Origin of the sequence: Amycolatopsis dendrobii (genome assembly GCF_014145675.1) — a bacterium.
Classification (GTDB): Bacteria; Actinomycetota; Actinomycetes; order Mycobacteriales; family Pseudonocardiaceae; genus Amycolatopsis; species Amycolatopsis dendrobii.
In genome coordinates this window covers 115,121-227,661 of sequence record NZ_JACGZW010000006.1, presented here as the reverse complement: position 1 = coordinate 227,661, position 112,541 = coordinate 115,121, and the positions used below count along the sequence as shown (strand labels likewise).

Below are 112,541 nucleotides of genomic sequence, written 5' to 3'. Positions count from 1 at the left end.
CACCGGCTCACCGCGTACCCGACGCTGAAGGTCCTGCAGTGCGGCGACCCGTCCGGCACCGGCGAGGGCGGCCCGGGCTACAAGTTCCGCGACGAACTCCCGACGACGCTCCCGCCCGCCCCGTCCGACCCGACCGGCAAGCGCCGCACGTACGCGCGCGGCCTGCTGGCCATGGCGAACGCCGGCCCGGACACGAACGGATCGCAGTTCTTCGTGGTGTACGGGGATTCCAGCCTGCTGCCGAACTACACGGTCTTCGGCACGGTCGGCTCGGCTGGTTTGCGCACCCTGGACCGCGTCGCGGCGGGCGGCATCCAGCCGTCCGCGGACACCCCGCCGGGGAAGACGCCGGTGGACGGGAAGCCGGTGCGGAAGACGGATCTGGAGCTGGTTCTGCCGCTGTGCCTGTTCTGCGGCCGCTGACCGGGACGGGGTCGCGCGCGGCCGGTCGATCAGGCGCGCGACCCGAACTGGTCTTGTCCCGCAGCGTTCTCCCTTGACCGAAGCGCGCTGACTGGCCCACGGGACCCACCTCGAACTGGACCACCCGCCTAGGCCAATCCCGATTAGCGTAATCGGCATGACGAAGCGAATCGCGCTCGCCACCGGCGGGTTGTATCAAGCGATGTCCCACCTGCAAGGCGAGGTGAAGAAGGCCAGCGCGAACGCGGGGCTCGACGTGAAGCTCATCGAGCTGGTCAAAATGCGCGCGTCGCAGATCAACGGATGCGCTTACTGCCTCGACATGCACGCGGCGATGGCCGTCGAAGCCGGGGAATCGCCGCGACGGCTTTTCGTGCTTGAGGGATGGCGCGAGACCGAACTGTTCACCGAGCAGGAACGCGCCGCGCTCGCGTACACCGAGGCGATGACCCTCATCTCGGACCACAAGGACGTTCCCGAAGACGTCTACGCCGAGGCGGTCCGCGTGTTCACCGAGGACCAGTACCGCGCGCTCGCGTGGTGCGTCGTCGCCATCAACACCTGGAACCGGCTCATGGTCGCGAGCCACGCCGAGTTGCCGGAGCGTGCGGAGTGAGCGCTGAGCTGCTGCGGGCGCTGCATGTGCCCGGGAAACCGTTGATCCTGCCGAACGCTTGGGACGCGGATACCGCGAAGGCAGTGGAAACCGCCGGATTCCCGGTGGTGGCAACGAGTTCCGCGGCGGTCGCGGCGGCGCTCGGGAAAGCGGACCACGAAGGCGCGTCGGCGGACGAGATGCTCGCCGCGGCCAAGCGGATCGCGGACGCGGTGGCGGTGCCGGTGACCGTGGACGCCGAGGCCGGTTACGGCTTGGCTCCGGCGGACCTCGCTGCCCGGCTGAAGGAAATCGGTGCGGTCGGCTGCAACGTCGAGGACACCGACCATGGCAAGGGCGCGCTGCGACCGGCGGCGGAGCAAGCGGAGTGGCTCGCCGAGCTGCGCCGGGCGGCTGGTGACGGGCTGGTGGTCAACGCGCGCGTGGATTCGTTCCTCGGGGCAACGGACGAACAAGCCGTGCTCGCCGACGCCGTGGCTCGCGGGCGCGCGTATCTCGAAGCCGGGGCCGACTGCGTCTACCCGATTCTCGTGCGTTCGCCTGAAGTGCTGGCCGAATTCGTCCGTCAGGTGGGCGGTCCGGTCAATGCTTCGGCGCTTCCCGGCGGTCCGGGGCTGGCCGGGCTTGCCGAACTGGGGGTAGCCCGGATTTCGCTGGGGGCCGGGTTGTGGCGGTATCTCCGCCGGGTGCTGGAAGGCGCGCTCGAAGGGATCGCGCAGGGGAAGCTGCCGTCGTGAAAACCGCTGGGCGCCGCGGCGAAAGCGGCGCCCAGCGGTTTTCGGCGGGGCAAAACTCAGTGCTGCACGGCCTTTTCCGCGCCAGCGCCGGTCAGCGCCCGTACTTCCATTTCGGCGAACTTCGCCTTGTCGTGTTCCTTCGACAGGATCGTGCCCAGCCAGCCGAGGATGAACGCGATCGGGATCGAGACCAGACCCGGGTTGTCGAGCGGGAACCAGTGGAAGTCCACGCCCTGCAGCATCGACGCGCTCTTGCCCGTCTTCGGGTCGACCGGCTTCCCGGAAACGGCGGGCGAGAACACGATGAGCACGATCGTCACGATCAGCCCGCCGTAAATGCTCCACAGCGCGCCCTGGGTGTTGAACCGCTTCCAGAACAGCGAGTACAGAATCGTCGGCAGGTTCGCCGAAGCCGCCACCGCGAAGGCCAGCGCCACCAGGAACGCGACGTTCTGCCCGTTCGCCAGAATGCCGCCGAGAATCGCGACGATGCCGATCACCACGGCGGTGATCCGCGCGACGCGGACCTCCGAACCGGTGTTGGCCTTGCCCTTCTTCAGCACGTTCGCGTAGACGTCGTGCGCGAACGAGGCGGACGCGGTGATCGTCAATCCCGCGACCACGGCGAGGATCGTGGCGAACGCGATCGCCGAGATCAGCCCGAGCAGGACCGGGCCGCCGAGGTTCAGCGCCAGCAACGGAGCCGCGGAGTTCACGCCGCCGGGCGCCTTCTTGATCGCGTCCGGCCCGACCAGCGCGCCCGCGCCGTAGCCGAGCACCAGAGTGAACAGGTAGAACACGCCGATCAGGACGATCGCCCACACCACCGAACGACGCGCCTCGCGCGCGGTCGGCACCGTGTAGAAGCGCATCAGCACGTGCGGCAGGCCCGCGGTGCCCAGCACCAACGCGATGCCGAGGGAGAAGAAGTCCAGCTTCGTCGTGCCGTCCTTGCCGTACTGCTTGCCCGGTCCGAGCAGCGCTTCGCCGGCCTGGCCTGCTTTGTCGACCGCGCCTTGCAGCAGCGAGGAGAAGTTGAAGCCGTACTTGCCGAGCACCCACAGCGTCATGGCGAGCGCGCCGACGATCAGCAGCGCCGCTTTGATGATCTGGACCCAGGTGGTGCCCTTCATGCCGCCGATCAGGACGTAGGCGATCATGATCACGCCGACCACCGCGATCACCAGCGACTGTGCGGCCTTGCCGTCGATGCCCAGCAGCAGCGCGACCAGCCCGCCCGCGCCCGCCATCTGCGCCAGCAGGTAGAAGAACGACACCACGAGCGTCGAAATCGCTGCCGCCGCGCGCACCGGACGCTGTTTCATCCGGAACGCCAGCACGTCGCCCATGGTGAACTTGCCGGTGTTGCGCAGCAGTTCCGCCACCAGCAGCAGCGCGACCAGCCACGCCACCAGGAAGCCGATCGAGTACAGGAACCCGTCGTAGCCGTACACCGCGATGGCGCCGGCGATGCCGAGGAACGACGCCGCCGACAGGTAGTCGCCGGAGATCGCGATGCCGTTCTGCGGCCCGGTGAACGCGCGGCCCGCCGCGTAGTAGTCCGACGCGGTCTTCGTGTTGCGGCTCGCGCGGAACACGATCACCAGGGTGATGACCACGAACAGCGCGAAGATCGTGATGTTGAGAGTCGGGTTGCTGCCCTCGACGCTCGCGGCGAGCGTGCTCATGCGCCCTCCTTCGCCGGGTTCTCGATGTCGTCCTTGATCCGCTCGGCGAGCGGGTCGAGGTTCTTGTTGGCGTAGCGCACGTACAGCCACGTGATGAGGAACGTGGACACGAACTGCAGCAGCCCGAAGAGGAGGCCGACGGTGAAGTTGCCCGCGATCTTCGTGCTCATGAAGCCGTGCGCGTAGTCGGCGAGCAGGACGTAGAGCAGGTACCAGGCGAGGAACAGTCCGGCCATCGGGAACACGAACCGGCGGAGCCTGCCGCGGAGTTGGCGGAACTCGGCGCTGTCGTGCACCTGCTCCCAGGTCGAGTCCGGCGGGGCGCCGGACGGGTCGCCTGCGCTCATGGGATCTCCCTTGTGCGACGCTGCGGATGTGGTCCGCGACACAGTAGGGAGGACTCCGAGCCAGGGAAACCGTCAGCGGCTCAAACGCCTCGCCGCGCGACGAACGGTTGACGAACGGTCACCGGAAGCGGACGAAGGGCGTTCGTCGAGGTGCAGCCGCAGCATCGCGGCCCCGGCCCAGGACGGTGGGCGCCCGCGCAGTGACACCGTGATCATCACGCCGAAGGCGAGCGGTACCGACCAGGGTGCCGGTTGCGAGACCAAGATCGCCACCCAACCTTGCATCGAGGGGCCGGCCAGCGCGAACAGGATTGACCCGGACGAGGCGGCCAGCCCCGTCAGCACTCCGGCGATCGCGCCCGCCGCGGTGAGCCGCTGCCACCAGATGCCGAGCACGAGCAGCGGGCAGAACGTAGACGCGGCGACGGTGAACCCCCAGGTCACCAGCACTCCGGCGTCGAGCCGCGCGGACGGCAGCGCGAGCAGCACCATCGCGATCGCGGCGAACACGACCGTCACCCGCAGCCGGCGCAGGCCACCGGGCATCAGGTCGTAGGCGAGCGCGCCGGACATCACCAGCAGCAACCCGAGCGACGTCGCCAGAAACGCCGCGAACGCGCCCGCGGTGAGCAAAGCGGTGAACAACTGCCCTGCCCAGCTGTGGTCGACTTGCGAGGGGAGCGCGACGACCACGGTGTCGGTGTTGCCGGACAAATACAACTGCGGCACGAGCACCCGGCCGAGGACACCGTAGATGCCGGGGAAAAGGTAGAAGACCCCGAGCAGCGCCACGGTGATCGCGGCGGTGCGGCGCGCGGCGCGACCGTCCGGACTGGTGTGGAAGCGCATCAGGACGTGGGGGAGACCCATCGTGCCGAGGACGGTCGCGATGAGGACCGCCCAGGTGCCGAGCAGCGGGTATCCCTTGTCGATTTCCAGCAGCGGACGCTGCCAGTCCGGCCCGCCGAGCGCGACCTCTCCGCTGACGCCGGGGACTTGTGCACCGGCGGCGAAGGTGAGCTGTTCTCCCTTGTGCACCACCAGTTGTCCGGGCGGAACTGTGCCGCGGTCCTCGATCGCGGTGGGTTCGCGGAAGGTCAGGGTGACGTCGTGGTCGAACTGCACCGGGGTGGCGTGCGAGAAGCGGGTGAACTCGACCGGGTGGAGGCTCGCGTCGCGGGTTTCGGCGCCGATCTGGAGCACCAGCCACAGCGCGGGAACGAGGAAAAGCACGAGTTTCAGGAAGAACTGGAACGCCTGGACGTAGGTCGCCGCGCGCATCCCGCCGAGCGCGAGCGTGACGCTGACCGCGGTGCCCGCGATGACCACGCCGACCCAGTACGGCGTCCCGCCGACCGCGGTGAGCACCAGCCCGGCGGTACGGAATTGCGGGACTACGTAGATGGTTCCGATCACCAGCACGACAACCGCGGCGAGACGGCGTAGCGCGGGGGAGGCGAGGCGCGCTTCGGCGAAGTCGGGGACGGTCAGCGCGCCGGATCTGCGCATGGGCGCGGCGACGAGGACCAGCATCGCGACGTATCCCGCGGTGAAGCCGACGGGGTACCAGAGCGCGCCGACGCCGTCCTTCACCATGAGCCCGGCGACGCCGAGGAATGATGCGGCGGAGAGGTATTCCCCGGAGACGGCGGCGGAGTTGACGAAGGGCGAGATTCGCCGGGACGCCACCAGGAAGTCGGACGTGGTGCGCATGGCGGCGACCCCGCGCACGCCGATGAGCAGCGTGACGAGGACGACCGGCGCTACCGCGAGCGCGATGTCCATCTATCCGGCCCCGCCCCTCCGGCCCGCTCCGGTTGCGCACCCAATGTGGCATTGGGGCGCAAGCGCTGGGCCGCTCACCGATCGTCCTCGATCTTCTCCGCTCGCCGCAGCTGCCACCACGAGAGCCCGGCCAGCACCGGGTACGGCAAGACCGCGATCAGCAGCCAGGACAGCGGAATTCCCCACAACCGCACGCTGTCCAGCGACGGGGCGAGCGAGAACAGCACCGGCAAACCCAGCACCAGCACGAACATCGCGACCAGCGCGGGGATTCCGCGACGGCGCTGGATCCGGTACAGCACCGCCGCGCGTTCGGCTTCCGGCGCGCGCAGGCGGGGCATCCGCCACCGGCCGCGTTCGAGGCGCCGCGACCGGGCGAGCCTCGTCTGCGGACTGGTAACGGCGACGCGTTTGGTGCGGCTCACCGGACCTCCCGCGCAACGCTCGTGAGTGCTGGCGCCGGTTCTAACCGGCATTGCCACTCACGAGCCGCGCAGCACAGGCGGCTCACCGGGTGCTCCCGAGTTGCCCGCGCTGCGCCGCTTCCAGCAAACGGTCCCGGAGATCGCGTGCGTGCCGTCGGCTCACCGGCACGTCACCAGCCTCGGTGTGCGCCAGCAATCCGCCCGTCGTATCGCTTCGCAGTTCCAGCACCGCACTCACCGCAAGCAGGAATCCGCGGTGCACGCGGGTAAATCCAGTGCCTTCCCAATATTCTTCGAGCCGCGAGATCGGCATTCGTACCGGATGCACGCCACCGCGAGTGTGCAGCCGGACGTAGTCGCCGTTGGCTTCGGCGAACAGCACGTCGTCGCGGCGGACATACCGGGTGCGGCCGCCGGAATCGACCGGCAGCGCGGCCATCGCGTCCGGAGAGGACTGTCGACGGCCGCTCGGCACCAAGCGAGTCACCTTCGCCAGCGCGGCGGAAAGCCGTTCCGTGCGCACCGGCTTGAGCAGATAGTCGACCGCTCCGATGCCGTACGCGGTCACCGCGTGCCCGTCGTGTGCGGTGACGAACACGATCACCGGCGGTTCGGACAGTTTCGCCAGCAGCGACGCGAGTTCCAGCCCGTCCAAGCCGGGCATGGAAATGTCGAGGAAGACCGCGTCGAAATGGTCTGCCTGCAACAGTTTCAATGCCTTCAGTGCGTCGCTCGCGCCGACGACCTCGCCGACCTCCGGCGCCTCACGCAGCATCCGGCACAGTTCGTCCAATGCCGGCGCGAGATCGTCGACCGCCAGCACCCGCAGCCCGCTCACGGCAGCACCCCCGGCTGGAACCGCGGCACGCGCAATACGACGCGGGTGCCTTCGCCGACCGCCGTCTCCACGGTCAGCCCGTACCAGGCCCCGTAGACCGTGCGCAATCGTCTGTCCACATTGGCCAGTCCGAGCCCGGTGCCGTCGCCGCTGCCCGCGAGGATGGCCGCGGCGCGCTCGGGCTCCATGCCGACCCCGTCGTCCTCGACGCTGATCACGCAGTCGTTCCCTTCCGCCTGTCCGTGCACCTGGACGAGCCCGGTGCCCGACCGCGGCTCGATGCCGTGCCGGATCGCGTTTTCCACGAGGGGTTCGAGTACCAGGTACGGCACCGCCACCGCAAGCACCTCCGGTGCGACCCGCACCTGCACCTTGAGCCGTTCGCCCAGCACCGCGCGCTGCAGCGCGAGATACGTTTCCACCGCGCGGAACTCCTCGGCGACGACGGTGTACTCGCCGTGCCTCGACAGGCTGTAGCGGGTGTAGTCGGCGAAATCGAGCATCAGATCGCGGGCCCGGTCCGGTTCCGAGCGGACGAACGACGCGATGACGGTGAGTGCGTTGTAGACGAAGTGCGGGGACATCTCCGCACGGAGCGCCCGGAGTTCGGCTTGCGCGGCTTGGTCCGCCGAAGCTTCGAGCCGGCCCCGTTCCAAAGACTGGACGACCAGGTCCGCCGCCTGCCGTGTCACCGCGCCGGGGACCTCGCCGACCAGCAGCAACGCGCCCGCCAGTTCGTCGTGGACGTGCAACGGAACCGCTGTCACGCCACGCACGGTGATCGGCTCTTCCTGGTGCAGCACGTCGTCCAGGATTTGGGACACGGCGTCGTCGGCGCCGGGGCGGCCAGACCACATCAGGGTGCCGGACAGATCGGACAGCCCCAGCCCGGCGACGTCGAACAGCCGTCGCAGACCGTGTGCGGCGCGTCGGGCGCGGACGCCGGAAAGGCCGTCTTTCAGGTCGTCGGCGACTTTCCGCGCCGCGCCGAGCACGCCGACGGCGTCCGGGCGGGAGCGCCACGGCAGCCGGGCACTCTCGGTCATCGACGAGCCTCCCCTCGGGTACCTGGGGGAGTAGATACTAGCGCCGAACACGGCGAAGGGGACTTTCCGTGCGGAAAGTCCCCTTCGCGTCGAGCCTGAGATTAGCAGCTCTGCTTGTAGAAGTACTTCGAATTGGCGTCCAGGTCGTCCTTGGTGATCGAGTGCAGTTGCGCGGTCAGGTCCCGTTCGGTCGGCTTGCCCTCGAGCGCGGCCACCGCCTGATCGACGCCCTTGGTGCCGATCTGCGCCGGGTCCTGCGCGATCAGCGCCTGGTACTCGCCCTTCTTCAGACCGTCCACTTCGGACGGGCTGGCGTCGAAGCCGACGAGGTTGACCTTGCCGATCTTGCCCGCGTTGCGCAGGCCGGTCGCCGCGCCCTCGCCGGTGTTGAGGTTGGTGGCGAAGATGCCGACGAGGTCCGGTGTCGAGGCCAGCGCCGCGGTCACCTTCGACGCGGCCTGATCCGGTTCGTTCTGGGTGAACTGGATGCCCACCGACTTGAGGTTCGGATGGTTCTTCAGCTCGTCCTCGAACCCCTTCGCACGGGCCGCGGTGGTGGAGGTGCCCGCGATGGTGTCGAGGACCAGCACCGAACCCGGCTTGTCGCCGACGAGCTTCGCCATCGTCTGCGCGGCGAGCTTGCCGCCCTCGGCGTTGTCCGAGGAAACCGACGACACCGCGACGCTCTTGTCCTTGAGCGAAGTGTCGACCTCGACGATCTTCGTGCCGCGATTGTGCACCTGCTGGATCGGCGCGAGCATCGCCTGGTCGTCAGTCGGCGCGATGAGCAGCGCGGCGGGCGGGTTGGAGCCCATCGCGTTGACGATCGACGTCTGCATGGCCGCGTCGAACTTCTGCGGCGCCTGCGTGGTCAGCTCGTAGCCGAGCTTCTTCGCTTCTTCCTGCGCACCGCACTGCATCGAGATGTAGAACGGCTCCGCCTGCACGCCCGGCACCAGCGCGAGTTTCTTGCTGTTCGCGGAGTCGCCGCCGGGCTTGTCCCCGGACCCGCTCTGTCCCACCTGCCCGGACCCGCACGCGGCCACCAGCATCGCCGCGGACGCGAGCGTCCCCGCGGCGAGGACGGTCTTGCTGAATTTCATCGTAAGCACCTCTTTGTACTCGGGGACCGATTCAGCGGGAGTTGCGCTTGCGGCGGCGGCGCTGGTCGAACCAGACCGCCGCGATCAGGACCGCGCCGACCGCGATCATCTGCCAGAAGTCCTGCACGTGCGTGATGTTGAAGCCCTTCTTCAGCACGGCCGGGATGAACACCCCGATCACCGTGCCCAGCATCGAGCCGACGCCGCCGAACAGGCTCGTGCCGCCCATCACCGTCGCGGAGATGGCGTTGAGATTGTCGTTGGTGTGCGCCGAGATCGTGGTCGACGCGTAGTACGCCAGCGACATGAAACCCGCGATCCCGGCCAGGAAACCGGTGAGCAGGTACACCTTCAGCAGGTGCGCGGTCACGCCGATGCCCGACCGCCGCGCCGCCTCGGCGTTCGAGCCGACGGCGAACGTGTACCGGCCGAACCGTGTGGTGTGCAGCAGCCACGCGCCGATCAGCGTGATCACCACGGCCACCAGCACGAGGTTCGGGACCCCGCCGAACGACGTGCCGTAACCGAGGGTCTTGTTCAATTCAGTGGGCACGCTGCGCACGTCCGACCCGCCGTTGAGCAGGTACGACACGCCGAGCGCGGCGCCCATGGTGCCGAGCGTGACGATCAGCGGCGGGATGCCCGCCACCGCGATGAGGAACCCGTTGATCAGGCCCCAGATCGTCCCCGCGAGCACCGCCGCGACGAGCCCGACCGTGATGACGCCCCAGCCGGCGTGCGAGGCGTCGCCGCCGCTGAGGGATTCCATGGTCTTGCCCGCGACCATCCCGGCGAAGATCAGCACCGACCCGACCGAGAGGTCGATGCCGGAGGTGATGATCACGAACGTCATGCCGACCGAAAGCACCAGCAGCACGGACGTTTCGATCAGCAGCGTCTGGAAGGTGAACAGCGTCGCGAACTCGGCGGGCGCGATGGCGGTGAAGACCGCGATCAGCGCGATCAGCACCAGTGCGATCCAGAAGGTGTTGGCCCCGACGAGCCGTTTTCCCAGCGGAGGCTTGACGAACTCGCCGTCCACCGCGGTCTGGATGTCCTTGACCGGTGCGCTCATGCCGCCTCCTGTGTCTTGCGGGATACCCGCACCCAGTCGGCGGCAAGAGCAGGCTGGCGCGATTGTGTGCTCATACCGCCTCCTCCTGGACCAGCGCGCCGGTCATCGCCGCGACCAGATCCTCGAGTTTCGTGTCCGCACCGGCGAACCGGGCGACGCGCTTGCCCCGCATCAGCACCTCGACCCGGTCCGCCACCGAAAGCACCTCGGGCATGTTGTGGCTGATCAGCACCACCGCGATGCCCTTGTCGCGGACCTTCTTGATCACGTCCAGCACGCGTTCGCGCTGCCGCACGCCGAGCGCCGCGGTCGGTTCGTCCATGAACACGACCTTCGACGCCCACGCCACCGACCGCGCCACCGCGACGCTTTGCCGCTGCCCGCCGGACAACGAGCCGATCGACACCTCGGTGCTCTGCAGTTCGACGCCGAGCTTTTCGAACTCGGCGACCGCTTGGCGGCGCATCTCCGCCTTGTCGAGCATGCCGAGCTTGCCGAGGATGCCCTTGCGCGGGATTTCCCGGCCGAGGAAGAGATTCGCCGCCGGGTCGAGGTCCGGGGCAACGGCGAGATCCTGATACACCGTCTCGATGCCTGCCCGGCGCGCGGCCACCGGCGAATCGAAATGGACTTCCTCGCCCTCGAGCAAGATCCGGCCCGACGTCGGTTGTTCAGCCCCGGACAGGCACTTCACGAGCGTGGACTTGCCCGCGCCGTTGTCGCCGATCAGTGCGGTCACCTCGCCCGCGCGCGCCTGGAAAGACGCGCCGCCCAAGGCTTCCACCGATCCGTAGTGCTTGGTCAGGTCCACCGCTTCGAGCAGGATCTCGCTCATCGGCGCTAACTCCTTTCCGGGGCGGGCGGACGGCAGCGGACGACGGTGAGCGAGCCGGACAACTCGGTCTGGCCCGCGGAGAACGGCACCGCGTAGGTGTCGCCCTTCGCCACCGGGAACTCGCCGCCGCGCTCGGTGCGCAAGGCGCCCTCGCCGTCGAGCGCGACGAGCACGCTGAACGACGGGTCGAGCGAGAAAGCGTTGCCGGACAACTGAATGCGGTCGGCGCGGAAGAACTCCGCCGAGGCCGGCGCGAGCAAGTCCACTGTGGTCGCTTCGTCGCCGGAGGTGTGCTTCACGATCGTCTTGAGCCGGTCTTCGTCCCAGCCCGAGGTGTCGAGCGTTTCGATCGCGGTGTCGAAGCCGATGCCGAGGTGGCCCTTTTCCGGCGAGGCGAGGAAATCACGCCACTCCAGGGTCAGCGAGAAGTCTGTCGGCTGCTGGAGTTCGACCACGAACACGCCCTCGCCGATCGCGTGCGGCAGCCCGGCCGGGATGTAGACCGTGTCGCCCGCCTGCACCGGGATGCTGTTGAGCGCGCCCAGCATGCTCGGCGCGTCCTGTTCGCGGGTCCATTCGGCGACGGTTTCCTTGCTCAGCGTCTCCCGGAAACCGGGGTACACGCGCGGGTCGTCGCCGTAGGTGCCGACCACGATCCACGCCTCGGTCTTGCCGAAGTGCGAGTCGAAGTGCTTGCGGGCGAACGAATCCGTCGGGTGGAAGTGCACCGGAAGCCGCTGTCCGGCGTCGAGCAGCTTGACCAGCAGGCCGGTCGAGTCGCCGAGTTTGGCGACGTGCGCCGCGCCCAGCCACGCGTCCGGGTCGCCGCCGACCGCGTCGCGCAGCCAGATCCCGCTGGGCAGCTTGGTGAGACCGTTGGTCTCCTGGCCGAACATGGTGGTGACGGAACCGACCCAGTCCTCCGGCCCGAACTTCGAGTCGGTGCCGCTGGCGCCGCGCAGGGCGGCGATCGCGTCGCCGCCCCGGTAGAACTGCGGCGGCTGGTTGGCCGGGAGCGCGACCGGCTCGAGGTGCTTGGTCACAGGGCGGCCTCACCGGAACCGCGGGCGACTAGGTGCACGGGCAGAACTACCTTTCTCGGGGCGGACTGATCTCCCTGGATCCGGGCGAACAGCAGCTCGGCCGCTGCGTGCCCGAGGGCGCTGACGTCGTGGGCGATCACGGTGACCGGCGGGTCGAGCAGATCCGCCAGTTCGAAATCGTCGAAGCTCACCAGCGCGGGCCGGTGCTCGGCGTGCGCGAGCGTGCGCAGCAGGTGCACCGCGACCCGGTTGTTGCCCGCGATCACGGCGGTGGCCGGATTCGGCCCGCCGACCAGCTTGCGCACCGCGTGGCCGACGGTTTCCGGCGTCGGCGTCTGCATCGCCACGAGGCTCTCGTCGTAGGAGATCCCGTTGCGCACACAGCCTTCCCGGAACCCGCGCAGGCGTTCGGCGGCGGTGAAGATGTCCGGGCTGTCGCCGAGGAACGCGATCCGCCGGTGGCCGTGCCGCACGAGGTGGCCGACCGCTTCGATGGTGCCGCCGAGGTTGTCGACGAGCACGGTGTCCGCCACGATGTCGCCGGCCGGGCGGTCGAGGAACACCACCGGCGTGCCCGCGCGCATCTCCGGCACGAGATACCCGTGCTGCAGCCCGGCGGGCACGATCAGCAGCCCGTCCACGCGCCGCGCGCAGAACTCCAGCGACAGTTCGCGCTCGCGGTCGGAGTTCTCGCCGGACGATCCGGTCAGCACATGTCTGCCGAACGACGTCGCGATCCGTTCCACCGCGCGGTTCAGCTCGGAGTAGAAGGGGTTGCCGACGTCCTCGACGACCAGGCCGATGGTGCCGGTGGTCGAACCGCGGCGCAGGTTGCGGGCGCCGAGGTTCCGGCGGAACCCCAGCTGTTCGATCGCGGCCACCACGCGCTCGGCGGTGTCCGGATGCACCGCGGGCTCGTCGTTGACGACCCGCGACACCGTTTTGATGCTGACGCCGGCCAGCCGGGCCACATCGCTCATCGTGGCCCGCCTGCTGGCGGGGCGGGGAAGCCCGTCCGCGTCCCGGCCCGAGTGAGACAACGTTGTCATAATGCGGGGGATTGGACACCATCCGCGCCCGCGCTGTCAATGGCCGCGGGCGCACGCTGCCCGCTTCGCCGAATGCGCTGGTGCGGATGGTGGACATCGTTGTCTCGAATCGGACAGGCTCTCACCTCGGTCTTGACGATCCGGTGAGCCATTGCCGAAGGTAGCCCGCATCGACGGTGCGCGACAAGGTTGTCATCGATGCCTCGACGGCTGGTGACGGCGGATTCGCGCCGGAACAACTGGAGAGGCGATGGCGATGGCGCGAGCGCGCTGGAGAGCCGGACTGATCTTCCTGACATCCGCGGTCGTGGCGGCGGTGGCCCCGGCCGCCCCGGCACTGGCCGATCCCGCGGCGAGCGCCGCGAAGACCGCCGACCCGGCGAAGTGGGTGAACCCGTTCGTCGGCACCCGGCCCGGCGGCGCGGACCACGGAACCGGCGGCGGCGCGGGCAACACCTTCCCCGGCGCGGTCGCGCCGTTCGGGATGGTGCAGTGGAGCCCGGACACGAAGAAATCCCAGCCGGGCGGCTATTTCTACGACGACAACACGATCACCGGATTCAGCCTCACGCACCTTTCCGGCGCGGGCTGCACCACTTATCAGGACCTGCCGTTCATGCCATACGTCGGCGAGATCAGCACGTCGCCCGCGACCGACCCGGGCCACTACACCTCGACCTTCTCGCATCAGAACGAGCACGCGACCGCTGGCGCGTACGACGTCGCCCTGGACAACGGCGCGAAGGTCGAGCTGAGCGCGACGCAGCGCACCGGTTCCGGCCGCTTCACCTACCCGGCGGGCGCGGCGTCGACGTTGCTGGTCAACACCTCCGGTTCGGTCAACGGCACCGACGACGCGTCGATCAGCATCGGCAAGGACACCATCAGCGGCTGGGCGACCAGCGGCCGGTTCTGCGGCGCGAAGAACACATACCGGGTCTATTTCTCGGCGAAGTTCGACACCCCGTTCGAGTCCGTCGGGACGTGGAAGAACGGCGCGGTGACGCCGGGCAAGACCGCGGAGACCGGCGGGGCCAAGGCGAAGGTCGCGCAGCCCAACGGGATCGGCTCGTCGATGGCGCGCCCGGCGGCGGCGAAACCGCAGGACACCACGGTCAGCGGACCGGGCAGCGGCGGGTACGTGACGTTCCCGAATCTCAACGGCGCGCAGGTCAACGTCCAGGTCGGACTGTCCTTTGTGTCCGTCGACGGGGCGAAGGCGAACCTGAAGGAGGAGAACAACGGCAAGCAGTCGTTCGACGCGGTGGCGGCGTCCGCGCGGAAGGCGTGGAACGACCAGCTCGGCAAGATCCAGGTCAGCGGCGGCAGCGACGCCGACACCACGACGTTCTACACCTCGCTGTACCACTCGCTGATCCAGCCGAATGTGTTCTCCGATGTGGACGGTCGCTACCCCGGTTTCGACGGCCGGATCCACCAGGCCGAGCGCGGGCACGCGATGTACACCAACATCTCCGGCTGGGACATCTACCGCTCAGAAGTCCCCTTGCTGGCCACGATCGCGCCGAAACAGACCTCGGACCTCGTGCGCTCGATGATGGCCTTCGCCGAACAAGGCGGTTCGTGGGACCGCTGGACGGTGGCGAACGACTACACCGGCGTGATGAACGGGGATCCGTACCACATCATCGTTTCCAGCGCTTACGCGTTCGGTGCGCGCGATTTCGACGCGCAGAAAGCGTTGCTGCTCATGATCAAGGGTGCGACGCAGCCGACGCAGGGCTACACCGAACGCCCGGGTCTGCAGGACTACCAGCGGCTCGGCTACGTGCCCGGCGCGGCGGCGGACACCCTGGAGTACACGAGCGCGGACTTCGCCATCGCCCAGTTCGCGAAGCGGCTCGGCGACAGCGCCACGTACACCACGTTCATGAAGCGCGCGCAGTACTGGCAGAACCTCTACAACCCGGGCAGCGGACATCTTCAGCCGCGCAACGCGGACGGTTCCTTCTCCGGGAACTACGACCCGGCGAGCTCGCAGGGCTGGGTCGAGGGCAACGGCGCGCAGTACGACTGGATGGTTCCGTACGACCTCGCCGGTCTCGTGACCGCCTTCGGCGGCAACACTGCCACGCAGTCGCGTTTGGACACGTTCTTCACCAAGCTGAACGCCGGAACCCATGAGCCGTACGCGTTCCTGGGCAACGAGCCGAACTCGAACGCGCCGTACGTGTACTCGTTCGCCGGCGCTCCGGCGAAGACGCAGAACATCGTGCGCCGGGCGATGGACGAGCTGTACAACCCGCGTCCGGAAGGCTTGATCGGCAACGACGACCTCGGGCAGATGTCGTCCTGGTACGTCTGGTCCGCGCTCGGCGTCTACCCGGAGATCCCGGGCCGCGCCGAAACCGTGCTGACCACGCCGCGCTTCGCGCACGCCGAGGTGACCACCGGGGCGGGCAAGAAGATCACTGTCAACGCTCCCGGCACCGGTGAGTACACCAGCGCCCTGCAGGTGAACGGCAGTGCGGCCGGCAAGGCATGGCTGTCGGAAGGGTTGATATCTCAGGGCGGCAAGCTGGACTTCACTCGCTCGACGACCGCGACCGCGTGGGGCTCCGCTCCGGCTGACGCGCCGCCGTCGTTCCGCGAGCAGGAGAAGCCGAGCCTGTCCTTTGTGGACCCGGCGCGCGCGGTGGTGCCCGCCGGCACGACCTCGACCGCCTCGGTGGGCGTGCAGGATCTGTCCGGCGCCGCGAGGACCTGGACTTATTCCGCGGGCAGCGCGGACGGCATCACGCTGACCCCCGCGACCGGCTCCGTCCAGGTCCCGGCGGCGGGCAAGGGTCACGCTGACGTGACGGTGAGCGTTCCGGCGGGCACCTCCGACGGTCCGCGCCGGATCCCGGTCACGTTCTCCTCGCCGGGTCTCGCGGACGTCCAGGCGGTGCTGACCGTCCTGGTGGCGAAGCCGAACAGTTGGCCGGCCACGGTGAACAACACCGGTCTGTCGCCGGACGCGAACTCGGCGGCCGGGAACTTCGACGGCGGCGGCTGGAGCTACTCCGCGGACGCGCTGGCCAAGGCCGGCGCCAAGCCGGGCAGCACGGTGTCGAGCGACGGGCTGAACTTCACCTGGCCGTCGTACCCGGCCGGCGACCCGGACAACGTCGTGGCCTCGGGCCAGACGATCACTCTGTCCGGTTCGGGACGGCTCGCGCTGCTCGGCTCCGCCAGCAACGGCAACGCCCAGGGCACGCTCACCGTCACCTACACCGACGGCAGCAAGTCCACCGCCACCGTCGGATTCTCCGACTGGACCCTCGGCGGCGGCGGAGCGCAGCCGGCGTTCGGCAACCGGATCGTCCTGTCCACGCCGTACCGCAACTCCGCGGGCGGCGACCCGCAGCAGATCCGCACGATGGTGTTCGCCACCGCGCCGATCACGCTGGACGCGGGCAAAACCGTCGCGAGCGTGACATTGCCGAGCGGCGTCAGCGGCGGCTCGATGCACGTGTTCGCCATCGCCGCGGGCTGACCTTCCGTGAGGGGAACCCTGAAGGACTCAAGTCCTTCAGGGTTCCCCTCACGTACTTTTCCCAGAGGAGTCACATGAGGAGCAGGGTTCTGGCGGGCGCGATGGCGCTCGCTGTCACCGCGGCGGCGCTCACGCCGGTCGCGGCACAAGCGCGTCCGGCCGATCCGCTGGACGCGGTGAACACGTTCATCGGCACACAGGACGAGGGCAACACTTTCCCCGGTGCGTCCGCGCCGTTCGGCATGGTCCAATCCAGCCCCATCACCACGCATTACGCCGGATATCTCTACACCGACACGGCGATTCGCGGCTTCGGCCACTTCTTCCTGTCCGGAGCGGGCTGCTGGGAACAGGGCGGTCTGGTGTCCATGCTGCCCACCACTGGAGACATCGGCCCGGGCGCGGCGTTCGACACCAGCAAGCCCGCGACGTTCGACCAAGCCAAGTACGCCGCGCCGTATACGCACGAGGGTGAAGTCGGCAAACCCGGCTACTACAAGGTGCACCTGACCGGATACGGCGGCATCGACGTCGAAACCACCGCCAGCACGCGCAGCGGCGTCGAACGGTATTCCTTCGACAAATCCGGCCCAGCCAACGTTTTCGTGAACGTCGGACAGGCCAACGCGAAGGAGCCGGTCAGCGGCAGCAGTGTCCGGATCATCGACGACCACACCATCGCGGGCACCGTCGAATCGCAGGCCTTCTGCGGTGGCAAGCCCTACACCACTTACTTCACCACGAAATTCGACCAGCCGTTCTCTTCCTACGGCACGTGGTCGCCGGACGGCGGCACACCTGGAAGCCGTTCGGCACAAGGGGGCGCGGGCCTGCGCGGCGCGTGGCTGACCTTCCCGAAGGGCGGCCAGGTCACTGCCACCACGTCGATTTCCCAAGTGGACGCGCGCGGCGCGGACACGAACCTCGCCGCCTCGCGCGTCCGTCCGTTCGAGGCGGTGAAGAACGACGTCCAGCGTGACTGGCGCCGTGAGCTGTCCAGTGTGGACATCACCGGCGGCGCCCCGGACGACCGCACGGTCTTCTACACCTCGCTCTACCACGCCTTCCTGCAACCGCTGACCGCCAACGACGCCGACGGCCGGTACTACGGCTTCGACAAGAAGATCCACCGAGCGATCGGCTGGACGTACTACGACTTCTTCTCCCTCTGGGACACTTATCGCTCGCAGAACCAGTTGCTGGCCCTGCTGAAACCGGACCGGGCCCGCGACGTCGCGAAGAGCATCCTCGCCATCCACGACCAAGGCGGCTGGCTCCCGCGCTGGGCGTACGCGAGCCAGGAAACCAACACCATGACCGGAGACCCAGTCACGCCGTTCCTGGTCGACCTGTGGCGGTTCGGCGCGCTGAGCGGCGACGAAATGCACGCCTACCAAGCGCTGCTGCAGAACTCCCGCGAAATCCCGCCCGCGTCGTCGCCGTTCCAAGGCCGCTCCGGCAACGCGAGCTACCAGGCCGGCGGATTCGTCCAATACGACCCGAACTTCCCGAAAAAGGGCCAGGACACCGACCCGGCACACGGCGCGTCCGCGACCCTCGAATACGCCCTCGCCGACTGCTCCCTCTCGGTGATGGCCTCCGCGCTCGGCCGTAAGCAAGACGCGAAGCAGCTGGCCGCCAAGGGCCGGACGTACGCGACGCTCTGGGATCCGTCGGTGACCGACCGCGGCTTCACCGGCTACTTCCGCCCGAAGGTGACCGGCGGCAGCTGGTACACCCCGGCCGACGGCCCGTACAGCCCGCAAGGCCAGGACGGCTTCCACGAAGGCACCGCGTGGCAGTACCAGTGGCTGGTGCAGCAGGACGTGCCCGGCCTGGTCGCGAAGATGGGCGGTGCGGCCAACGCGGGCAAACGGCTCGACGACTTCTTCGCCTACGACGACCTGGTCAAGGATCCGGCGAAGACCGCGCACGAGAAGTGGGTCGTCGGCCCGTACGACTACTACAAGCAGTTCCGCTACAACCCCAACAACGAGCCCGATCTGCACTCGCCGTGGATGTACACGCTCACCGGACAGCCGTGGAAGACCTCCGCGGTGGTGCGGGCCGCGCACACGCTGTTCACGAACGCCCCCAACGGCGTCACCGGGAACGACGACCTCGGCACCATGTCCGCCTGGTACGTCTTCAGCGCCCTCGGCCTCTACCCGGCTGTCCCGGGCACCGGCAACTTCGTGCTCAACGCGCCGCGGTTCGCCAAGTCCGTGCTGCACCTGCCGAACGGCCGCGACTTCACCATCAACGCGCGCGGCGCGAGCGGGGCGCAATTGCAGTACGTCTCCGGGCTGCGCGTCAACGGCACGGCGTCGGACAAAACGTTCGTCAGCCTCGAACAACTGCGCCGCGGGTCCACTCTGGACTTCTCGCTGACCGGCGACGCATCGAAGGCCACGTGGGGAACGTCACGCTTCTCCGCACCGGCTTCTCCTTGTGCCGGTTAGTGATCGCGGCAGGACAGTCGGTGAAGACCGCCTCCCGGATCCTGGGATCGGGAGGCGGTCTTTCCCGTTAACCGGGCATTTCCCGCCCGTTTCCGCCCCCTGTCCGGAATTGGTGCAGACCTTTGCCCTGATCGCTCGTGACCAGAGTCACGGGCCCCGGTGTTCCGGTGAGGCCGGTCACGCCTCACACTGGTCTCATACTCGTTCGACAGCGCTGTTGACGCCAGGCGGTTTCCGTCCGCCTTGGACAGTCGCGTCGGACGTGTTTTTTGTGTGTGCAGTCAGCACGCACCGGGTGACGCACAGGAGGATGTCGTGTCCAGCAAGGCCGCTCTCGTGTTCCGCGTGGCCGCAGTCGCCGAGGCTCTGTCCTGGCTCGGCTTGCTGATCGGGATGTTTCTCAAGTACGTCGTCGACGCGTCTAACGAGGGCGGCGTGCCCGTCCTCGGCATGGTGCACGGCGTCGTCTTCGCCCTGTACGTGATCGTCTCCCTGTCCGTGGCCAAGCCGCTGGGCTGGCGGGGCAAGACCCTGGTGCTGGCGCTGCTCGCGAGCATCCCGCCGCTGTTCACCTGGCTGTTCGAGAAGTGGGCCCTGCGCAACGGCAAGCTCGACGGCCCGCAGCGGCTGACCCACGGCGGCGTCGGACTCTTCGTCCGCGCGCAGGAGCCGGTCGGCGTCTGATCTTCCGCTTTTCCCGAAGGGCCCGTGCGAACCGCGCGGGCCCTTCGCGCGTCACGAGGTGAAATCGCCCGCCGACTTGCGCACCTTGGTGAGCAGTTCGGTCAGCTGCTCCACCTGCCGCTCGGTGAGCCCGGTGAGCCCGAAGTCGATGCCGGTGACCGCGGCGGTGGCGGTCTCCCGCAGCGCGCGCCCCTCGTCGGTGATCTCGACGAGCGTCGTGCGCCGGTCGGTCGGATGCGGCACGCGCTTCACGAGCCCGTCGCGCTCGAGCCGGTCCACTATGTTGGTGACGCTGGTGGGATGCAGCTGCAGCCGTTCGCCCATCACCCGCATCGGCAGCCGCGCGTTGCGGGAGAAGGTGAGCAGCACTAGCGCCTCGTAGCGGGCGAAGGTGAGGCCGTGCGGCTTGAGAGCGCCGTCGACCGCCGACTGGATGATCTGCTGCACCCGCATCACACCGGTGACCGCGGCCATGGTTCCGGCCGGGCCGATCCGGTCTTCCCACAGCTGCGCGGCACGGGCGATCGGATCGAACGGCAGCGGACGGTTCATGGCAACCGAAGCTACCAGCGGGTACCCCGGTCGTGGGGGTCGCCCTGCGGGAACAGGGAAAGGAAAGCCGCATGATCGTCGCGTTCAGCGTGAGCCCCTCGGCGGGAGAACCGGACGGCGGAGTGAGCGAGGCCGTCTCGCGCGCGGTGAAGGTGGTGCGCGAATCGGGGCTGCCGAACTCGACCAGCTCCATGTTCACGGAGATCGAAGGCGACTGGGACTCCGTGATGGCAGTGGTGAAGAAGGCGGTGGAAGCCGCGGGCGAGGGCTCGGCGCGCGTCGGGCTGGTGCTGAAGGCCGACATCCGCCCCGGCTACGACTCGGGCCAGCTCACCGCGAAGGTCGAGCGGGTGGAAGCGCATCTGCGCGAGGGCTGAGCTAGGGAATCGGCGGGGTGAAGGCGACGGTCCAGCGTCCTTTGGCGCTGGTCACGGCGAGCCGATAGCTGAACTGCTCGCCCGCGCCGGTCTTCCCGCGCACAATAACCGTGGTCGGCGCGCGCTCGTCCGGCGCGAGCTGCACCGAGATGTCGCGCGCGTTCCCGTCCTTGAGGACGCCGACGTAGTCCTTGGCAAGGTCGTCCCCGCCGGATCCGGGGACGTCGAAGAGCCCGGCGAGCGCGTCCGCGTCCCGTCCGCTCAGCGCGGCGGTCAGCTCCGTGCGCAGTTCCGGCGGGGACGCCGCGCCGGGCGGGTCCTGGTGCGCGACGGATGCCGTGATGCTGGCGATCCACGCCACCGCGACCACGACGGCGACGGCCACCGTGACGTTGCGCCGGCTGAGCATCCTGCGGCCTCCTCGTTGTCCTCGCGCAGAGCATGCCTCAGCGGACTGCTCATGCCAAAAGCGAACCTCGGGGCTGCCGCTGAACTCTCGCGGCGAGGCGTGCCAGGATGGAGGGCGTGACACACCCACGCGGATCTGCAGCGAACTCAGCGGCCATGTCCGCCGCGTTGTCCGGCGCGGTCGACCTGTCCGCGCTCAAAGCCAGGGCGGAGGCGTCCCGGAACCAGCCGCCGTCGACGGCGGGGGCAGGACAGCCGGGCGGCACTCCGGCCCCGTCGTCGGACACGGTGCTCGAGGTCACCGAGGCGACCTTCCAGTCCGTCGTCGAACTTTCCCTCAACCAGCTCGTGGTCGTCGACCTGTGGGCCGGGTTCTCCGAACAGTGCCAGCAGCTGACCGCCGTGCTGGAGCGGCTCGCGGGCGAGAGCGGCGGCGCCTGGGTGCTCGCGAAGGTCGACGTCGAGGCGAACCCGCGCATCGCGCAGGCGTTCGGCGCGCAATCGGTCCCGACCGTGGTCGCGATCGCCGGCGGCCAGCCCGTGGACGCCTTCTCCGGCGCGCTGCCGGAGCCGGAGATCCGCAAGTGGCTGGGCTCGCTGCTCGACGCCCTGCGCGACCGCCTGCCCGGCATCCGCGCCGCCGAGGAAGCCCGCGGTCCGGTCGAAGAGCCGGAGGACCCGCGCTTCACCGAGGCCGAGGACGCCTTCGAGCGAGGCGACTACGCCGCCGCGCAGGCCGCGTACGAGCGCATCCTGGACGCCGAACCGGCCAACGAGCTGGCGAAGAACGCGCTGGCCCAGGTCAAGTTCACCGCCCGCGCCGAAGCCGCCGACCCCAGCGCCCGCGAGAAGGCCGAAGCCGACCCGAAGGACATCGACGCCCAGCTCGCGGCCGCTGACCTGGACATCGCCGAGCAGGACGTCGAAGGCGCGTTCCGCCGCCTGGTCGACGTCGTCCGCCGCACTGCCGGGGACGATCGCAACCGCGTCCGCGAACACCTGGTCGCGCTGTTCGAGCTCTTCGACCCGTCGGACGAGCGCGTCGGGAAGGCCCGCCGCGACCTGGCGAGCGCGTTGTTCTGAGCCGACGAAAAAGGGCCGCACCGGAACGGTGCGGCCCTTTCCGCTGTCAGGGGTACTGCTTCGAGCAGGAAGACGACCCCTCGAGGTAGCCGCGGCGCAGCGCCTCGACCCGGTCGAACCCGCTGTCCGGCCGCTCCCCGTTCACGTTCGCCGACACCAGCCCGTCCGGCCGGAGCAGATCCGCGATCGCCTCGTCCAGGTCTCCGGACGACAACTTCAGCTTCACCCCGCCCGTCGGATGATTCGAGAACGCCGCCCAAGCCCCCACCAGGCACGCGGTCCGCAAGCCGGCGTTAGGCGTATCGATCGACGCCCCCACGCCCTTCTGGACCCCGATCGCGTACCGCGACGCCAACTCGGCGAAGGCGGCGAAGTCGCCCAGCCCGCCGCCGGCCCGGCCGGCCATCTCGGCTTCCTGGTCCACCGGCTCGGCCAGCTTCTCCAGCGCCCGCTGATCGAAGGTCACCGTGTTGTCGTTGGGGCAATAAGACGCGGGCGGCGTGCTCGGCCCGCCAGGGCAGCTCCCCGGCCCGGCCCGGAACTGCGGCCCCTGCACGCCCGCGCCCTTGAACGCCTCGTCAAGGCTGGCCTTCAGATCCGTCACCGTCTGCTCGCCGAACCGGGTGTCGCCCTTGCCCTTGTCGCCCGAGTCGAACGGCCGCTCAGTCAACCGCTTCTGCACGTTCTGCGCGTTCATCCCCGCGCATTCCTTCGGCCCCTTCTCGAACCCGGCCTGGAACGCGTACGTCCGGTCGAACGCCGTGCCGTGCGCCTGCCGGTCCGTCGCGCTGGTCCCGGCCTGGTCGCGGATGAAGAACATCGCGGCCAGGATCTGGTCCAGCCCCTCCGCGGTCGACACCCGGTAGAACTTGCTCTTGTCCTCGGCGACCCACCGGAAGTACCCGCCGGCGAAGCAGTCCGCCTGCTGTTCCTTCACGACGGTGGGCGTCGACTTCGAAATCCCCGCCGTCGCCCCGAGCCGGTACTGGATCGCGTGGCCGAACTCGTGCGCCAGCACGGTCACCACCGACATCGGCCCGAACCGCTTGCGCAGCATCGGCAGCAGCACGCCGCGGTCCCACGCCACCGAATCGTCGCCCGCGCAGTAGAAGGCGTTCACCAGCTGCTTGACGCTGCCGCACGCGGTGTCCTCGGTGTCGCGCTTCGAGTCGTAGGACAGCAGCGATTTGACCGGCTCGAACCGCTTGCCGCCGAACTCCGCGGGCAGCGCCTCGGTCCAGTACGCCTGCACGTCCGCGATCGCGGCGGTGGCGAGCTGGTCGTCCTCGCCGCCGCTGGCGTTCTTGACCCGCAGATCCGGCCGCGGCGCGTCGGTCCGCAGCCCGCTCTCGAAGTGCGTGACCGGCAGCCCGGCGACGTTCCCGGCGCCCGGTGTCGCCGGAGGAGCCTTGTCCCCGCACGCGGCCGTCCCCAGCACGGTCGCGGCGACCAGCGCGACCAGCGCGTACCGGCGTCCCCCTCGGCTCATGTTCCCTCGTTCCCATCCGCGTCCCGACAACGAACCCGGACATTACTGACCCGGATGGCGCAACGCGCGGACAATCCCCGAAGTGGGGTGCGAGCGCGCGCGAAGCGAGCCGGATATCGTCGCTGACCATGCGTGCAGTCCGCCGGTTCACCGTCCGCGCCAGCCTGCCCGAGCCGCTCGCCGGGCTCGGCGCACTCGCGACCAACCTTCGCTGGACCTGGCATCCGCCGACGCGCGACCTGTTCGCCTCGATGGACGCCGAACTCTTCAACAAGATCCGCGACCCGCTGCGCATGCTCACCGCGCTGCCGCCGGAACGGCTCGAAGAACTGGCGAAGGACGAGGACTTCCTGAACCGCACCCGCGAGGCCGCGGCCGGGCTGGAGCGCTACCTCACCGAACCGCGCTGGTACCAGCGGCGCACCGATGACGGCCTGCCGCGGGCGGTCGCGTACTTCTCGATGGAATTCGGGGTCACCGAGGCGCTGCCGAACTACTCCGGCGGCCTCGGCGTGCTCGCCGGCGACCACCTCAAGGCGGCCTCGGACCTCGGCGTCCCGATGGTCGGTGTGGGCCTGCTGTACCGGTCCGGCTACTTCCGCCAGGGCCTGTCGCTCGACGGCTGGCAGGTCGAGCACTACCCGGTGATCGACCCGAACGCGTTCCCGCTGGAACTGGTCACCGAGGACGGCCGCCCGGTGCTGGTCGAGGTCGCCATGCCAGGCGGGCGCGACCTGCGCGCGCAGATGTGGCGGGCCCGCGTCGGCCGGATCCCGCTGCTGCTGCTCGACACCGACATCGAGGCCAACGACGAGGACCTCCGCTCGGTCACCGACCGGCTGTACGGCGGCGACGCCGACCACCGGATCCGGCAGGAGATCCTGGCCGGCATCGGCGGGTTCCGCGCGGTGCGGAAGTTCTGCGAGCTGACCGGGCATCCGCAGCCGAAGGTGTTCCACACCAACGAGGGGCACGCCGGATTCCTCGGGCTGGAGCGCGCCCGCGAGATCATCCAGTCCGACGGGCTCGCCTTCGACGAGGCGCTGCCCGCGGTCCGCGCCGGCACCGTGTTCACCACGCACACACCGGTCAGCGCGGGCATCGACCGCTTCCCGGTCGACCTCGTGCAGCGCTACTTCTCCGACGGCAGGCTCGTCCCGGACGTCGACGTCCGCCGCGTGCTGCAACTCGGCGCGGAGGACAACCCCGGCCTGTTCAACATGGCGCACATGGGGCTGCGTCTGGCACAGCGTGCAAACGGTGTCTCCGAGCTGCACGGCCGCGTCACGCGCCGGATGTTTTCCCGCCTGTGGCCCGGTTTCGACGACGCCGAGGTGCCGATCGCGTCGATCACCAACGGCGTGCACGGGCCGACGTGGGTGGCGCGCGAGCTGAGCGCGCTGCTCGGCGGCAACCACGAGGAGTTCGGCCACGAGGGCCGCACGCCGGACAGTTCGCTGCGCGACGGCGTCAGCGACCAGCAGCTGTGGGAACTGCGCCGGGAACTGCGCGAGAAGCTGGTCGGCGAGGTCCGGCGGCGGGTGCGGGCGGCGTGGATGCAGCGTGGCGCCTCAGCACTGGAACTGGGCTGGACCGACCGCGTTTTCGACCCGGACGTGCTGACCGTCGGCTTCGCCCGCCGCGTGCCGACGTACAAGCGGCTCACGCTGATGCTGCGCGACCCGGACCGGCTGCGCGCGCTGCTGCTGGACGAAAAACGGCCGATCCAGATCGTGATCGGCGGCAAATCGCATCCCGCCGACGAGAACGGCAAGCAGCTGATCCAGCAGATCGTGCGGTTCGTCGACGACCCCGCGGTGCGCCACCGCATCGTCTTCCTGCCGGACTACGACATGTCGATGGCCCGCTACCTCTACCGCGGCTGCGACGTGTGGCTGAACAACCCCGTGCGGACACTGGAGGCGTGCGGCACGTCGGGCATGAAGTCTGCGCTCAACGGCGGCCTGAACCTGTCCATCAAGGACGGTTGGTGGGACGAGTGCTACGACGGCTCGAACGGCTGGGCGATTCCTACGGCGGACGGCGTCACCGACCCGCTCCGCCGCGACGACCTCGAAGCCGCGGCGCTGTACGACCTGCTCGGCCAGCAGATCGCGCCGCTCTACTACGACACCGGCGCGGACGGCGTGCCGACCGGCTGGCTCGCGATGGTCTGGCACACGCTCGAAACGCTGGGCCCGCGAGTGCAGGCGTCGCGCATGGTCCGCGAGTACGTGGATTCCGGCTACCTGCCCGCGTCGAGGATGGTCACCGCCGCCACCGACAACGGCCACCAGGGCGCGCTTTCGCTGGCCGACTACCGCACCAAACTGGAAGTCGCGTGGCCGCGCGTGCGGATCTTCGACGCCGAACTCCAGTACGACCACACCGAACGGCTCGTGGTGGGCACCGAGGTCACCATCCGCGCCCGGATCGACCTCGCCGGTCTCGAACCGTCCGAAGTGGACATCCAAGCCGTGGTGGGCCAGGTCGGCGACGGGGACGAACTCGCGGACGCGGTGCAGGTCCCGATGACGCCGGACGGAATCGGCGCGTTCGCCGCGACCCTGCGCCTGCCGCGCGCGGGCTCGGTCGGCTACACGGTGCGGGTGCTGCCGAAACACCCGCTGCTGGCGAGCCCGGCGGAACTGGCCCGCGTCGTCCTCGCCTGAGCAAGTTCGCGCCCCAATGCCACATTGGGTGCATCTGACGCACCCAATGTGGCGTTCGGTGCGCGGGACGCACCCAATGCCACATTGGGGCGCTCGCGCCCCAGCTCAATCGACCGCCGGGGTTCCGCCTTCCCGTACCGGCAGCCCAGCCGCCGCCCAAGCCCGGAACCCGCCCACGAGATCCGTCGCCTTGGCCAGTCCCAGCCGCTGCAAATCCGCCGCCGCCAGGCTCGACGCGTACCCCTCGTTGCACACCACCACCGCGACGGTCTCCGCCGAAACCCCAGGCAGCCGCCACTCGCTTTCCGGGGCCAGCCGCCACTCCAGGTGGATCCGCTCGACCACCACCGACCCGGGAATCTCGCCCTCGGCGAGCCGGTTGGCGTACGGCCGGATGTCGACGATCAGCGCGCCCTCGGCCTGCAAGGCGGCGGCGCGCGCCGGGTCCGCCCGGTCCAAGGCGGACCGGGCGTCGGCGAGGAAACCATCAAGTGCGGTCATGACCGCACGATGGCAGGAAGCGGCGGGATCTCGTTCGGCACGTCGGCGAGGCTCGGGTACTCGCGGGTCGGCACCAGCGGCGGCGAGTAGGCGTGCACGCTGGCCGCCGGTTCGCTGCCGACGCCGAGCACCTGGTGCGCGCGCCCGGCGCCGAAGCCGATGCCCTGCCCTGCGGTGTGCGTGCGGCGGCGCACCGGGCCGCCGGGGTAGCGGTACTCCTCGCCGAGTTCGCCTTGCAGCACGGTGAACGAACCCGACGCGCCGCCGTGGTCGTGCGGTTTCGTGTGCTGGCCGGGCAACCACGACAGCAGCCACAGTTCGACGCCGTCGGTCAGCGCCAGGCGCGCCCACCAGCGCTGGTCTTCGTCGAAGCGCAGGACGTCGCGCAGGCTGGTGGTCAGCTCGGTGGTGACCGTGCGGGTCAGGTCGGCCAGCTCGCGCGGCGTCCACAGCAGCCGCGCCGGGTGCAGCAGCTCGGGCAGCAGCGGGTCGGTCAGCTGGGGGTGGATTTCGACTTCCGGACGGACGATGGACGTGGTCAACGCGGGTGCTCCTGGTATGAGTCGGAAGATGCCGGGCACGAGGCGACGCGGCACGCCGACGAGGATCAGCGTGCGTGCCGCGCCCGGCTACATCCGCTGGAAGCGACCAGGAGCAGGTCGATCGCGCGACGGCGCCACAACACGGGGCGCGCGGACCTGGACATGCCGTGGATGCTGCCACAGCGCCGCGAGCACGGCCGCTCGTCCCAGCGGCTGGACACCCGGCACGCATCCGGGCCTCGTGAGTGTTTGTGCCGGTTCCAACCGGCACAAACACTCACGAGCGAGTTGCTAGCCCCGGGCGGGTGCGCGCCCGTGCCCGGGCGACCGCCACAATGGGCTCGTGAGCGAGCCGATCCTGCCCAGCGATCCTGACGACCTCGTCGTGCGGATGTCCGGTGTCGGCGTCCGCCGTACCGGAAACGACCTCCTCGCGGCCCTCGACTGGGCGGTCGAGCTGGACGAGCGATGGGTGGTGCTCGGCCCGAACGGCGCGGGCAAGACCACCCTGCTGCGCCTGGCCGCCGCCGAACTGCACCCCACCTCCGGCGAAGTCGACTTGCTCGGCGACCGCATCGGCAAGGTGAACATCTTCGACCTGCGCCCGCGCATCGGCTTCACCTCCGCCGCGATCGCCCAGCGCGTGCCCGGCGACGAGCGCGTCGCCGACGTCGTGGTCAGCGCCGGGTACGCGGTGGTGGGCCGCTGGCGCGAGCAGTACGACCGGATGGACCTCGACCGGGCGACCGAACTGCTCGGCACGCTCGGCATCGCGCACCTGGCCGAGCGCACCTTCGGCACGCTGAGCGAGGGCGAGCGCAAACGCGTGCTGATCGCCCGGTCGCTGATGACCGACCCGGAGCTGCTGCTGCTCGACGAGCCCGCCGCCGGGCTCGACCTCGGCGGCCGCGAGGACCTCGTGGCCCGGCTGTCGGCGCTCGCGATGGACCCGGACGCGCCGGCGATGGTGCTGGTCACCCACCACGTCGAGGAGATCCCGCCCGGCTTCACCCACGCGCTGCTGCTGCGCGAGGGCCGCGCGGTCGTCTCCGGGCTGGTGGACGACGTGATCACCGGCGAGAACCTGTCCAAGACCTTCGACCAGGACCTGGTGCTGGAGCGCTCGGGCGAGCGGTTCTTCGCCCGCCGCAGGTAGGTCGGCTAGGTTGGCCTTACCGGCCGGTAGCCTGCTGGCGCTGCGTCAACGCCGTTAACGAGGAGGAGTTCGCGTGGGAGAGTTCGTAACCCTGGAGGTCGAGGGCGGGGTCGGCACGATCCGGCTGGACCGGCCGCCGGTCAACGCGCTGAACAACCAGGTGCAGGCCGAGCTCGCCGAGGCCGCGCGCGAGGCGTCCGACCGCGACGACGTGCGCGCGGTGATCCTCTACGGCGGCGAGAAGACCTTCGCCGGCGGCGCGGACATCAAGGAGATGGCCTCCCGCACCTACCCGGAGATCGCGAAGTTCGGCGCCGAGCTGACCGCGTCGCTCGCCCGGGTCGCGAACATCCCGAAGCCGGTCGTCTGCGCGATCACCGGCTACGCCCTCGGCGGCGGCCTCGAACTGGCGCTGACCGCGGACTGGCGGATCGCCGGCGACAACGTCAAGGTCGGCCAGCCGGAGATCCAGCTCGGCATCATCCCCGGCGCGGGCGGCACGCAGCGGCTGACCCGGCTGATCGGCCCGAGCAAGGCCAAGGACCTGATCTTCACCGGCCGGTTCGTCAAGGCCGAGGAGGCGCTGAAGCTCGGCATCGTCGACGAGGTCGTCGCCCCGGACGACGTGTACGCGGCCGCGCACAAGTGGGCGTCGCAGTTCGCGAACGGCCCGGCGGTGGCGCTGCGCGCGGCCAAGACGGCGATCGACTCCGGCCTCGACGTCGACCTGGCCACCGGCCTGAAGATCGAAACGCAGCTGTTCACCGCGCTGTGGGCGACTGAGGACCAGCGCAACGGCATGCAGTCGTTCATCGACAACGGCCCCGGCAAAGCCAGTTTCGAGGGGAAGTGACTTCCGTGTCCGACTCAGGAGTGTCCGACCCGGCGCCGAACCCGCACGCGACCGAAGACGAGGTCAAGGCGGCCTACGCCGACCCGAAGCTCGCGAACGTCCTCTACCACGACTGGGAAGCCGGGACGTACGACGAGAAGTGGTCCATTTCCTACGACGAGCGCTGCATCTCCTACGCCACTGACGTGTTCAACGCGGTGGCGGGCGACGACGGCCAGCCTTACCAGCACGCGATGGAACTGGGCAGCGGCACCGGTTTCTTCCTGCTGAACCTGATGCAGGGCGGCGTCGCGAAGAAGGGTTCGGTCACCGACCTGTCGCCGGGCATGGTGCAGGTCGCGTTGCGCAACGCCGAGGGCCTCGGTCTCGACGTCGACGGCCGGGTCGCCGACGCGGAGCGGATCCCCTACGACGACAACACGTTCGACCTCGTGGTCGGGCACGCGGTGCTGCACCACATCCCGGACGTGCGCCAGGCGTTCGGCGAGGTGCTGCGCGTGCTCAAGCCGGGCGGGCGGTTCGTGTTCGCGGGCGAGCCGACGAAGATCGGCGACCGCTACGCGCGCAGGCTCGGCCAGCTCACCTGGTACCTCACCACGAACATCACCAAGCTGCCCGCGCTGAGCGGCTGGCGGCGTCCGCAGTCCGAATTGGACGAGTCCTCGCGCGCGGCGGCGCTGGAGGCGGTGGTCGACATCCACACCTTCGACCCGTCGGAGCTGGAAGCGATGGCGCGCGGCGCCGGTGCCCAGGACGTCCGCGCGGTCACCGAGGAGTTCTCCGCGGCGCTGGCCGGATGGCCGATCCGCACCTTCGAGGCCGCGGTGCCGCAGGAGAAGCTCACCGTGCGCTGGCGGCTGTTCGCCTACCACCTGTGGCTGCGGCTGTCCGCTTTGGACAAGAAGCTGCTGTCGAAGGTGCTGCCGCGCGAGCTGTTCTACAACGTGATGATCACCGGGACCAAGCGGCCGTCCTGAATTGCCCTACAGTTTCACGCTCGACGACGTCGCCTTCCTGCGCTCCGCCGCGGGACGGGCGGCGCTCGCCGAGTGCTCCACTTTGGACGGATCGCGGATCGCGGACGTCACGGCAGCTCGTCGCGTAGCCGGAGAACACGCTTCCCCGGTGCTGGAAACCGTTGCGCTGCGGCGTAAATCGGTTCTGAAGCTGACTTCGTCCGGCGAGTGGCTCTTCACCGGTGACGCCTTGCAACAGGCGAGCGCTACGCCGGTGGCACGGCATCGGGCTTCGCGACTGGCTGGTCACGCCGTGCACGACGTTACCTGCTCAGTCGGCGCGGACCTGATTGAACTGTCCCGGGTCGCTTCAGCCGCGATCGGGTCCGATGTGGATCCGGTGCGGCTGAAAATGGCTCAGCACAACGCTTCCGTCGCCGGAGTCTCGCCGCTCATCGCCCGCTCCGACGCCTTGCGCCCGGTTTCCCGCGACACCGCGGTAGTCGCCGATCCTGCTCGCCGCGACTCCGCTGGCCGCCGGGTGTGGCGTCCGGCCGACTTCCTGCCGCCGCTCGACGAACTCGTGGCCGCCTATCCCGGCCGGGTCCTGTCGGTGAAATGCGCGCCCGGCATGGATTTCTCCATCGCCCCGTGGGCGGACGAGGTCGAACTCGTGTCGCTCGACGGCCAAGTCCGCGAAGCCTGCCTGTGGCGAGGGCTCTCGTCCGGTGTTGCCCGCCGAGCGACAGTGTTGCGTTCGGACGGTTCACAGTGGACTCTCACCGACGCGGAGCCAGACGACATTCCCGTGCAAGCAGCGGGGGAGTGGCTGGTCGACCCGGACGGCGCGGTCGTGCGCGCTGGACTCGTGCGCCATTACGCAGCTCGGCACGGCTTGTGGCAGCTGGACGAACGCATCGCCTACCTCACCGGTGACACGCCACCGCCCGGCGTGCGGGCCTTCCGGGTGCTGGAACAATTGCCGTATCGGGAAAAGACGCTCGGGCAGGCGTTGAAGAAGCTCGACGTCGGGCGGCTGGAAATCCTCGTCCGCGGCCTCGACGTGGACCCGGACGCTTTGCGTCGCAAGCTGAAACCGCGCGGCAGCGAAGAGTCCACTGTGGTGCTGACGCGGATCGGCCGGTCGCCGGTGGCGTTCGTGTGCCGGGCCGAACGCATCCCAACGGAGGGTTTTCAAGCCGAGGAACGCGGCGTAAGTTCTGCGGGTTGACGAATCATCACTGGAGGGTCGCTGTGTCTCGTTTTCCCGCTCTCGTCAAATTGGCCGCCGCCGCGGCCGTCGGCGCCACCGTCGCAGGCGGCGCGACCGCACTCGCCGGTTCGGACGCCGTCACCGCCGCGCACGGCCGCGAACCGGCCAACATCGGCCAGGTGAAGAACGACGTCAAGGCGTACTACGGCGACTGGCTCGACGCGTCCGGCAAGCACCACTACTCCGAGACCAGCCGGTTCGTCACCGACACCAAGCGCGTGCTCGCCGACGCGAAGCGGTACCTGCAGCAGAAGCTGGGGAAGGTGAAGAACCCGGCGATCGTGCTCGACGTGGACGACACGTCCGAGATCACCTATGGCTGGGAAGCCGACAACGACTTCGGCTTCGACCCGGCGAAGCAGCAGAAAGCCATCGACGACGGCACCTTCGAGGCCAACAAACCGGTGCTGGAGCTGACGAAGTGGGCCGCCGAACGAGGCGTGCAGATCTACTTCCTGACCGGCCGCAACGACAAACAGGGCCCGCAGTCGCTCAAGAACCTCGCCAACGAGGGCTACCCGACCCCGGCCGGTGCGTACTTCAAGCCGAAGACCACCCCGCCGGACTACCTGCCGTGCGGCCTGAACTGCAACACCGTGCAATACAAGTCGGGCACCCGCGCGCACATCCAGTCGACCGGCGCGCACATCGTGCTCAACCTGGGCGACCAGTTCAGCGACCTCGAAGGCGGCTACGCGGATCACCCGGTGAAGCTGCCGAACCCGATGTACTACCTGCCCTGATCCCGGTTTTCGAAAGCTGTTCCGGAGTCAGCCCGGGTCCCGCGCCGGGCCCGGGCTGCTCCGTCTTTCCCTCAGCCGGAGTACCCGGCGAAGATCTTCGAGAACTCGTACGGCTGCTGCGAAATGTTGGTGCACCGGTACAGCGGTCCGCTGCACGCGTTCGCGTCTCGGCCGAGTTCCCAGAACGACAGCATTCCCATGTGGACACTTTGCGCGTAGCTCACGACCGCGCTGGCGTCCTTCTGGTAGAAGATCTCGTTCTGCGAATCGTTGGCGCCCAGCATCGGCGTGAGTCCCACCTTCTGCCAAGCGTCCGCATCGGACAGTCCGAGCGCCGATTTCAGTTGCGCCTGCGTGGATTGCGCCGCCTGGATCGCTTTGGCGCCTTGGTCGCCGGGGCCCTGGTAGTAGTCCATCGCCATGACGTTCACCAGGTCGAGATTGACGCCCGCGTCCCGGGCCGAGGTCACGACGTTCAGCCCGTCCGAGGTGAGCCCGGTCGGAAGGACCGGCAGCGTCAGGGAAATCTTGAGCCCGGGATTGTCGTCCTGCACTTTTTTCAGCGCCTGCGACCGAAGCTTGATCGACCCGGGGTCGGCGACCGCCGCGCCCTCGATGTCGATGTCGATGTACTTGAGGTCGTAGGCTTTGATCACCGCCTCGTACTCGGCGACCAGCGAATTGACGTCACCGCACGCCTGCGCGAGCTCGACGCCGGACGCGCCGCCGAAGGAGACTTTGACGTCTCCGCCTGCCGCGCGGATCTTCGCGATTTCGTCGGACTGCCAACCTTGCCGGGGATCGTAGGCAGCGAACCAGCTGGCCTTGCACGCAGCTCCGGTGACGAAGCCGAGAGTAAAACTCTTGATGCCGCTTTGCTCGGCCATCGAAGACAACACAGGCGACGGCCACGCGCCCATGTCCACATAGGGCGCGAGCGCGATCGACGAGTCGCTCGCCGCAGCCGCGGCGCCCTGCGGCGCCGCGAGTCCGGCTACGGCCAGCAACCCGCCGAGCGCAGCCGCCAGTTTCCGGGGGGAGGGGAGACGCATAGGTGGAACCTCCACGGTGAGGACCGAGGGGCGGTAAACCCCTGTCCAAATGGTATAGACCAATAACCGCGTCGGTGCCATACGCCATTAGTAGGCCGCTTCGTCCCGCTGACCGGGATTCAGCGTCCGGAGGCGAGCCGATACCGCAGGTCGACCGCGAGCGCCGGATCCCCGTCGTGCACCCGATCCCACCGAACCGGTTTCCCGCCCGGATTGTCGAACAGCCGCACCCCGGACCCCAGCATCACCGGCATGAGATGCACCAGGAACTCATCGAGAATCCCCAGCTCAACGCACTGCCGCGCGATGTCCTGGCTGTGCAGTTCCAGATCCTTCCCGCCGGCCGCCGCGAGCCCGATCTCGACCGCCTCCCGGACGTCGCAGTCGAGAAACGCGACCCCGTCCTCGGCCGGCGCGTCCTCCGGATGATGGGTAAGCACGAAAACCGGCCCGCGCCACGCTCCGCCATACGGCTGCCTGGCGACCTCCCCCGGCGCCCGGGCGGCTAGCGCGTCAAACCCGCGCCGCCCGCCCAGAATCGCCCCGACCCGCGCGACGGATTCCTCGTGCACCCCCGGCGTGACGCGCACGCCCGACATCCAATCCATCGCATGCCCGTCCGCGGCGACGAACCCGTCCAGCGACATCGCGACGTGCCACAATACCTTGCCCATGGGTCCTCCTCGTGTGCTTGATACGAGGTAGACCGGCGGAACGACGAAAACTCATCGGTCACCGAGGGTTGCCGGGGCGGCCGGGTCAAATGCATCCGCTCCTCGGCCACCCGCTGCGTCGTCTGTTGACTCGAGACAAGAACCTGCCGTAAGGAAGCGTCATGACAACCATCAGCACCGACGCCGACCTCGCCACCCTGGTGAACGTCTTCACCGTCGCCCCGGAGAAGCAGCGGGCCCTAGTCGATGTCCTGACGACGGCGACGGAGGAAGTCATCCGCCACCAGCCCGGCTTCGTGTCCGCGAACATCCACGCGAGCATCGACGGCACGCGCGTGGTGAACTACGCCCAGTGGGCGAGCGCCGAGGACTTCCAGGCCATGCTCGTCGCCCCGGAATGCCGCGAACACCTGTCCGCCGCCCTGTCCTTGGCCGAGAGCGACCCGCACCTGTGCACCGTGGAATCCGTGCACCACGCCTGATTCCTCCGGTTCAGGCGACCATCGGGACGGTCACTCCGGGAGACGTCCGTCTCCGCTTCGCCGAGCATCACCGCCGCGCTGTATCTGTCCGCGCTCCGGAGCTTCCGGGGTATCGGCGGTACCCGGCCAGTGCGAGCGTCCGTCTCCTGACGAGCCCGCGTCCCGGCGTCGGAGGCATACCACCCGGTCACCGTTCTGCCAGCGCGGTGAGCCGCAACGTCACCGACCGCCCGCGTGCGGCCGACCTGGACCGGCGGCGTTCTTCCCACGCGGCAACGCCGGTTCCGCGACGACCGCGGACTGCTCACGAAGACCCGCGGCCGTCGGGCGACGTCGTTCGCCCCAGGTCGACGGCGGTTGTTTCGCGCCGTTCCTCGGCAACTTGATGCGACCGACCCCGGTCTGACCGCGTTCCAGCCAGACCGGGGGAGCCGTCACCTCTTCCGAGCCACCAGCACCGTGTCCCGGACCACCATCTCCGCCCCAACCGCGGGCCTTTCGCGAACGTCCGCAGCCACCGAAGCCCACGACTGATCCAACGTCTCCGCCACTTCCTCAGCCGTGAACATCATGTCCGCCATGTGCGGCCGGCCGGCGTGGTGATCCGCGGGGTCGTGCCCCACCACCAGCAGCGTCCCGCCCGGAGCCACCGCCTCCGCGAGCCGCGCGAACGCCACCGTCCGGGCCGCCGACGGAATGTGCAGGAAATGCGACGTCACCAGGTCGAACTTCGACTCCGGCGCCCACTCGCCCACGTCCGCGGCGACCCACGTGATCCGGTCCGCCACCCCGAGTTTCGCCGCCTGCGCGCGTCCGCGTTCGATGGCCGTCGTGGAGAAGTCGACCGCCGTCACGCGCCAGCCCTGCTGCGCGAGCCACAGCGCGTCGCCGCCCTCGCCGCAGCCGGCGTCCAGCGCGTGGCCCGGTTCGAGGCCGCGAGCCTCGGTCACGAGCTGATCGTTCGGCCGCCCGCTCCACATCTCGTCCCGCGAGCGATACCGCTCCTCCCAGGAAGCCCGGTCGAACGGCGGCGGCTCCGCGTGGTGCTCGTTGGCCCGCGCGACCTCCCGCTCCATCTCGTGCGAGAACGGCCTTTCCCGCAGCCGCACAGCTTCCGCGGCTTCCTCCTCGACCAGTTCGCCGTTGATCGCCGCCCCGGCCATCAACCCCGCCGCGGCCGAAACGACGACCTGCGCCCGCATGTCCGTGACGTTCCCCGCCACCCACAAACCGGGCACGGACGTCCGCCCGGCGGTGTCCGCGGGAACCCGCGTGCCGATCACGAACCCGTTGAACTCCACCGGCTCCGGCTCGATCCCGAGCGGCGCGAGAAAGTCCGCCCGGGTCCTGGCCGGCGCCGCGACCGCCAATGCCTCGCGCGCCACGACCTCACCTGACTCGAGCCGCACCCCGGTCAGCTGGTCGCTTTCGGCCTCGACCGCCGCGACCACCCCGTCCACGATCCGGATCCCGCGAGCCAGCAGCGGAGCCTCGTCGAAATCCCTCTGCGTGTGCCGGAAAACGACCACGTCGTCGGTAAGCTGCCGCCACATCAACGCCTGGTGCACGGTCATCGGACCGGTCGAGAGCACGCCGACCGCCCGGTCGCGCACCTCCCAGCCGTGGCAGTACGGGCAATGCAGCACGTCGCGCCCCCACCGCGCCGCCAGCCCGGCGACCTCGGGAAGCTCGTCGACGAGACCGGTCGCGACCAGCACCCGCCGTGCGTGCGTGCGCCGCCCGTCGGCCAGGGAGATCTCGAACCCGTTGTCCCCCTTGGCAATCGACGTCACCGTCTGCGCGACCACCTCGCCGCCGTACCCGGCCAGTTCCGCGCGCCCGAGCGAGAGCAACTCGGCGGGCGGCGTGCTTTCGCGGCCAAGGTAGTTGTGCACGTGCCCGGCAGGCGCGTTGCGCGGTTCGCCGGAATCCACGACCAGCACCGACCGCCGCGACCGAGCGAGCGCCACCGCCCCGCTGAGCCCGGCCGCCCCGCCGCCGACCACCACCACGTCGTACTTCTCGTCCACTGCGTCCTCCTGTCGGTCCCCGTGCCACCGGACTATCCGGAGAACGCGCCGACTTGACAAAGTTCTTTGCCGAAGTGGCAAATTGACCGGCATGAGCGAAGACGACCAGGGCCTCGGCGAGGTCCTGCACGCGGTCGGCCCGAGGCTGCGCGCCCTGCGCAAACAACGCAACGCGACGCTGACCGGCCTCTCGGAAACGACCGGCATCTCGGTGAGCACCCTGTCCCGGCTCGAGGCCGGCCAGCGCAAACCGACCCTGGAACTGCTGCTCGCTCTGGCCCGCGCCTACCAGGTCCCGCTGGACGAACTGGTCGGCGCACCCCCGACCGGCGACCCGCGCCTGCACCCGAAACCATTCGTCCGGCACGGCCGCACCTACCTGCCGCTCACCCGCCGCCCAGGCGGTCTGCGCGCGTACAAGATGATCCTCCCGCCGGAGCGCTCCGCAGAACCCCCGGACCAGCGGGTCCACGAGGGGTACGAGTGGATGTACGTCCTATCCGGACAACTGCGCCTGATGCTCGGCGAACACGACGTGGTCCTCCGTCCAGGCGAGGTCGCCGAGTTCGACACCCACGTCCCGCACTGGTTCGGCAACGCGGGGGACGAGGTCTGTGAGGTCCTGGCCCTGTTCGGTCCGCAAGGAGAACGCTTCCACGTCCGCGCCCGCCCAGCCTCTTGACGCATACCCATATCGGCATATGATTGCCGCATGGCACGGGCAGCAACCACCGCGGACGTCTTCAACGCCGTCGCCGAACCACGGCGCCGGGAAATCCTGGACGTCCTCGCCGAGGGCGAACGCCCAGTGAACGACCTGGTCCGCGCGCTGGGCTTAGGCCAGCCGCAAGTGTCGAAACACCTGCGAGTCCTGCGCGAGGTAGGCGCGGTCGAGGTGCGGGACGAGGGCAGGCAACGCCTCTACCGCCTGAACGGCCGCGCCCTCAAGCCCATTCACGACTGGGTCCGCCGCTACGAACGCTCCTGGGAGGAACGGTTCGCATCGCTGGACGCCGTGCTGGAAGAAATGGACCCGACCGAGGAGGAAGCCCATGACTGACACGACGACCGGCACGGCGAAGGTGACGCTGCCCGCTGACGACCAGATCCTGATCACCCGCGACTTCGCCGCCCCGCGACAGCACGTCTACCGCGCCTGGACCACGCCCGACCTGGTGAAACGCTGGTGGGCAGGCAAACGGGGCACCGTGACGTCCGTGGACATCGATCTGCGCGTCGGTGGCCAATGGCGCTACGTGATGCTCGCGAACGGCAATTTCGAGGTCGCCTTTCACGGCGAATATCGAGAGATAGTCCCCAACGAACGCCTGGTCCATACCGAGGTCTACGAAACCCCAGGAGCCTTGGACGTCGACGCCCCCGTGGTCACCGTGACCTTCGCCGAATCGGGCGACCGCACCACCGTGACCATCCTGACCGAAACGCACACCAAGGAACTCCGCGACGCCATCCTGGAGTCCGGTATGGAGGGTGGCATGCAGGAGTCGATGGACGCGCTGGAAGAAGTCGCGGTTTCGCTGGATTGAGCTCTCTCGTAGTTGCCTCTGCGCTCTCCTCTCTGGAGCTTGGCGGTGGTCTGCCTGTGCCTGATGGGGTTTGGTCCTGTTCCGGTCGTGTCTGGCGGAGTTTGCTCGTGTTCCGGCCGTGCCTGATGGAGTTCGGTCGTGTCCCGGCCATGCTTGATGGGTTTTGGTCGTGCTGTGGCCGTGCTGATGGAGCGTGGCCCTGTCATTCCCATGACTGGCTGCGCGTGGAGCTATTCCGATCCCCGCGGGCCCGGTGCCGCCCCGGCGACCCGGGTCAGCTCGGCAGCGACGCCCGCTCAGTCAGGCGTGGCTGGCCCCGTCGTGCGGGTGCGCCCGCACCCGCGCCCACACGACGGTCGTGCCACGCCCGGCTCAGCCAAGCACCCGCGTTGTTCCTCGCGGCAGCTGTACCTCTCCACTTGGGCGGATCGCGGCGCAGCAACAGCGACACAGCCGCGACTCTTGAGCGCCACGCTCAAACCGGCATGCAGTTTCGCGCGAATGGCAAGAAATCCATTGATGGGTAAAGAAGAACCTTCGAAGGTTGATGCCACCACTCTACCAGCGCCAACGTCACCCAGGAGTGCGAACTTCCCGCGCATGGTCAGCATGCCCACGACGACCGACGCCACCGCCAGCACCGCGAATCCCCATGGCGGCAGCAGGCTTTTCCCGTCAGGATGAGTGCTGACCACCAGCCACGTGGACGCAGCAGCCGCAACGGCGACCCGGGAAACAGGCCACGCAGCAGCGCTTCCCAGAACCAACGGCCACGTGAAATACCAGGGAAGAGCCACCGGGGCCAGCACAACGGTCACGAATAAAGCCGCAGCAGCTCCGCGCACCGCGTCCGCGCCGCCGGCTCGCGAACGCCACCACAGCCAGGCGACCACAGCCACGAGTACGACGCAGCCCGCAATCCGGCTCACCGCAACGGCTGCCGCGGGATCGCCTGTCAGAAGGCCCACGATTTTCCCGGCCGAAGTCGAGGCCGAGAGCCATGGTTCGAGCACTGAATTTCCGCTCAACGCACCTATCCACCCGAGGCTGACCCCTGCGGCGACGCTGCACAGGCCCATCGTACTGACCACAATGGACACTGTGGCGACGAGCGTGAATCCATAGCCTCGAACAGAAGTCCGCCCGCCAGAGCGACGGCGGGCCCACTCCCACAAGAGAAACGGCAACGCCACTGCCGCCGGAGCCTTCACTGCTGCGGCAAGTGCTACCAAGACGAACCCCAATCCTGGTACAGTGGTGATCACCAGCGCAGCGCCCGCACTCAAGAGCCCGATCATCAGTAAATCGTTGTGCCCTCCTGAAACCACGCACAGCACCGTCAACGGGTTCGCGACTGCCATCCACAGCGCACATTCCGGCCGCGAGCCCAGCTGCCGGCACAAGATCGGCACAGCGACGCACATCAGCGCCAGACCCGCCGTCATGGCAAGGCGGGTCAGCAGCGCCCCGAGAATCACGTTGTCACCAGTCACCGAGAGGACGCTTTTCACGATCAAGATATGCAACGGACCATAGGGCGACGGAACACGAAGCCAGCCGCCCGCCGCGTTGTCGGTGATCGGTCCCGGAAAATCAGCCGCAACGCGGGTGTAGGGATCGAATCCGGCGTGCGCCACCACGCCCTGTGCGAGATACGTGTACAGGTCCGTGCTGAACAACGGCGGCGCACAGAGCAGCGGTACGCACCACATCCAGGTGGTCCGCACGATCTTCCGCGCGTTCGCCTGGCCCGCGCGCGCGGAATGTCCTAATCGGACCCAAGCTGACACCAGGAGGAAAATGCCGAGATAGACAACAACGGTCGCCAGCAGGCGGCCATGGCCGAAGCGCACGATGCTGAACACGGTTCCCGACAGCACGGGATCATGCCGCAACGTCGCGCCCGCGCCGAACGCGCCGAGCGAAACCAGTATCGACCCGGCGAGCCCAACGGCAGACGCTTCCCATCGGGGAAACCGGGCCGTCAAGGCGCGTTTCCTGGAGCGCGCCGAGGCGGACGCGTCTCCTCCGGCGAGCGCTGGTGCGGACCCGCGCATCCCGGCGGGCACGGTGACAGACGCGTTCGCTCCGAAAGATCTCGCTGCGAAGCCACGCATTCCCGCACGCGCTGAGGTCGGCGTGTGTCTTCCAGCGAGCTTCGGGACGGACGCGCGTTTCCCGGCGACTCGTGTGACGGGCCAGACCCGTGCGATCAGCCCGAGCCATGCGACGAATCCGGGCAGCGCAAGGGACCCAGGTCGCGCCGAGGGGCCGGACTGAGCAGCCGATGTGAGCCGTCCAGCGCTCCCGGCCACTGCGGGCGGCCTGGACGATGGACCGGACGTGGCGACCGCGACCCGGCTGACTGGCGTGATCTGCGAGGCGGATCCGTCCGGCTTGAGCAGTGCACGAGGCTGAACTCGCGCACTCGACCCGGGCCGTGCGCCGCGCTGGAACCGCGCGGCAGGCCAAATTCTCGTGACAGAGCCGCCCGCCGCAGCGAACCGTGCATGAGACGCGCGTTTCCCGGCGAAGATCATTCCGCAGGTCTAGTCAGCGGATGATCCCGGGCAGTTAAGATCGGCGTTTATCCGGTCTTTATCCGCCCGGCGTTGTACTGGCGCTCGTGAGGAGAAGCTGAATGCGAGTGCTCGTGGCCGAAGACGAGCGGATGCTGGCCGACTCCGTCACGGAAGGCTTGCGGCATCTGGGCATGGCAGTCGACGTCTGCTACGACGGCGATGCCGCGCTCGAACGCGTCGCCGTCCATCGGTATGACGTGGTGCTGCTCGACCGTGACCTGCCGCGGGTGCACGGCGACGAGATCTGCCGCAGAATCGCCGGCGACGGTGGCGAGACCCGGGTGCTGATGCTGACCGCCGCGGCGGGTATTCGCGACCGGGTCGAGGGGCTCGGTCTCGGCGCGGACGATTATCTGACGAAGCCGTTCGCGTTCGCCGAACTCGTCGCCAGGGTGCACGCGCTGGCGAGGCGGGCCCGGCCCTCGTTGCCGCCGGTGCTGCACGGGGCGGGTGTCGAGCTGGACCCGGCGAAGCGGTTCGCGTCGCGGGACGGTCGGCCATTGTCCTTGTCTCCCAAGGAGTTCGCCGTGCTGGAGGTGCTGCTGCGAGCCGAGGAGCGGGTTGTCAGCCCGGAAGAGCTGCTGGAGAAGGCATGGGACGAACACGCCGATCCGTTCACGAACACAGTGCGGATGACGGTCATGACGCTGCGGAAGAAGCTCGGCCCGCCGCCGATAGTCCACACCGTTCCCGGAGCTGGCTACCGTTTGGCTACCTGAAACGGGCCCGAGGCTCGCTCCGCGGTCGCATCGAGCTGGTGTTCCTCGGCGGGCTGCTGGTCGCGCTGGTGCTGGCGTACCCCGTCGGGAAGGGCCTGGCCATGGTGCTCGGGACCTATGCGGACCAATCGTTCTGCCCGCGCGGCACCGGCTGCCGTGACCCGCTGGGCACGATCTGGTGGTTCCTGCCGCTGGTCGCTGTCGTCGTGCTGGCGATTCGCGCGTGGCGTCCGCTGGTGTCCTGGGTCGTGCGGCCGCTGCTGGATCTTTCGTCCACGATCGACGAACTCGGCCCGCGGAACCTGGGGCAGCGCATGCCGTCGCACCAGACCGAGCACGAATTGCGCGTCCTCTCCACGGCGGTCAACGGAATGCTCGACCGGGTCGCTGTCGGCTTCGAAGGCCAGCGCCGATTCGCCGCGAACGCGTCACATGAGCTGCGCACGCCGCTAGCGGTGCAGCGGACGCTCGCTGAGGTCGCGATCGTCACCGGCGGGGGAGAGGACGTGCAGCGGCTCGCGGCGCAGCTGCTGGTCGTCAACGAACGCAATGAGCAGCTGATCGAAGGCCTGCTGGTGCTGGCCGAAGCTGACCGCGGCCTGCCCGGCGCCATCCCGGTCCGGCTTGACGAGCTGGTGGACGCCGTCGTCGCGCGGTACGGCGATCAGCTGACCGAGCACGAACTGACCCTGCGCCGTCAGTCGGCCGAGCGCACGGTATCCGGCGATCCCCTCCTGCTGGAAAGGATGATCGCCAACCTCGTGCACAACGCGATCAAGTACAACCGTCCCGGCGGATGGGTCGAGGTGAACGTCGGCGGCGAGCCGGCGCTGAGCGTCCGCAACTCCGGCGACCGAGTGCCTGCCGAGGCGGTCGATTCGCTGTTCCAGCCGTTCCGCAGGCTGACTGCCGAACGCCTGAACCATCGCGACGGAGCCGGCCTCGGATTGTCGATCGTGAACTCGGTAGCCACCGCACACCGCGGCCGGGTGTCCGCGGTCGCGGTGGCGGACGGCGGGCTGCAGGTCGACGTCGTGCTGCCGTGATTCAGCCGTACGAGTAGAACCCCTCGCCGGTCTTGATCCCGAGCTTCCCCGCCTCGACGTAGCTGCGCAGCAGCTCCCTCGGCCCGGCGGGAAGGTGCGGATTCTCGTCCGCGTAATGGTTTTCGATGTCCAGCACGACGTCAAGGCCGACCTGGTCCATCATCTGGAACGGCCCGTACGACAGGTGCCAGTTGATCTTGAACATCCCGTCCACGTCCTCCGGCCGGGCGACGCCCTCCGCGACGACGGCCAGCGATTCCCGTTTGATCGCCGCCCACACGCGGTTGAAAATGAAGCCGACGCTTTCCTTGCGCGCCTCGAACGGATGAATGCCGAACTCCGGCAGCACTCCGAGCAGCGTGTCGAGCACGGTCCGGCCGGTTTCGCCGTCGGACATGAGGTCGACCGCGTTCGCCGTCGGCGGCATGTAGAAGTGGATGTTGCACATCCGCGATTTGTCGCGCACCTTCTCGGCCATCATCCGCGACGGATACGACGACGAGTTCGTGGCGAAGATGGTGTCGGCGGGCGAGGCTTCGTCGATTTGGCCCCACAGCGGGATTTTGATGTCCAGCCGCTCTGGCACCGCCTCCACAACGAGCCACGCGTCGCGCAGCGCGTCCTCAATCGACGCTGCGTCCTCGACCTGGCCGACCTCGCCGCTGCCGCGTTTTTCAATCAGGACAGGCAACGCCTCCGCCACGTATTCCGCCGCCGCGGCGACCTGGTCGGCGCTCGGGTCGCTGATCCGCACGGTCCCGCCGCGCGAGGCGAACATCAGCGCGATGCGCCTGCCCAGCGTCCCGGCACCGAACACGGTGACCGGCCGGTCGCGGATCTGGTCGAATGTGTACGCGTACGGCATGGCGGCTCACCTTTCGATCTTCAGCCAAGAAGACCACCCGTCCTCGTCCGCCGCAATTCCGCGCCCACCGCCGGGGGAACGGCCGCGTAGAATGCGACGGTGGTCGAGGTCCGCGAAGTTCGCCGTCTCTGTTACGGCTTCGCCCGTCGTACCGGCGGGACCTTGACCGACTTCCGTGTCCCGGCCGTCACCCCGAACTTCTGGCAAGCCGTCATCGAGTACCCCGGCCGCACAGTCTCGGTCGTCGCGGCCAACGACGTGCCGGTGATCGCGCTCGCCCGCCCTCGCTCGCTCGACTTCGCACCAGCGCGGGAATCCGGGCCGTTGGAGTTCGTCGACGAACCGGAACTGGCCGCTGTCCTGGCGGAGACGGAGCGGTTCCAGGTGCTCACGCCGGCTGACCTCGAACGTTCCTTCAACGCCGAAGACTGGCCGCACCTCACCCGTTCCGACATCGCGTATTGGAAACCGGCGACAGTCGGCGAAGCTTTGTTCAATTACTGGGACTGACCTCCCGCACTCCAGACAGCGGGAAGGTGCCGCCGCCGGAAATCGTGACGGAGCCGGTGAACACGTCCCCGTCGACGGTGCCGGTGACGCTCACCTCGAAGCGCGCCGGATCAGTCACCAGCGCGCTGAAGGCGACCTCCTGGCCGTCGACCGTCCCCGACACGATGGGGACCGTGACCTTCAGCTGAGTGTCAAAAATGGAACCGGACACCCTGGTGCCGTCGGTCGCGAGTTCGAGCAGCAGGTCTTTGCTTCCTGCCGGATGCGTGAACGTGACCTTCCAGTTGCCGTCCGGGCCGGTTTCGCCGCTGGCCGGCCGAACCTGCTGAGAAGCGGCAGCCACTGGCGCCGGAGGTTCGCCGAGCGCGGGTTGCCCAGGCTTCACCGGGACGCCCGCGGAATTCAGGAACCCCGCCATCATCCGGTAGTAGCCGACAAGGAACAGGACCTCGATGATCTCTGCATGGTCGCGGGTCGCGGCGAGAGCTGCCCAGGTTTCTTCGGACACGAAGACATCCGCGCACAGCTCGTCGGCGGCACGCAGCACCGCGTCGTCCTCGGGCGGCCAGTTGGCGTCTGGATCGGAGAGAGCCGCGATCTCCGCTTCCGTCGCGCCGCCGCCGAGCGCGGCGGGCGCATGGTTGGCCCACTCGTACGGAGCGTCGCACCGGAGCGCGACGCGAAGAATCGCCAGCTCGCGGATCCGTGGATGCAGTTTCCCTTGGCTCAGCAGGTAAGCGCCTAACGCGCCGGACGCCTGCATCACTTCCGGTGCGCGGGCGAGAACCTGGATCACGGTGTCCGCGCCGAGTTTCGCCAGTTTTTGCTGGTCGGGCTCCATCTCGTCGAGTTCGAGCGGCGGGATGCGGGGAATCGTCGCGTGCGGCATGTCAGTTTCCTTCCGCGGGCAGGCGGTCGAGCGCCGCCTGCGCTTCGTCGAGGCTCAGTTGCGGATGCGAGTAGATGTCGATCAGCGCGCGGGCGAGCATGTTGTCGCCCGCTGGGCTGAGGATGTCGATGCCTGCCGCACGGGAAATGTGCTGGTGCAGCACAGTGATGGACAGCGCCATCGCGGCACCGATCGCGGCGCGGACCTTGGGGTCGACCGTCGGCGGATCCGTCCGTTGCCGATCAGCGGCGACAAGCCGGCTCGTGCCGAGGTCGACCATCTCGTCGAACAACGGCGCGACGCCGCCTTCGACCAGCGCCCGGACGAGATAGTCCCGGTAGGGCCCGACAGCGATCCGGGCCGCCGCGACAGGATTCGCGGTGACGCTGGTGGCCAGATCCTCCGGCACCTGGTCGTTGAGCTGTCGGAGGAGCTTGATCAGGTGGGCGTCGCACGCCTCGCGGAGTGCCTGTTTGGACCCGAAGTGATGCCGCACCAATCCCAAGGACACCCCGGCTTCCACCGCGATGCCCCGGATCGTGGCGCGCTCGAAGCCGTACTCGCCGAAGTGTCGCATCGCCGCGTCGCGGATACGGGCACGCGCGGTCAGGTCATCGGAGTCGGTCATGACATCATCGCTATACGCATGAATAGTAGACTACACGATTGTATAGTCCACGTGTCAGCGCGAAACGGCGGGAACGTCGTTGTCCCCGCGCTGACGCTGGTCAGAACTGCTTTTCGCCGCCGTCGACGTAGATGTTCGCGCCCAGGATGAAGCTGCTCTGGTCAGAGGCGAGGAACAGCACGGCATCGGCGACCTCGCGCGGCGTTCCCATCCGCCCGAGCGGAACCCTCGCCGCGAAGCTCGCCCGAGCCTCATCGACCTTGTCCGCGCCGACCGCCTTCTCGAGCACCGGCGTGTCGATGGTTCCGGGCGACACCACGTTGACCCGGATCTCACGGTCCTTCAGTTCGTTGGCCCAAGTCCGGGCATAGGAACGGAGGGCGGCTTTGGACGCCGCATACGTCCCGAACGAAGCGAGGCCGTCATCCGCGCGCACCGACGAGTTCAGGATCACCGACGCGCCCTTGTTGAGCAGCGGCAACGCTTTCTGCACGGTGAAGAGCGTGCCGCGAACGTTGGTGGCGAAGACTTGATCGAAGTGCTCCGCGGTGGTCTCCTCCAGGCTTGCGAAAGATCCCGCCGCCGCATTGGCGAAAACGACGTCGAGCCCCTTGCCGCGGGTGCGAACCGCGTCGTAAAGCCGATCGAGGTCCGCCAGATCGGCGATGTCACCCGCTACCGCGGTGGCTGAGCCGATGCTCTTCACGGCAACATCCAGCGCGTCCTGGTTCCGGCCGGTGATGAAGACGTGCGCCCCCTCGGCGGCGAGCCGCTCGGCCGCGGCCAGGCCGATCCCGCTGCTCCCGCCGGTGACGACCGCTGTCTTGCCCTCGAGCTGTCCCATTGCTGACCTCCGAATTATTCGGTACCGATCGGTACTTAAAGTGACCGTAGCACTTCTGAACCGATCGGTACCGAAGAGGTATGCTGGCGAGGTGACCGGTCAGGACAAGGCGCACATCGGCCGCCCGCGCGGATTCGATGCCGACGAGGCGCTGCGACGCGCCATGCTGGTGTTCTGGGAGCAGGGCTACGAAGGGGCCAGCTTGGCCGACCTGACCGGGGCGATGGGCATCACGAAAACCAGCATGTACGCGGCTTTCGGCAACAAAGAGCAGTTGTTCGGCAAGGCTTTGGCGCTCTACGACGAAGGCCCGGCTTCCTATGGCCCGCAAGCGTGGGCCGAGCCGACTGCCGCCAAGGTGGCCGCCGCGATGCTCAACGGTGCCGTCCGAGCGACGACCGACCCCGACTGTCCGCCCGGATGCCTGGGCGTCCAAGGCTCATTGGCGGCCGGCGAACTAGGCCGCCCCGCACGCGAATTGCTCGTTGAGTGGCGAAACGCGGCACGTCGCGCCCTTGAGAAGCGATTCCAGCGCGCCATCGACGAACACGATTTGCCGCCGAACGCCGACGCGGCACGACTGGCCCGCTACGTCATGACTGTCGCGTTCGGAATCGCCGTCGAAGCGGCAAGCGGCGCAACCCGTGAAGAACTGCAGGAAGTCGCCGACGCGGCCCTGTGCAACTGGCCGCCTGCCTGAGTTTCAGCGTTTGCAGTAAAGGTTGACCGCGATGGTCATTCGAGCGCGGAACTCGTCGCGGGTCTCCGCGTCGTGCTTGATCCCGATCGCGGTGCTGATCAGTGTTCCGGCCGCATCGGCGGCGGAGCGTCCCCCGATCGTCTCGACGACCAGTGTGCGGAACCGTTTCGGGTACTCGGTTGGCATGGTGCCGAGCAGGTCGGGATTCGAGTCGATCAGAACGCCGATCTCCGCGGCCATCGGCCCGACGTAGCGACCGGCCCAGTGGTCGAACGCCTCGACCAGCCGCTCGCGCAGCGGTTGCCGCGAATCGGCGAGAGCGAGCCGGGCTGCCTCGATGCTGCCGTCGAGCGAATGCTGCACAGTGGCGCGGAACAGCTCCGGCTTGGACGAGAAGTAGAAGTACAAGCCAGGACGCGAGATGTTCGCAGCCTTCGCGACGTCATCCATGGACGCCTTGCGATAGCCGTAGCGCGCGAACACCTCCAACGCCGAGTCCAGTACGTGCGTGCGTCGATCACTGCCCATGGACACACTATACAAACAAAGTCCAATGCGTATAGTCCGAAGTGTGTCTCAAACCTCCCTGATCCGCACAGCCTTCGACGCCACCAGCACCGCCGCCGACGTCGTCACAGGCCAGAACCTCACCGGCGTCCGCGCGATCGTCACCGGTGCCACGTCCGGCCTTGGCCGCGAAACAGCCCGCGCGCTCGCCTCCGTCGGCGCGGACGTCACCCTGGCCGTACGAAACACCGCTCTCGGTACGAGCGTCGCCGAGGACATCGCCGCCTCCACCGGAACCCGCACCGTCCGCGTCGCACACCTCGACCTGGCCGACCTCGCCACCGTGACCCGCTTCACCGACACTTGGGACGGCCCGCTGCACCTGCTGATCAACAATGCCGGCGTCATGCGTCCGGCCCTGGGCCGCACTCCGCAGGGTTGGGAACTGCAGTTCGCGACCAATCACCTCGGCCACTTCGCGCTGGCACTGGGCCTGCACGACGCCCTGGCCGCAGGCGCGAATCAGCAAGGAACGGCCCGGATCGTCGCGGTGACCTCCGGCGCGCACATGTACTCACCCGTTGTCTTCGATGACATCCACTTTACCCACCGCGCCTACGATCCCCAATTGGCTTACGGGCAGTCGAAAACGGCCAACTCGTTGTTCGCCGTCGAAGCGACTCGCCGGTGGGCAGCCGACGGAATCGTCGCCAACGCGGTCAACCCCGGCGGAGTTTCCACTGGCCTGCAACGAGATTTCACCCAAGACATGAAGGACCATCTAGACCGGCTCGAAGCCGCCGGAGTCTTCGCCTACAAGACCATCGAACAAGGCGCGGCCACCACTCTCGTCGCCGCGACCGCTCCAGAATTCGCCCATAACGGTGGCCATTACCTGGACGACGGCAACGAAGCCGTGACAGTTCCAGACCATGTCGACCTGGCAGGCAACAGTCATGCAGTAAAACGCTGGGCCCGCGACGCCGCGTCCGCGCAGCAGCTATGGGAGGTCTCCCTGGACCTGGTCCGTCAACGCTGACGGACCCAACACGGTCTGCGAATGCGCGTAGTTGGGTTGCCACAAGGGCATTTCTCGCGTTCGCAGGCTTCCGCTGCGCACACGACAGGTTGAGCCGCGGGTCAGGCAGTCGGACGCCCTGCACCCGCGTAGTCGTCACCGGGCTTCCGATACGGATGAACCTGCACCGCCTGCCCAGTCTGCGGCGCGTCGATCATCTGCTGATTCCCGATGTACAGCCCCACATGATGGATCTTCGTAGCGGGCGCACCGTAGAAGATCAAATCGCCCAATTGGGGTTCGCTCACATGGGCAACGCTGCGGAATTGCGTGTCCGCCGTCCGCATCAGCTTGACATCAGCGCTCGCGTAAGCCGCGGTCGTCAGGCCGGAACAGTCGAATCCCGGGTCGGCGTCGCGAGTGCCGTTGCCGCCCCAGACATACGGCAGCCCAATCTGGTCAATCGCGAAATCGACCGCAGTGAGCACCGCGGGATTAGGCGGCTGATCGCTCTGGCCGACCGTGCCGTAGACGTTGGTCGTCGCGAGCGTCCGATGCAAAACGACCGGAGCCGGCTCCAACGTGGCGACTCCGTTCCACCAATCTGTCGCCAGATCGCGGCCATTCGCACAGAGCGCGCGCCCAGCCGTGAGTGCCGAGTCGTCGATGTTCTGAATGTCAGGCTTGCCGCCGGACGCACTGCGCTGCCACTTGCTCCACACCGCGGGGGAGAGCTGCAACGGCCCCGCGGCTCCCGGCGTCGAAACCGGCCGGTGATAGAAGTCGAGAACTTCCACCGTGCCAAGCGGTTTCGCGAGAGTCCCGTTCTCTCCGACTCGATTACCCTGCGCCCGTCCGTGATCGCTGGTGATCTTCCCGATCGCGGCGAGAGTGATCCAGGACAGGTGACAGTCGGGCTGTTCCTTGCTGAGCGTGACGGTCGCCTGTGCGTACCCGTTCATCGCCCGCAACGGAATGTCGAGCCACTGACTGGTCCGCGACGCCCACACCCCGAACTCCCCAGCCCGCGGCACCCCAGGCTGGGTCGGCACCACCGACGTAGGCACAGTCGAGACCGGAGCCGTCTTCGAGCTATTCGGCACCAAGGACGAGGTCGCCGCGACGTTCCCGGAATTCGCGTCACCGGTGCCGCCCGGCAAAATCTGCACCGCGACGACCAACGCCGCAACGACCACCACAACCGCCGCCAACGTCACCACGGCCCGCCGATTCCGCGCGAGAAAACCCTGCCTCGCCGAACGCGCGACCCCTTCGCCCGCCGAGGCACGGACCCCGTCGCCATTTAACGGCGACGCGCTGGCCAGCTCAGGCGAGTCGCTTCCGAACGATGACTCACCAGCCAGCTCGAAGGTTTCGCCACCGAGCGGCGACACGCTGGTCGACGGAGGATTTTCGCCATCCGCTGGCGACGATTCACCGCCCGACGAACGACCGGAGCTAACTGATTCGCCGCCCGCTGGCGACGCCTCGCCCGCGGGCGAACGACCGGCGCTGGCTGATTCACTACCGACCGGCGACGCCTCGCCCGCGGACGAATCACCCGTGCCAACCGATTCGCCACTCAGCGGCGATTCACTGGTCGACGGAGGATTTTCGCCAACCGCTGGCGACGATTCACCGCCCGACGAACGACCGGAGCTAACTGATTCGCCGCCCGCTGGCGACGCCTCGCCCGCGGGCGAACGACCGGAGCCGACAGATCCGCCGCCCACCGGCACCGCCCCAGCCGCAGACCGATCACCCGCACCAACCGATTCGCCACGAACCGGCAACGAACCCGCACCCCCAGGCTCCCCGCTGCCCGCACCCGCCGCCGCACCAGGCGTGACCTGCGATTCGCCATCCAGCGGCGATCTCCCGGCCCCGTCCATCACCGGCCCCCGGCGAGTCTCGACAGCACGAACTCGCGCAGCACGTCCAGTTCCGTATCCACCGCCACCTCGACCGGCCGCCCGGTCGGCCGGTTCGGGACCGCCCGCCGGTCGACGATCGTCATGCCGCGGGTCGGGCCGAGGCCGGAGTCGATGTCGACCGGGTAGGTCTCCGCGCGCAGGATGCCCGGACGGATCGCCTCGGCGACGGCCACCGCGTCGTGCAGGACGATGCCTTCATAGCCGAGCACCTGCCGGTAGTGCGCCAGGTAGTCGGGAGTGAACGAGTTCAGCGCCTGCCCGACTGGTCCGGAAGCCGCGAGTTTTGCCAGCCACGTGCTGTCGACCGCGCACCGGTGGGTGAGGTCGAGGGGGACCATCACGCACGGAACGTCGTCCTCGGCGATCACACGCCGTGCTGCGTCTGGGTCGGCCCAAATGTTGAATTCGGAGACTGCGGTCGAGTTGCCGAGGGTGATTGCGCCGCCCATCAGGACGATGCGAGCGATCTTCGAACGCACTCCGGGGTGGGCCGCGAGCAAGGCGGCGATGTTGGTGAGCGGGCCGATCGGCGCGATGGTCACCGGTTCGTCCGAGGCTTCGAGCAGCGAAACCATCAGGCTGACCGCGTCGGAATCCTCAAGCGGGCGGGTGGCATCGGGCAGCGAAGCGGCGTGCCCGGAAAGTCCGTCGGAGCCGTGCACGGTGCTTGACCGGTGCAGTTCGCGGTAGAGGAGAGGCCGCGAGGCACCTGCGGCGACCGGCACGTCCGGCCGGTCGCACAGCTGCAGCAGACGGCGTGCGTTCGAGGTCGTCGTGGCCAGCGGTACGTTGCCGAAGACAGTCGTCACGCCCAGCAGGTCGACGTCCGCCGACCTCGCGGCCAGCGCGATCGCGAAAGCATCATCGACGCCGGGGTCGGTGTCGATGATCAGCTTGGTCCCCATCCTGCTCCCCTTGCGTGTGGCCGGCCGTCGTCCACAGGTTACGGTCAAGGGCATGACGTCGATGTGGGGTGCGCCCGCGTTGTCGCGCGTGCGCGCCTGGCGGCGGGCCCGGCGGGACCCGCACCAGGCGAAGTTCCTGACGGCCGACTCGCTGCGCTGGATCCTGCGCAATCGCGCCTACACGCCGTGGTACCTCGTGCGCTACTACCGGCTGCTCAAATTCCGCATCGCGAACCCGCACATCATCCTGCGCGGCATGCTGTTCCTCGGCAAGAACGTCGAGATCCACTGCCGCCCCGGATACGGCCGGATGGAAATCGGCCGCTGGGTGCACATCGGCGACGGCAACGCCATCCGCTGTCACGAGGGGTCCCTTCGCATCGGCGACAAGTCGGTGTTCGGACGGCAGAACGTGATCAACTGCTATCTCGACATCGAGCTCGGCGCCGCCACGCTCGTCGCCGACTGGGTGTACATCTGCGACTTCGACCACGTGACCGCGGACATCCACGTGCCGATCAAGGACCAGGGCATCGTCAAATCGCCGGTCCGGATCGGCCCGGACACGTGGCTCGGCACCAAGGTCAGCGTCCTGAAAGGCACGCGCGTCGGCCGCGGCAGCGTGCTCGGCGCGCACGCGGTAGTGCGCGGTGACATCCCGGACTACTCGATCGCGGTCGGTTCACCGGCCCGGGTGGTCCGGAACCGCGAGGACGACTACGCCGCGGATGCGGCCCGACGCGAGGCCGTCGCCGACATGGCGCGCAAGGCGAACAAGGCGCTGCAGAAAACGCTCGGCGACAGCTGACGCCAGCGAGCTGCGCGTCGATTCAGCGCGGCGAAAATCACCTGACAGCGCCGATAACCTCGCCTTATGAGCGAAGCCCTGCGTCGGCATGTCGCCGCCTTCAACAACCGTGACCTGCAAGCCCTCCTCGACGGCTTCACCGAGGACGCGGTTTGGATCACCGGCAGCAGCGTCGTGCGCGGACGCGACGAGCTCACCGAACTGTTCAGCAGTGCCATGGAGCAGCTTCTTCCGACGTTGACGGTCGAGAACGTTCTCGCGGACGGTGACCAGGTCGCCGCCCAATTGACCGAGCGGCTCACCCACAACGGCGAGGAGCACGTTTTCGCCATCGCTGGCTTCTATCGGCTGTCCGGAGACCGCATCAAGTCGGCGAAGATCTACCGAGAGGGCAGCGCCGAACTCGACTGAGCGGTGTTGCCGTTTTTTGGCGAATCGCGCTGACCTGCAGAAACGATCCTTGGTGGAGCTCGATTGACCGGTCGGCAGCAGGGATCGGGACGCCGAAGGCCCGCGCTCAGGCGCTGCCGTCGGACGGCTCCGACAGCGCCTTCGCCGCTGCGTCGTCGATGAAAGCAGCCTTCGCTGAGGTGCCGATGCCGCAGTCAGTGAGGGAGCGATGGGCGATCGAACGCTTCGGCGTCGCGGCGGTCTGTGCGGTGCGCGGAGGCACCGGAACGCGAGCATCCGACCGAGTTTCCCGTTGAAGGCTTCTGGAGCGGAAATGCCGAGAGCGTCTTCGTGCCAGTACCCGATCGCCTGAAAACTGGCGACAACGGAGTGCACGTGCTCGCCGCGTTCGCGCGAGTCCGCCCATTGATACTGGCGCTGAGGCGAGCAAATGCCGCAAACCTCAGACGCCCAATCGTCGTGCGGGCAGACCAGCGACACCTCAGAGCAGGAAGTGGAACAACGGACTCCCCGGCTCGACCCGCTCCACCTGCAGCGGGCTCTTCTCCAGCCGAGCCAGCAGTCCGGGCAGGTCCGCGCGCCGCGGGATCTCGACCCCGATCAGCGCGGGACCGATCTCCCGGTTGTTGCGCTTCACGTACTCGAACCGCGTGATGTCGTCCTCCGGGCCGAGGATTTCGTCCAGGAACCGCCGGAGCGCGCCAGGCTCCTGCGGGAAGCTGACGAGGAAGTAGTGCTTCAGCCCCTCGTGCATCAGCGAGCGTTCGAGGATTTCGCTGTACCGGCTGACGTCGTTGTTGCCGCCGGAAACGATGCACACGACCGTCTGCCCGGGCTCGACCTGCACGCTGGTCCCGAGAGAAGCTGCCGCGAGCGCGCCCGCAGGTTCGGCGATGATGCCGTCCGACTGGTACATCGACAGCATTTCCGTGCACACCGCGCCCTCGGCGACGGACGTCAGCTCCGCGCCGCTGTCGCGGATCAACGGGAACGTCACCTGACCGGCCTCGCGCACTGCGGCGCCGTCCACGAACGGGTCCACCGCATCGATCCGCACTGGTTCGCCCGCTTCGAGGGCTGCCGCCATGCACATCGCCCCTGCCGGTTCGACGCCGACGACCCGGATGTCCGGATGCCGCTCGCGGACCCATGTCGCGATCCCGGCCAGCAACCCACCGCCGCCAACAGGCACCACCAGGACATCCGGCACGAAGCCGAGCTGCGAAACCACTTCAAGCGCGACAGTGCCCTGGCCGGCGACAGTGCGTACGTCGTCGAACGCCGGAACGAGCGTCGCACCAGTGCGGTGGGCGTCATCTTTAGCCGCGGCGAAGGCGTCTTCGTACGTCTCGCCGACGACGATGACTTCGATGTGCGCGCCGCCGAGAGCCGCGATGCGTTGACGCTTCTGCCGAGGCGTCGTGCCCGGCACGTACACGCGACCGTTCGCCCCTAAGCGGCGACACGCGTATGCGACGCCTTGCGCGTGGTTGCCAGCGCTCGCGCAGACGACACCGCGCGCCCGCGTCTCGGCGTTGAGCTGCACGATGAAGTTGTACGCACCGCGGATCTTGTACGAGCGGACCGTCTGCTGGTCTTCGCGCTTAAGCCAGACGCGCGCGTCTACGCGGGACGAGAGACGCGCGTTGGGCTCCAAGGGCGTGCGTGTGACCACGCCCGCGAGCCGTTCGGCGGCCTGCTCGACCAGTTCTGCATTCACCGTGTCGATGTCGTGCACTCGGGTGAATGTACTTCGCACCCGGTGAACACGTCCGGGGCACTCACGTCACTGGCCGCGTTCACGTCTTCGGCACCGCCGGGTACGGGACGAACGTGCTGGTGTTTTCGTCCACCGTGAGCGGTTTGCCGATCGCCGGAAACGCGCGTTGCGAACAAGCGGGCCGGTCGCACACCTTGCACCCCATGCCGATCGGCGTCGCGGCGGCGGGTTCGTCCAGGTCAAGGCCGGTCGAGTAGATCAGCCGGCCGGCGTGCCGCAGTTCGCAGCCGAGACCGACGGTGAACGTCTTGCCCGGGCTGCCGTACCCGCCGATGTTGCGCGACACCGTCCGCGCGACCCAGAAGTACCGCTTGCCGTCCGGCAGCGCCGCGATCTGCGTGAGGATCTTGCCCGGCGAGGTGAAGGCCTCGTAGATGTTCCACAACGGGCAAGCGCCGCCGACGCGCGAGAAGTGGAAACCCGCCGCTGACTGGCGTTTCGACATGTTCCCGGCTCGGTCGACGCGCACGAACGAGAACGGCACCCCGCGCTGTTTCGGGCGTTGAAGAGTCGACAGCCGGTGGCACGTCGTCTCGAATCCGACTCCGAAGTGGTCGCAAAGGCGCTCGATGTCGTACCGGAACTCCTCTGCCGCGGCCAGGAACGGGCTGTACGGCAGGATCAGCGCGCCTGCGAAGTAGTTCGCCAGGCCGACGCGCGCGAGCGTCCGCGCGGCCGGGCCGGAAAAAGCCCACGAATCGGCGAGTTCGGTGATCAAGTCGTCGTATTCCAGCAGCGCGATCTGGGACGCCATCCGGAACGCCTGCTGACCGACCCGGAGGCTCGGGGCCAGCCGCAACACCCGCGTCGCCGGCTCGTATCGATGCTGTTCACCAGCGGATTCGTTGATGCCCTCGTTCGTCACGTCGACGCCGTAGCGCTGCCACAGCCGTTCCTTGAGCGACCCGAGCACCGAGCCGCGCCGCAGCGGGATCTGCGCGGCCATCCGCTCGGCCCGCTCGTCCAGCTCGGCGACGTAGTTCTCCCGCTCGTAGAAGAAGTCGCGGACCTCCTCGTGCGGCAGCGGCGCGGCGGCGCTTCCATGCAGGCCGAGCCCGTTTTCCGTGGTCAGAGCGGCTGTGCTCTCGACCGCGTTGCGGTAGCTGCGATGCAGTTTCACCAGCGCCTGGGCGATGGACGGCAAGTTGCTGGCCAGGTCGTTCAGTTCGCTTGTCGTCGCTTCGATGCCCACAGCCTCGTCGAGCAGAGCTTCCTTGACGTCGGCGACGAGCCGCGAGGTGTCGTTGTTGGCGAAGAACTCGGTGTCGACGCCGAACGCCTGCGTGATCCTCAGCAGCACCGGCACGGTCAGCGGGCGCGAGTTGTGCTCGATCTGATTGAGATAACTGGGTGAGATCTCGAGCACACGAGCGAGATCCGCCTGGCTCATCGACCGGCTTTCGCGCAGATGCCGCAGCCGCGCGCCGGCGAAAGTTTTGTCCATGGGTGCTCCGTCCGGCCGGAAGGTTTCCGGGCCTGAACGATTACGTGAACGATCAAGCCCGCGAATTTTCGCTGGGGTTGCGAACCGATGATTCGCAACCTTTGCAGCATGCTAGGCAATCTTCGCAGAAATTGGCAAATTGGAGCAGTAGACCGAGTTTTCCCGCTCGTGTCAGGGTCGTGACCAGGCAAGGCGAGCAATCGCAAACTTCGCAACACGGGAGAGTCCGATGACCGAGCAGGCCAATCAGCTCGAGCAGGCGGCGGCCGAGCTGGCCGAGCAGTGGAAGACCGACCCCCGCTGGGCGGGTGTCCAGCGGACCTACTCCGCCGCCGACGTGGTGAAGCTTCGCGGTTCTGTCGTCGAAGAGCACACCCTCGCCCGCCGCGGCGCCGAGAAGCTGTGGGAGCTGCTGCACAGCGAGGACTACGTCCACGCGCTGGGCGCCCTCACCGGCAACCAGGCCGTGCAGCAGGTGCGTGCTGGCTTGAAGGCCATCTACCTGTCCGGCTGGCAGGTCGCCGCGGACGCCAACCTCGCCGGCCAGACCTACCCGGACCAGAGCCTCTACCCGGCCAACTCGGTTCCGGCCGTCGTCCGCCGCATCAACAACGCGCTGGGTCGCGCCGACCAGATCAACTGGGCCGAGGGCAACGGCGACATCGACTGGTTCGCCCCGATCGTCGCTGACGCGGAAGCAGGCTTCGGCGGCCCGCTGAACGCGTTCGAGCTGATGAAGGGCATGATCGCGGCCGGTGCCGCGGGCGTGCACTGGGAAGACCAGCTCGCGTCCGAGAAGAAGTGCGGCCACCTCGGCGGCAAGGTCCTCATCCCGACCAAGCAGCACGAGCGCACCCTGAACGCCGCCCGTCTCGCCGCCGACGTGCTGAACGTGCCGTCCCTGGTCGTCGCCCGCACCGACGCGCAGGCCGCGACCCTGCTGACCAGCGACGTCGACGAGCGCGACCGCAAGTACCTCACCGGCGGCCGCACCTCCGAGGGCTTCTACGAGGTCAACAACGGCATCGAGCCGTGCATCGACCGCGGTCTGGCCTACGCGCAGTACGCCGACCTGCTGTGGATGGAGACCTCCACGCCGGACCTCGAGGTCGCCCGCAAGTACGCCGAGGCGATCAAGGCGCAGTACCCGGACCAGATGCTGGCCTACAACTGCTCGCCGTCGTTCAACTGGAAGAAGCACCTCGACGACGACACCATCGCGCGGTTCCAGCGCGAGCTCGGCGCCATGGGCTACAAGTTCCAGTTCATCACGCTGGCCGGCTTCCACGCGCTGAACTACTCGATGTTCGACCTGGCGCACGGCTACGCCCGCAACGGCATGAGCGCCTACGTCGACCTGCAGGAGCGCGAGTTCGCTTCGGAGGAGCGCGGCTACACCGCGACGAAGCACCAGCGCGAGGTCGGCACCGGCTGGTTCGACCTGGTGTCCACCGCGCTGAACCCGGAGAGCTCGACCACCGCGCTCAAGGGTTCGACCGAAGAAGACCAGTTCCACTGACGCACCCCGCGGGCCGGCGATTCCGGTCGCCGGCCCGCCCCTTCCCTTTCCCCCTTCGCGGAGGTACGAGATGGCTGACACGTTGAACACCCGCATCGAGGTCACCGGGCCCGCCGATGGCCGCTTCGCCGAGATCCTCACTCCGGCAGCACTGGACTTCGTAGCCAAACTCGACAACACCTTCGCCGGACGCCGCCGCGAACTCCTCGACGAGCGCCGCCGCCGTCGCGAGCGGCTGCAGTCGGGGGAGGAGCACCTGGACTTCCTGCCCGAAACGCGGTCGATCCGGTCGGACGAGAGCTGGCACATCGCCCCCGTCGCGCCCGGTCTGGAGGACCGGCGCGTCGAGATCACCGGCCCGACCGACCGGAAGATGACGGTCAACGCGCTCAACTCCGGCGCGAAGGTCTGGCTGGCGGACTTCGAGGACGCGACCTCGCCGACCTGGCACAACGTCGTCGACGGCCAGCTCAACCTGTTCGACGCGATCCGCCGCAACATCGACTTCACCACCGAGGCCGGCAAGCGCTACACGATCGGCGACGACCCGGCGACGATCGTCGCCCGCCCCCGCGGCTGGCACCTGGTCGAGAAGCACATCCGCATCGACGGCCGCCCGGTTTCGGCGAGCCTCGTGGACTTCGGCCTGTACTTCTTCCACAACGCCCGGCAGCTCCTGGCCCGCGGCAGCGGCCCGTACTTCTACCTGCCGAAGCTGGAAAGCCACCAGGAAGCGCGCTTGTGGAACGACGTGTTCCTGCTGGCGCAGAAGGAACTCGGCATCCCGCGCGGAACCATCCGCGCGACCGTGCTGATCGAGACGATCACCGCGGCCTTCGAGATGGACGAGATCCTCTACGAACTCCGCGAGCACGCGGCCGGCCTGAACGCTGGGCGTTGGGACTACATCTTCAGCGTCATCAAGAACTTCTCCGCGCACGGTGCCGACTTCGTGCTGCCGGACCGTGCCCAGGTGACGATGACGGTCCCCTTCATGCGTGCCTACACCGAACTGCTCGTCAGCACCTGTCACCGCCGCGGAGCGCACGCGATCGGCGGGATGGCCGCGTTCATCCCGAGCAAGGACCCGGTCACCAACGAGAACGCGCTGGAGAAGGTCCGCCAGGACAAGGAACGCGAGGCCGGCGACGGCTTCGACGGCTCCTGGGTCGCGCACCCCGGCCTGGTCCCGGTGTGTCGCGAGGTATTCGACCAGGTGCTCGGCGGCTGGCCGAACCAGCTCGGCAAGCTGCGTGAAGACGTGGCTGTCGACGCTTCGGACCTGCTCGACGTCGCGAGCGCCGGCGGCGAGGTCACCGAAGCGGGCGTGCGGGCGAACATCAATGTCGCCCTGCGCTACATCGACTCCTGGCTGCGCGGCACCGGTGCCGCGGCGATCCACAACCTCATGGAGGACGCCGCGACGGCGGAGATCGCGCGATGCCAGGTGTGGCAGTGGATCCGCAACGGCACGAAGCTCGAGGACGGCACGGCGCTGACCCACGAGCTGGCCGTCGAGTTCCTGGACGACGAACTGGCGAAGGTCCGCACCGACCTCGGCGCGTCGGCCCGCCTCGACGACGCCCGCGCGATCTTCACCGAGACCGCTCTTGGCGAGAAGCTGCCGAGCTTCCTCACGACTGTCGCCTACGCCCGCTACCTGACTGAGCGGTGACAGGCTCCGGTCGCCAGTGACCTGACCACCGGCGACCGGTTACCCCGCACCACATTTTGGGATGGTGCAGGGGACGGGTCCGGTGGCGGAGGCTCCCCGCCACCGGGCCCGGGTCTTTCCGGACCCGCGCTCCTTCGCCGCCGAGAGGCGAGGGGCGCGGGTTTTCGGCTTCTCGGGGTTCGATCCTTCAATCTTTGGCTTGGGGTTCTGCTGCACTTCCGCTCGGACGCTGCCCCGAACTCCGGAAAACCCGGGGTGCCGTCCGGGGCGGCCGTGCCGTGGCCGCTCAGCGGCGAATCCCCGTGCGACGTTAAGGCTCGCTTGATCCTGCCTCCCGCTCGGATCTGACTGAGCATCGCTGCCGGTTCGACTGCGTTCCCCAGTTCGGACACGGGCCCCAGCGTCAGACGCCAGGTGCGGCCGAGTCTGTGACACGTCCGTCCCGATGGATCTCGCCCGCTCCACCCGACCGGTCTCCAGACCGTGGTCGCGTTCTCTTAACGGACTATCCCGCCAAGATCCCGGCTTCTCGCCCAGTCTGGCCGGTGATGCGAACGAGCTTGCGCCGAAGTTTCCGACTCCGATCTCGCCCGGCCGAACCGCCGTTGCCGCTCAGTGGCGAATACCTGGTCAACGCCCACTTTCAAGCGTGCTCGACCGCGCTTCCGGCCACCGCGGCTCCCTTCCTCAACTGGCACCCGGCACTGCTCCGCCCACCTGTCGAACACCCCTTGCTTATTTGATTCGACATACATATATTGCACAAGTAACTACCTGGGGGAGCGTCGCCGGCGAGGGTGCCGAGCAGCTTCCAACCTCACTCGCACCCGGAGAAACCATGCACTGGCTTTACCTCGGCATCGCTGTGTTCTTCGAGATCGCCTTCGCGCTCGGTGCCAACGCTACGGACGGGTTCACCAAGCTGTGGCCGTCGGTGTTCACGCTGGTCATGGCGGCTGGCGGCATTTTCTTCCTCAGCCGGGCCCTGCTGACCCTGGATGTCGGCGTCGGCTACGCGATCTGGACCGGTCTCGGCTCGGTGGGCATCGTGCTGCTGGGCGCGCTGATCTTCAAAGAGAAGCTCAACTGGCGCAAGCTCATCGGTTTCGGCCTGGTGATCTGCGGGATCATCGGTCTCCAGCTGACCGGTGCCTGACCCTCTTTCCCGCTCCCGAAAGGATTTCCGCCGTGTCCGTTCAGCCCGAAGCAGCACCGGCCATCGCACCGGAGAGGACGCAGACCACTCGCCGCGCATGGGGCATTCTTCTCTTCGCCGGAGTCTGCGAAATCGCCTTCGCCGTTAGCACGGACGGCAGCCGAGGTTTCACCAACCTGCCGTGGTCGATCGCCACGGTGATTACGGCCGCCGCAACGATTTTCACGCTCAGCCTGGCCTTGCGCACCATCGACGTCGGCGTCGGCTACGCGGTCTGGACCGGTATCGGCGCGAGCGGCGCCGCGATCTTCGGCGCGATCATCTTCGGCGAAAGTCTGGGACCGCTGCGCATCCTGTTCCTGGCAGTGATCATCGCCGGGGTCATCTGCCTCAAGCTCGCCGGCGGTTCAACCGATTCGGCGAAGGCTGGCGACTGACCGTATCCAGCCCGAGGCCCGCGACTTTCACCAGCTGGCAGCGAACCCGCGAGGTTCTGGCCGCAGGCCCCGTGATCGCGTTTTCGTCACTACGCTGCACCGGCGCGGCACCAATGTTTGCGACGAACCTGGAGGCCAGCCAATGCCCATGGCGACCGTCAACGACCGCCCGATCTTCTTCGCCGACACCGGGGGAGACGGACCGGTCTTGCTCCTGGGACATGGCTACTTCCTGGACCACTCGACGTTCTCGCCACAAGCAGCGGTGCTCGCGCCGGAGTGGCGCCTGATCAGTTGGGACGCCCGCGGCCACGGACAAACCCCAGACGACGACCCCGGCACGTCATACACCTACTGGGACCAAGCCCGGGACGCGCTCGGCCTGCTTGACCGCCTGGGTATCGAACGCGCTGTCGCAGGCGGACTGTCCCAAGGCGGCTTCACAGCGCTACGAATTGCATTGCTGGCACCCGAACGGGTCGCAGGCCTGGTGCTATGGGACACCGAAGCAACACCGTGTGACCCAGCCGACAAAGCCGCCTATGGCGACATGTTCGCCGCACTGCGCGAATACGGCCCAATTGATGACCTCACCATACCGCTGTCGACACAATTGCTCGGAGAATCAGACCTGCGTGACGAGTTACGCGCACGATGGCGTGCCGCACTCGCACTGCCGCTGGGCCCGGCCGCGCACTGCCTGCTGGAGCGAGACGACATCTCGGGACGCCTGAACGAAATCACCTGCCCGGCGTTGCTGATGTGGGGCGAGCAAGACGTCTCCCTTCCGCGTGACCGCATGAACCTGCTGAGCGAACGCCTCCTGAACGCCGGCAACGTGCACGTAATCCACGGCGCGGCGCACACCCCAACCCTGACTCATCCGGAGCGGGTCAACCCGTTGCTGCAGCAGTTCCTGCAGACGTTGCCCTGAGCGGTTCCGCCGAGCGTTCGAGACTCTTGCACAGCCAGAAACGCTGAGTTCTCCCACCGCTCAATGCCATGCAGGTCGCCCGCGACCTCCGGACAACGAGAGGCTCGCCGAACGCTCAATTGCATGCACGCACATGTGCTATACAAGAGGTCTCGGCGTCACTTCTCGACGCCGGACAAGGCTTTGCCGGAGAGGTCGTTCGCGTGACCACCACACCTTCCCCTGGTCGCAAGCAGGCGGGGGCGAAACTCACCACCCTCGGTGCGATGTGGCCCCGCATGGTGGCGCTTCGCAGCCGTATCGACCACGAGGTCGAGCAGGCCTTGCAACGGCAGCTGCACCTGGGCTTCTCGGAATTCGTCGCCTTGATGTCGCTGGCCGATCGCCCCGACGGCGAACTCCGCATGCAGGAGCTCGCGGACGCGACGTCACTCAACCAGAGCTCCGCGACCCGTCTGGTGGGCCGGCTCGAGCGGACCGGTCTGACCGAACGACGTCTCTGCGAATACGACCGCCGCGGCGTCTACACCGGAATCACCGACGCCGGACGAGTCACGTTGCGCAAAGCCGTCCCGGTCTATGAAGCCGCCCTGGCGAACGCTTTCGACCGCGTGGCAGCAGACCCTGACTACCGCGACCTCATCGCCGCCGTCGACCCCCGCTGAAAGCGCCCTGACCAGGCATTCGCCACTGAACGGCGAATCTCGCCAACCGCTGTTGACCAGCGCTTACCTTACACTTCGAACGCATTGCCAGTAGCGATCTTCGGCCGCCCCAACTCTACCGGTTCGCCGACTCGAGCCCGCCGGTAAACCTCGACGGTCGCCTCCGCGATCCGTCCCCAATCGAAGTCCGCGCCAAGCCGGGCCTGCGCCGCACGCGCACGCCGGGTCGCGGCCGGAACGTCGCTCAAGACCGTCGTCACGGACGAGGCGAGGCCAGCGACGTCACCCGGCGCGAAGGCCAAGCCGGTCTCGCCGTCGATGACAACCTCGCCGAGCCCGCCCGCGGTCGACGCCACCAGCGGTGCTTTCGCGGCAGCAGCCTCCAGCGCGACGATCCCGAACGGCTCGTACCGGCTCGGCAGCACGACTGCATCGGTAGCAGCGAGGAGAGCTCGCAGGTCACGGTCGGAAAGATGGCCGACGAAGTCCACCGCCCGGCGAATCCGCAGCTTGCGAGCCTGCGCGACGAGTTCGTCGTGATGTCGCCCTTTTCCGGCGACGACCACCCGAGTGCCCGGGAACTGGCGGCGGATCCTGGGCAGCGCGGCCAGCAGGTCCTGCACGCCCTTTTCCCACTCCAACCGGCCGAAGAACAGCAGGAACGGAGCCCCGTCCGGACTGTGCTGCTCTCGCATCCTCGCGACCTCGCCGGACGACACGCGCCAGCTGCGCCCCTCGATGCCGTTGTGGATCACCGCGACGTCGGCCGAGTCGATTTCGAAGAGGTGCGCGACCTCCTTGCGCATGGCCTGCGAACAGGTGATCACCGCGTCGGCGCGGTTGGCCAGCCACCATTCGACCGAATGCACCTGCTGGTTGAGCGGATGCGACAGCCACCCCGAATGGCGGCCCGCTTCGGTCGCGTGGATCGTCCCGACGAGCGGCACCCGGGCAGCCTCGGCGACCGCGATCGCCGGGTGCGTGACCAGCCAGTCGTGGGCATGGACGACATCGGGTTGCCACGTGCGGAGCAAATCCTGCGCCGCCCGGATCATGGCGTGGCCCATGGCGAGCGTCCACGCGACGAGATCCCGCTCGAAAGTCAGGTGCATCGGATCCTCGGCCACACGGACGACGCGGACCCCCTCGATGACCCGATCGCTGCGCGGATGCGTCGAGGCGTCGGTGCCCGCGGTGTGCCGGCAGAGGACGACGACGTCGTGGCCTTGCTGCGCGAGGTGCCTCGCCAGCGCGTGAACGTGCCGGGCCAGCCCGCCGATGACCACCGGCGGGTACTCCCAGGACAACATCAGCACGCGCATGGCCCGAGGTTACTCGCCAGTCGCTTACCCCGGGGCGGCCGCCCGAACGACCGCCGGAATGACTCGTCGTCACCCGGCGAAAAAGTGGCTAAGCCGGGAAGACTCCGCTGGTCAGAGCGTTTCGCCAAAAAACGGCAACAGCTCCGTCTGGCCGTTGTGCCAGCTCGCGACGCCTGCATCTCCGCAGCTCAGCTCCCCGCCTCGAGCAGAAGCGACCACCCGGCTGAAGCGCCAGCTCCGGCTAGGGCCACCGGCCGCCATGCGCCACTCGCACGCGCCGCAGTACCCGGGCTGAAGCACGCTGACCAGCGATTAACCGCTAAGCGGCGAGGAGGTCGTCGACGGCAGCCCACTGCCCAACCCGAGGAGCCTCCATCGAGGATCAGTTGCCAGCCAGCGGCCACAGACAGCCGGCGTAGTCGTCGAGCAGGACCCGGGCACCGGCTGTCCGAGCAGCCCTCAAGCCATGCCGCGGACCGCGGTTCTCTGCCACCATGACCACTGATGACTCCAACAGAGCCCGAATGGCAGCGAGCGGATTCGCCACTGACCACCCCGTGGACCGACCGAGTCGACCCGGCCGCGGTGCTGCCCGAGTACCCGCGCCCCCAGCTCCGCCGGCCGGAATGGCTGAGCCTCAACGGCATCTGGGAGTACGCGGGATGGCCTGCTTCGCCCGCGGAGCCGCGACCTGTCGGGTACAGCGAGCGCATCCTGGTTCCCTTCGCGCCGGAATCGGTGCTCTCCGGAATCGGCCGACGCGACGAAGTGCTGTGGTACCGGCGGTTGTTCGAGGTCCCGGAAAGCTGGATCGGGCGGCGGGTGTTGCTGCATTTCGGTGCAGTCGACCAAAAAGCCGAGGTGCGGGTCAACAACCAGACGGTGGTCACCCATGAGGGCGGCTACACGTCGTTCTCGGCGGACATCACAGATGCGCTCCGTGCATCGGGGCCGCAGGAAATTACCGTTCGCGCAGAGGACCGTACGGACATCGAGCTCTACCCGATCGGCAAGCAGCGCAACGACCCTGGCGGTATCTGCTACACCCCGACGTCGGGAATCTGGCAGACCGTCTGGGTCGAGCCGGTGCCGAACGAGCGCATTTCCTCCGTCGAAATGACCTCGGACCTGTCCGGCGTATATGTGTTCCCGCAGGTCACCGGCGGTGCTCAAGTGGAGCTGATCGTTTCGCCGCCAAACGGCGACGAGGCAGTGCGCGTTCGGGGCACCGCTGGCGCGCGGCTGCGGGCCGATCTTCCTGAACCGCATCTGTGGTCCCCTGATGATCCGTTTCTGTACGACATCACCGTCCGTCTCCTCGATGCGCACGGTGATGTATTGGACGAAGTCGCCAGTTATTGCGGCCTGCGAACGGTAGAAATCGTCCCGGATGCCGACGGACAGCCACGGATCGCGGTGAACGGCCGGACCACTTTCCTGCACGGACCACTCGACCAGGGCTACTGGCCGGACGGCGGCTACACCGCGCCGACAGACGAGGCACTCCGGTTCGATCTGGAGAAGACGAAGGAGCTCGGGTTCAACCTGGTCCGCAAGCACGTCAAGGTCGAACCCGCGCGCTGGTACTACTGGGCGGACCGGCTGGGTTTGGCGGTCTGGCAGGACATGCCGTCATTGGCCGTCTCGTTCGCCGGACCGCCCGGTCACGCGCCGGATCCGTTGCCCGAAGGTCAACGCCGTTTCGAGGCCGAGTTGCGGGAAATGGTTGCGCAGCTGAGCAACGTCACGTCGATCGTCGCCTGGGTGCCGTTCAACGAAGGCTGGGGAGAATTCGACACGGCCCGGATCGCGGCGCTCGTGAAGGAACTCGACCCGACGCGGCTGGTGATCGCCAACAGCGGCGTGAACTGCTGCTTCTCTCGCGCGGACACCGGTGCTGGCGACATCTACGACGATCACACGTACGTCGGGCCGGGAGAGCCGCACGAGGGGGACCATCGCGCATTGGTGGACGGCGAATACGGCGGCCTGGGCTTGGTTCTCGAAGACCACGTTTGGTCAGGTCCGCCCAATGCCTATGAAATGGCGTCTGATTCCGCGCACCTCACTCGCAGGTACGCGGAGGTGAGCGAACGCCTCGAACGGCTGGTTTCCGATCTGGGATTGTCCGGCGCGATCTATACTCAGACCACGGATGTCGAAAACGAAGTGAACGGCCTCCTCACCTACGACCGTCGAGTGCAGAAGCTCGACTTCGACGACGCCGCGAACCACAACCGAGCGGTGATCGCGCGGGGTTCGCACCCCGAGGTGAAGACCGCTGCCGAGCTGGCTGGCGAGGCTTCGGACAGCCGTTGACCTGCGATTCGCCATTGAACGGCAACGCAAGACATGCAGTCCTGCACTGGACTGCGGCTTTGGGGGCGGCCCAAGCCGACTCGCGTTTCGCCGCTCACTGGCGACGAACTGGGCAACGGTGTCTCGAAGCTGGCGAAATATCGCCCAGCCCGGACCCGGTGCGTCAACGTCTACGTTGCTGTGTCGACCTTGGCGTCGAACTAGCCTTTGGACGGCGACGGCATCCTCGGCCGTGGCCGACGGCTGACGTTGTGGTGCCGTTGTGGTGTGCGACGACGTCCGCTCAGGGCAACGCGCCATTGGTCGCCAGTCGCCGATAAGAGGTGACGCCGCGGTCGATCAGAGGCCGATGAACGACGGGCCTTTCGCCACTGAACGGCAAGAGCGGCAACCAACGGCTCGGGCTGTCTCCTTGGGAAGCCAGCCGTCTCCGCGTTCGCTGGCAGTTGCCGAAAAACGGCAAATGCTCTCCGACCACGATAAACGCTGGCCGGAGAGCAGGACCCGTAGCTCAAGCAGGCAGTGCTGCCTCGATCGCCGCGACGATCGTCTCGTCTTCAGGCTCCGTGCGCGGCCGGAAACGGCCGAGTACCTTGCCGTCCGGGCTGATCAGGAACTTCTCGAAGTTCCACTGCACGTCACCGGCTTCGCCGTCCGCGTCGGGAGTTTCCGTGATGCTCGCGTAGAGCGGGTGCCGCCCTTCGCCGTTGACGTCGATCTTCTCGAACAGCGGAAACGACACGCCGTACGTCGTGGAGCAGAACGTCTGGATCTCCTCCGCCGTGCCTGGCTCCTGACCGGCGAACTGGTTGCAGGGGAACCCGACGACCGAGAAGCCTTTGTCGCCGTAGCGTTCTTGCAGGCGTTCCAGACCGGTGTACTGCGGCGTCAGCCCGCACTTCGACGCGACGTTCACCACGAGCAGCGTCTTGCCTGCCAGCGGTCCGCCGAGGGTGGCGTCTTCGCCGGCCAGGGTCTTGAGGGGCAGGTCGCGGATTCCCATGGAGTTCCTTCCGATCGTCATGCGCGAGGACGCCGCAGGGCGCGTGCGTCCAGATGTCCGAACGGGCCGTCGGCCCGGCGGTATTCCTCGGCCAAGGCGAGCGCGCGAGCGCGATCCCCACTGCGCAGCAACCCCGCCAGGGCATCGAATCGTTCGGTGTGCACACGGGCGCGCCGGCGGGCGTAGTCAGCGGCGGAGTCTTTGGTGACCATGAACGCCCAGTCGCTGGACAGCGCCATCATCGCCTCGGCGACGGCCTGATCGGCAACGGCGTCGCGAGTGGTCCCGTCCTGCTTATCGACCAGGTCGAGCAGGCGGGCCTGTAGCGCGGTGTTGTCCTGCACCATGTCCGCGACCTGCTCGCCGTCCCATACTCGCCAGTCCTTGCCGGAGCCCCATGAGGATGACGGCAGCTGGACCGGTTCGCCTAGGTGGCCAGCCTCGAGCGCGCCGCGCAATGTGGTCACCCGGACGCCGGCCTCGGGCAGTGCGCGCAGGATTCCTTCGAGCCACGCGGGGCCTTCGTGCCACCAGTGTCCGAAGAGTTCCGTGTCGTATGCCGCGACCACAAGTGACTCGCGGTCGTGTTGCTCACGGAGAGACCTCAGCCGTGCGACGACTGTTTCGACGAAATCCTTGACGTGCGAACCCAAAACCTCCGCGGCGAGCGCGGGGTCGTACGGAGATTTGTCTTGTGGTTCAACGGTTTTTCCGGTGACGCGCGACGCTTTCAGTCCGACTTCGTGTGCCCAGGTGTGGAAATCCCGATACGCCGCATGGCCCGGATAGCCGGCTTTCGGCGACCAAACCCGGTAGGTGACTTCAAGATCGCGGCCAAAGCAGACGACGTCGGAGTCGCCGACCGGATGTGCGGCGGAAGTGTCACCATGGAGTGAAGGGCCGTCGACTAGGAAGCGGCGCACACCGGCATCGTGGTAATCTCGTTCCATTCCCGGTGCATAGCCACATTCAGGTGCCCAAATACCTTCTTGCGCGCGGCCAATGCGCAGTGCGGTGTCCTCCAGCCCCGCTTGGAGGGCGAACCGTCGCACTCGCTGGTCCAGCAGTGGCTGGAACGGATGTGCCAGCGGTCCGCCGAGCAGTTCGATCGTGTCACTGTCCACAAGCGACCGAAGAATCGGCGAGAAGCCGTGCCGCCAGCGCGTTTCCAGCTCCTCGGTGGCGTGCATCGCGACCTGGTGCTCCGCAGCGGCTAGGTCGCGCAGCAATGGATCGCCATGCCAGAGCGTCGATGCGTGCTGTGTGCGCAGCTGCCAGTGGCCGATCCAGTCGTGGCACGCGCGGATGGCGTACGGATCGTCGAGCTGCGCGGCGAGGACTGGCGTCATGCCGAGTGTCAGGACGTCGCGTCGCCCCTCAGCGGCGAAACGGCGCAGCAGGTCGACGACCGGCAGATACGAATGCGTCCACGCCTGATACAGCCACTCCTCGCCGACCGGCCAGCTGCCATGGTGCGGCAGCCACGGCAGGTGGCTGTGCAGGACGAGGCAGAACGTGCCTTCGGGTGTGGGATTCCGGGCGCTCACGGGCGCACCGCCACGGCCGCCAGGTCGAGGCTTGCGTCCAAGTCGTCGCTGTGGATCGCGAAGTCGTCGGCCCGGATCGCTGCGACGTCCGCGAGGAGGTCGGCGGGCCAGGTGGCTTGTCCGGGAAGCGAGCCCATGACGACGTCCAGTTGAGCGTCGATGATCGAGCCGCCGTAGCGGGTTTCCACGCTGCGCAGGGATTCGGCGTGGTGCAGCCCGTTCAACGCCGCCACGGTGAACCCGGCTGTGCGCAGCAACTCGTCCATTTCGGATGGTGCCAGTTCGCGCGTATGGAACGGGTTGAGCGGGGTGTCGCTGTCCGGCGTGAAGGTGAGCCGGTTCGGGGTCGTGACCAGCAGTTTTCCTCCCGGACGCAGGACGCGGAAGCATTCGGCGAGGAAACCGTCCTGGTCCCAGAGGTGTTCGATCACCTGGAAGTTCGCCACCACGTCGACCGCGCCGTCCCTTAGCGGGAGGTACGCCAGGTTTGCCCGCGCGACGGCGACATCCGGATAGCGACGTGTGACGTGTTCGGTGGTCGGCACGTCGTAGTCCAGCGCCAGCACTTGCCGGGCGTGCTGGGCGATAAGCCCGGCACCGTAGCCCTCGCCGCAGCCGGCTTCGAGCACGGTCGCGTCGGCGCAGTGGGGGAGAAGGGCGAGGTATGCGGCTTCATGGCGGCGGAACCAATAATTCTCCTCGGGGATGCCGGGGACGGTTCGTTCGCCGGTGAGGTGCAGTGCCTCGGCCCGGGTGGCTGCGTTGGTCACCTGCGCGACCCTAGCGCCTGTCACGTTTCGCGCAGCCGTCTCGTTCCAGCGGTATGCAACGGACGATCACGCGCATCCTCCTGATCCTGCTCGGTCTCTACACCCTGGTGCAGGGGCTTTGGCCGCTGCTCGACCCGATGGGGTTTTACCAGGACTTTCCAGGGTTCCGGCACGGCTGGGTCTCCATGGACGGGCCCTACAACGAGCACTTCATCATCGATTTCGGCGGCCTCAGCCTGGCGCTCGGCGCCATGCTGGTGGGCGCTGCCGTGATGGGCACCACAGCTATCGCGAGGCTGGTGGCGATCGCGGCGTTGCTGTTCGCCGTCCCGCACCTCGTCTACCACGTGGGTCACGTCGGGCACTATCCGCAGCTCGACCAGGTGCTCATCATCGGCGGGCTCGCGGTGACGGTCCTGCTGCCGCTCGTGGTGCTTTTGGTCCCTGGGCGGCGAATCGAGGTCAGTTCGACGGCGACACCGTGATGCTGAGCGCGCCCGGGCCGACGTGAGCGCCGATCACGGTGCTCGCGTCGCCCACCACGATCTCGCCCGCGCCTGGCACGCGCTCCCGCAGCCGCCGGACGACCTCGCTTTCATCGGAGCCGAATCGGGTCACCGCGAGGTCCACCGGCTGGTCGCCAGCCGCTTGCACGGCCAGGTCGACGAGCCGGTTCATCGCTCGTTTAGTGCCGGGAACGCGGGCGAGCGGACCCACTTCTCCATTGCGGACGGTGAGCAGCGGCTTGATCGCGAACGCACTTCCGAGCATCGACTGGGCGGCGCCGATCCGTCCTGATCGCCGCAAGTACTCGAGCGTGTCGACATAGATCAGTTCGGTTGAGCTGCGGACTCGCCGTTCCGCGGCGTCCAGGACTCGCTCGAGCTGTCCGCCGGCTCCGGCGACGCGGGCGGCGGACACCGCTGCGTAGCCGAGACTCATGCTCGCTGTCCCGCTGTCGAGAATGTGCACGGGAATCCGGACCTGCTGGGCGGCTTCGCGGGCGGCTTCGACGGTCTGCGAAAGCCGTCCGGAGATGTGCAGGCTCACGATGGCGGATGCGCCGGCGGAGGCCGCGTCCTGGTAGCTCCAGAAAAACGCGCCCGGATCGGGCGGCGAAGTCGTGACGGCCGCGCCGGACTTCATCGTCTGGATGAGCTCGCTCCGGTCGAAGCGGTGCTCGTCGTCCGTCTGGTCGCCGACATGCAGCTGGACCTGGACGACACTGATTCGCCACTGGGCGGCGAGCTGCTCGGGCAGGCACGAGGTCGAGTCGGTGACTACGGCGATGTGCGCGGACATGGTGCCGGAGCGTAACCCCTAACGGCCTACTGCGAGTAAGTGACCGTTGCTCCGATCGGGCGAGCGGCACGCTGGACGGGCTAACCGGTCAACTACTAGGACGATGGTCCCATTAGATTGCTCATCCAGGTGAATGCCGTCACCTCGGGGGGTCCGGCCGCGGAATTGCCCCTAATCTACCGCTCAGTAGAGCACTGTCCCGCGGCCGAGAGCCGGCCCCAACCGGGAGGTCGAAGAAGACCCATGACGAACATCGTTGTCCTGGTCAAGCAGGTACCGGACACCTACTCGGAGCGGAAGCTCTCCGGTTCCGACAACACCCTTGACCGCGAATCCGCCGACGCCGTGCTCGACGAGATCAACGAGAAGGCCGTCGAAGAGGCCCTCAAGATCAAGGAAGCCGGCGAGGGCGAGGTCACCGTGATCTCGGTCGGCCCGGACCGCGCGACCGACGCGATCCGCAAGGCGCTCTCCATGGGCGCCGACAAAGCCATCCACGTGTCCGACGAGGCGCTGCACGGCTCCGACGCGATCGCCACCGCGAAGGTCATCGCCGCCGCCGTCGGCAAGGTCGAGGGCTTCGACCTGATCCTGGCCGGCAACGAGGCGTCCGACGGCCGCGGCGCCGCCGTGCCCGCGATCCTCGCCGAACTGCTCGGCGTGCCGCAGCTGACCTACGTGCGTCAGCTGACCGTCGAAGGCTCCGCCGTGAAGGCCGACCGCGAGACCGAGGACGGCATCACCCACCTCGAGGCGAACCTGCCGGCGCTGGTGAGCGTGAGCGAGAAGATCAACGAGCCGCGCTACCCGTCGTTCAAGGGCATCATGGCCGCGAAGAAGAAGCCGGTCGAGACGCTGACCATCGCCGACCTGGGCATCGACGCGGGCGAGGTCGGCCTCGCCAACGCGTGGTCGACGGTCGTCGAGGCCTCGCCGAAGCCGCCGCGCACCGCGGGCGAGAAGGTCGAGGACGAGGGCGACGGCGGCTCGAAGGTCGCTGAGTACCTGGTCGCGCAGAAGCTCATCTGAGACACGGTTTCGAGGAGGATTCCGGAAAATGGCTGAAGTACTCGTCCTCGTCGACCACGTCGACGGTGATGTCAAGAAGGTCACGCTCGAGCTGCTGACCGCTGCGCGCGCCCTCGGCGAGCCCTCCGCCGTCGTGGTGGGCCCGACCGGCACCGCGGCGAAGGCCAAGGAAGCGCTCGCCGGCCACGGCGCGGCGAAGGTGTACGTCGCCGAGGGCGACGACGCCGCCGGTTACTTGGTGACGCCGAAGGTCGACGTGCTCGCGAAGCTCGCCGAGCAGGTCTCGCCTGCCGCGGTGCTCGTCGCCGCCAGCGCCGAGGGCAAGGAGGTGGCTGCGCGGGTCGCGCTGCGGCTGGGCTCCGGTCTGCTCTACGACGCGGTCGGTGTGAACGCCGACGGCACCGTTGACCAGTCCATCTTCGGTGGCGCATTCTCCGTCAAGGCCAAGGCTGCCAAGGGTGCGCCGGTCGTGTCGGTGCGTCCGGGCGCGGTCGAGGCGGAGGCTGCCGATGGCGCGGCCGCCGAGGAGACCGTCGAGATCCCTGCGCAGGACCCGGCGAAGTCCGCCAAGATCACCGGCATCGAGCCGGTCGTCGGCGGCGACCGTCCGGAGCTGACCGAGGCGTCGATCGTCGTTTCCGGTGGCCGCGGTGTCGGTTCGGCGGAGAAGTTCGACGTCGTCGAGAAGCTGGCCGACTCGCTCGGCGCGGCTGTCGGCGCGTCCCGTGCCGCTGTCGACTCCGGCTACTACCCGGCGCAGTTCCAGGTCGGCCAGACCGGCAAGACGGTGTCGCCGCAGCTGTACATCGCGCTCGGCATCTCCGGCGCGATCCAGCACCGTGCCGGCATGCAGACGTCGAAGACGATCATCGCGGTCAACAAGGACGCCGAGGCCCCGATCTTCGAGATCGCCGACTTCGGCGTGGTGGGCGACCTGTTCAACGTCGCGCCGCAGCTGACCGACGCTGTCGACAAGCGCAAGGGCTGACGTTTTCTTTCGCCCGGAAGGCCGTCGCGTGCACGCCACGCGGCGGCCTTCCGCGTTCTCCGGGCTTTCTCGGCTGCCTGAGAGGAACCTGAGAACCCGCAATTAACTCAACGTGCACTGACCGGTCATCGATTGGCACTCTCCGAGGCCGCTTACCGGCAGGTACACCTTGACCATGACGTCGTCACAGCTCCTCGTCAGTACTGATCAGGCGGGTGCCGACCTTCCCGCAGGCGCTCCGCGGTATTCGCTTCTGGTCGCCAACGGGAACGATGAAGTGCTCGCCGCACAGAAACTGCGATACCGGGTTTTCGCCGAGGAGATGGGGGCGGAACTGCATTCCCCGGAGCCCGGCCGGGACGTCGACTACTTCGACGAATTCTGCGACCACCTCGTGGTCCGCGACGACAACACCGGCGAGATCGTCGGCTGCTACCGCATGCTCCCGCCGGAGCGCGCCGCGCAGGCCGGAAAGCTTTATTCCGACAGCGAATTCGACCTGACGACGCTCGCCGCGCTGCGGCCGTCCTTGGTCGAGACCGGACGGTCCTGCGTCCACCCCGACCACCGCAGCGGTGCCGTCGTGAGCCTGGTGTGGGCCGGGATCGCGCGCTACATGCTCCTTTCCGGACATCGTTATCTCGCGGGTTGCGCCTCGGTCCCGATCAACGACGGCGGCAGCTACGCCGCCAGCGTCTGGGATGTCTTGCGCACCAAGCATCACGCCGACGACTCGTTGCGCGTCTCGCCGTTGAACCCCTGGGATCCGGGCGCGATCGCGCGACCTGACCGGGCCATGCTTCCGCCGCTGATCAAGGGTTACGTGCGGCTTGGCGCCAAAGTGTGCGGCCCGCCGGCCCTCGACGCCGACTTCGGGGTCGCGGACTTCTTCGTCCTTCTTGATCTGCAGCAGGTCGACGAGCGGTACCTGAAGTTCTTCCTCGGGGCGCAAGGATGAGTCACGCATGGATGCCGACGTCGCCCTGCGGTGACGGTTGCCTCACTGAAGGCGCGCCGACGGTCGGCTTGCCCCGACGGATTTTGCGTTTCACCGCAGCGGGTTCCGTGGTCTTCGCGGCGCTGCTGATCGCGCCGGCGTTGCTGGTGATTCGCGGCCGGGGCCGGGAGCGCTTGGTGCGCCGGATCTTCCGGGCAGTGCTGAGGGCGTTCGGCGTGCGGATGTCCGTGGTGGGCGGTGCGGACTTCCTCGCAGCCCCGGCGGGCCGCGGTGCGCTCGTGGTGAACAACCACATCTCGTGGCTGGACATCATCGCCGTCAACGCACTGCGCCCGATGCGCGCGCTCGCGAAGATCGAGATCGCCTCCTGGCCAATCCTGGGGACGCTCGTCCGTCGCGGCGGGAGCATCTTCCTGGACCGCAACCGTTTGCGCGCTCTGCCGGACACCATGTCCGAACTTGCCGACAGCCTCCGCGCCGGCGCGCTCGTCAACGTCACTCCCGAGGGCACCACCTGGTGCGGCCTAGCCTCCGGACACTTCACGACGGCCACCTTCCAAGCCGCGATCGACGGAGGCGTTCCGGTCCGGCCGATCGCCCTCCGCTACCGACTCGCCGACGGCCGCGAGACCAGCCAGCCGGCGTTCATCGGGCCGGAATCGCTCATCGCGTCCTTGCGCCGGGTCGCCGCGCTGCGCGGTCTGGTCCTGGAAGTGCACGTGTGCCCGGAGATCGCCCCAGGCCGCGCCGACGACCGTCGTTCGCTGGCCGCTCTCGCCGAAGCCTCAATCCATTCGGCGCTCGGCACAGTCCGCATCCCGCCGCAGCGCCGCCGCCGGGTTCTGGTCGGCCGTCCCTCGTCGGCCGAGCCGGCTGTGCACTGACGAACACCCTGGTCACAGGGCTGCGGAGGGGAGTTGCCGTTTTTTGGCGACACTTCTCCGCAGCTCTCCGACCTAGCCCGTTGGCCGTTCGGCTGACCGCAGCCGGCCCATTCGCCACTCAACGGCGACAGCCGCCCGACCCGCCTCGCCGCCGGATGGCTACGGCTCCCCGGCTCGTCGCAGGTAACCGCCGCCCCCGTCATCTGCCTCACGGCGACGAATCACTTGCGCCGACGCGCCTAGCTTCCGCACTCCAGGTTTGTCGCCGCTGAGTGGCGACAGTCGCTTACCCTCGGCGCGTCTACCCGCGCTGCTCAGCCTTTTCGCCACTGAGCGGCAACGGCCTGCTTGCCGCAGACCGGCAACGCCAACCTGCCGAGCCGTTTCGTCCTCAAGCCTAGCCGACGCTCGTGGTCAGGAAACGGCAAGAGTCAGCTTCCCGCCTGGGTGCCCGTTCTGGCTCTCCTCCTGCGCAGCTGCTGCTTCCTCCAAGGGGAATGTCTTCCCCTGAGCAATCCGCAATCCATTGCGTACATACCCGAGAATCTCGTTGAGGACCTCTTGTGTCTGCCCGTCCTGGCCGCCGGACGAAAACGGCAGTCCGAGTTCGAAAGCCGCACCGTCGGCGATGGTCACGATGCGATCCTTCGACCCTCGCAACTCGACCGATTCCGGCAAAACGCCATGGCCAGACGCGTCGAAGACCGCATCGACCGGTCGGTCCGCCACCTCGCGGACCCGCTCCAGCCACCCGTCGCCGTAACGCACGGGAATCGCGCCCAGCGCTTTCACCTCATCGAGATTGTGCTGTCCAGCCGTTCCGATCACCGTCGCGCCCAAGGCGACCGCGATTTGCGTCGCGAAACGACCGACAGCGCCGCTCGCTCCGTGGACAACCAGCAGTTCGCCAGCTTTGATGTCGAGCAGCCGCAACACTCGCAACGCAGTTTCGCCGGCAACCGGCAACGCCGCCGCGTCATCCCAGGAGAGGTCGGCAGGCTTGCGAACGATCGCACCGCCGATCGCGAAGTCGGCATACCCGCCGGTCGCGGACCAGCCGAACACCTCATCTCCGACGCCGAATTCAGCGCCGTCGCCCACCGCGTCGACCACTCCGGCGATCTCCAGCCCCGGAATCTGCGGAGCTTTGAGGCCCGCGCCGCCAGCCATCGCCCCCGAACGGATCTTCCAGTCGATCGGGTTGATCCCCGCGCGCCGGACCGCGACCCGGACCTGCCCCGGGCCAGGCTCCGGTGCCGGAACCTCTTTCAGTTGCAGCACTTCGGACCCGCCGTACTCGGCGAAAGTGATGGCTCGCATCTCGGTTCGCACTCTCCTTCGGTCGCCGTACGTCCTACTTAAAGCCAACCAGCATCCGGCGCATTCCGAACCGCACGCGCGATTCGCCAGCCAACGGCAAAACCCCAGCCCTGCTGCGCTCGACCACTCAGCTCTGGCCCGGCGTAGAGACACAGACAGTGGTTCTTTACAGCTGCAAGTGAGCCCAATCCATCGGTCTAGGCGACCTGCATGACGTCGCCAGCTACCCGGCGTCATCGACTTCCTCGCGTCGACCGCCCTCGCTTGCCCTGCCGTTGCGTCCACGGGCTTCGCCCGATCCCGCGTGAGCTGCGGAACGTCAAACTTGAGGCCTCGGATACTCCTCCGATGCGACGCGCCCCTCTGTTAACCCCCAAAGATCCGCTTGACCTCCAGAGCGCTGGAGGTTGCAAGCTCGCGATCATGAGCCAGACCGTCGAAGCGCAGCCTCGAAAGAGCGTCCTCTGGAACCGCGAACACCGCCTTGTCACCGTCGGGCTGTTGCTTGTGGTCACGCTGGTGGCCTTTGAAAACATGGGCGTTGCCACCGCGATGCCGACGCTGGTCGCCGAACTTCACGGTCTTGCGCTCTACTCGTGGCCGTTCACGACGTTCCTCGTGGCAAGCGTCGTCGCTACCGTCTTGTCCGGCCGGCTGGGCGACCGTCGAGGCCCAGCTCCGGCGCTCCTGGTGGGGCCGGCTCTGTTCGCCGCAGGGCTAGCTGTCGCAGGCGTCGCCACGACGATGCCGACGCTCCTGGTCGGCCGAGCGCTGCAGGGCTTCGGCTCGGGATTTCTGCTGGTGTCCGTCTCGCTGCTGATTGCCCTGACATTCACCGACCGCGAACGCCCCGTCATCTACGCGGCGAACGCGGCCGCCTGGGTCCTTCCCGCGGTCATCGGCCCATCCGTCGCTGGCGTGGTGACCGTGACCGTGGGCTGGCGATGGGTCTTCCTCGGACTGCTTCCGCTGGTCGGGATCGGAATCGCTCTTCTCTACAAGATCACTCGCCGCTTGCCCGCCCATGTGCCGCTGTCGGCCGGGCGCCGCGCGGGCGTCATCGCCGCTGTTGTCGCTGCACTTGGCGTCGCTGCCCTGAGCTGGGCTGCGCAACACCCATCGCCTGCCGCGATCGCATACGGAGGCTTGGGTCTGGTCGCGCTAGCCGTCGCACTGCGCAAGCTCCTGCCTGCCGGAACGATGACCTCTCGTCCTGGATTGCCCACGGTGGTTGCCTCCCGAGCTCTGATCGCCGGCGCATACGCAGGCATGGAGGCGTACCTCCCGCTGACCATGACCGCCGTTCACGGCTACAGCCCCGCGCTCGCTGGCCTGCCGCTGACCATCACCGCTCTCGGCTGGTCTGCCGCATCTGCCCTGCAAGGCCGGTTCCTCGACTGGTCCCGCGAGGCCTCGCTGCGTACTGGCTTCGCACTCGTCGCGATTGGCTTGGTCGGCTTCGGCTTTGTCGCCCAATCGTGGTTCCCGGCCTGGGTGGCCTTCGCCGTTTGCGCGGTCGGCGGGGCCGGGATGGGAATCGCGATGCCGGCTATCTCGGTCCTCCTGCTGCGCTACTCCCCGGAGGGGGAGCGAGGATTCAACACCTCCGCGATGCAACTCGCCGACTGGGTCGGATCAGCGCTGCTCATCGGGCTCGGCGGGGTGCTCCTGGCCGCGGTCGCGTCCGCCGCCCAGCCTTCTGCCGCGATGGGATTGCTCAGCATCGCGCTCGTCCTGCTGGCGTTGCTCGGCGTCCAACTCACGAGCAGGTGGCCGAAACAGGTGTGACGTGCCACTCCGGGGCCCGGGGCGAGCTTCGTCACAGGCCGCATCGGTCTACCCTGATAGAGCGATGACCTATCTCGACCATGCGGCAACGACTCCGATGCTGCCCGAAGCCATTGCGGCGATGACTGAGGCTTTGTCCACCGTGGGCAACGCCTCTGCGCTGCATTCTTCGGGCCGTCGAGCTCGGCGGGCCGTCGAGGAAGCGCGCGAAGTGATCGCCGCCGCTCTGGGGGCGCGGCCGTCGGAGATTATCTTCACCAGCGGCGGTACGGAGAGTGACAACCTCGCTGTCAAGGGCATCTTCTGGGCTCGCCACGGCGAAGACTCGGCCCGACGTCGCGTCCTTTGCAGCACGGTCGAGCATCACGCGGTCCTCGACACTGTCGAGTGGCTGGAGCAGCACTCGGACGCCGAGATCACCTGGCTCGAAGTCGACGACCAGGGCCGTGTCTCGCCGGAAACGCTGCGCGCGGCGATTGAATCGGCACCGGAGACTGTTGCCCTGGCGACGGTGATGTGGGCGAACAACGAGGTCGGCACTGTCAATCCGGTCGCTGCTCTCGCCGAGGTCTGCAACGAGTACGGGATCCCTCTGCACACCGACGCCGTCCAGGCGGTCGGAGCAGTTCCCGTCGACTTCACTGCTTCCGGTGCCGCAGCACTCACGCTGACCGGCCACAAGCTTGGCGGGCCGTATGGCGTCGGTGCGCTTCTTCTCGACAGGGATACCTCATGCGTCCCTGTTCTCCACGGTGGTGGCCAGGAACGTAGTGTTCGCTCGGGCACTCTCGACGTCCCGGCGATCGCTGGGTTCGCCGCTGCCGTGCAAGCGACGATCAGCGGTCGAGCGGAGTACGCGGACCGAGTTGAGAAGCTGCGCGATGAGCTCGTTGCTGCGGTCCTGCGGGAAGTCCCGGACGCGATTCTTAATGGTCGCGACGGCGAGCGTTTGCCGAGCCACGCTCACTTCACTTTCCCCGGCTGCGCGGGCGACAGCCTGCTGATGCTCTTGGACGCGAAGGGCATCGAGTGCTCCACCGGCTCGGCATGCACCGCTGGTGTCGCGCAGCCAAGTCACGTCCTCCTGGCAATGGGGGCGGACGCAGCCGCGGCTCGCGGTTCGCTTCGATTCTCGCTTGGCCACACGTCGACGCTGGACGACGTGCACACGCTGGCTCGCGAGATCGGTGGCGTCGTCACCCGTGCCCGACAGGCCGGCCTCGCCGGCATGCGCAAGCAGACGCAGAAGCAAGAGGTGTAAAGCAATGCGGGTATTGGCCGCAATGAGCGGAGGAGTCGACTCGGCCGTCGCCGCCGCGCGTGCAGTGGACGCCGGCCACGACGTCGTGGGAGTGCACCTGGCGCTTTCAGCGCAACCTGGCACGCTGCGGACAGGTTCCCGCGGCTGCTGCACCATCGAAGATTCGCACGACGCCCGCAGGGCTGCGGACATCCTCGGTATCCCGTTCTACATCTGGGATTTCGCGGAGCGTTTCACCGAAGAGGTCGTTGAGACGTTTGTCGGCGAGTACGCCGCCGGCCGCACGCCCAACCCTTGCGTGACTTGCAACGAGAAGATCAAGTTCGAGGCGCTTCTTGAGAAGGCACTCGCTCTCGGCTTCGACGCTGTTGCGACCGGTCACTATGCGCGCCTGGCGACCGTTGACGGCGAGTTGGAACTTCGCCGCAGCGCGGACGAAGGCAAGGACCAGTCGTACGTACTGGCTTCACTGCAGCCAGAGCAGCTGCGTCATGCGATGTTTCCGCTGGGCGACTCCTGGAAGTCGGATGTGCGTGCCGAGGCGGAGCAGCGCGGGCTTTCCGTTGCGCGGAAGCCGGACAGCCACGACATCTGCTTCATCCCTGATGGCGACACCAAGAAGTTCTTGGAGAAGCGGCTCGGCGAACGTCCCGGTGAACTCGTCGATGCAGAGACGGGCGCGGTGCTTGGGCACCACACTGGAGTGCACGGATTCACCGTGGGCCAGCGGAAGGGTCTCGGCATCGATGCACCGGCAGCTGACGGGCGACCGCGGTATGTCCTTTCGCTTGAACCTGTTTCGGGCACGGTGAAGGTCGGGTCGTCAGCAGACCTCGGTGTCCAGGCCATCGACGCGGACCGGGCGATCTGGCCGAGCGGGCGAGCATTGGACGGCCCGACCGAATGCACTGTCCAGGTTCGCGCGCACGGAGGCATTGCCGATGCCGTCGCCGAAGCGGAGGAAGACGGGCGGGTCTCCATCCAGCTGCGAGAGCCGCTGCGAGGTGTGGCACCTGGCCAGGTCGTTGTCCTTTATCGGCAAGACGACCAGGCTGGTGACCTTGTGCTCGGGAGCGCCAAGATCTCTGGCACGCGCTGATTCCCTATGCGCCTAGCCTTTCCTCGCCAGGTTGTTCCGGCGTGGACTGTGGGTCGTGCAGTGGCGGAGGCGCGCTCTCAGCCGTCTCGCCTGTCGGCGTCGTGACGATCAGCTTCCCGTCCTGCATGACCTCGTAGCTCCAGTCGGCTCGATTCTTGAGACGGCGGTGGCGTAGGCAGTAACTCAACCTCGAGTCTGCGTGTGCGGAGTCAGTCCCGGTCGGTTCCGTGAGGCAGTTCTGTGCGGGCCGCGGGCAGCCAGGCTGGCGGCATTCACGGTCGCGGACCCGCACGAACTCGTCGACATCGATGTTCGGCCGGTACCGGAACTTGCCGACCTCGATCACTTGCCCGGTCAGCGGATCAGTGATGACCCGGCGGACGATCGTGTCGGGACCCGTCGCGATGTGGCGCGCGAGTTCGGCGGGGATATGACCGTGGCCAGCCAGCTCAGCAGGATTGTCGTTGAGATTTAGGTATGTCTTCAGATCGACATAGAGGTACACCTCGGTTCGCTCTGGAACGCCGCCCTTGCCGCTGAGCAGCAGATCGATCGCGACGTCAGCGCGTAGCTGGTCGAGAGTGCGCTTCTCGTCGCCTGTCTTGAGCGACCGCGCGATTTTGTCGACGCGGAGGTAGGCCGCTGCAGCTTTGTCAGTCGAGGCGTTGTCGACGGAGAACCGCGAGATGCCTTCGCTCTGGTGTTGCAGGATGACGCGACGCTCAGCTTTCCGCTGAGCCAGCCGGTTCATCGCGCCATCCGGGTCGATTTTCGTTGCGGCGTAGGCGGTCGCCTTGCGGACTTGGGTCGGGTTCTTGTCCTCCAGTCGGTGTTCGAGCAGATAGTCGACCATCCGGGCATGGCGATCGGACAGGTGGCTGGTGCCGTCGGTGACTTTCATCGCGCGATAGAGGTCGAACTTGCCCTGATCCATCAGCCGGAAGGTTCGAGGCAGACGCTGGGCCAGGGCCTCAGCGGCAGCGATCATCGCTCCGGCTCGGGTATCGGTGACATGCAAGGCAATCGCGAGCTCGCACGCCAGTTCGTGCGGGTCTGATCTTCGTCTTCGTATGCCAGCCATGCAATGCAACTGCAACGCCTGCAAGCGCGCGATCTGCCGGTTCGCGTCCTTTACCGCCGCCATCAGCTGGTCTGGCTGCAGACGATCAAAGAGGCTGAGGTTCGCGTGCATGGTGCGAAGCAGGAAGGCGAGGTCTGCGGTTTCGGGGGTGTTGTTGTTGGTCTGGTCGGCATGCTCTGCCGGTGTGGTCGACTGGCTCATGATCGTCACGATACGCATTGATTCGAGCACAGTCAGCTAAATTGCACGAAGGGACCCATCGTGCAATAGCTTGGCTTCTGCGTGGCAACTCTGGCACGGTGAAAGCGGGGTCATCGAGCGTGCGGACGGTAGCAGCTGCTGGAGGGGAGTGATCAGAGATGCAGCTTGAAACCCGTGTGACTCGCGACGAAGCCCAACCGTTCGTAGAAGCGGTGCGCTGCCGTCCTCGTGGTGTCCGAAGTGAGCTGGACCAGGTTGCAACCCCGTCGTCGTGATTCGTCGATGGCCCACTGCACGAGTTGTGCGCCCATGCCTGAGCCGCGGTGATCGCGGTGGACGCGGACAGCTTCGATTTGCCCGCGAAGCGCTCCGCGCCGTGCGAGGCCGGGGATGATCGTCAGCTGAAGTGTGGCTACCGGCCGGTCGTTTGACGTTGCGACGACCAGCAGCTGATTTGGGTCTGCAGCAATGGTTTTGAACGCTTGCAGGTAGGGCTCCAGATCAGCTGGCGAGTCGCGGGTTGCTCCCAGTTGGTCGTCCGCAAGCATCTGGACGATCGCTTCGACATCGTCGGCTCGCGCTCGTCTCACAGTGATAGGAGGCACGGCGAATCAGTATTCCATTGAGCGAGTGCTGTGCGGTCGGTCGCTACGTGGTCTTGTAGCGGCGAATGCCGTCGACGTTTTCAGCCGCGAGCTTGTTCTGTGAAACCAGCAGGTCCAGGTGTGCGCCGGTCTCCAGGACGGCGAGCATCTGATTGAAGGCGTCCATTTCGGACAGCTTGCGGCCGCGGCGGGTCCAGCCGAGGCGGCTCGCAGCTTCGAAAGCAGTGCTTGCTCCGGCTTCGATCTGAGCCGTCATCGTTTCGAGACGTTGCCGGTGGTGTTCGAGAAGTTCGTCGATGCGGGCATGCACGCTGCCGGTGACTGGGCCGTGAGCCGGCAACATGCGCCGGTCCGGCATGCCCCGAACCAGGCGGAGGGAGTCGAGATAGTCGTTCAGCGGCAACTCAGCCGGAACCGGCTGGAAGCCGATCGACGGAGTGATGTGCGGGAGCACGTGGTCGCCGGAGAACAACAGGTTGGCTGCGCCGTCGACGAAAACCACATGTCCGTTGGTGTGTCCTGGGGTGTGGACTACGTCGAACTCGCGGTCGGGCAGCACCGCCCGCCGGCCGGGCGTCAGCCATTCGTCCGGCTCTTCCCAAAGATTCGCCTCGGTGTGGCGAGGTTCCGAACCGAACAGCTTGCTGAGCGCGGTGATGACCTCGTGCCCGTCGCTTAGGCGAAGGAGGTCGAGTTGGGCTTGCATGGGGAACTGGTTCGGGTTGGCGCTCGCGTCGAGTGAAGGCTGCTCGAGCTTGCCGAGGGCGATCCGGTTGCCGAATTCGCGCCGAAGCGCGACTGCCTGTGTGTAGTGGTCACGGTGGACATGGGTGATGAGGAACTCGCGGACATCTCCGAGCTCGGCGTCGATCGCCTTGAGCGCGTCGGCCAGCAGCTGGCGAGATTCGGTGAGGGCCCACCCCGAGTCGACGAGCACGAGGTTCGTGCCGTCGGTGATGGCGTAGACGTTGACCGCGCGCAGGGCGTCGTTCGGGAGAGGCAAGGGGATCCGGTAGACGCCCGCAGCCACTTCGTAGACCCCGGGATCGGCCCAGTTCGAGTTACTGCCTTCGGGCAACGGCTCCACGGCGACCTCCGTCCAGGCGGGACCTCGGCGTCCCGGACTTTCCTTACATTGGGCCGTATTTCGGTCGCTGTCCACCTGGCGGGGCTGAGACACCGGTCACGTGATCAGCCGGGTCGCGCGGTGAGCGCGAGGTCCATAGTCAACGTTGTCGCGACGAGCATGCTGGCCAGCGGCTCGGGGACCTGCCGCGGGATCTCTGCGAGGCAGGCGTTGCCGCTGATCGGCGAAAGCTCCGGCGACGGAACTCCGACTTGGGCGACCTCGGTGCCGGCTGGGTCTTCGACTGTGACTTCCCAGCGTTGCCGGCCACTGGCGATGACGGTGGCGATCGTCTTGCCTTCGGCTCGAAGGGTGAAACGGACGCGGCCTGCGGCGGTCGGGACGATCTCGCCGATCGGTGTCCCGTCCGCGCGGGTGACCACGAAGCGGGCCAGCGGGTCCTTCGAAGGTTTCTCGACCTTGAGGACAGTGCTCTGGTTCGCGTCGCGGACCTCGAACCTGCGGCTGACGTGCTGGTCGGATTTCCACAGATGCTGAATGACCCTGTGCAGAAAGCTGGGCGTCGTGACGGCTACGCCGCCAATGTGGAAGCCGTGGCGGTCGAACACGCCGTACTCCTGGCCGGCGGCGGTCGGCCGCGCCTCTCGGCTGACGTAAAGGACCGGCTCTGTGAAGAGAGTCCGCTCAAAGGAGCGGCTTGAAGCCCGGCGGCCCGGTGTTCCGGGCATGCTGCCCCGATGCGGCTCCCGGGCGGTGGCGTCACCGGGTGTTTTGCCGGGCGGTGGCGGGGCGGAGCTGGTCATGACGATCCAGACTAACGCGGTGACCGCGAATTCGGTGCAGGCAAAGGGATATGCGGCGAATGTCCGGCTATTGCCGCGCGGCTGGGTGAAGCTTGTCCACAGGGGCGGTGCTGACGCCGCCCGTACGTTCCGCGACAATCCGGCCTGTGAGTGAACGACCTTGGCCCGCGGGCGCGGCGACGGGAATCGGGTCAATGCCGGGGACCGATCCCGTCGAGGCCGCCGCCGTGGTGTTCGGAGAGCTTCCCGGCTTCCCGTATGTGCCCGAATTGCCGGCTCGCGGCGTCGGTGCCGACCTGGTCGGCCGGACCGCGGCGTTGCTCGTGGATCTCGCGGTCGAGGTTGTGCCCAGCGGCTACCGCGTCGCCGGGCGGCCCGGTCACGACCATCGTCGTGGGCGTGACCTGCTCCAGTGGGATCTCGACGCCGTCCAGGCCGCCCGCGAGAACACTGGTGCGCCGGCCGTTCTCAAGACCCAGATCGCCGGGCCCTGGACGCTCGGCGCTGGGATCGAGCTTGCCCGCGGACATCGGGTGCTCACCGACCGCGGGGCGTTGCGGGACTTCACCGCGTCGCTGCTCGACGGGCTCGCCCAGCACGTCGCGGAGCTGACTGCGAGGACTGGCGCGCCGGTGGTCGTGCAGCTCGACGAGCCGTCGTTGCCTGCTGTTCTCGCTGGAAAACTGCCGACTCCATCGGGATACGGCAACGTGCCGGCGGTACCTGAGCCTGAGGTTCGGGAGCTGCTCGCGACGACGATCGAACGGATCGGCGCGCTGACTGGGCAGCCGGTGATCGTCCACTGCTGCGCTCCGCGCCCGCCGATCGCGCTCTTCCGTGCTGCGGATGCTGGGGCCATTGCGTTCGACGTCAGCATGCTCGCCGGTGCGTCCGCCGAGCTTCTGGACGAGATCGGCGAGGCTTGGGACAGCGGTATCTCGTTCTTCCTAGGGCTTGTACCAGCCACGGACCCGGTGACGGCACCGAGCCTGAAGGACTTAGCGTCGCCCGCGCTCAAGCTCGTGGACCGGCTGGGGTTCAACCGTTCAATCCTGGCCGAGCGTGCTGTTCCGACGCCTGCATGCGGTCTGGCCGGTGCCACTAACGAGTGGATGCGCCGGGCTCTCGCTCTTAGTCGCGACCTGGGCAAAGGGTTCGTGGAGCCGCCCGAGAACTGGTGATTTCGCGGACGTGCCGCTGTCGTGGCGCGTACCGTGGCTGGCGAAGAGAAACAACCGGGGGAATTCCGAATCATGCGTTTGTTCCGTCGTCGCCGCTCGGAAGCCGACACCGAGGCCGCGCCGCCAGATCCCCGTACGCCATGGCCTGAACAGCAGGTGCCGTCCGACGCCGCCGCTGCGGCAGCCGCGTTCTGGGAAGGGTGGTACGACCTTCTGCCCGAGGTCAGTGCCGCGCTGGGCGAAGGCGAGCCGCATCGGGTCGAGCATGACCTGTGTGTGCTGGTCGAGACGTTGCATCCGCGGCTGCACTTCTCGCTCGAACGCGGCCGGACCGCCATTTACGCATTGGTCGTCAGCGGACAGGAAGACCCGGAGCTGCGCCCGTACACCGACGCGTGGAAAGCGGCTGGACCGCCGGACGACGCGATCTGGGAGTACCACGATTCGGTGCCTCCGGTCCCGGACCCGACCGAGGTGACGGTGAACCTGGGCGAGCATCGGATCTCGCTCGCCGACGTCCGGGTTGTCGCACAGGTGGACGACGGCGTGGTTGACGTCGCGGTCCATCATCCGGCTTTTGCGGAGCTGGACGATGCTTCCCGCACCACGATGACATTCCTGCCGCTCGACGCGACGTTGGGCGAGCGTCTGGCCGCCGAGCGGCTTCGCCGGGTCGAGACCGCTGAGGCGGTGCCGGAGGGCACGATCGATCTGCTGGAGTTCCGGGAACTGGTCCGCGGGCTGACGGAGCAACCGGACGAAAGTGTCGGTGCCTCCGGCTAGGCTCACCACCTGTGAGCAGCACCGACCTTCCCCAAGACCAGGTGGCCGTGGAGGCCGCCCAGGACGTGACCGACGTACCGGCCGACGTGCGCGAGCGGCACGGCGCGCTTGCCGAGGAGATCCGCGGCCATCAGTTCCGGTACTACGTGCTGGATTCGCCGATCGTCTCCGACGGTCAGTTCGACGCGCTCCTCGGCGACCTCCAGGAGATCGAAGACGAATATCCGGCGCTGGTCACGCCGGATTCGCCGACCCAGAACGTCGGCGGCACGTTCTCCACCGAGTTCACCGCGCACGACCACCTCGAGCGCATGCTGAGCCTGGACAACGTCTTCGACACCGACGAGTTCCTCGCCTGGGTCGAACGGGTCGAGAAGGAAATCGGGTCCACGGAGTACCTGGCCGAGCTGAAGATCGACGGCCTGGCCATCAACCTGCTCTACGAAAACGGCAAGCTCACCAGGGGGCTTACCCGCGGCGACGGGCGTACGGGCGAGGACGTCACGCTCAACATCCGCACCCTCGATCAGGTGCCGGACCAGCTCACCGGCACCGACGAGTTCCCGGTGCCGAAGCTCGTCGAGGTGCGCGGCGAGGTCTACTTCCGCGTCGAGGACTTTCTTGAGCTGAACGCGAAGATGGTCGAGGCGGGCAAGCCGCCGTACGCGAACCCGCGGAACACGGCTGCCGGGTCGCTGCGGCAGAAGGACCCGAAAATCACCAGGGAGCGCCGGCTGCGGCTGATCTGCCACGGCCTCGGCAAGCGCGACGGTTTCGAGCCGGTTACGCAGTCGCACGCCTATGACGCGTTGGCGGCTTGGGGATTGCCGGTGTCGCCGCACACGCGAGTGCTGCGGACGGGCAAGGAGCTCACCGATCACATCGCCTATTGGGGTGAACATCGGCACGACGCCGAGCACGAGATCGACGGTGTGGTGATCAAGGTCGATCAGGTCGCTTTGCAGCGCCGGCTCGGCACCACGTCGCGTGCGCCACGGTGGGCGATCGCGTACAAATACGCGCCGGAAGAGGCGATCACGACGCTGCTCGACATCCAGGTCGGCGTCGGACGCACAGGACGGGTCACGCCGTTCGCTGTCACCGAGCCAGTCAAGGTCGCGGGCTCGACGGTCGCGCGCGCGACGCTGCACAACCAAGAGGAGGTCAAGCGCAAGGGCGTGCTGATCGGCGATCGGATCGTGATCCGCAAGGCCGGCGACGTGATTCCCGAGGTGCTCGGCCCCGTCGTCGACGCGCGGACCGGTGACGAGCGCGAATTCGTGATGCCCACCGAATGCCCGGAATGCGGCACGGAACTCGCTTATCAAAAGGAAGGCGACAAGGACATCCGGTGCCCGAACACCCGGTTCTGTCCTGCGCAGCTGCGGGAACGGCTGTTCCACCTCGCTGGCCGCGGTGCGTTCGACATCGAGGTGCTCGGGTATGAGGCGGCGGTCGCACTGCTCGACGCCAGGGTGGTCGCCGACGAGGGCGACGTCTTCGACCTCACCGAGGAGGCGCTCGCCGAGGTGGAGTTGTTCCGCACCAAGGCCGGCGACCTGTCGGCGAACGCGCGGAAGCTTCTGACGAACCTCGATTCGGCGAAAGACCGTCCGCTGTGGAAGGTGATCGTCGCGCTGTCGATCCGGCATGTCGGGCCGACTGCGGCACAGGCGCTCGCGCGCGAATTCGGCTCGTTGCAACGGATCGAGGACGCGAGCGAGGAGGAGCTCGCGGACGTCGACGGCGTCGGCCCGACCATCGCGCACGCCGTGCAGGAATGGTTCGAGGTCGACTGGCACCGGGAAATCGTCGAAAAATGGCGACGGTCCGGGGTTCGGATGGAGGAAGAGCGCGACGAGTCCATCCCGCGGAATCTCGAGGGCTTGTCGATCGTGGTGACCGGTTCGCTGGACGGGTTTTCCCGTGACGAAGCGAAGGAAGTCATCATGGCGCGGGGCGGCAAGGCCGCGGGGTCTGTGTCGAAGAAGACGGCGTTCGTCGTAGTGGGCGATGCTCCCGGGTCGAAGTACGACAAGGCTGTGCAGTTGAAGGTGCCAGTGCTGGACGAGAACGGGTTCCGTGCGTTGCTGGAGCGCGGCCCGGAAGCGGCCGCGGAATTGGCGCTCGACACCGGTGCGGACGAGGAAGCTGAGGGCGGCGATGAGTGAGGTGGAGATCCGTCCGGCGCGGCCGGATGAGTTCGAGGCGCTCGGCGAGGTGACTGTCGAGGCTTACCGGATCGAGGGTTTCTTCGACACGGACGCGGCATACGAGGCGAAACTTCGTGACGTGTCGGGACGTGCTGAGCACGCTGAGTTGCTGGTCGCGGTCGGTCCGGACGGACAGGTCCTTGGCTCGGTCGCGATCGTTCAGCCGGGGAGCGAACTGTCCGAGATTTCCCGGCCGGGGGAGTTGGAGTTCCGCATGCTCGCGGTCGCGGAGGCGGCGCGCGGGCGAGGGGTCGGGGAGGCGCTCACCCAGGCGGTGCTGACTCGGGGCCGGGAACTCGGCGTCGACCGGGTCGTGCTGAGCAGCCTCGACGTGATGCGGAAGGCGCACCGGCTCTACGAGCGGATCGGGTTCCGGCGCTTGCCGGGGCGGGACTGGCATCCGCATCCGGGGGTCAACCTGATCGCCTACGAGTACGGCTTCTGACCTCTCGTTACTGCAGGTCAAAGACTTTTGCCGGTTTTTGGCGAAAGCGTGGGACGGGGGTTGCCGCCGGTTTTCGCCGTTGAGTGGCGACGGTTTGGCGAACCCGCGCCGGCTTTCGTCAGGTACTGGTGGGCGCTTTGGCGGTGCTGGCGGTGAGCGTGTGTAGGGCGGGAGCGGTCAGGGACGTCGCTTGCGGACGGTTGCGCGCGCGTCTGTTTGGCGAGATTCGACGGGGTACGGGCTGTAACGACTAGATGTCTGACTTCGACTCAAGCTGTCACGCGTGAAGTACCGACTCGTACCGAGGAAGCGTGATCATGGCGAAGTTCGTTCAATCCGCAGTACCGGTCGTTGGCGTTGCCGCGTTTCTTGCTGTTGCGTGCAACACGGCACCGCAGCCTGGTGGCACCTCAACGACAGTCACGATCGAGACCGTGACTGCGACGGCAGCCCCGTCAGCGACAGCGACCGTGAGCGCGCCGGCCAGCGCTGCGCACTCGGCGACGATCAAAGTCCCTGACGTGTCCGGCATGAACCATCAGGACGCGCAGGACGCCATGCAGGCGGCTGGGCTGTACAACCTGCGAGAGGTCGATTCGTCCGGGAAGAAGCGGATGATGATCATCGATCGGAGCTGGTGTCAGACCGGGCAGGATCCCAAGCCTGGAACCGTGGTTTCTGCTGACACAGTCGTCACCCTCTTTGCCGACAAGTGCTGATCGCTCGGCGCACCCAGGGGAATCGGTAGCCGTTAGCGGGCAATGCCAGCTTCTTGAGGGAGATTGTCTGCGCTTGAGGACAGTCGAAGGCGACTGAACTCAAGTGCAAAGAACGGCCGAGTCAGCCTTGAATCGATGCTGGCCGCGGCGTTCGACCGGCGGATTATCGGCAACCGAGATCGGCCAAATGCTTAACTCGATCGCCTTCAAAGCTTCAGGACAGCTGACCCAAGCCTTGGGTCACCCGTCCAGAACCACCGCGACGATCCCGGCGAAGTGCGCCAGCCGAGCGACTTCCGCGGCACGGAAGTTGGGCCCGCCCGGCCGGGCGACGAGCATCGCCTTCCCCGGTTTGCCCAGCGGAGTAGCGGCTAGTTCGGTGCCGAGTTCCTTCCACGTCTCCGGAACCCACGAATCCTCGCCGTCCAAGACCGTCGCGCGCTCCAGCGGCAGCCATGGCAAGTCCGTGAACGGGTTCTCCGGCGCCGCGCTCGACGAAGCCAAGCGGCGAGGTCCCGATTCCGAATGTTCGACGATCACCGCCCACCCGGCGCGGATGATCTTCGGCACACCTTCGGCGAGCAAATCCAGCCCGGCCTTCGGCTGCGCGGCGATCTCCTCGACAAGTTCGAGTTCGCGATGGGTGTCGAGGATGCCCGCGTACGGCCGCACCGCGTCGACCTCGACGCCTTCCACGCTCTCGGCCGCGGTGATCAGCGCGTCCGGGAGCCGGCCCGACGGGAGTTCGACCACCAGGTCGTCGATCGCGAGCCCGCCGCCGCGTTCCACCACGTCCACGCTCAGGATGTCGGCCCCGACCGTGCCGAGCGCGGTCGCGACCGCGCCGAGGGTGCCGGGGGAGTCCGGTAGCTGGACCCGGATCAGGAACGACACCACGCGCCCCTCTCGCCTCAGGCGTCCCAGCCCTGTCGTGGGACGCGCTTGCCGGGCGCCGATTGTGACAGACCGGGTACCCGCGGGGGCCCGCTGTCCGGCAAGCGGGACGCCCTGCCCGGCGCCCGCGGCCCGATAACCCGGTCGAACCGTCCGACGCCGTCACCATAGACTTGCAGCTTCCGAGAGCACCCGCACAGCACACCCCGGGAGTCACCCGCGTGCCCAACATTTCCCGAGACGAGGTCGCACACCTCGCCAGGCTGGCCAGGCTGGCCGTGACCGACGACGAGCTGGACGTTTTCGCCGGCCAGCTCGACCAGATCCTGGACTCGGTCGCGAAGGTCAGCGAAGTCGCCGAGGAGGACGTCCCGCCGACCTCGCACGCCGTGCCGCTGACGAACGTCTTCCGCGAGGACACCGTCCGGCCCAGTCTCGAGCAGCAGGACGCGCTGGCCGCCGCGCCGGCCGCCGAGGACGGCCGGTTCCGGGTGCCGCGGATCCTGGGAGAAGAACAGTGAGCGAACTCGTCAAGCTGACCGCCGCCGAACTGGCGGCGAAGATCCACTCGCGCGAGGTGTCCGCCGTCGAGGTCGCGCAGGCGCACCTGGACCGGATTTCCGCGGTGGACGACCACGTGCACGCATTCCTGCACGTCGACACTGAAGGCGCGCTCGGCGCGGCCAAGGCTGTCGACGAGCAACTGGCCGCGGGAGAGCAGCCCGCGTCGCCGCTGGCGGGCGTCCCGCTGGCGCTGAAGGACGTGCTGACCACGAAGGGCATCCCGACGACCTGCGGGTCCCGCACGCTCGAAGGATGGCTGCCGCCGTACGACGCGACCGTCACGCGCAAGTTGCGCGAAGCGGGCGTCGTGATCCTCGGCAAGACGAACATGGACGAGTTCGCGATGGGCTCCTCCACGGAGAACTCGGCGTACGGCCCGACGCACAACCCGTGGGACCACGCGCGCATCCCGGGCGGTTCGGGCGGTGGCTCGTCCGCGGCGATTTCGGCGTTCGAAGCGGCTCTCGCGATCGGCACGGACACTGGCGGCTCGATCCGCCAGCCCGGTGCTGTCACCGGCACAGTGGGCGTGAAGCCGACGTACGGCGGTGTGTCGCGCTACGGGCTCGTGGCGTTCTCGTCTTCGCTCGATCAGGCCGGGCCGTGCGCGCGTACGGTGCTTGACGCCGCACTGCTGCACGAAGCGATCGCTGGCTACGACCCGATGGACTCGACATCCATCAACGCGCCGGTGCCCCCGGTTGTGGCCGCGGCGCGCGAAGGCGCTAAGGGCGATCTGTCCGGCGTACGCGTCGGCGTCGTGAAGGAGTTCGGCGGCGACGGTTACCAGGCAGGCGTGCTGCGGTCGTTCGAGGCTGCCGTGGAGCAGCTTCGCGCTCTCGGCGCCGAAGTGGTCGAGGTGTCGTGCCCGCACTTCACGTACGCGCTGCCCGCGTACTACCTGATCGCGCCGAGCGAAGCGTCGTCGAACCTCGCGCGCTTCGACGCGATGCGGTATGGCCTGCGCGTCTCGGACGACGGCGAGCACAGCGCCGAAGAAGTGATGTCGCTGACCCGCGAGAAGGGCTTCGGCGCTGAAGTGAAGCGTCGCATCATGCTCGGCACGTACGCGCTTTCGTCGGGCTACTACGACGCGTATTACGGCTCCGCGCAGAAGGTGCGCACGCTCATCACTCGCGACTTCACGCAGGCCTTCGAGAAGGTCGACGTGCTCGTGTCGCCGACGACGCCGACCACGGCGTTCAAGCTCGGCGAGCGCGTGGACGACCCGATGGCGATGTACCTCGCCGACCTGTGCACCATCCCGTCGAACCTCGCGGGCAACGCCGCCATGAGCGTCCCGAGCGGACTGTCCGACGAGGACGGACTGCCGGTCGGCCTGCAGATCATGGCCCCGGCGCTCGCCGACGACCGGCTGTACCGCGTCGGCGCCGCGTACGAGGCCGCGCGCGACGCCGCTGCCGGCGGCTCGCTCGTGCACCAGGCTCCGGAGCTGGGAGGAACGAAGTGACTGCCGTGGCCGAGTTGATGGACTACGCCGAGGTCATCGAGCGGTTCGACCCCGTGCTCGGGCTCGAGGTCCACGTGGAGCTCAGCACGAACACGAAGATGTTCTGCGGCTGCGTCAACGAGTTCGGCGGCGAGCCGAACACCAAGACGTGCCCGACCTGCCTTGGGCTGCCCGGTTCGCTGCCGGCCGTGAACGGCAAGGCGGTCGAGGGCGCGATCCGGATCGGTCTCGCGCTCAACTGCGAGATCGCGGAGTGGTGCCGGTTCGCCCGGAAGAACTACTTCTACCCGGACATGCCGAAGAACTTCCAGACGTCGCAGTACGACGAGCCGATCGCGTTCGACGGCTACCTCGACGTGACACTGGACGACGGTGAGGTCGTGCGCGTCGAGATCGAGCGCGCGCACATGGAGGAGGACACCGGCAAGTCGCTGCACATCGGCGGCGCGACCGGGCGAATCCACGGCGCCGAGCACTCGCTGCTCGACTACAACCGCGCCGGCGTGCCGCTGATCGAGATCGTGACCAAGCCGATCACCGGCACCGGCGAGCGGGCGCCCGAGGTGGCGCGCGCGTACGTCACCGCACTGCGCGACCTGCTGCGGGCGCTCGACGTGTCCGACGTCCGCATGGACCAGGGCTCGCTGCGCTGCGACGCGAACGTGTCGCTGATGGCCAAGGACGCGACGGAATTCGGCACGCGCACCGAGACGAAGAACGTCAACTCGCTGCGCAGCGTCGAGCGCGCGGTGCGGTACGAGATGACGCGCCAGGCGGCGATTCTCGCCGAAGGCGGGTCGATCCGGCAGGAGACGCGGCACTTCCAGGAGGCCGACGGCACCACGTCGTCTGGTCGTGCCAAGGAAACCGCGGAGGACTACCGGTACTTCCCGGAGCCCGACCTCGTGCCGATCGCGCCGTCGCGCGAGTGGGTCGAGGAGCTGCGCGCGACGCTGCCGGAGATGCCGTGGGAGCGGCGCAAGCGGATCCAGGAAGAGTGGAAGCTCTCCGACGAAGCGCTGCGCGACCTGCTGAACGTCGGTGCCGTCGACCTCGTCGCTGCGACGGTCGAGGCTGGCGCGACGCCGGACGAGGCGCGCGGCTGGTGGGTCAACACGCTGGCGCAGGAAGCGAACACGCGCGAGGTCGAGCTGACCGAGCTGGCGATCACGCCGGCGCAGGTCGCCGAGGTGATCGGGCTCGTGTCCTCCGGGGAGCTGACGAACAAGCTCGCCAAGGAGGTCGTGCAGGGCGTTCTCGCGGGCGAAGGTTCGCCGCGCGAGGTCGTCGAGAAGCGCGGCCTGAAGGTCGTCTCTGACGATTCGGCGCTGCTCACCGCTGTCGACGAAGCCCTGGCCGCGCAGCCGGACATCGCTGACAAGATCCGCGGCGGCAAGGTCGCCGCGGCGGGCGCGATCGTCGGCGCGGTCATGAAGGCGACCAAGGGTCAGGCCGACGCCAAGCGGGTGCGCGAGCTGATCATCGAGCGCGTCGGTTCCTGAGTGGCTTTTTCGCTTCGACGCGTCACCTGGCGCGAGTGGCTCGGCCTGGCGGCCGGGCTGCTCGCGGTCGGGTCGACAGCCTTGCCCTGGACCGTGTTGTCGGCGGACACCGCGACGTCCGACGTCCGCGAAGCATTCGGGACGTTGCCGCACAGCGACGTCGTGCGCACGGCATGGAATTCGGATCTCTTCTCGTGGGGTCCGCCGCTGCTGCTGGCCGTGGTCGGTCTTGCGGTGGTGCTGTTCGGGCAGGTCACCAAGGCACGGGTGAGCGGGTTGCCGCAGTTGTGGCTGGTGGGCGGCCTGGCGACGGTGTTGCTGATGGTGATCGGCTGGACGACGCTGGACTGGGTTTTCGACAGCGATCAACGGGCGTTCCTGGACGCTGCTGGGGTGTCGATCTCGGGTGGGCTCGGGCGGTATCTGGGGATGGCATTCGCGGTCGGCTCGGTCGTGGTGGCGATAGTGGACATCCGGGCGGCTCGGGCGGAGAGCCGGGCTCCCCGTCGTCGCCGCTGAACGGCGACGCGGGTCGGTCCTGGCTGGGCTTCTGCCAGATCTGCCGCTCAGTGGCGACGGGGCCTCTCGTCGACTGGCTTCGGCGGGTTCGCTGCTAGCTGGCTACAGGCCCCTCGGATCGAGAGTTGGCCCTTGTCGGATTGGGCGTTGAGCGGCGACTCATGCCCAGTGGGGACCCGGCCTGGTGGATTCGCCATTTAGCGGCGACGCTGGCTGGGCCGTCATGTCGGTCGGGAGCGCTGGGCACGGCAAGGGTGCGGTTCGAGTGGAAGCAGAATGTCGTGTGGCCGGGGTCAGGCTGTCGCCGCCAAGTGGCTAACCGCAGGTCAGCCGGTCAATTGAGCCTGGGAAAGGCTCGGCTCGGTGTGTCCGACGTCAGTCCTTGCCCGGACCGCCGCCCGTGTCGCTCACCACGATCAGGACCACGCGGTCGTCACTGGAGACCGGTTTGCCGCCGTCCTTGTTGACGGTTCCGGCGACGGCCAGTTGAGGGTTGATCATGCTCATGGCGGAGAGCCGGCCGTACGTCGTGGCGGCCTTGCTTTTGCCGTCGAGGGTGACCGTCGGCTTGCCGGTGACCGCGCCGTCCTTGTTGACCGGCACGTTCTGCATGCCGGTGGACGACGCGATGCCGAGGATGCCGTTCGCGTCGACGAAATCGACGCAGCCGCCTAGGGACGGCTTGTCCTGCCAGGTCCACGCGGGTGTGCTGAGCGGCTGTCCGGGCTGGAGGCGGTACACGGCGTCCGGGCCGCTGGCTGGGTGATCGGTCACCCACGTGCGCTTCCCGTCGGACGAACGGCAGATGCCGCCGGGGGAGTGCAAGCCTGCGGCATAGACGGCGGACCCGGACGTGGGATTGCCGGTCGCTGGCTTCCCGGAGACGTCGATGCGCAGGACCTTGCCTGCCAGGGAATTCGGGTCCGCGGCCGCGGCAGGATTGCCTGCGTCGCCTGTCGCGACGAGCAGTGCGCCGCTTCCGTCGCTGGCCAGCGCACCGCGGTTGCCGGTCGGGCCCTTCGGGATTCCGGTCAGCACCGGCTTCGGAGCCTGGCCCTTCGCGAACCGCACGACTCGGTTGTCCGACGCCGTGGTGATGTACGCGAAGACCAGTTGATCCTCGACATAGCTCGGCGACAGCGCCAGGCTAGTGAGACCTCCGTCGCCGTCGGCCTGGACGTCCAGTTGCGCGAACGACGTCGCGTCATGGCCCGAGCCGGCCAGCATCACCCGGCCGGTTTTCCGTTCACCGGCGAGAGCGGCGGGCGCGGATCCTTCGCCGGGAAGTCCGGCGACGGCGGCGACTGTGTCCAGGCAGGTGGCGATGACGGCCTTGTCGAAGTCCTTGCAGCCCTGCGGAGGCGGAACCGGCGAGGGCGGCGCTTGCGCGGGGCCATTGCGGGGACCGCTGCCGGGGCCGTCGCCGTGCTCCTGGACCTGCGGCGGCGATTCCGGGCTCGGCACCGGCGCGGGGGTGAACGTCTGGCCGGCGGCGGTGTCGTCGAACCGGGCGCAGCCGGAAAGCACGAGGCCGCCGCAGGCGAGGAGGGCCAGCGGCGCCGACCACCGGTACCGGGTACGCATGATGCCCCAGCCTAGGTGGGGCGGCGTGAGCCACTCGTAAGTGGTTACCGTGGTGATCATGACAGTCACCGTGCTGGTCCCGGACGACGAGGGCGTCGCCGTGCTGTCCGAAATCCCCCTCGTGCACGCGGTGCGTTACGAATGGGGCCGTCCGTTGCCGCCAGAGGCCGCGAAAGCCGAGGTGCTCGTCCCGGCCATGGATTCCGCGGGCGACGACATCTGGAGTGATCTGCCGAACCTCAAGCTGGTGCAGCTCCTGACCGCGGGCGCGGAGGACTGGGTCGGCCGCGTCCCGGACGGCGTTCTGCTGTCCACCTGTCGCGGTGCGCACAGCGGCAGCATGGCGGAGTGGGTCGTCGGCGTGCTGCTGTCGATGTACCGGAATCTGGACGTCTACGCGGCGGCACAACGAGCGGGACGCTGGGAGCAGCTGCCGTCCGACACGTTGCAGGGCCAGCGCGTGCTGATCGTCGGGGCCGGGGACGTCGGGCGGCAGTTGCGGCGGCGGTTGGAGCCGTTCGACGTTCGCTGCACGATGGTCGGGATGTCGGCGCGTGAGGGCGTGCACGGTGTCGATGAGTTACCGGAGCTGCTGCCGCACCACGATGTGGTGGTCATGATGGTCCCCCTCACGTCGCGGACGCGGGGCATGGTCGACGCTGATTTTCTTGCGGCGATGCGTGATGACGCGGTACTGGTCAATGCTGCCCAAGGGCCTGTCGTGGTTACTGACGCGCTGGCGGCGGAGCTGACGGCCGGAAGGCTTCGAGCCGCGCTCGACGTGACCGATCCCGAGCCGTTGCCGGACGGCCATCCGCTGTGGACAGCGCCCGGTTTCGTGCTGACGCCGCATGTGGCCGGAGCGGTGCGGGGCGTCCGGCGGCGCGCTTATTTGGTGGCTGCGGCGGAAATCGCCCGGTACGCTGGCGGAGAGCTACCCGGCAATCTCGTGCGCGGCGAATACTGATCATCTCCCGGATGTCTGCCCGGCACTCAGGGTGAACCCTGAAAGAGCCCCTGACCTCGGCGTGCTCGCTCGCGGGTCACGGCTGAATCCCCTAATCTTCGCCGCGTGACCACTCAAGGGGACGACTACCAGACCAGCGTGCTGTCCGGTGTCGAGGACTCTGCCGGCAACGACTACGACGAACCGCGGCAGGGCGGTCTCGGCTTCGGCCTGCTCGTCTTGCGCCTGGGGCTCGGCGTGATCATGGGTGCGCACGGCCTGCAGCATCTGTTCGGCGCTTTCGGCGGACCGGGCGTCGGCGGGTTCGCGCACGTGCTCGAGATGTTCGGGTACCACAAACAGACGACGCTGCTGTCGTGGATCACCGGCATCACTGAGGTCGCGGGCAGTGCGCTGGTGATCGTCGGCCTGTTCACGCCGCTCGCTGCGGCGGGGCTGCTGGGCGTGGCCGCGAACATCGTCTACGCGAAGTTCCACGGCGGTTTCTTCCAGGGCACCGGCCAGGGCTGGGAGTACGAGCTGCTGCTGGGCCTGTGTGCGCTGACGCTGATCTTCACCGGCGCGGGCACCATCTCGCTGGAGCGGAACACGCCGTGGCGGAAGCGGCCGTTGCCGCTGGGGCTCATCTCGTTGCTGCTGGCTGCGGCTGCGTCTGTGGTCGTCATCGTTCTGACTCGCTGACCTGGTCCGAGCCTGTGTCGCTGACTGCGCGGAGCCGGTCGGAGGCGACGGCGAGGTTGACGGGGTGCCGGTCGTTGAGCGGGTCGTTCCGGTGTTGCCGTTTAGTGGCGAATGCCTGGTCGGGGCCGCAATCCGGGGCTCGGGGCTGGCGGGATTGGTTCGTGAGCGGCGACGTCCGACGTGGATTCGGCGGCTGGAGTTCGAGGATCGGCGTGGGCGGGCGGGCCGTGGCCATGGGGCGGCGACTCGTGTCGAGCGGGGTCCTGGGCTGGCGAAAGGGAGCGTTCGCCGTTTGGCGGCGAATGGTGCGGGCCGGGCACTTCGGGCTGGACGGAGCGACTATCCGACGTTGAGTGGCGGTTCGCCTTGATCGAGGTCCTTGGGCCCGCTGGGGGAGCGTTCGCCGCTTAGTGGCGAATGCTGCGGACCCGGGGACTCTGGCTGGCCGCGGCGACCGTTGTCCGTTGCGCGGAGAATCGTGTCGACCGGAACCGGGCGACAGCGCAATTCGAGATTTCAGCGGCGGGAGCCAGCTAGGCGAGACACGGAAAAGGGGCCCGCGCACCATGCGCGGGCCCCTTCCGGCAGAAGCGAACAGCAGGATCAGCGGTTCGGGTCCCGGACCGCGCCGGTGTCGGCCGACGTGGCCATCCGGGCGTAGGCCCGCAGCGCCGCGGTGATCGGGCGTTGCCGGTCCTTCGGCTGCCACGGACGTTCCGAAGCTTCCATCTTCGCCCGCCGTTCGGCCAGGATCTCCGGTTCGACCAGCAGCTCGAGCCGGCGTTCGTGGACGTCCAGGACGATCTGGTCGCCGTTCTCCACCAGGCCGATCAGACCGCCCGCGGCGGCTTCCGGCGAGATGTGGCCGACCGAGATGCCCGAGGAGCCGCCGGAGAAGCGGCCGTCGGTGATCAGGGCGCATTTCTTGCCGAGGCCGGATCCCTTGAGGAACGCCGTCGGGTGCAGCATTTCCTGCATGCCGGGGCCGCCTGCCGGGCCCTCGTAGCGGATGACCAGCACCTCGCCTGGCTGGATCTCCTTCTTGAGGATCGCCGACACGGCTTCCTCCTGGCTTTCCAACACCCGCGCCGGGCCCTGGAAGTGCCAGAGGTCCTCGTCGATGCCCGCGGACTTGATCACGGCGCCGTTCTCGGCCAGGTTGCCGCGCAGGATCGCGAGGCCGCCGTCCTTCGTGTAGGCGTGTTCGACGTCGCGGATGCAGCCGCCGGCAGCGTCGGTGTCCAGCGACGACCAGCGGTTTTCCGTCGAGAACGCCTGCGTGGTCCGGACCCCGCCCGGTGCGGCGTGGAACAGCTCCAGCGCCTTCTCCGACGGAGACTCGGCGCGGATGTCCCACTCGTTCAGCCACGTGGCGATGTCTGGCGCGTGGACCGCGTGCACGCCGGTGTTCAGCAGGCCGCCGCGGTACAGCTCGCCCAGGATGGCGGGGATTCCGCCGGCCCTGTGGACGTCTTCCATGTGGTAGTCGGAGTTCGGGGCGACCTTCGACAGGCACGGCACCCGCCGCCCGATGGCGTCGATGTCGCTGATCGTGAAGTCGACCTCGCCCTCCTGCGCGGCGGCGAGGATGTGCAGCACGGTGTTCGTCGACCCGCCCATGGCCATGTCGAGCGCCATCGCGTTCTCGAACGCCTCCTTCGTGGCGATCGAACGCGGCAACGCGGACTCGTCGTCGGAGCCGTACCAGCGCTTGCACAGCTCGACCACCGTGCGTCCGGCGTTGGAGAACAGCTCGCGCCGGGCCGCGTGCGTCGCGAGCGTGGAACCGTTGCCCGGCAACGACAAACCCAGCGCTTCGGTGAGGCAGTTCATCGAGTTCGCGGTGAACATGCCGGAGCACGAACCGCAGGTCGGGCAGGCGGAGCGCTCGACCTCGGAGAGACCGGCCTCGTCGATCGCCGAGTTCGCGGACGCCGCGATGGTGGTGATCAGGTCGGTCGGGGCGTGCGCGACGCCTTCTACGACCACCGCCTTGCCGGCTTCCATCGGACCGCCGGAGACGAACACGGTCGGGATGTTGAGCCGCATCGCGGCGTTGAGCATGCCCGGCGTGATCTTGTCGCAGTTGGAGATGCACACCAGCGCGTCGGCCTGGTGCGCGTTGACCATGTACTCCACCGAGTCCGCGATGATCTCGCGCGAGGGCAGCGAGTAGAGCATGCCCGAGTGGCCCATCGCGATGCCGTCGTCGACCGCGATCGTGTGGAACTCGCGCGCGATGCCGCCTGCTTCGGCGACCGCCTCGGCGACGATCTCGCCGAGGTCCTTGAGGTGCACGTGGCCGGGCACGAACTGGGTGTAGGAGTTGGCGATCGCGACGATCGGCTTGCCGAAATCGCTGTCGGTCATTCCGGTCGCACGCCAGAGCGAGCGTGCGCCCGCCGCGTTGCGACCGTGGGTGGTGGTCCGGGAACGGAGGTGCGGCACGGCATTCTCCCAGGTCAGAAGGCTGAACCAGGCGGAGGGGAACTACGGCTCCGCAAACTGGTCCTACCAATTCTACTCGGCTGGTTTGCCGTTGCCGCCGCCGGTCCGCTCCGCGTCGGCGGAAGGCTCCGGCTCAGCGGGCTCGGGAGAAGGCTCCGAAGCGGGTTCCGTGGCGGATTCCTGAGCGGCGTCCGGCGCGGTCTCGGCGGCGGCCGGTTTCCGCCCGCTGAGCTCCTCGTCGCTCAGCACGCCCGACGGGTCCTTGATCTTGCCTTCGCTCACCAGTGCCAGTACCGGAAGGTGCCGCGTCCGCACCGTGGGAAGGCTGACCTGAGTGTCGTCGCCGAGGACCGCTCGCACGCGGGCCTTGTTCGTGATCGCCAGGCCCTTGAGCGACGACCACGGCAGGTCGCGCTTGCCGAAGACGGTCCGGACGTGCAGCCCCTCGCGGGTCGCGACGGTGCGCGTGCGCGCGACGAACACGAGCAGCGCGAGCGGGAAGACGTACAACCACTGGAATCCGCCGATCTCGCCCAGTGCGATCGGTGTCACACAGACGGTCAGCAGACCGATCGCGAGATACGCCGTGGTCGGGATCCGGAACACGGCCTTCCGGCCCTCGTCCGCACGCTGGTCCTGCTGTTTCTTGGCCACGCAGGAATGGTGCACCGACGCCGGGAGTGACCTGCGTCCGGGTCGCGCGCGGGCAGTACTGGCCGTCCACGATGCGGAACCGCCGTCCCGTAGAGTTGACACTCGCCCGGGCGCGCGACTAACGTCGGGGCCGTGATTACGCAGACCGGTCTCGTACTTCCCCAGCGCGCCGACGCTTAGGAAGAGTCCTCTGCGTCGACGCGCGACCCTCGTGCGACCTTACGGTCGGCGGGGGTTTTTTGTTGCGTGAAACCGGTTCCCCGACCGGAAGTACGGCCCAGACAACCCGAACGAGTGACACCGAGAACCCACGAGGCAGAACCGATGACCAGTGCCACGTCGCGCAGCGACGCGAAGCCCGGGCCGACCGCGCCCGGTGTCCCAGGAGCACGTCCGAAGCCCGCCCCGCCGGCGGGTACGCCGGTGCGCGTCACCGGCGCGCAGTCGCTTGTCCGCTCGCTCGAGGCGGTCGGCGCGGAGGTCGTGTTCGGCATTCCGGGTGGCACCATCCTTCCCGCCTACGACCCGTTGCTCGACTCCACGAAGGTCCGGCACGTCCTCGTCCGCCACGAGCAGGGCGCCGGGCACGCCGCCACCGGTTACGCGCAGGCGACCGGCAAGGTCGGCGTCTGCATGGCCACCTCGGGTCCGGGAGCCACGAACCTCGTCACCCCGCTGGCCGACGCCAACATGGACTCGGTCCCGGTCGTCGCCATCACCGGGCAGCAGTCGCGCGGCCTGATCGGCACCGACGCGTTCCAGGAAGCCGACATCTGCGGCATCACCATGCCGATCACCAAGCACAACTTCCTCGTCACCGACCCGGCGGAGATCCCGCGGGCCATCGCCGAGGCGTTCCACCTGGCCGCGACCGGCCGCCCGGGCCCGGTGCTGGTGGACATCCCCAAGGACGTGCTGCAGGAGATGACCTCGTTCTCCTGGCCGCCTGAACTGCGACTGCCCGGCTACCGCCCGACGCTGCGGCCGCACGGCAAACAGGTCCGCGAGGCCGCGAAGCTGATCGCGCAGGCCCAGCGGCCGGTGCTGTACGTCGGCGGCGGCGTGATCAAAGCCGAGGCGTCCGAGCAGTTGCGCGAACTCGCCGAACTGACCGGCATCCCGGTCGCCACCACGTTGATGGCGCGCGGCGCGTTCCCCGATTCGCACCGCCAGCACGTCGGCATGCCCGGCATGCACGGGTCCGTCGCCGCGGTCGCCTCGATGCAGCGTGCTGACCTGCTGGTCGCGCTCGGCGCCCGGTTCGACGACCGGGTCACCGGCCAGCTGTCCTCGTTCGCGCCGGACGCGAAGATCGTCCACGCGGACATCGACCCCGCCGAGATCTCCAAGAACCGCAAGGCGGACGTGCCGATCGTCGGCGACTGCAAAGAGATCATCGGCGAGCTGATCGACGCGGTGAAGACCGAGTTCGAGCGCGCCCGTCCCGACCTGAGCGACTGGTGGACGCAGGTCGACTCGTGGCGCGAGGACTACCCGGCGGGCTACGAATGGCCCGACGACGGGTCGCTGTCGCCGCAGTACGTCATCGAGCGGATCGGCGAGCTGGTCGGCCCGGACGCGGTGTACGCCGCGGGCGTCGGGCAGCACCAGATGTGGGCCGCGCAGTTCGTGAAGTACGAGAAACCGCGCACCTGGATCAACTCCGGCGGCCTCGGCACCATGGGCTTCGCCGTCCCGGCCGCGATGGGCGCGCAGTTCGGCCTCCCGGACACGCAGGTGTGGGCGATCGACGGCGACGGCTGCTTCCAGATGACCAACCAGGAACTCGCCACGTGCGCCATCGAGGGCGCGCCGATCAAGGTCGCCGTGATCAACAACGGCAACCTCGGCATGGTCCGGCAATGGCAGAACCTGTTCTACTCCGAGCGGTACTCGAACACCGACCTCGGCACGCACAAGCACCGCATCCCGGACTTCACGCTGCTGGCCGAGGCGCTCGGCTGCGCCGGCCTGCGCTGCGAGGCCAAGGAGGACGTCGACGCGACGATCCGGCGCGCGATGGAGATCAACGACCGCCCCGTCGTGATCGATTTCGTCGTGGGGAAGGATGCCCAGGTGTGGCCGATGGTCGCCGCGGGCACCGGGAACGACGAGATCATGGCCGTCCGCGGCATCCGGCCGCTGTTCGACGACGACGAGGTTTCGCAGGAAGCCGCTGCCGAGGCCGCCGCCGCGGAGGGAGAGCAAGCATGACTGTCCACACGCTGAGCGTGCTGGTCGAGAACAAGCCCGGTGTGCTCGCCCGGGTCTCCGGACTGTTCTCCCGCCGCGGCTTCAACATCGAGTCCCTTGCTGTCGGGCCCACGGAGAACCCCGAGGTGTCCCGGATGACGATCGTGGTCGCCGTTGAGGAGCTACCGCTCGAACAGGTGACCAAACAGCTCAACAAGCTGGTGAACGTGATCAAGATCGTCGAGCTGGAGGCTGGCAGCGCGGTGCAGCGCGAACTGCTGCTCGTGAAGGTCAGGGCCGACGCCACCGTGCGCAGCCAGGTCCTCGAGACCGTCCAGCTCTTCCGCGCCAAGGTGGTGGACGTCTCGCCGGAGGCGCTCACCGTCGAGGCGACCGGGACGTCGGACAAGATCGGCGCGCTGCTGCGGATGCTGGAGCCGTACGGCATCCGCGAACTCGTCCAGTCCGGCATGGTCGCGGTGGGCCGCGGGGCCCGCTCGATCACCGCCGCTTCTCCCCGCTGAACCTCAGATTTCGTGTAAGTACGGAAGGAAGTAGTACCCCCCATGGCAGTGGAAATCTTCTACGACGACGACGCCGACCTGTCGATCATCCAGGGTCGCAAGGTCGCCGTGATCGGCTACGGCAGCCAGGGCCACGCGCACTCGCTCAGCCTGCGCGACTCGGGCGTCGACGTCCGGATCGGCCTGCAAGAGGGGTCCAAGTCCCGGGCGAAGGCCGAGGAGCAGGGCCTGCGCGTGCTGTCGGTCGCCGAGGCGGCCGCCGAGGCCGACGTGATCATGATCCTCGCGCCGGACACGAAGCAGCGCTTCATCTACGAAGAGCACATCGCGCCGCACCTCAAGGACGGCGACGCGCTCTTCTTCGGCCACGGCTTCAACATCCGGTACGACCTGATCAAGCCGCCGGCGAACGTCGACGTCGCGATGGTCGCCCCGAAGGGCCCGGGCCACCTGGTCCGCCGCCAGTTCGTGGACGGCAAGGGCGTGCCCTGCCTGATCGCGGTCGAGCAGGACGCTTCGGGCAACGCCCAGGCGCTCGCGCTCTCCTACGCCGCGGCGATCGGCGGCGCGCGGGCCGGCGTCATCAAGACGACCTTCACCGAGGAGACCGAGACCGACCTCTTCGGCGAGCAGGCCGTGCTGTGCGGCGGCGCGTCCGCGCTGGTGCAGACCGGTTTCGAGGTGCTCACCGAGGCGGGCTACGCCCCGGAGATCGCGTACTTCGAGGTGCTGCACGAGCTGAAGCTGATCGTCGACCTCATGTATGAGGGCGGCATCGCGCGCCAGCGCTACTCCATCTCCGACACCGCCGAGTACGGCGACCTCACCCGCGGCCCGCGCGTCATCTCGCCCGCCGTCAAGGAGGAGATGAAGAAGATCCTGGGCGAGATCCAGGACGGCACCTTCGCCCGCGAGTGGGTCGCCGAGGACGAGGCGGGCCGGCCGAACTTCACGAAGCTCGAGGAGCAGGGCAACCAGCACCCGATCGAGAAGACCGGCAAGAAGCTCCGCGACCTGATGTCGTGGGTGGACCGGCCGATCACCGAGACCGCCTGACCCGTTTCCCTTGAGGAGGCCCTGCTGTCCGTTTGCCGGACGGCAGGGCCTCTTTTCGTTTCAAGGCGTTGCCGCTGAATGGCGGATACGCTGTGGCGATGAGCCGCCCGACCGACGACAAGGCGCACATCCGGCACGAACTCGACCTCACCGGCGCGACTTGGATCCGCGCCGAACCGGCGGGCGTGACCCTGGAGCATTGCGCGGAGTACGCGTTCGTCCCGCATTCGGACGGGGTGACCTACGTGGCCATCCGGCAGCCGACTGATCCGGACGGGGCGGTGCTGGTGTTCACGCCTTCGGAATGGGACGCGTTCACGCGCGGGGTCCGGGACGGCGAGTTCGAGTTGCCCGAGTCGTAGGGCTTCGTTTTTGGGGGCCGTTTCTGGCCGGGAATCCGGCCGGACTGCTGGTGGACGGCTGTTGCCGTTTAATGGCGAATCTGACGTTGCGGCGCGATTGCCCAGGTCAGAGGCTCGGGCGCGTCTTCGTGCGGGGCTTCGCGGCTGGGTCCGGCTGTCCGGATCAGAAGGCTCCGAGCGTCGCGATGAGTTCGGTGACCTGGTAGGCGGTCGGGAAGTCCGGCGCTTGATAGCGGAGAGTGCACCCGTCGGCGAGTTCCATTCCCGGCACCAGCAGTGCGTGTTCGGTCATCCGAGGCCGATGCACCTGGACTTCCAGTTCGACCGGGCCGTCGAAGCGCAGCGGACAAACGTCCTCCCGGCTGGCCAGAGCTTCGGGTACCGCGTGCTCGATTTGGCTGCATGCCTCGTCGGGATGCAGCATCGCGGCCGCGCGAGCACCTAGCGCACGTTTGACCACCACGGAGCGGATGCCAGGTGCGACTTCGGCCGCCTCAGCGGCCACGGTGTCGTCGCCACTTGCCAGCACCGGCGGTACGCCGTAGTGCGCCGCGAGCGCGGTGTTCAGACCGAGTTCGCCCAAAGAACGGCCATTGCAACGCACGTCCGCGACCGTCCCGCCGGAGATCGTGTGCGCCATGACCGAGCGGGGCGTGCCGGCCTTGCCGTGGTAGCCGATGAACAGCACCGCGTCCGTGTTCTCGGCCAATCCCGCCATCATCCCGCCGGGCTTGGGCGAGCCGCGGAGCAGTTCGGCACGTCGGTCCAGCAGTTCGGGCAGGAGATTCCGGAAGCTAGCGTGCGCCTCGGTGACCTGGACCTCTGCGGCTGCGTCATACGCGAATACGCCGCGGACGGCGGCGTTGGCCTCGGCGGTGAGCAGCTTGCGGTTGCGCTCGTATTCGCTGTGCCCGGGAATGACGTCGTCGCCGTGCACGACTCCGGCGATTCCCTCCATGTCGACCGAGACGAGCACCCGCATCTCCATCACGCCCTTCTTGGCGATTCATGGTCAGGACTGTCACCCTATCGAGCGATTCCGTGCGTGGGCGGCGATCGATCGCCTACGCGGCTGCGGCGTTCTCGGGTGCGTGGACGCTCGGTCGATCGTGGGTTTCGCCGATTCGCGGCTACTTCGACTTCGCTGGGCCAGATCGTGTCGCGTCAGATTCGCCGCTAGGACGCCGATGACGATGCGCGGGCTGGTTCAAGAAGGCAGGAAGATCGCGGCCGCTGCGTCGGCAAGTGCATCGGGGCTCGGCGAATCCGCCTCGGTTTGGGCCAGGTGCAGCAGCCCGAGAATAGCCGCGTAAGCGACCCGCGCCCGGTGCGCCGCCTCATCCGGCGTGCAGCCGAGTTCGAGATACGTGCTGGTCAGCAGGTTAAGTCGGGCTTGGTTGACGCGGCTGACCGCGTCTTTGACCCGCGGGTCGTTGCGGTCGCCGAGCAAGCTGAGGTGCACCGACGGGGCCAACGGCTGGACGGCGCGCACAACGGCGGTGAGCAGTTCGCGCAGCCGTCGCCGCGGATCGGCAATTGCCGCGTACTCGGCGAGCCCCGCTTCGCCGTGGCTTCGCCCCCAATCGGCGAGAGCCGCGGTGATCAGCTCGTCCCGGTTGCGGAAGTGCGCGTAGAAGCTGCCCTTGGTCACGCCGAGCGTTCTCGCGAGCGGTTCGACTCCGACCGCGGCCAGCCCGCCGTCCGCGATCGCCTTCAGCGCGGCCCGCGTCCAGTCCTGGGCGGACAGCCGGGGCGAATCGTTCACCATGCGCGGAGGATACGCCACCGTATTGACGGTCCCGCTCGCGCTGGATACGGTGGCGTATCCATACGCATCCGTATCCATACGATGCCGTACCGAGAGGCGATGACATGACGCACGCGAAGGTTCGCCGAGTAGTCACCGGGCACGACTCCGACGGCAAGGCCCGAGTGGTCGCCGATGCCGCCGTCGAACCGATCACCTCCGGATTGATGCCCGGCTGCGCGATCTACCGGCTGTGGGGCCGGGACGAGCGACCGGTATTTCCCGACAACGGTTCGCCGGGCCGGGCCGAGGCGTATTACCCGCCGCGGGACGGCTCGCGGTTCATGATCAACACGATCGCGCCTGGCGAGCTGGCTCCGTTGCCGGACCTCGACGTGGCGGCAGCCTGGGAACAACTGGAGCGACAGGCACCGGGTGCGGCCGCCGCAATGGAGCCCGGCGCGCCGGGCATGCACACCACCGACAGCCTCGATTACGTCCTGGTCGTCTCGGGCGAGATCACGTTGGAGCTGGACGACGGGGACCAGACGGTCTTGCGGGCAGGCGATGTCGTCGTCCAGAACGGCACGCGGCACGCCTGGCGAAACCACGGCGTCGAACCGTGCACGATCGTCGGCGTCGCTGTCGGTGCGGATCGGGCGTAGGCCGGATTCGCCACTGAGCGGCGACGGTTCCTTTTGCCCGCCGGGTTTGACATTGACATCGTGACAAGGTCTTCACTGGTCGGCGGAGGTGATCCCGATGAACTCGACACAGATGAATTCCCAGCTCACGCGGCTGATCGAGGCGTTGGGCTCCGGGGACTCGTCGACGCGGCTGCAGGCCGCCCTGGCGATCGGAACGCACCCGGACGGCCCTGGTCTCGTCGAGGCGCTCATCGCACGGTGCGCGATCGAGCCGGACTTTTACGTGCGCGACATGCTCACCTGGGCGTTGACCCGGTTCCCGGCAGGGGACACGGTGCCGCGGCTTCTCGCGGAGCTGCGGTCCTCGGTGCCGCAGGCCCGGAGCCAGTCGCTGCACACGCTGTCCAAAATCGGCGACCGGAACGTGTGGCCGGCGATCACCCGATCGTTGCTGCGCGACGCCGACGACGAGGTCGCGAGAAGCGCATGGCGGGCGGCTGTCGTCCTCGTGCCGGACGGGGACAAGGCCGGACTGGCGGCTGAACTGGCGACACAGTTCGGTCGCGGCGACCGGACCCTGCAGCTCAGCCTCAGCCGGGCGCTGGTCGCGCTCGGTCCCTTGATCGAGCCGGTACTGGAGGCCGCGGTGACGAGCACCGACCCCGCTGTCCGGACGCACGCAGTGGCCACAGAGCGGCTGCTCCGTGACCCGGACACCGGTTTCGACCAGGCCGTGGACGAGGCGAAACGGATCGTCGCGCTCGGTCCGGAGCGGGCTCAGGAAACCGCGTGCTGATCGGCGAGGTCGCCCGCCGCTCGGGGGTGAGCACCCGGATGCTCCGGCACTACGACGCCCTCGGGCTGGTGCGGCCGACCGGTCGCACCGTGGGCGGCTATCGCGAATACTCCGCCGACGACATCCGCCGGATCTTCCACGTGGAGAGCCTCCGGTCGCTCGGGATGTCGCTGCGGCAGATCGGCCGGGCGCTGGAAGATCCCGCTTTCGTGCCGTCGGAGCTGGTCGGCGACCTCATCCGGCGAACCGAAGACCGGCTGAAACGGGAACAGGAACTGCTCGACCGGCTCCGTGCGGTCGATGCCTCGGCACCCTCCGGATGGGAGGGTGCCTTGCGCATCGTCGAACTGCTGCGCGGGCTCAGTTCGCCGGGTGCCGCGCGTCGTCAGCAGGCCGTCCTGGCCCCTGCCGACGATGTGCCGGTTCCCGCCGAGGTGCTGGCCAGAGCGATTCTCGCCGAATCCGACCCGAACGTCGCCGGCGCGCTCCGATGGGCCCTCGCCCGGACCGACGGCGACGGGGTGGCGAATGTGGCGTCCGGTCTCCGTTCGGAGAACGCCGACGTCCGCCGACGCGCGATCCTGGCACTCATCGAGTTGCCCGGCGACGAGGCGACCGCGGTGTTGAAGGACGCGCTCGCCGGTTCCGACTCGGTGGTCCGTCGGCATGCGGCACTTGCTCTGGGTGCGCGCGGTGCGGAGGAGGCGGCGGTGCCGACGCTTATCGAAATGGTCGTCGAGGGGCGAAACGACGTCGAGGCGGCTGAGGTTTTGGGCGCGCTGGCGGATGAAGGCGCGAACGGAATTGTCGGCGCGTTGGTCGATGCGTCGGCGGCGAATGCTGCGGATTCTGCGGTGCGGATCCGGTTGACGCAGGCGCTCGCGGAGATGCCGGGGACGCTTGCGCACGAGGCGTTGCAGCAGTTGGCGGGGGATGAGGATCGGGCTGTGGCGTTGGTGGCTTCGGCTTTGGTGAAGGTTGTTGAAGAGCGTCAGGGCGTTGGTGGCGAGGGTGACGGCAGTGTTCGCCGATGAGCGGCGAGGGCAGGGGCAGATGCCGATGAGTAGTGAACGGCCGCGCAGCGGATGTTGCTGAATGGCGAGCGGCCGCGGTGGCAGTTGCTGTCACCGAGCGGCGAGGTCTTCGGTCATGGACGTTCGCCGCTGACTGGCAACGACGGGTTCAGCGGTTGATTGGCTGCCGTCATGCGGCGCGGTGCTGATTAGCCGTTGAGCGGCGAATCTTGTGGCGGGCCGCCGTGGTGGCGGTGTGCAGCGTGGTGTGGGCGTTGCCGTTTGGCGCCGAAAGCGTGGCGGAGTTGCCGTTATTCGGCGAGGCGGGCGACGAGCTCCGGTAGGCGGCCGGTGGCTGCGGCCAGGGCGAGGTGGTCACCATAGTCGCGGGATTCGACTATCTCTCCGTCTTTGATGCGCATTACGAAGATGTTGCTTACCTGGAACGGGGTCCCGGAGCTGGTTTCGCCTACGTAGGTCGATTCGCCGATGATGACTTCTGGGTCGGTGCTCAGGTGGAGTACTAGGTCGGTCACCTCGATGCGGAAGGCTGCTGCGGCACCGGCGTCGAAGTGGGCTCGCAGGTCGTCTCGGGTGCGGAGGACGGGGGCTCCGGGCAGGAACGGGTGACGGACATCGGTTTTCGCCGCATAGAGGTCGGGGAGTTCGGACCAGCGTCCGTCGGCGACGCCGAAGACGACTCGTTGGAATACGCCCTCGCGGCTTTTCGGGGAGAAGAGTTCAGCCGGGCGCGGAGCGATAGGGCGAGGTTCGTAAGCGGGCGCTTGGGCGTATGCCTGGACAAGGCCGGCGGTCGCGTTCTGGATCGCGGCCAGGCGCAGGTAGTCGTGATAGTCGCGGGTGTGGGTGAGGAGTCCGTCGCGGGAGCGGAGGACTTGGATGTTGGCCGTCTCGGTTGTCCGGCCGGTTATTCGCGATTCGGCGGTGTAGTGGTATTCGGCCACGATGACCTCGGGGTCGGCGGTTTCGTGGACGGTCACGTCGTGGCGCTTGAGACGAAGGGTTTGACCCAGGCCGCTGACGAAGCGGTCGTGTACTGCGGCGCGACCTTCCATGCGGCCAGGCCTCGGGATTGCGGTGGGGTGCTCCACGACGGTGTCTTCGGAGTAGAGGTTTGCGAGGTCGGCGAAGCGGCCGTCGGCGATTCCTGTGGAGAGCTGGTCGAACAGGTCGCGTGCGGTGGTCATGAGGGTCTCCGCGGGTCGGTTAACCGGAGTCGGCAGTCCGTTACGATACGGACTACCGACTCCGGTTGTCTACCGGTCGCGAGTTGCCGATTAGTGGCGACTGAGGCGATGCAGCAATTCTTGGGCTGCGGGACTGTCGCAGGCTTCTGCCCAGCCCTCGGGGGTGCTGTCCCAAAGGGCGTCGCGGGCGGTGAGGTCGGCACCGGCGTTTACGAGGAGTTCGATGACGTCCAGTTGGTTGTTTTGGGCGGCCAGGTGCAGCGCCGTGACGCCGACGCCGTGGCGTGGGCCGCCGAAGGTGCCGACGTGGTTGACGTTCGCGCCGAGTGACAGCAGAGTCTCTGTCGCCGCTGAGTGGCCACACGTCGCTGCCCAGGTGAGGGCGGTGCCGCGGTAGATGTCGGCGTTCAGGCTCGCGCCGCGTGCGGCCAGGGTGCGGAGCGCGGCTGTTTGGTCGTTGCGGGCGGCCCAGGATAGGGATTCGTCGAGGATCTCCGTAGGGTCGTTTGCCGGCTGCCAGAAGGGAAAACCGCTGTGTGGACGGTAAAAATCACGGTGTGCGCCGGCTGCTGGAGAAAGAGTCCTCTTTGGACTGACGAGTTCATCCAGTAGCGCGTCGTCGCCGAGACCTGCTGCGACACGCAGGTTGTGAGGGGACCGTTCGTGCGTTGCCAGTTTTTCGGCAACGGCGCGATTTCCCCAAAATAGGGCCACAATCAGCGGGGTTCCGCCGTCACCGCGGCCTGAACAGGCCAGGGGTGCGCCAGCGTTGATCAAGAGGTCGGCGATCAGTGGTAAATTGCTGTAGGCGGCTTGATGCAGGGCAGTCCAGCCGTGTGCGTTGGCTCGTGCGGGATCGGCACCGTGGGCGAGCAGTACGCGGACAAGGCGTTCGTCATGGGTCGCGGAGGCCATGCCGAGGAGGTCGTTTCCGTTGGTGCCTCGGGCGCGGGTCAGGTGCGGGGCTTCGGTGAGCAGGGCGGTCAGGCCGTCCAAATCTCGGGCTTCTACCAGTTGATAGGCCCGGGCGAACGGTTCGCCGGTTTTCGGCAAATCCTCGACGTGAGCTTTCAATGCCTGCCACGTCGGGAAGCCGTGCTCGCGGGCGATGACGGTTAGAGCGCCGGTGCGGGTCAGAGGTTGTTCGTGCCGGTCGAAGGCGGCGCGGGCGTCGGAAGTGCCGTCTTCGGCTGAGGCGAGGAGGCCGGCTGCGCGCCCGCGGTAGTACTCGACGTCCTGGTGGTAGGCGTGCTGGACGTCCGGTCCGTGCTCGGCGATTCGGCGGACGTAAGCCTGAAGCTGTGGCCAGCTGGGGAATCCGTAGCGGCGAGCAAGCCGAAACTGCGCTTCCGAGAGCGCGACCGAGTCGGCGCGGGCGAGTTCTTTCGCCTGTTTGCGGAGTTGGCCGAGGTCGGGGTTGGCGGGCAAGGCCGTCATCAGGGGGAGTCCTTCCTTCCCTTGCGCGCCCCGTGGTCCGCCGGCACCGGGCAGGGAAGAAGGAAAGCTCGGCAACTCGTGGTACGGGGGTGGGCTCAGCCCTTTCCGCGGACAGGACGCGGCCCCTGCCGCGCTAGGGCAACTGTAACTCAGAAGGGTCACCGTCCGCCGGTGATGACGCTGACCGCGAGGACGAGGGAACGGATCGACGTCGTCCGCGTTTCGACGTCCGAGACCGGGAAGCTCGTCCGATGGTGAACGCGAAAGTGCTTCTGGGCGTAGCGTTCCGCATAACCGAAGTGCAGGATCACCCAGGCCAACAAGACCGCGGGAGACGCCGACGAGGCTGGTCAGGAGGGCGACAGCAGCCCGAGCCGACGGCCTAGCACGCCTTTCAGCCACCGGGCGTCGGTGTGGTCGATTTTCGGCTACGGGACACGCGCGACCCGGATGCCGAGGTAGCTCAGCGCGAGCAGATCCCAGAAGGGAAGGGCGAGGACATTGTCGTCTTGGACGAAGGTGGCGATCCCCGGCGCGAGCAGGATCAGTTCGACCGTCCGGGACGCGGCGATGGCGAGTTTCGTGAACACCGGCGGCGCCCGGGGCGAACGCGGGCGAGGCGTCTCGCGAAGATAACAAGCCCGTGTGGCCGCTGGACGGCGAAACGGTCCCGCCGGAGTCGCCCGTTCAGGGGAAGTGTTCGCCGGAATCGCTGCGAGGACGCGGAGGCGTGGGAATGTCGGTGATGAACGGAAAAGTGCTCGTCTGCAGGGGATGAACGTTTTCGCCGTTTAGTGGCGAATCCCTGGTGAGCGGGGGATTCCGGCGTCTGGGGCGACTTAGGCGAGTGCGGGGCGGCCCGATGGCCCGGACTCGGCGGGGGCACGGGAAGCGAGCCGGGGGCGGGGCTTTCGCGGGAAGCTTCGAAAGCCCCGCCGATGAATCAGGGGACCAGCGCGGCCAGGCGACGCCAGCCGTCCACCGGAATCTCCGGTCCGTCGACGAGAACCTGTACGCAGACGTGGTCCGCACCGGCGTCGATGTGTGCGCGGATTCGGTCGGCGACTTCCTGCTCGCTGCGATAGGCGACGATCGCGTCGACGAGACGGTCGCTGCCGCCGTCGGCCAGGTCTTCCTCGGTGTAGCCGAGGCGGCGCAGATTCGCTCGTTGGTGTGGAGCCAGTCGTGCGTAGCCGGCGACGTGTTCGCGAGCGATCTGCCGCGCTCGCACCGGATCTGCGTCGAGGACGACGGCTTGTTCGGCGGCGAGGTACGCGTCGGGTCCCATCGTTTCGCGGGCGAACGCGGTGTGCTCTGGCGGAACGAAGTACGTGTGCGCACCGTCGGCCTGGGTCGCCGCGAGCTTCAGCATTCTTGGGCCGAGTGCGGCTAGGAGCCGACGTGGTCGAGAGCCGGCGGCGAAGTCCAGTTCGGCCGCATCCATGGCGTCGAGGTAGTCCTGCATCGCACTGCCTCCGCCGCCCGGCCGATGTCCGCCCAAGCCCAGCGTGAACCGCCCCGGGTATGCCTCGGCCAGTGTGCGTC

The 112,541-nt window shown here is 67.9% G+C and carries 107 protein-coding genes (2 of these 107 running past the window's edge); 58 read left to right on the top strand and 49 right to left on the bottom strand.

The genetic code is table 11. From position 1 onward, the window contains the following. The 3 genes from H4281_RS19190 to H4281_RS19180 all read left to right on the top strand — a co-directional run. A protein-coding gene (locus H4281_RS19190; protein ID WP_182892303.1) for a peptidylprolyl isomerase crosses the window boundary here: on the top strand, positions 1-423 show its 3' portion. Its footprint begins 315 nt before the window's first position; the window shows 423 of its 738 coding nt (coding positions 316-738); the start codon falls outside the window, past its left edge; its stop codon occupies positions 421-423. 157 nt (positions 424-580) lie between these two features. Further along, positions 581-1,039, top strand: coding sequence for a carboxymuconolactone decarboxylase family protein (locus H4281_RS19185; RefSeq protein ID WP_182892302.1), 459 nt, complete (start codon positions 581-583; stop codon positions 1,037-1,039). Continuing rightward, complete coding sequence (locus H4281_RS19180; protein ID WP_182892301.1) at positions 1,036-1,776, top strand: isocitrate lyase/PEP mutase family protein; 741 nt, start codon at positions 1,036-1,038, stop codon at positions 1,774-1,776. Before H4281_RS19185 ends, H4281_RS19180 begins: the two co-directional genes overlap by 4 nt. A gap of 56 nt (positions 1,777-1,832) precedes the next feature. Here H4281_RS19180 and H4281_RS19175 read toward each other — a convergent pair whose 3' ends face one another. From H4281_RS19175 to H4281_RS19125, 11 genes are all read right to left on the bottom strand, one after another. Further along, positions 1,833-3,464 (bottom strand): monocarboxylic acid transporter, encoded by a 1,632-nt coding sequence (locus tag H4281_RS19175; RefSeq protein ID WP_182892300.1) that lies wholly within the window; start codon positions 3,462-3,464, stop codon positions 1,833-1,835. Continuing rightward, entirely contained in the window at positions 3,461-3,811 is a 351-nt protein-coding gene (locus tag H4281_RS19170; RefSeq protein ID WP_182892299.1) for a DUF485 domain-containing protein, read from the bottom strand. The genes H4281_RS19175 and H4281_RS19170 overlap by 4 nt, the downstream gene beginning before the upstream one ends. A gap of 72 nt (positions 3,812-3,883) precedes the next feature. Further along, positions 3,884-5,596, bottom strand: coding sequence for a sodium/solute symporter (locus tag H4281_RS19165; RefSeq protein WP_182892298.1), 1,713 nt, complete (start codon positions 5,594-5,596; stop codon positions 3,884-3,886). Positions 5,597-5,670: 74 nt separating this feature from the next. Further along, a complete protein-coding gene (locus tag H4281_RS19160) occupies positions 5,671-6,021 on the bottom strand; it encodes a DUF485 domain-containing protein (RefSeq protein ID WP_067583425.1) in 351 nt (116 codons plus the stop codon). An 82-nt stretch (positions 6,022-6,103) separates the two neighbouring features. Next, positions 6,104-6,859, bottom strand: a complete 756-nt coding sequence (locus tag H4281_RS19155) for a LytR/AlgR family response regulator transcription factor (RefSeq protein WP_037811898.1) — start codon at positions 6,857-6,859, stop codon at positions 6,104-6,106. Then, the gene (locus tag H4281_RS19150; RefSeq protein ID WP_182892297.1) at positions 6,856-7,905 is read right to left on the bottom strand and encodes a sensor histidine kinase; all 1,050 of its coding nucleotides are present in this window, start codon (positions 7,903-7,905) and stop codon (positions 6,856-6,858) included. Before H4281_RS19150 ends, H4281_RS19155 begins: the two co-directional genes overlap by 4 nt. 101 nt (positions 7,906-8,006) lie before the next feature. After that, positions 8,007-9,008: an ABC transporter substrate-binding protein gene (locus tag H4281_RS19145; protein ID WP_182892296.1), complete on the bottom strand. Its 1,002-nt coding sequence runs from the start codon at positions 9,006-9,008 to the stop codon at positions 8,007-8,009. Between the two features lie 31 nt (positions 9,009-9,039). Next, a complete protein-coding gene (locus H4281_RS19140) occupies positions 9,040-10,083 on the bottom strand; it encodes an ABC transporter permease (RefSeq protein WP_182892295.1) in 1,044 nt (347 codons plus the stop codon). Positions 10,084-10,153: 70 nt separating this feature from the next. Further along, the gene (locus tag H4281_RS19135; protein WP_182892294.1) at positions 10,154-10,918 is read right to left on the bottom strand and encodes an ATP-binding cassette domain-containing protein; all 765 of its coding nucleotides are present in this window, start codon (positions 10,916-10,918) and stop codon (positions 10,154-10,156) included. Positions 10,919-10,923: 5 nt separating this feature from the next. Beyond that, positions 10,924-11,961 carry a class I mannose-6-phosphate isomerase gene (locus H4281_RS19130; protein WP_182892293.1) on the bottom strand — a complete coding sequence of 346 codons (1,038 nt, stop codon included), beginning with the start codon at positions 11,959-11,961 and terminating at the stop codon, positions 10,924-10,926. After that, positions 11,958-12,941 (bottom strand): LacI family DNA-binding transcriptional regulator, encoded by a 984-nt coding sequence (locus tag H4281_RS19125; RefSeq protein ID WP_182892292.1) that lies wholly within the window; start codon positions 12,939-12,941, stop codon positions 11,958-11,960. The genes H4281_RS19130 and H4281_RS19125 overlap by 4 nt, the downstream gene beginning before the upstream one ends. A gap of 319 nt (positions 12,942-13,260) precedes the next feature. Between H4281_RS19125 and H4281_RS19120 the strand changes: the two genes are divergently transcribed. The 3 genes from H4281_RS19120 (at position 13,261) to H4281_RS19110 (ending at position 19,655) form a co-directional block, all read left to right on the top strand. Beyond that, entirely contained in the window at positions 13,261-16,509 is a 3,249-nt protein-coding gene (locus tag H4281_RS19120; RefSeq protein ID WP_246412064.1) for a GH92 family glycosyl hydrolase, read from the top strand. 74 nt (positions 16,510-16,583) lie between these two features. After that, positions 16,584-18,971 (top strand): GH92 family glycosyl hydrolase, encoded by a 2,388-nt coding sequence (locus tag H4281_RS19115; protein WP_182892291.1) that lies wholly within the window; start codon positions 16,584-16,586, stop codon positions 18,969-18,971. A 315-nt stretch (positions 18,972-19,286) separates the two neighbouring features. Beyond that, on the top strand, positions 19,287-19,655 hold the full coding sequence (locus tag H4281_RS19110) for a DUF3817 domain-containing protein (RefSeq protein ID WP_037811885.1): 369 nt from the start codon (positions 19,287-19,289) through the stop codon (positions 19,653-19,655). A 51-nt stretch (positions 19,656-19,706) separates the two neighbouring features. On the opposite strand, the gene H4281_RS19105 is transcribed toward H4281_RS19110, so the two are convergent. Beyond that, positions 19,707-20,207, bottom strand: a complete 501-nt coding sequence (locus H4281_RS19105; protein WP_182892290.1) for a MarR family winged helix-turn-helix transcriptional regulator — start codon at positions 20,205-20,207, stop codon at positions 19,707-19,709. A 71-nt stretch (positions 20,208-20,278) separates the two neighbouring features. On the opposite strand from H4281_RS19105, the gene H4281_RS19100 reads away from it, so the two are divergent. Further along, a complete protein-coding gene (locus H4281_RS19100; RefSeq protein WP_182892289.1) occupies positions 20,279-20,584 on the top strand; it encodes a thiamine-binding protein in 306 nt (101 codons plus the stop codon). A gap of 1 nt (position 20,585) precedes the next feature. Here H4281_RS19100 and H4281_RS19095 read toward each other — a convergent pair whose 3' ends face one another. Beyond that, positions 20,586-20,993: a hypothetical protein gene (locus tag H4281_RS19095; protein ID WP_182892288.1), complete on the bottom strand. Its 408-nt coding sequence runs from the start codon at positions 20,991-20,993 to the stop codon at positions 20,586-20,588. A 155-nt stretch (positions 20,994-21,148) separates the two neighbouring features. On the opposite strand from H4281_RS19095, the gene H4281_RS19090 reads away from it, so the two are divergent. Continuing rightward, positions 21,149-22,075, top strand: coding sequence for a tetratricopeptide repeat protein (locus tag H4281_RS19090; protein ID WP_220507458.1), 927 nt, complete (start codon positions 21,149-21,151; stop codon positions 22,073-22,075). Positions 22,076-22,121: 46 nt separating this feature from the next. Here H4281_RS19090 and H4281_RS19085 read toward each other — a convergent pair whose 3' ends face one another. After that, positions 22,122-23,564 carry a neutral zinc metallopeptidase gene (locus tag H4281_RS19085; RefSeq protein ID WP_182892286.1) on the bottom strand — a complete coding sequence of 481 codons (1,443 nt, stop codon included), beginning with the start codon at positions 23,562-23,564 and terminating at the stop codon, positions 22,122-22,124. Positions 23,565-23,692: 128 nt separating this feature from the next. Here H4281_RS19085 and glgP point away from each other — a divergent pair, with 128 nt between their 5' ends. Further along, positions 23,693-26,236, top strand: a complete 2,544-nt coding sequence (gene glgP, locus H4281_RS19080; protein WP_182892285.1) for an alpha-glucan family phosphorylase — start codon at positions 23,693-23,695, stop codon at positions 26,234-26,236. A gap of 105 nt (positions 26,237-26,341) precedes the next feature. On the opposite strand, the gene H4281_RS19075 is transcribed toward glgP, so the two are convergent. Next, complete coding sequence (locus tag H4281_RS19075) at positions 26,342-26,737, bottom strand: rhodanese-like domain-containing protein (RefSeq protein ID WP_182892284.1); 396 nt, start codon at positions 26,735-26,737, stop codon at positions 26,342-26,344. Then, complete coding sequence (locus H4281_RS19070) at positions 26,734-27,279, bottom strand: cysteine dioxygenase (protein ID WP_182892283.1); 546 nt, start codon at positions 27,277-27,279, stop codon at positions 26,734-26,736. Before H4281_RS19070 ends, H4281_RS19075 begins: the two co-directional genes overlap by 4 nt. Positions 27,280-27,622: 343 nt before the next feature. Between H4281_RS19070 and H4281_RS19065 the strand changes: the two genes are divergently transcribed. The 5 genes from H4281_RS19065 to H4281_RS19045 all read left to right on the top strand — a co-directional run bounded on the left by H4281_RS19065 (position 27,623) and on the right by H4281_RS19045 (position 32,260). After that, positions 27,623-28,435, top strand: a complete 813-nt coding sequence (locus H4281_RS19065; RefSeq protein WP_182892282.1) for an ABC transporter ATP-binding protein — start codon at positions 27,623-27,625, stop codon at positions 28,433-28,435. 73 nt (positions 28,436-28,508) lie between these two features. Next, entirely contained in the window at positions 28,509-29,288 is a 780-nt protein-coding gene (locus H4281_RS19060) for an enoyl-CoA hydratase/isomerase family protein (protein ID WP_037811874.1), read from the top strand. A 20-nt stretch (positions 29,289-29,308) separates the two neighbouring features. Continuing rightward, positions 29,309-30,265, top strand: coding sequence for a class I SAM-dependent methyltransferase (locus tag H4281_RS19055; RefSeq protein WP_182892590.1), 957 nt, complete (start codon positions 29,309-29,311; stop codon positions 30,263-30,265). 1 nt (position 30,266) lies between these two features. After that, the gene (locus H4281_RS19050; RefSeq protein WP_182892281.1) at positions 30,267-31,475 is read left to right on the top strand and encodes a class I SAM-dependent methyltransferase; all 1,209 of its coding nucleotides are present in this window, start codon (positions 30,267-30,269) and stop codon (positions 31,473-31,475) included. A gap of 23 nt (positions 31,476-31,498) precedes the next feature. Further along, complete coding sequence (locus tag H4281_RS19045; RefSeq protein WP_182892280.1) at positions 31,499-32,260, top strand: HAD family acid phosphatase; 762 nt, start codon at positions 31,499-31,501, stop codon at positions 32,258-32,260. 71 nt (positions 32,261-32,331) lie between these two features. Here the strand turns inward: H4281_RS19045 and H4281_RS19040 are convergent, their stop codons facing one another. After that, positions 32,332-33,312, bottom strand: coding sequence for a chitinase (locus tag H4281_RS19040; RefSeq protein ID WP_182892279.1), 981 nt, complete (start codon positions 33,310-33,312; stop codon positions 32,332-32,334). Positions 33,313-33,431: 119 nt separating this feature from the next. Then, positions 33,432-33,986, bottom strand: a complete 555-nt coding sequence (locus H4281_RS19035; protein ID WP_182892278.1) for a dihydrofolate reductase family protein — start codon at positions 33,984-33,986, stop codon at positions 33,432-33,434. Positions 33,987-34,147: 161 nt separating this feature from the next. Between H4281_RS19035 and H4281_RS19030 the strand changes: the two genes are divergently transcribed. Beyond that, entirely contained in the window at positions 34,148-34,468 is a 321-nt protein-coding gene (locus H4281_RS19030; protein WP_182892277.1) for an antibiotic biosynthesis monooxygenase family protein, read from the top strand. 434 nt (positions 34,469-34,902) lie between these two features. Here the strand turns inward: H4281_RS19030 and H4281_RS19025 are convergent, their stop codons facing one another. Further along, positions 34,903-36,498, bottom strand: a complete 1,596-nt coding sequence (locus H4281_RS19025) for a bifunctional NAD(P)/FAD-dependent oxidoreductase/class I SAM-dependent methyltransferase (RefSeq protein ID WP_182892276.1) — start codon at positions 36,496-36,498, stop codon at positions 34,903-34,905. A gap of 91 nt (positions 36,499-36,589) precedes the next feature. Between H4281_RS19025 and H4281_RS19020 the strand changes: the two genes are divergently transcribed. The 3 genes from H4281_RS19020 to H4281_RS19010 are packed head-to-tail and all read left to right on the top strand — an operon-like array spanning position 36,590 to position 38,045. Beyond that, positions 36,590-37,180: a helix-turn-helix domain-containing protein gene (locus H4281_RS19020; RefSeq protein ID WP_182892275.1), complete on the top strand. Its 591-nt coding sequence runs from the start codon at positions 36,590-36,592 to the stop codon at positions 37,178-37,180. 30 nt (positions 37,181-37,210) lie between these two features. Then, positions 37,211-37,558, top strand: coding sequence for an ArsR/SmtB family transcription factor (locus tag H4281_RS19015; RefSeq protein WP_182892274.1), 348 nt, complete (start codon positions 37,211-37,213; stop codon positions 37,556-37,558). Next, positions 37,551-38,045, top strand: a complete 495-nt coding sequence (locus H4281_RS19010; protein ID WP_182892273.1) for an SRPBCC family protein — start codon at positions 37,551-37,553, stop codon at positions 38,043-38,045. The genes H4281_RS19015 and H4281_RS19010 overlap by 8 nt, the downstream gene beginning before the upstream one ends. Before the next feature lie 296 nt (positions 38,046-38,341). Here H4281_RS19010 and mptB read toward each other — a convergent pair whose 3' ends face one another. Further along, positions 38,342-40,033 carry a polyprenol phosphomannose-dependent alpha 1,6 mannosyltransferase MptB gene (gene mptB / locus H4281_RS19005; protein WP_182892272.1) on the bottom strand — a complete coding sequence of 564 codons (1,692 nt, stop codon included), beginning with the start codon at positions 40,031-40,033 and terminating at the stop codon, positions 38,342-38,344. Between the two features lie 653 nt (positions 40,034-40,686). Between mptB and H4281_RS19000 the strand changes: the two genes are divergently transcribed. Both H4281_RS19000 and H4281_RS18995 read left to right on the top strand, forming a co-directional pair. Further along, positions 40,687-41,346, top strand: coding sequence for a response regulator transcription factor (locus H4281_RS19000; RefSeq protein WP_182892271.1), 660 nt, complete (start codon positions 40,687-40,689; stop codon positions 41,344-41,346). 38 nt (positions 41,347-41,384) lie between these two features. Then, positions 41,385-42,392, top strand: coding sequence for a sensor histidine kinase (locus tag H4281_RS18995; protein WP_237598312.1), 1,008 nt, complete (start codon positions 41,385-41,387; stop codon positions 42,390-42,392). A 1-nt stretch (position 42,393) separates the two neighbouring features. Here the strand turns inward: H4281_RS18995 and H4281_RS18990 are convergent, their stop codons facing one another. After that, positions 42,394-43,257 carry a 3-hydroxyacyl-CoA dehydrogenase family protein gene (locus tag H4281_RS18990; RefSeq protein WP_182892270.1) on the bottom strand — a complete coding sequence of 288 codons (864 nt, stop codon included), beginning with the start codon at positions 43,255-43,257 and terminating at the stop codon, positions 42,394-42,396. A 99-nt stretch (positions 43,258-43,356) separates the two neighbouring features. On the opposite strand from H4281_RS18990, the gene H4281_RS18985 reads away from it, so the two are divergent. Further along, entirely contained in the window at positions 43,357-43,767 is a 411-nt protein-coding gene (locus H4281_RS18985) for a hypothetical protein (RefSeq protein WP_182892269.1), read from the top strand. Here H4281_RS18985 and H4281_RS18980 read toward each other — a convergent pair. The 3 genes from H4281_RS18980 to H4281_RS18970 form a co-directional block, all read right to left on the bottom strand. Next, positions 43,751-44,656, bottom strand: coding sequence for a carboxymuconolactone decarboxylase family protein (locus tag H4281_RS18980; protein WP_182892268.1), 906 nt, complete (start codon positions 44,654-44,656; stop codon positions 43,751-43,753). The two genes, H4281_RS18985 and H4281_RS18980, sit on opposite strands and share 17 nt — an antisense overlap. A 1-nt stretch (position 44,657) precedes the next feature. Then, positions 44,658-45,284, bottom strand: a complete 627-nt coding sequence (locus tag H4281_RS18975) for a TetR/AcrR family transcriptional regulator (RefSeq protein WP_182892267.1) — start codon at positions 45,282-45,284, stop codon at positions 44,658-44,660. A 100-nt stretch (positions 45,285-45,384) separates the two neighbouring features. Continuing rightward, a complete protein-coding gene (locus H4281_RS18970) occupies positions 45,385-46,128 on the bottom strand; it encodes an SDR family oxidoreductase (protein ID WP_182892266.1) in 744 nt (247 codons plus the stop codon). Between the two features lie 91 nt (positions 46,129-46,219). On the opposite strand from H4281_RS18970, the gene H4281_RS18965 reads away from it, so the two are divergent. Continuing rightward, complete coding sequence (locus H4281_RS18965; RefSeq protein ID WP_182892265.1) at positions 46,220-46,828, top strand: TetR/AcrR family transcriptional regulator; 609 nt, start codon at positions 46,220-46,222, stop codon at positions 46,826-46,828. A gap of 3 nt (positions 46,829-46,831) precedes the next feature. On the opposite strand, the gene H4281_RS18960 is transcribed toward H4281_RS18965, so the two are convergent. Further along, positions 46,832-47,356, bottom strand: a complete 525-nt coding sequence (locus H4281_RS18960; protein WP_182892264.1) for a TetR/AcrR family transcriptional regulator — start codon at positions 47,354-47,356, stop codon at positions 46,832-46,834. Between H4281_RS18960 and H4281_RS18955 the strand changes: the two genes are divergently transcribed. Further along, entirely contained in the window at positions 47,355-48,374 is a 1,020-nt protein-coding gene (locus tag H4281_RS18955; protein ID WP_246412061.1) for an SDR family NAD(P)-dependent oxidoreductase, read from the top strand. The two genes, H4281_RS18960 and H4281_RS18955, sit on opposite strands and share 2 nt — an antisense overlap. 101 nt (positions 48,375-48,475) lie before the next feature. Here H4281_RS18955 and H4281_RS18950 read toward each other — a convergent pair whose 3' ends face one another. Further along, complete coding sequence (locus tag H4281_RS18950) at positions 48,476-49,573, bottom strand: C40 family peptidase (RefSeq protein WP_182892587.1); 1,098 nt, start codon at positions 49,571-49,573, stop codon at positions 48,476-48,478. Positions 49,574-50,244: 671 nt separating this feature from the next. After that, positions 50,245-51,192 carry a nucleoside hydrolase gene (locus H4281_RS18945; protein WP_182892263.1) on the bottom strand — a complete coding sequence of 316 codons (948 nt, stop codon included), beginning with the start codon at positions 51,190-51,192 and terminating at the stop codon, positions 50,245-50,247. A gap of 52 nt (positions 51,193-51,244) precedes the next feature. On the opposite strand from H4281_RS18945, the gene H4281_RS18940 reads away from it, so the two are divergent. After that, a complete protein-coding gene (locus tag H4281_RS18940; RefSeq protein WP_037712791.1) occupies positions 51,245-52,000 on the top strand; it encodes an acyltransferase in 756 nt (251 codons plus the stop codon). 66 nt (positions 52,001-52,066) lie between these two features. Further along, entirely contained in the window at positions 52,067-52,411 is a 345-nt protein-coding gene (locus tag H4281_RS18935; RefSeq protein ID WP_182892262.1) for a nuclear transport factor 2 family protein, read from the top strand. A gap of 481 nt (positions 52,412-52,892) precedes the next feature. Here H4281_RS18935 and ilvA read toward each other — a convergent pair whose 3' ends face one another. Beyond that, positions 52,893-54,149, bottom strand: a complete 1,257-nt coding sequence (gene ilvA / locus H4281_RS18930; protein ID WP_182892261.1) for a threonine ammonia-lyase IlvA — start codon at positions 54,147-54,149, stop codon at positions 52,893-52,895. A 61-nt stretch (positions 54,150-54,210) separates the two neighbouring features. Continuing rightward, positions 54,211-55,635 (bottom strand): short-chain fatty acyl-CoA regulator family protein, encoded by a 1,425-nt coding sequence (locus H4281_RS18925; RefSeq protein WP_182892260.1) that lies wholly within the window; start codon positions 55,633-55,635, stop codon positions 54,211-54,213. Positions 55,636-55,864: 229 nt separating this feature from the next. Here H4281_RS18925 and aceA point away from each other — a divergent pair, with 229 nt between their 5' ends. From aceA to H4281_RS18895, 6 genes are all read left to right on the top strand, one after another. After that, on the top strand, positions 55,865-57,154 hold the full coding sequence (aceA, locus tag H4281_RS18920; protein ID WP_037811829.1) for an isocitrate lyase: 1,290 nt from the start codon (positions 55,865-55,867) through the stop codon (positions 57,152-57,154). Between the two features lie 70 nt (positions 57,155-57,224). Beyond that, entirely contained in the window at positions 57,225-58,829 is a 1,605-nt protein-coding gene (gene aceB / locus H4281_RS18915) for a malate synthase A (protein WP_182892259.1), read from the top strand. 838 nt (positions 58,830-59,667) lie between these two features. Beyond that, positions 59,668-59,985 carry a DMT family transporter gene (locus H4281_RS18910; protein WP_182892258.1) on the top strand — a complete coding sequence of 106 codons (318 nt, stop codon included), beginning with the start codon at positions 59,668-59,670 and terminating at the stop codon, positions 59,983-59,985. A gap of 32 nt (positions 59,986-60,017) precedes the next feature. Next, on the top strand, positions 60,018-60,422 hold the full coding sequence (locus tag H4281_RS18905; protein WP_182892257.1) for a DMT family transporter: 405 nt from the start codon (positions 60,018-60,020) through the stop codon (positions 60,420-60,422). 148 nt (positions 60,423-60,570) lie between these two features. Then, the gene (locus tag H4281_RS18900; RefSeq protein WP_246412059.1) at positions 60,571-61,356 is read left to right on the top strand and encodes an alpha/beta fold hydrolase; all 786 of its coding nucleotides are present in this window, start codon (positions 60,571-60,573) and stop codon (positions 61,354-61,356) included. A gap of 203 nt (positions 61,357-61,559) precedes the next feature. Continuing rightward, the gene (locus H4281_RS18895) at positions 61,560-62,021 is read left to right on the top strand and encodes a MarR family winged helix-turn-helix transcriptional regulator (protein ID WP_182892255.1); all 462 of its coding nucleotides are present in this window, start codon (positions 61,560-61,562) and stop codon (positions 62,019-62,021) included. Positions 62,022-62,089: 68 nt separating this feature from the next. On the opposite strand, the gene H4281_RS18890 is transcribed toward H4281_RS18895, so the two are convergent. Continuing rightward, entirely contained in the window at positions 62,090-63,343 is a 1,254-nt protein-coding gene (locus H4281_RS18890) for a glycosyltransferase family 4 protein (protein WP_182892254.1), read from the bottom strand. A 504-nt stretch (positions 63,344-63,847) separates the two neighbouring features. Between H4281_RS18890 and H4281_RS18885 the strand changes: the two genes are divergently transcribed. Continuing rightward, positions 63,848-65,662, top strand: coding sequence for a glycoside hydrolase family 2 protein (locus H4281_RS18885; RefSeq protein WP_182892253.1), 1,815 nt, complete (start codon positions 63,848-63,850; stop codon positions 65,660-65,662). Between the two features lie 511 nt (positions 65,663-66,173). Here the strand turns inward: H4281_RS18885 and H4281_RS18880 are convergent. Genes H4281_RS18880 through H4281_RS18870 form a run of 3 tightly spaced genes read right to left on the bottom strand, consistent with a single transcriptional unit; the run spans position 66,174 to position 68,982 of the window. Beyond that, entirely contained in the window at positions 66,174-66,665 is a 492-nt protein-coding gene (locus H4281_RS18880) for a glutathione peroxidase (protein WP_182892252.1), read from the bottom strand. Between the two features lie 17 nt (positions 66,666-66,682). Continuing rightward, positions 66,683-68,212: a 1,4-alpha-glucan branching protein domain-containing protein gene (locus H4281_RS18875; protein ID WP_182892251.1), complete on the bottom strand. Its 1,530-nt coding sequence runs from the start codon at positions 68,210-68,212 to the stop codon at positions 66,683-66,685. Then, the gene (locus tag H4281_RS18870) at positions 68,209-68,982 is read right to left on the bottom strand and encodes a class I SAM-dependent methyltransferase (protein WP_182892250.1); all 774 of its coding nucleotides are present in this window, start codon (positions 68,980-68,982) and stop codon (positions 68,209-68,211) included. The genes H4281_RS18875 and H4281_RS18870 overlap by 4 nt, the downstream gene beginning before the upstream one ends. Positions 68,983-69,035: 53 nt before the next feature. Between H4281_RS18870 and H4281_RS18865 the strand changes: the two genes are divergently transcribed. Then, positions 69,036-69,467 (top strand): hypothetical protein, encoded by a 432-nt coding sequence (locus H4281_RS18865; RefSeq protein ID WP_182892249.1) that lies wholly within the window; start codon positions 69,036-69,038, stop codon positions 69,465-69,467. Here the strand turns inward: H4281_RS18865 and H4281_RS18860 are convergent. Further along, positions 69,445-70,284, bottom strand: coding sequence for a DegV family protein (locus H4281_RS18860; protein WP_182892248.1), 840 nt, complete (start codon positions 70,282-70,284; stop codon positions 69,445-69,447). The two genes, H4281_RS18865 and H4281_RS18860, sit on opposite strands and share 23 nt — an antisense overlap. Positions 70,285-70,527: 243 nt before the next feature. Between H4281_RS18860 and H4281_RS18855 the strand changes: the two genes are divergently transcribed. The 4 genes from H4281_RS18855 to H4281_RS18840 all read left to right on the top strand — a co-directional run bounded on the left by H4281_RS18855 (position 70,528) and on the right by H4281_RS18840 (position 74,143). Further along, a complete protein-coding gene (locus tag H4281_RS18855) occupies positions 70,528-71,313 on the top strand; it encodes an electron transfer flavoprotein subunit beta/FixA family protein (RefSeq protein WP_037811817.1) in 786 nt (261 codons plus the stop codon). A 28-nt stretch (positions 71,314-71,341) separates the two neighbouring features. Next, the gene (locus H4281_RS18850) at positions 71,342-72,301 is read left to right on the top strand and encodes an electron transfer flavoprotein subunit alpha/FixB family protein (RefSeq protein ID WP_037811816.1); all 960 of its coding nucleotides are present in this window, start codon (positions 71,342-71,344) and stop codon (positions 72,299-72,301) included. Positions 72,302-72,476: 175 nt separating this feature from the next. Further along, complete coding sequence (locus H4281_RS18845) at positions 72,477-73,259, top strand: GNAT family N-acetyltransferase (RefSeq protein WP_182892247.1); 783 nt, start codon at positions 72,477-72,479, stop codon at positions 73,257-73,259. Beyond that, a complete protein-coding gene (locus tag H4281_RS18840; protein WP_182892246.1) occupies positions 73,256-74,143 on the top strand; it encodes a lysophospholipid acyltransferase family protein in 888 nt (295 codons plus the stop codon). The genes H4281_RS18845 and H4281_RS18840 overlap by 4 nt, the downstream gene beginning before the upstream one ends. 414 nt (positions 74,144-74,557) lie before the next feature. Here the strand turns inward: H4281_RS18840 and H4281_RS18835 are convergent, their stop codons facing one another. Beyond that, a complete protein-coding gene (locus tag H4281_RS18835; protein ID WP_182892586.1) occupies positions 74,558-75,463 on the bottom strand; it encodes an NADP-dependent oxidoreductase in 906 nt (301 codons plus the stop codon). 423 nt (positions 75,464-75,886) lie between these two features. Between H4281_RS18835 and H4281_RS18830 the strand changes: the two genes are divergently transcribed. The 3 genes from H4281_RS18830 to mnmA all read left to right on the top strand — a co-directional run bounded on the left by H4281_RS18830 (position 75,887) and on the right by mnmA (position 79,611). Beyond that, positions 75,887-77,251 carry an MFS transporter gene (locus tag H4281_RS18830; protein WP_182892245.1) on the top strand — a complete coding sequence of 455 codons (1,365 nt, stop codon included), beginning with the start codon at positions 75,887-75,889 and terminating at the stop codon, positions 77,249-77,251. A gap of 64 nt (positions 77,252-77,315) precedes the next feature. Then, positions 77,316-78,512: a cysteine desulfurase family protein gene (locus H4281_RS18825; protein WP_182892244.1), complete on the top strand. Its 1,197-nt coding sequence runs from the start codon at positions 77,316-77,318 to the stop codon at positions 78,510-78,512. A 4-nt stretch (positions 78,513-78,516) separates the two neighbouring features. Further along, positions 78,517-79,611, top strand: coding sequence for a tRNA 2-thiouridine(34) synthase MnmA (gene mnmA / locus H4281_RS18820; protein ID WP_182892243.1), 1,095 nt, complete (start codon positions 78,517-78,519; stop codon positions 79,609-79,611). A gap of 4 nt (positions 79,612-79,615) precedes the next feature. Here the strand turns inward: mnmA and H4281_RS18815 are convergent, their stop codons facing one another. From H4281_RS18815 to H4281_RS18800, 4 genes are all read right to left on the bottom strand, one after another. After that, complete coding sequence (locus tag H4281_RS18815) at positions 79,616-80,893, bottom strand: DUF222 domain-containing protein (RefSeq protein WP_246412057.1); 1,278 nt, start codon at positions 80,891-80,893, stop codon at positions 79,616-79,618. 152 nt (positions 80,894-81,045) lie between these two features. Next, positions 81,046-81,489, bottom strand: coding sequence for a GNAT family N-acetyltransferase (locus H4281_RS18810; RefSeq protein ID WP_376771916.1), 444 nt, complete (start codon positions 81,487-81,489; stop codon positions 81,046-81,048). 52 nt (positions 81,490-81,541) lie between these two features. Then, positions 81,542-82,585, bottom strand: a complete 1,044-nt coding sequence (locus H4281_RS18805; RefSeq protein WP_182892240.1) for an MBL fold metallo-hydrolase — start codon at positions 82,583-82,585, stop codon at positions 81,542-81,544. A 104-nt stretch (positions 82,586-82,689) separates the two neighbouring features. After that, the gene (locus H4281_RS18800; RefSeq protein ID WP_182892239.1) at positions 82,690-83,526 is read right to left on the bottom strand and encodes a hypothetical protein; all 837 of its coding nucleotides are present in this window, start codon (positions 83,524-83,526) and stop codon (positions 82,690-82,692) included. A gap of 8 nt (positions 83,527-83,534) precedes the next feature. Between H4281_RS18800 and H4281_RS18795 the strand changes: the two genes are divergently transcribed. The 5 genes from H4281_RS18795 (at position 83,535) to H4281_RS18775 (ending at position 88,729) form a co-directional block, all read left to right on the top strand. Further along, positions 83,535-84,569, top strand: coding sequence for a methionine synthase (locus H4281_RS18795; RefSeq protein ID WP_182892238.1), 1,035 nt, complete (start codon positions 83,535-83,537; stop codon positions 84,567-84,569). A 72-nt stretch (positions 84,570-84,641) separates the two neighbouring features. Then, positions 84,642-85,352, top strand: a complete 711-nt coding sequence (locus H4281_RS18790) for a hypothetical protein (RefSeq protein WP_182892237.1) — start codon at positions 84,642-84,644, stop codon at positions 85,350-85,352. Between the two features lie 11 nt (positions 85,353-85,363). Then, on the top strand, positions 85,364-87,523 hold the full coding sequence (gene ligA / locus H4281_RS18785) for an NAD-dependent DNA ligase LigA (RefSeq protein WP_182892236.1): 2,160 nt from the start codon (positions 85,364-85,366) through the stop codon (positions 87,521-87,523). Then, positions 87,516-88,010 carry a GNAT family N-acetyltransferase gene (locus H4281_RS18780; RefSeq protein WP_182892235.1) on the top strand — a complete coding sequence of 165 codons (495 nt, stop codon included), beginning with the start codon at positions 87,516-87,518 and terminating at the stop codon, positions 88,008-88,010. The genes ligA and H4281_RS18780 overlap by 8 nt, the downstream gene beginning before the upstream one ends. 317 nt (positions 88,011-88,327) lie before the next feature. After that, the gene (locus H4281_RS18775; protein WP_182892234.1) at positions 88,328-88,729 is read left to right on the top strand and encodes a PASTA domain-containing protein; all 402 of its coding nucleotides are present in this window, start codon (positions 88,328-88,330) and stop codon (positions 88,727-88,729) included. Positions 88,730-88,969: 240 nt separating this feature from the next. Here the strand turns inward: H4281_RS18775 and H4281_RS18770 are convergent, their stop codons facing one another. Further along, a complete protein-coding gene (locus H4281_RS18770; protein ID WP_037367388.1) occupies positions 88,970-89,623 on the bottom strand; it encodes an ACT domain-containing protein in 654 nt (217 codons plus the stop codon). A gap of 221 nt (positions 89,624-89,844) precedes the next feature. Here H4281_RS18770 and gatC point away from each other — a divergent pair, with 221 nt between their 5' ends. From gatC to H4281_RS18750, 4 genes are read left to right on the top strand one after another with little or no spacing between them, the layout of a single operon-like run. Next, positions 89,845-90,144, top strand: coding sequence for an Asp-tRNA(Asn)/Glu-tRNA(Gln) amidotransferase subunit GatC (gene gatC / locus H4281_RS18765; RefSeq protein WP_037811790.1), 300 nt, complete (start codon positions 89,845-89,847; stop codon positions 90,142-90,144). Continuing rightward, positions 90,141-91,658, top strand: coding sequence for an Asp-tRNA(Asn)/Glu-tRNA(Gln) amidotransferase subunit GatA (gene gatA, locus H4281_RS18760; RefSeq protein ID WP_182892233.1), 1,518 nt, complete (start codon positions 90,141-90,143; stop codon positions 91,656-91,658). The genes gatC and gatA overlap by 4 nt, the downstream gene beginning before the upstream one ends. Continuing rightward, entirely contained in the window at positions 91,655-93,160 is a 1,506-nt protein-coding gene (gatB, locus tag H4281_RS18755; RefSeq protein ID WP_182892232.1) for an Asp-tRNA(Asn)/Glu-tRNA(Gln) amidotransferase subunit GatB, read from the top strand. Before gatA ends, gatB begins: the two co-directional genes overlap by 4 nt. After that, positions 93,161-93,679 (top strand): hypothetical protein, encoded by a 519-nt coding sequence (locus H4281_RS18750; RefSeq protein ID WP_182892231.1) that lies wholly within the window; start codon positions 93,161-93,163, stop codon positions 93,677-93,679. 375 nt (positions 93,680-94,054) lie between these two features. On the opposite strand, the gene H4281_RS18745 is transcribed toward H4281_RS18750, so the two are convergent. Continuing rightward, entirely contained in the window at positions 94,055-95,263 is a 1,209-nt protein-coding gene (locus H4281_RS18745; RefSeq protein WP_182892585.1) for a PQQ-dependent sugar dehydrogenase, read from the bottom strand. A 58-nt stretch (positions 95,264-95,321) separates the two neighbouring features. On the opposite strand from H4281_RS18745, the gene H4281_RS18740 reads away from it, so the two are divergent. Continuing rightward, positions 95,322-96,230 (top strand): 2-hydroxyacid dehydrogenase, encoded by a 909-nt coding sequence (locus H4281_RS18740; protein ID WP_182892230.1) that lies wholly within the window; start codon positions 95,322-95,324, stop codon positions 96,228-96,230. Between the two features lie 105 nt (positions 96,231-96,335). After that, positions 96,336-96,911 carry a DoxX family protein gene (locus H4281_RS18735; protein WP_182892229.1) on the top strand — a complete coding sequence of 192 codons (576 nt, stop codon included), beginning with the start codon at positions 96,336-96,338 and terminating at the stop codon, positions 96,909-96,911. 603 nt (positions 96,912-97,514) lie between these two features. Here the strand turns inward: H4281_RS18735 and ilvD are convergent. Both ilvD and H4281_RS45625 read right to left on the bottom strand, forming a co-directional pair. After that, positions 97,515-99,359 carry a dihydroxy-acid dehydratase gene (gene ilvD / locus H4281_RS18730; RefSeq protein WP_182892228.1) on the bottom strand — a complete coding sequence of 615 codons (1,845 nt, stop codon included), beginning with the start codon at positions 99,357-99,359 and terminating at the stop codon, positions 97,515-97,517. A 72-nt stretch (positions 99,360-99,431) separates the two neighbouring features. Then, a complete protein-coding gene (locus tag H4281_RS45625; protein WP_237598331.1) occupies positions 99,432-100,013 on the bottom strand; it encodes a PH domain-containing protein in 582 nt (193 codons plus the stop codon). A gap of 324 nt (positions 100,014-100,337) precedes the next feature. Here H4281_RS45625 and H4281_RS18720 point away from each other — a divergent pair, with 324 nt between their 5' ends. The 4 genes from H4281_RS18720 to H4281_RS18705 all read left to right on the top strand — a co-directional run bounded on the left by H4281_RS18720 (position 100,338) and on the right by H4281_RS18705 (position 104,148). Next, positions 100,338-102,227, top strand: coding sequence for an acetolactate synthase large subunit (locus H4281_RS18720; RefSeq protein ID WP_220507455.1), 1,890 nt, complete (start codon positions 100,338-100,340; stop codon positions 102,225-102,227). After that, positions 102,224-102,730: an acetolactate synthase small subunit gene (gene ilvN / locus H4281_RS18715; RefSeq protein ID WP_009074017.1), complete on the top strand. Its 507-nt coding sequence runs from the start codon at positions 102,224-102,226 to the stop codon at positions 102,728-102,730. Before H4281_RS18720 ends, ilvN begins: the two co-directional genes overlap by 4 nt. Positions 102,731-102,772: 42 nt before the next feature. Further along, positions 102,773-103,786 (top strand): ketol-acid reductoisomerase, encoded by a 1,014-nt coding sequence (gene ilvC / locus H4281_RS18710; RefSeq protein WP_009074019.1) that lies wholly within the window; start codon positions 102,773-102,775, stop codon positions 103,784-103,786. Positions 103,787-103,884: 98 nt separating this feature from the next. Beyond that, a complete protein-coding gene (locus H4281_RS18705; RefSeq protein ID WP_182892226.1) occupies positions 103,885-104,148 on the top strand; it encodes a DUF397 domain-containing protein in 264 nt (87 codons plus the stop codon). 163 nt (positions 104,149-104,311) lie between these two features. Here the strand turns inward: H4281_RS18705 and H4281_RS18700 are convergent, their stop codons facing one another. Then, entirely contained in the window at positions 104,312-105,136 is an 825-nt protein-coding gene (locus H4281_RS18700; RefSeq protein ID WP_220507454.1) for a M55 family metallopeptidase, read from the bottom strand. 219 nt (positions 105,137-105,355) lie between these two features. After that, entirely contained in the window at positions 105,356-105,916 is a 561-nt protein-coding gene (locus H4281_RS18695) for a TetR/AcrR family transcriptional regulator (RefSeq protein ID WP_220507453.1), read from the bottom strand. 104 nt (positions 105,917-106,020) lie between these two features. Here H4281_RS18695 and H4281_RS18690 point away from each other — a divergent pair, with 104 nt between their 5' ends. From H4281_RS18690 to H4281_RS18680, 3 genes are all read left to right on the top strand, one after another. Continuing rightward, positions 106,021-106,560: a cupin domain-containing protein gene (locus H4281_RS18690; RefSeq protein ID WP_182892224.1), complete on the top strand. Its 540-nt coding sequence runs from the start codon at positions 106,021-106,023 to the stop codon at positions 106,558-106,560. Positions 106,561-106,657: 97 nt separating this feature from the next. Beyond that, positions 106,658-107,338 carry a HEAT repeat domain-containing protein gene (locus H4281_RS18685; RefSeq protein ID WP_182892223.1) on the top strand — a complete coding sequence of 227 codons (681 nt, stop codon included), beginning with the start codon at positions 106,658-106,660 and terminating at the stop codon, positions 107,336-107,338. Further along, positions 107,332-108,372: a HEAT repeat domain-containing protein gene (locus H4281_RS18680; RefSeq protein ID WP_182892222.1), complete on the top strand. Its 1,041-nt coding sequence runs from the start codon at positions 107,332-107,334 to the stop codon at positions 108,370-108,372. The genes H4281_RS18685 and H4281_RS18680 overlap by 7 nt, the downstream gene beginning before the upstream one ends. Positions 108,373-108,662: 290 nt before the next feature. On the opposite strand, the gene H4281_RS18675 is transcribed toward H4281_RS18680, so the two are convergent. From H4281_RS18675 to H4281_RS18660, 4 genes are all read right to left on the bottom strand, one after another. Beyond that, positions 108,663-109,559 (bottom strand): nuclear transport factor 2 family protein, encoded by an 897-nt coding sequence (locus tag H4281_RS18675; protein ID WP_182892221.1) that lies wholly within the window; start codon positions 109,557-109,559, stop codon positions 108,663-108,665. A gap of 90 nt (positions 109,560-109,649) precedes the next feature. Then, a complete protein-coding gene (locus tag H4281_RS18670) occupies positions 109,650-110,996 on the bottom strand; it encodes an ankyrin repeat domain-containing protein (RefSeq protein ID WP_182892220.1) in 1,347 nt (448 codons plus the stop codon). 428 nt (positions 110,997-111,424) lie between these two features. Then, positions 111,425-111,586 carry a hypothetical protein gene (locus tag H4281_RS18665; RefSeq protein WP_182892219.1) on the bottom strand — a complete coding sequence of 54 codons (162 nt, stop codon included), beginning with the start codon at positions 111,584-111,586 and terminating at the stop codon, positions 111,425-111,427. Between the two features lie 353 nt (positions 111,587-111,939). After that, positions 111,940-112,541 carry the 3' portion of a TIGR03620 family F420-dependent LLM class oxidoreductase gene (locus tag H4281_RS18660; RefSeq protein WP_182892218.1) on the bottom strand. Its footprint extends 232 nt past the window's final position, so 602 of the gene's 834 nt are visible here — the last part of the coding sequence; its start codon lies beyond the right edge, outside the window; it ends in the stop codon at positions 111,940-111,942.

What these genes read in the sequence shown, in the direction of transcription:
- H4281_RS19020 (WP_182892275.1), top strand. Translation starts at nt 36,590, where the DNA reads ATGAGCGAAGACGACCAGGGCCTCGGCGAGGTCCTGCACGCGGTCGGC.
- H4281_RS19010 (WP_182892273.1), top strand. Translation starts at nt 37,551, where the DNA reads ATGACTGACACGACGACCGGCACGGCGAAGGTGACGCTGCCCGCTGAC.
- H4281_RS18885 (WP_182892253.1), top strand. Translation starts at nt 63,848, where the DNA reads ATGACTCCAACAGAGCCCGAATGGCAGCGAGCGGATTCGCCACTGACC.
- H4281_RS18925 (WP_182892260.1), bottom strand. Translation starts at nt 55,635, where the DNA reads ATGGACAAAACTTTCGCCGGCGCGCGGCTGCGGCATCTGCGCGAAAGC.
- H4281_RS18685 (WP_182892223.1), top strand. Translation starts at nt 106,658, where the DNA reads ATGAACTCGACACAGATGAATTCCCAGCTCACGCGGCTGATCGAGGCG.
- H4281_RS18675 (WP_182892221.1), bottom strand. Translation starts at nt 109,559, where the DNA reads ATGACCACCGCACGCGACCTGTTCGACCAGCTCTCCACAGGAATCGCC.
- H4281_RS18775 (WP_182892234.1), top strand. Translation starts at nt 88,328, where the DNA reads ATGGCGAAGTTCGTTCAATCCGCAGTACCGGTCGTTGGCGTTGCCGCG.
- H4281_RS19100 (WP_182892289.1), top strand. Translation starts at nt 20,279, where the DNA reads ATGATCGTCGCGTTCAGCGTGAGCCCCTCGGCGGGAGAACCGGACGGC.
- H4281_RS18990 (WP_182892270.1), bottom strand. Translation starts at nt 43,257, where the DNA reads ATGCCGTACGCGTACACATTCGACCAGATCCGCGACCGGCCGGTCACC.
- H4281_RS18835 (WP_182892586.1), bottom strand. Translation starts at nt 75,463, where the DNA reads ATGCGAGCCATCACTTTCGCCGAGTACGGCGGGTCCGAAGTGCTGCAA.
- H4281_RS19075 (WP_182892284.1), bottom strand. Translation starts at nt 26,737, where the DNA reads ATGACCGCACTTGATGGTTTCCTCGCCGACGCCCGGTCCGCCTTGGAC.
- H4281_RS18980 (WP_182892268.1), bottom strand. Translation starts at nt 44,656, where the DNA reads ATGCCGCACGCGACGATTCCCCGCATCCCGCCGCTCGAACTCGACGAG.
- H4281_RS19170 (WP_182892299.1), bottom strand. Translation starts at nt 3,811, where the DNA reads ATGAGCGCAGGCGACCCGTCCGGCGCCCCGCCGGACTCGACCTGGGAG.
- H4281_RS18910 (WP_182892258.1), top strand. Translation starts at nt 59,668, where the DNA reads ATGCACTGGCTTTACCTCGGCATCGCTGTGTTCTTCGAGATCGCCTTC.
- H4281_RS18865 (WP_182892249.1), top strand. Translation starts at nt 69,036, where the DNA reads ATGCAACGGACGATCACGCGCATCCTCCTGATCCTGCTCGGTCTCTAC.
- H4281_RS19150 (WP_182892297.1), bottom strand. Translation starts at nt 7,905, where the DNA reads ATGACCGAGAGTGCCCGGCTGCCGTGGCGCTCCCGCCCGGACGCCGTC.
- H4281_RS19135 (WP_182892294.1), bottom strand. Translation starts at nt 10,918, where the DNA reads ATGAGCGAGATCCTGCTCGAAGCGGTGGACCTGACCAAGCACTACGGA.
- H4281_RS18700 (WP_220507454.1), bottom strand. Translation starts at nt 105,136, where the DNA reads ATGGAGATGCGGGTGCTCGTCTCGGTCGACATGGAGGGAATCGCCGGA.
- H4281_RS18740 (WP_182892230.1), top strand. Translation starts at nt 95,322, where the DNA reads ATGACAGTCACCGTGCTGGTCCCGGACGACGAGGGCGTCGCCGTGCTG.
- H4281_RS19105 (WP_182892290.1), bottom strand. Translation starts at nt 20,207, where the DNA reads ATGAACCGTCCGCTGCCGTTCGATCCGATCGCCCGTGCCGCGCAGCTG.
- H4281_RS19030 (WP_182892277.1), top strand. Translation starts at nt 34,148, where the DNA reads ATGACAACCATCAGCACCGACGCCGACCTCGCCACCCTGGTGAACGTC.
- H4281_RS19145 (WP_182892296.1), bottom strand. Translation starts at nt 9,008, where the DNA reads ATGAAATTCAGCAAGACCGTCCTCGCCGCGGGGACGCTCGCGTCCGCG.
- H4281_RS18970 (WP_182892266.1), bottom strand. Translation starts at nt 46,128, where the DNA reads ATGGGACAGCTCGAGGGCAAGACAGCGGTCGTCACCGGCGGGAGCAGC.
- H4281_RS18790 (WP_182892237.1), top strand. Translation starts at nt 84,642, where the DNA reads ATGCGTTTGTTCCGTCGTCGCCGCTCGGAAGCCGACACCGAGGCCGCG.
- aceB (WP_182892259.1), top strand. Translation starts at nt 57,225, where the DNA reads ATGGCTGACACGTTGAACACCCGCATCGAGGTCACCGGGCCCGCCGAT.
- H4281_RS19120 (WP_246412064.1), top strand. Translation starts at nt 13,261, where the DNA reads ATGGCGATGGCGCGAGCGCGCTGGAGAGCCGGACTGATCTTCCTGACA.
- H4281_RS18975 (WP_182892267.1), bottom strand. Translation starts at nt 45,284, where the DNA reads ATGACCGACTCCGATGACCTGACCGCGCGTGCCCGTATCCGCGACGCG.
- H4281_RS18720 (WP_220507455.1), top strand. Translation starts at nt 100,338, where the DNA reads ATGACCAGTGCCACGTCGCGCAGCGACGCGAAGCCCGGGCCGACCGCG.
- H4281_RS18695 (WP_220507453.1), bottom strand. Translation starts at nt 105,916, where the DNA reads ATGGTGAACGATTCGCCCCGGCTGTCCGCCCAGGACTGGACGCGGGCC.
- H4281_RS18960 (WP_182892264.1), bottom strand. Translation starts at nt 47,356, where the DNA reads ATGGGCAGTGATCGACGCACGCACGTACTGGACTCGGCGTTGGAGGTG.
- H4281_RS19085 (WP_182892286.1), bottom strand. Translation starts at nt 23,564, where the DNA reads ATGAGCCGAGGGGGACGCCGGTACGCGCTGGTCGCGCTGGTCGCCGCG.
- H4281_RS18705 (WP_182892226.1), top strand. Translation starts at nt 103,885, where the DNA reads ATGAGCCGCCCGACCGACGACAAGGCGCACATCCGGCACGAACTCGAC.
- H4281_RS19115 (WP_182892291.1), top strand. Translation starts at nt 16,584, where the DNA reads ATGAGGAGCAGGGTTCTGGCGGGCGCGATGGCGCTCGCTGTCACCGCG.
- H4281_RS18900 (WP_246412059.1), top strand. Translation starts at nt 60,571, where the DNA reads ATGGCGACCGTCAACGACCGCCCGATCTTCTTCGCCGACACCGGGGGA.
- H4281_RS18815 (WP_246412057.1), bottom strand. Translation starts at nt 80,893, where the DNA reads ATGAGCCAGTCGACCACACCGGCAGAGCATGCCGACCAGACCAACAAC.
- glgP (WP_182892285.1), top strand. Translation starts at nt 23,693, where the DNA reads ATGCGTGCAGTCCGCCGGTTCACCGTCCGCGCCAGCCTGCCCGAGCCG.
- H4281_RS18880 (WP_182892252.1), bottom strand. Translation starts at nt 66,665, where the DNA reads ATGGGAATCCGCGACCTGCCCCTCAAGACCCTGGCCGGCGAAGACGCC.
- H4281_RS19040 (WP_182892279.1), bottom strand. Translation starts at nt 33,312, where the DNA reads ATGCGTCTCCCCTCCCCCCGGAAACTGGCGGCTGCGCTCGGCGGGTTG.
- H4281_RS18780 (WP_182892235.1), top strand. Translation starts at nt 87,516, where the DNA reads ATGAGTGAGGTGGAGATCCGTCCGGCGCGGCCGGATGAGTTCGAGGCG.
- H4281_RS19090 (WP_220507458.1), top strand. Translation starts at nt 21,149, where the DNA reads ATGTCCGCCGCGTTGTCCGGCGCGGTCGACCTGTCCGCGCTCAAAGCC.
- H4281_RS18890 (WP_182892254.1), bottom strand. Translation starts at nt 63,343, where the DNA reads ATGCGCGTGCTGATGTTGTCCTGGGAGTACCCGCCGGTGGTCATCGGC.
- ilvN (WP_009074017.1), top strand. Translation starts at nt 102,224, where the DNA reads ATGACTGTCCACACGCTGAGCGTGCTGGTCGAGAACAAGCCCGGTGTG.
- H4281_RS18945 (WP_182892263.1), bottom strand. Translation starts at nt 51,192, where the DNA reads ATGGGGACCAAGCTGATCATCGACACCGACCCCGGCGTCGATGATGCT.
- H4281_RS19175 (WP_182892300.1), bottom strand. Translation starts at nt 3,464, where the DNA reads ATGAGCACGCTCGCCGCGAGCGTCGAGGGCAGCAACCCGACTCTCAAC.
- H4281_RS18935 (WP_182892262.1), top strand. Translation starts at nt 52,067, where the DNA reads ATGAGCGAAGCCCTGCGTCGGCATGTCGCCGCCTTCAACAACCGTGAC.
- mnmA (WP_182892243.1), top strand. Translation starts at nt 78,517, where the DNA reads ATGCGGGTATTGGCCGCAATGAGCGGAGGAGTCGACTCGGCCGTCGCC.
- H4281_RS18745 (WP_182892585.1), bottom strand. Translation starts at nt 95,263, where the DNA reads ATGCGTACCCGGTACCGGTGGTCGGCGCCGCTGGCCCTCCTCGCCTGC.
- H4281_RS18840 (WP_182892246.1), top strand. Translation starts at nt 73,256, where the DNA reads ATGAGTCACGCATGGATGCCGACGTCGCCCTGCGGTGACGGTTGCCTC.
- ilvC (WP_009074019.1), top strand. Translation starts at nt 102,773, where the DNA reads ATGGCAGTGGAAATCTTCTACGACGACGACGCCGACCTGTCGATCATC.
- H4281_RS19000 (WP_182892271.1), top strand. Translation starts at nt 40,687, where the DNA reads ATGCGAGTGCTCGTGGCCGAAGACGAGCGGATGCTGGCCGACTCCGTC.
- H4281_RS19165 (WP_182892298.1), bottom strand. Translation starts at nt 5,596, where the DNA reads ATGGACATCGCGCTCGCGGTAGCGCCGGTCGTCCTCGTCACGCTGCTC.
- H4281_RS18690 (WP_182892224.1), top strand. Translation starts at nt 106,021, where the DNA reads ATGACGCACGCGAAGGTTCGCCGAGTAGTCACCGGGCACGACTCCGAC.
- H4281_RS18845 (WP_182892247.1), top strand. Translation starts at nt 72,477, where the DNA reads ATGACGTCGTCACAGCTCCTCGTCAGTACTGATCAGGCGGGTGCCGAC.
- H4281_RS18940 (WP_037712791.1), top strand. Translation starts at nt 51,245, where the DNA reads ATGACGTCGATGTGGGGTGCGCCCGCGTTGTCGCGCGTGCGCGCCTGG.
- H4281_RS19140 (WP_182892295.1), bottom strand. Translation starts at nt 10,083, where the DNA reads ATGAGCGCACCGGTCAAGGACATCCAGACCGCGGTGGACGGCGAGTTC.
- H4281_RS18825 (WP_182892244.1), top strand. Translation starts at nt 77,316, where the DNA reads ATGACCTATCTCGACCATGCGGCAACGACTCCGATGCTGCCCGAAGCC.
- H4281_RS19125 (WP_182892292.1), bottom strand. Translation starts at nt 12,941, where the DNA reads ATGAGCGATGTGGCCCGGCTGGCCGGCGTCAGCATCAAAACGGTGTCG.
- H4281_RS19015 (WP_182892274.1), top strand. Translation starts at nt 37,211, where the DNA reads ATGGCACGGGCAGCAACCACCGCGGACGTCTTCAACGCCGTCGCCGAA.
- H4281_RS19185 (WP_182892302.1), top strand. Translation starts at nt 581, where the DNA reads ATGACGAAGCGAATCGCGCTCGCCACCGGCGGGTTGTATCAAGCGATG.
- H4281_RS18855 (WP_037811817.1), top strand. Translation starts at nt 70,528, where the DNA reads ATGACGAACATCGTTGTCCTGGTCAAGCAGGTACCGGACACCTACTCG.
- H4281_RS18850 (WP_037811816.1), top strand. Translation starts at nt 71,342, where the DNA reads ATGGCTGAAGTACTCGTCCTCGTCGACCACGTCGACGGTGATGTCAAG.
- H4281_RS18860 (WP_182892248.1), bottom strand. Translation starts at nt 70,284, where the DNA reads ATGTCCGCGCACATCGCCGTAGTCACCGACTCGACCTCGTGCCTGCCC.
- H4281_RS18830 (WP_182892245.1), top strand. Translation starts at nt 75,887, where the DNA reads ATGAGCCAGACCGTCGAAGCGCAGCCTCGAAAGAGCGTCCTCTGGAAC.
- H4281_RS19095 (WP_182892288.1), bottom strand. Translation starts at nt 20,993, where the DNA reads ATGCTCAGCCGGCGCAACGTCACGGTGGCCGTCGCCGTCGTGGTCGCG.
- H4281_RS19035 (WP_182892278.1), bottom strand. Translation starts at nt 33,986, where the DNA reads ATGGGCAAGGTATTGTGGCACGTCGCGATGTCGCTGGACGGGTTCGTC.
- H4281_RS18955 (WP_246412061.1), top strand. Translation starts at nt 47,355, where the DNA reads ATGGACACACTATACAAACAAAGTCCAATGCGTATAGTCCGAAGTGTG.
- aceA (WP_037811829.1), top strand. Translation starts at nt 55,865, where the DNA reads ATGACCGAGCAGGCCAATCAGCTCGAGCAGGCGGCGGCCGAGCTGGCC.
- H4281_RS18670 (WP_182892220.1), bottom strand. Translation starts at nt 110,996, where the DNA reads ATGACGGCCTTGCCCGCCAACCCCGACCTCGGCCAACTCCGCAAACAG.